General features: G+C 38.4%; 73 protein-coding genes, 1 tRNA gene and 1 pseudogene (1 of these 75 only partly in view). 37 read left to right on the forward strand and 38 right to left on the reverse strand.

All coding sequences use genetic code 11. The features are described from left to right. Both A8B79_RS15465 and A8B79_RS15470 read right to left on the reverse strand, forming a co-directional pair. A protein-coding gene (locus A8B79_RS15465) for a SusC/RagA family TonB-linked outer membrane protein (RefSeq protein ID WP_066224571.1) crosses the window boundary here: on the reverse strand, positions 1-2899 show its 5' portion. It extends 359 nt beyond the left edge of the window; only the first 2899 of its 3258 coding nucleotides appear in the window; its start codon is at positions 2897-2899; its stop codon lies off the left edge, out of view. Positions 2900-3183: 284 nt separating this feature from the next. Beyond that, a tRNA-Met gene (locus A8B79_RS15470) sits at positions 3184-3256 on the reverse strand. A gap of 117 nt (positions 3257-3373) precedes the next feature. Between A8B79_RS15470 and rocD the strand changes: the two genes are divergently transcribed. Both rocD and lat read left to right on the forward strand, forming a co-directional pair. After that, on the forward strand, positions 3374-4636 hold the full coding sequence (gene rocD / locus A8B79_RS15475; protein WP_066224574.1) for an ornithine--oxo-acid transaminase: 1263 nt from the start codon (positions 3374-3376) through the stop codon (positions 4634-4636). Between the two features lie 91 nt (positions 4637-4727). Further along, complete coding sequence (gene lat / locus A8B79_RS15480) at positions 4728-6077, forward strand: L-lysine 6-transaminase (RefSeq protein WP_066224576.1); 1350 nt, start codon at positions 4728-4730, stop codon at positions 6075-6077. A gap of 57 nt (positions 6078-6134) precedes the next feature. Here the strand turns inward: lat and A8B79_RS15485 are convergent, their stop codons facing one another. The 3 genes from A8B79_RS15485 to A8B79_RS15495 form a co-directional block, all read right to left on the reverse strand. Beyond that, complete coding sequence (locus A8B79_RS15485; protein ID WP_066224578.1) at positions 6135-6854, reverse strand: SDR family oxidoreductase; 720 nt, start codon at positions 6852-6854, stop codon at positions 6135-6137. A gap of 319 nt (positions 6855-7173) precedes the next feature. Further along, positions 7174-9411: a phosphoribosylformylglycinamidine synthase subunit PurL gene (gene purL, locus A8B79_RS15490; protein WP_066224581.1), complete on the reverse strand. Its 2238-nt coding sequence runs from the start codon at positions 9409-9411 to the stop codon at positions 7174-7176. A 364-nt stretch (positions 9412-9775) separates the two neighbouring features. Next, positions 9776-11422 carry a M1 family metallopeptidase gene (locus tag A8B79_RS15495; protein WP_066224583.1) on the reverse strand — a complete coding sequence of 549 codons (1647 nt, stop codon included), beginning with the start codon at positions 11420-11422 and terminating at the stop codon, positions 9776-9778. A gap of 192 nt (positions 11423-11614) precedes the next feature. On the opposite strand from A8B79_RS15495, the gene A8B79_RS15500 reads away from it, so the two are divergent. From A8B79_RS15500 to A8B79_RS15510, 3 genes are all read left to right on the forward strand, one after another. Continuing rightward, positions 11615-15352 (forward strand): lamin tail domain-containing protein, encoded by a 3738-nt coding sequence (locus A8B79_RS15500; protein ID WP_066224585.1) that lies wholly within the window; start codon positions 11615-11617, stop codon positions 15350-15352. Between the two features lie 166 nt (positions 15353-15518). After that, positions 15519-15722 carry an acetyltransferase gene (locus tag A8B79_RS15505; protein ID WP_066224588.1) on the forward strand — a complete coding sequence of 68 codons (204 nt, stop codon included), beginning with the start codon at positions 15519-15521 and terminating at the stop codon, positions 15720-15722. Then, the gene (locus A8B79_RS15510) at positions 15719-15910 is read left to right on the forward strand and encodes a DUF3565 domain-containing protein (protein ID WP_066224591.1); all 192 of its coding nucleotides are present in this window, start codon (positions 15719-15721) and stop codon (positions 15908-15910) included. Before A8B79_RS15505 ends, A8B79_RS15510 begins: the two co-directional genes overlap by 4 nt. Positions 15911-15991: 81 nt before the next feature. On the opposite strand, the gene nirK is transcribed toward A8B79_RS15510, so the two are convergent. From nirK to A8B79_RS15525, 3 genes are all read right to left on the reverse strand, one after another. Further along, complete coding sequence (gene nirK, locus A8B79_RS15515) at positions 15992-17098, reverse strand: copper-containing nitrite reductase (protein ID WP_082894220.1); 1107 nt, start codon at positions 17096-17098, stop codon at positions 15992-15994. Between the two features lie 195 nt (positions 17099-17293). After that, positions 17294-17989: an iron-sulfur cluster repair di-iron protein gene (gene ric / locus A8B79_RS15520; protein WP_066224594.1), complete on the reverse strand. Its 696-nt coding sequence runs from the start codon at positions 17987-17989 to the stop codon at positions 17294-17296. A gap of 75 nt (positions 17990-18064) precedes the next feature. Then, positions 18065-18517, reverse strand: a complete 453-nt coding sequence (locus A8B79_RS15525) for an RrF2 family transcriptional regulator (RefSeq protein ID WP_201118659.1) — start codon at positions 18515-18517, stop codon at positions 18065-18067. Between the two features lie 299 nt (positions 18518-18816). Here A8B79_RS15525 and A8B79_RS15530 point away from each other — a divergent pair, with 299 nt between their 5' ends. Then, positions 18817-19803 carry a c-type cytochrome gene (locus A8B79_RS15530; RefSeq protein ID WP_066224599.1) on the forward strand — a complete coding sequence of 329 codons (987 nt, stop codon included), beginning with the start codon at positions 18817-18819 and terminating at the stop codon, positions 19801-19803. A gap of 15 nt (positions 19804-19818) precedes the next feature. Here the strand turns inward: A8B79_RS15530 and A8B79_RS15535 are convergent, their stop codons facing one another. From A8B79_RS15535 to A8B79_RS16345, 5 genes and pseudogenes are all read right to left on the reverse strand, one after another. Continuing rightward, positions 19819-20493 (reverse strand): hypothetical protein, encoded by a 675-nt coding sequence (locus A8B79_RS15535; protein ID WP_066224602.1) that lies wholly within the window; start codon positions 20491-20493, stop codon positions 19819-19821. A gap of 31 nt (positions 20494-20524) precedes the next feature. Beyond that, positions 20525-21181 carry a hypothetical protein gene (locus tag A8B79_RS15540; RefSeq protein ID WP_066224605.1) on the reverse strand — a complete coding sequence of 219 codons (657 nt, stop codon included), beginning with the start codon at positions 21179-21181 and terminating at the stop codon, positions 20525-20527. A gap of 62 nt (positions 21182-21243) precedes the next feature. Then, complete coding sequence (locus A8B79_RS15545) at positions 21244-22350, reverse strand: outer membrane protein assembly factor BamB family protein (protein WP_066224607.1); 1107 nt, start codon at positions 22348-22350, stop codon at positions 21244-21246. 2 nt (positions 22351-22352) lie between these two features. Further along, the gene (locus tag A8B79_RS15550) at positions 22353-23453 is read right to left on the reverse strand and encodes an outer membrane protein assembly factor BamB family protein (protein ID WP_161485186.1); all 1101 of its coding nucleotides are present in this window, start codon (positions 23451-23453) and stop codon (positions 22353-22355) included. 184 nt (positions 23454-23637) lie between these two features. After that, positions 23638-23748, reverse strand: a pseudogene (locus tag A8B79_RS16345) (DUF420 domain-containing protein); the annotation flags it as partial. 433 nt (positions 23749-24181) lie between these two features. Between A8B79_RS16345 and A8B79_RS15555 the strand changes: the two are divergent. From A8B79_RS15555 to A8B79_RS15565, 3 genes are all read left to right on the forward strand, one after another. After that, positions 24182-27085, forward strand: a complete 2904-nt coding sequence (locus A8B79_RS15555) for a TonB-dependent receptor domain-containing protein (protein WP_066224612.1) — start codon at positions 24182-24184, stop codon at positions 27083-27085. A 19-nt stretch (positions 27086-27104) separates the two neighbouring features. After that, the gene (locus A8B79_RS15560) at positions 27105-28541 is read left to right on the forward strand and encodes a tetratricopeptide repeat protein (protein WP_066224615.1); all 1437 of its coding nucleotides are present in this window, start codon (positions 27105-27107) and stop codon (positions 28539-28541) included. A gap of 70 nt (positions 28542-28611) precedes the next feature. Then, positions 28612-30189: a calcineurin-like phosphoesterase C-terminal domain-containing protein gene (locus A8B79_RS15565; RefSeq protein ID WP_066224618.1), complete on the forward strand. Its 1578-nt coding sequence runs from the start codon at positions 28612-28614 to the stop codon at positions 30187-30189. Positions 30190-30251: 62 nt separating this feature from the next. On the opposite strand, the gene A8B79_RS15570 is transcribed toward A8B79_RS15565, so the two are convergent. From A8B79_RS15570 to A8B79_RS15580, 3 genes are all read right to left on the reverse strand, one after another. Continuing rightward, complete coding sequence (locus A8B79_RS15570) at positions 30252-30821, reverse strand: DUF420 domain-containing protein (protein WP_066224621.1); 570 nt, start codon at positions 30819-30821, stop codon at positions 30252-30254. A 15-nt stretch (positions 30822-30836) separates the two neighbouring features. Then, positions 30837-33257, reverse strand: coding sequence for an alpha-ketoacid dehydrogenase subunit alpha/beta (locus A8B79_RS15575; RefSeq protein ID WP_066224624.1), 2421 nt, complete (start codon positions 33255-33257; stop codon positions 30837-30839). Between the two features lie 146 nt (positions 33258-33403). Then, on the reverse strand, positions 33404-34789 hold the full coding sequence (locus tag A8B79_RS15580) for a class II fumarate hydratase (protein ID WP_066224630.1): 1386 nt from the start codon (positions 34787-34789) through the stop codon (positions 33404-33406). A gap of 305 nt (positions 34790-35094) precedes the next feature. On the opposite strand from A8B79_RS15580, the gene A8B79_RS15585 reads away from it, so the two are divergent. From A8B79_RS15585 to A8B79_RS15615, 9 genes are all read left to right on the forward strand, one after another. Then, positions 35095-35667: a helix-turn-helix domain-containing protein gene (locus A8B79_RS15585; protein WP_201118662.1), complete on the forward strand. Its 573-nt coding sequence runs from the start codon at positions 35095-35097 to the stop codon at positions 35665-35667. 349 nt (positions 35668-36016) lie between these two features. Further along, positions 36017-38521: a heavy metal translocating P-type ATPase gene (locus A8B79_RS15590; protein WP_066224633.1), complete on the forward strand. Its 2505-nt coding sequence runs from the start codon at positions 36017-36019 to the stop codon at positions 38519-38521. A gap of 67 nt (positions 38522-38588) precedes the next feature. Continuing rightward, positions 38589-38735, forward strand: coding sequence for a hypothetical protein (locus tag A8B79_RS16250; protein WP_201118665.1), 147 nt, complete (start codon positions 38589-38591; stop codon positions 38733-38735). A gap of 45 nt (positions 38736-38780) precedes the next feature. After that, positions 38781-39221: a MerR family transcriptional regulator gene (locus tag A8B79_RS15595; RefSeq protein ID WP_066224636.1), complete on the forward strand. Its 441-nt coding sequence runs from the start codon at positions 38781-38783 to the stop codon at positions 39219-39221. A gap of 81 nt (positions 39222-39302) precedes the next feature. Next, the gene (locus tag A8B79_RS15600) at positions 39303-39683 is read left to right on the forward strand and encodes an ArsR/SmtB family transcription factor (RefSeq protein WP_066224640.1); all 381 of its coding nucleotides are present in this window, start codon (positions 39303-39305) and stop codon (positions 39681-39683) included. Continuing rightward, positions 39680-40294 (forward strand): mercuric transport protein MerTP, encoded by a 615-nt coding sequence (gene merTP, locus A8B79_RS15605; protein WP_066224643.1) that lies wholly within the window; start codon positions 39680-39682, stop codon positions 40292-40294. The genes A8B79_RS15600 and merTP overlap by 4 nt, the downstream gene beginning before the upstream one ends. Positions 40295-40300: 6 nt before the next feature. Further along, positions 40301-40510, forward strand: a complete 210-nt coding sequence (locus tag A8B79_RS16360; RefSeq protein ID WP_076782629.1) for a GDCCVxC domain-containing (seleno)protein — start codon at positions 40301-40303, stop codon at positions 40508-40510. 2 nt (positions 40511-40512) lie between these two features. After that, on the forward strand, positions 40513-40752 hold the full coding sequence (merF, locus tag A8B79_RS15610; protein ID WP_201118681.1) for a mercury resistance system transport protein MerF: 240 nt from the start codon (positions 40513-40515) through the stop codon (positions 40750-40752). After that, positions 40749-42089 (forward strand): dihydrolipoyl dehydrogenase family protein, encoded by a 1341-nt coding sequence (locus A8B79_RS15615; protein ID WP_066224646.1) that lies wholly within the window; start codon positions 40749-40751, stop codon positions 42087-42089. The genes merF and A8B79_RS15615 overlap by 4 nt, the downstream gene beginning before the upstream one ends. Before the next feature lie 119 nt (positions 42090-42208). On the opposite strand, the gene A8B79_RS15620 is transcribed toward A8B79_RS15615, so the two are convergent. The 7 genes from A8B79_RS15620 to A8B79_RS15650 form a co-directional block, all read right to left on the reverse strand. Then, a complete protein-coding gene (locus tag A8B79_RS15620) occupies positions 42209-43312 on the reverse strand; it encodes a DUF2231 domain-containing protein (RefSeq protein ID WP_066224649.1) in 1104 nt (367 codons plus the stop codon). Between the two features lie 111 nt (positions 43313-43423). Next, a complete protein-coding gene (locus A8B79_RS15625; protein WP_066224652.1) occupies positions 43424-43963 on the reverse strand; it encodes a DUF305 domain-containing protein in 540 nt (179 codons plus the stop codon). A gap of 38 nt (positions 43964-44001) precedes the next feature. Further along, positions 44002-44523, reverse strand: a complete 522-nt coding sequence (locus A8B79_RS15630; RefSeq protein WP_066224655.1) for a DUF3347 domain-containing protein — start codon at positions 44521-44523, stop codon at positions 44002-44004. A 17-nt stretch (positions 44524-44540) separates the two neighbouring features. Beyond that, the gene (locus A8B79_RS15635; RefSeq protein WP_066224659.1) at positions 44541-46394 is read right to left on the reverse strand and encodes an efflux RND transporter periplasmic adaptor subunit; all 1854 of its coding nucleotides are present in this window, start codon (positions 46392-46394) and stop codon (positions 44541-44543) included. A gap of 11 nt (positions 46395-46405) precedes the next feature. Continuing rightward, the gene (locus A8B79_RS15640) at positions 46406-47890 is read right to left on the reverse strand and encodes a TolC family protein (protein ID WP_235603774.1); all 1485 of its coding nucleotides are present in this window, start codon (positions 47888-47890) and stop codon (positions 46406-46408) included. Continuing rightward, positions 47887-51645 (reverse strand): efflux RND transporter permease subunit, encoded by a 3759-nt coding sequence (locus tag A8B79_RS15645; RefSeq protein ID WP_066224662.1) that lies wholly within the window; start codon positions 51643-51645, stop codon positions 47887-47889. Before A8B79_RS15645 ends, A8B79_RS15640 begins: the two co-directional genes overlap by 4 nt. Positions 51646-51812: 167 nt before the next feature. Then, entirely contained in the window at positions 51813-52202 is a 390-nt protein-coding gene (locus A8B79_RS15650) for a hypothetical protein (RefSeq protein WP_153038461.1), read from the reverse strand. Between the two features lie 208 nt (positions 52203-52410). On the opposite strand from A8B79_RS15650, the gene A8B79_RS15655 reads away from it, so the two are divergent. The 6 genes from A8B79_RS15655 to A8B79_RS15680 all read left to right on the forward strand — a co-directional run bounded on the left by A8B79_RS15655 (position 52411) and on the right by A8B79_RS15680 (position 62178). Next, entirely contained in the window at positions 52411-52875 is a 465-nt protein-coding gene (locus A8B79_RS15655) for a hypothetical protein (RefSeq protein WP_066224670.1), read from the forward strand. Between the two features lie 173 nt (positions 52876-53048). Beyond that, complete coding sequence (locus A8B79_RS15660) at positions 53049-57449, forward strand: CusA/CzcA family heavy metal efflux RND transporter (RefSeq protein WP_066224673.1); 4401 nt, start codon at positions 53049-53051, stop codon at positions 57447-57449. Positions 57450-57472: 23 nt separating this feature from the next. Beyond that, entirely contained in the window at positions 57473-58684 is a 1212-nt protein-coding gene (locus tag A8B79_RS15665) for an efflux RND transporter periplasmic adaptor subunit (RefSeq protein ID WP_066224676.1), read from the forward strand. Between the two features lie 18 nt (positions 58685-58702). Beyond that, positions 58703-59593 (forward strand): cation diffusion facilitator family transporter, encoded by an 891-nt coding sequence (locus A8B79_RS15670; protein WP_066224678.1) that lies wholly within the window; start codon positions 58703-58705, stop codon positions 59591-59593. Continuing rightward, positions 59590-60153, forward strand: coding sequence for an AraC family transcriptional regulator (locus A8B79_RS15675; RefSeq protein ID WP_066224681.1), 564 nt, complete (start codon positions 59590-59592; stop codon positions 60151-60153). The genes A8B79_RS15670 and A8B79_RS15675 overlap by 4 nt, the downstream gene beginning before the upstream one ends. Before the next feature lie 81 nt (positions 60154-60234). Then, on the forward strand, positions 60235-62178 hold the full coding sequence (locus A8B79_RS15680; RefSeq protein WP_066224682.1) for a heavy metal translocating P-type ATPase: 1944 nt from the start codon (positions 60235-60237) through the stop codon (positions 62176-62178). Between the two features lie 24 nt (positions 62179-62202). Here A8B79_RS15680 and A8B79_RS15685 read toward each other — a convergent pair whose 3' ends face one another. The 4 genes from A8B79_RS15685 to A8B79_RS15700 form a co-directional block, all read right to left on the reverse strand. Next, a complete protein-coding gene (locus A8B79_RS15685) occupies positions 62203-63324 on the reverse strand; it encodes a GNAT family N-acetyltransferase (RefSeq protein ID WP_066224685.1) in 1122 nt (373 codons plus the stop codon). A 12-nt stretch (positions 63325-63336) separates the two neighbouring features. Continuing rightward, the gene (locus tag A8B79_RS15690) at positions 63337-64572 is read right to left on the reverse strand and encodes an aminotransferase class I/II-fold pyridoxal phosphate-dependent enzyme (RefSeq protein ID WP_066224687.1); all 1236 of its coding nucleotides are present in this window, start codon (positions 64570-64572) and stop codon (positions 63337-63339) included. Positions 64573-64660: 88 nt separating this feature from the next. Then, on the reverse strand, positions 64661-65791 hold the full coding sequence (locus A8B79_RS15695; protein WP_235603775.1) for a glycosyltransferase family 4 protein: 1131 nt from the start codon (positions 65789-65791) through the stop codon (positions 64661-64663). Between the two features lie 5 nt (positions 65792-65796). Beyond that, entirely contained in the window at positions 65797-66957 is a 1161-nt protein-coding gene (locus tag A8B79_RS15700) for a glycosyltransferase family 4 protein (protein WP_066224689.1), read from the reverse strand. Between the two features lie 89 nt (positions 66958-67046). Between A8B79_RS15700 and A8B79_RS15705 the strand changes: the two genes are divergently transcribed. From A8B79_RS15705 to mutY, 3 genes are read left to right on the forward strand one after another with little or no spacing between them, the layout of a single operon-like run. Then, positions 67047-68021 (forward strand): NAD-dependent epimerase/dehydratase family protein, encoded by a 975-nt coding sequence (locus A8B79_RS15705; protein ID WP_066224691.1) that lies wholly within the window; start codon positions 67047-67049, stop codon positions 68019-68021. Positions 68022-68025: 4 nt separating this feature from the next. Next, a complete protein-coding gene (locus A8B79_RS15710) occupies positions 68026-69561 on the forward strand; it encodes an Ig domain-containing protein (protein WP_066224694.1) in 1536 nt (511 codons plus the stop codon). A gap of 2 nt (positions 69562-69563) precedes the next feature. Beyond that, entirely contained in the window at positions 69564-70658 is a 1095-nt protein-coding gene (mutY, locus tag A8B79_RS15715) for an A/G-specific adenine glycosylase (protein WP_076782633.1), read from the forward strand. Between the two features lie 199 nt (positions 70659-70857). Here mutY and A8B79_RS15720 read toward each other — a convergent pair whose 3' ends face one another. Continuing rightward, positions 70858-71097 (reverse strand): GIY-YIG nuclease family protein, encoded by a 240-nt coding sequence (locus A8B79_RS15720; RefSeq protein WP_268872945.1) that lies wholly within the window; start codon positions 71095-71097, stop codon positions 70858-70860. Positions 71098-71334: 237 nt separating this feature from the next. Between A8B79_RS15720 and A8B79_RS15725 the strand changes: the two genes are divergently transcribed. Beyond that, positions 71335-72249 carry an AlbA family DNA-binding domain-containing protein gene (locus A8B79_RS15725; protein WP_066224697.1) on the forward strand — a complete coding sequence of 305 codons (915 nt, stop codon included), beginning with the start codon at positions 71335-71337 and terminating at the stop codon, positions 72247-72249. 100 nt (positions 72250-72349) lie between these two features. Further along, positions 72350-73147: a TIGR02757 family protein gene (locus A8B79_RS15730; RefSeq protein ID WP_066224700.1), complete on the forward strand. Its 798-nt coding sequence runs from the start codon at positions 72350-72352 to the stop codon at positions 73145-73147. On the opposite strand, the gene A8B79_RS15735 is transcribed toward A8B79_RS15730, so the two are convergent. Beyond that, on the reverse strand, positions 73144-73911 hold the full coding sequence (locus tag A8B79_RS15735) for a DUF3667 domain-containing protein (protein ID WP_066224702.1): 768 nt from the start codon (positions 73909-73911) through the stop codon (positions 73144-73146). The two genes, A8B79_RS15730 and A8B79_RS15735, sit on opposite strands and share 4 nt — an antisense overlap. A 112-nt stretch (positions 73912-74023) precedes the next feature. On the opposite strand from A8B79_RS15735, the gene rpsU reads away from it, so the two are divergent. Next, positions 74024-74218, forward strand: a complete 195-nt coding sequence (rpsU, locus tag A8B79_RS15740; protein WP_066224705.1) for a 30S ribosomal protein S21 — start codon at positions 74024-74026, stop codon at positions 74216-74218. 36 nt (positions 74219-74254) lie between these two features. Here the strand turns inward: rpsU and radA are convergent, their stop codons facing one another. The 3 genes from radA to A8B79_RS15755 all read right to left on the reverse strand — a co-directional run bounded on the left by radA (position 74255) and on the right by A8B79_RS15755 (position 77791). Continuing rightward, complete coding sequence (radA, locus tag A8B79_RS15745) at positions 74255-75589, reverse strand: DNA repair protein RadA (protein ID WP_066224708.1); 1335 nt, start codon at positions 75587-75589, stop codon at positions 74255-74257. Position 75590: 1 nt separating this feature from the next. Beyond that, positions 75591-76637, reverse strand: coding sequence for a lysylphosphatidylglycerol synthase transmembrane domain-containing protein (locus A8B79_RS15750; protein WP_235603776.1), 1047 nt, complete (start codon positions 76635-76637; stop codon positions 75591-75593). Positions 76638-76714: 77 nt separating this feature from the next. After that, a complete protein-coding gene (locus tag A8B79_RS15755; protein WP_066224714.1) occupies positions 76715-77791 on the reverse strand; it encodes a class I fructose-bisphosphate aldolase in 1077 nt (358 codons plus the stop codon). Between the two features lie 123 nt (positions 77792-77914). Between A8B79_RS15755 and dusB the strand changes: the two genes are divergently transcribed. From dusB to A8B79_RS15775, 4 genes are all read left to right on the forward strand, one after another. Continuing rightward, positions 77915-78904, forward strand: a complete 990-nt coding sequence (gene dusB / locus A8B79_RS15760) for a tRNA dihydrouridine synthase DusB (protein ID WP_066224717.1) — start codon at positions 77915-77917, stop codon at positions 78902-78904. Between the two features lie 158 nt (positions 78905-79062). Continuing rightward, entirely contained in the window at positions 79063-80454 is a 1392-nt protein-coding gene (locus A8B79_RS15765) for a serine hydrolase domain-containing protein (protein WP_066224720.1), read from the forward strand. 141 nt (positions 80455-80595) lie between these two features. After that, positions 80596-80799: a hypothetical protein gene (locus A8B79_RS15770; RefSeq protein WP_066224723.1), complete on the forward strand. Its 204-nt coding sequence runs from the start codon at positions 80596-80598 to the stop codon at positions 80797-80799. A 245-nt stretch (positions 80800-81044) separates the two neighbouring features. Then, positions 81045-84281 (forward strand): ligand-binding sensor domain-containing protein, encoded by a 3237-nt coding sequence (locus A8B79_RS15775; protein ID WP_066224725.1) that lies wholly within the window; start codon positions 81045-81047, stop codon positions 84279-84281. Positions 84282-84351: 70 nt separating this feature from the next. Here A8B79_RS15775 and trxA read toward each other — a convergent pair whose 3' ends face one another. Continuing rightward, positions 84352-84678, reverse strand: a complete 327-nt coding sequence (gene trxA / locus A8B79_RS15780; protein ID WP_066224728.1) for a thioredoxin — start codon at positions 84676-84678, stop codon at positions 84352-84354. A 105-nt stretch (positions 84679-84783) separates the two neighbouring features. Next, positions 84784-88989, reverse strand: coding sequence for a DNA polymerase III subunit alpha (gene dnaE, locus A8B79_RS15785; protein ID WP_066224733.1), 4206 nt, complete (start codon positions 88987-88989; stop codon positions 84784-84786). Positions 88990-89109: 120 nt separating this feature from the next. Between dnaE and A8B79_RS15790 the strand changes: the two genes are divergently transcribed. From A8B79_RS15790 to A8B79_RS15800, 3 genes are read left to right on the forward strand one after another with little or no spacing between them, the layout of a single operon-like run. Continuing rightward, the gene (locus A8B79_RS15790) at positions 89110-89793 is read left to right on the forward strand and encodes a hypothetical protein (protein WP_153038462.1); all 684 of its coding nucleotides are present in this window, start codon (positions 89110-89112) and stop codon (positions 89791-89793) included. A gap of 56 nt (positions 89794-89849) precedes the next feature. Then, a complete protein-coding gene (locus A8B79_RS15795) occupies positions 89850-90551 on the forward strand; it encodes a hypothetical protein (RefSeq protein ID WP_066224738.1) in 702 nt (233 codons plus the stop codon). Positions 90552-90569: 18 nt separating this feature from the next. Continuing rightward, entirely contained in the window at positions 90570-91502 is a 933-nt protein-coding gene (locus A8B79_RS15800) for a hydrogen peroxide-inducible genes activator (RefSeq protein WP_066224742.1), read from the forward strand. 37 nt (positions 91503-91539) lie between these two features. On the opposite strand, the gene A8B79_RS15805 is transcribed toward A8B79_RS15800, so the two are convergent. From A8B79_RS15805 to A8B79_RS15820, 4 genes are all read right to left on the reverse strand, one after another. Beyond that, on the reverse strand, positions 91540-91854 hold the full coding sequence (locus tag A8B79_RS15805) for an antibiotic biosynthesis monooxygenase family protein (protein WP_066224745.1): 315 nt from the start codon (positions 91852-91854) through the stop codon (positions 91540-91542). 10 nt (positions 91855-91864) lie between these two features. Then, positions 91865-92323: an SRPBCC family protein gene (locus A8B79_RS15810; RefSeq protein WP_066224748.1), complete on the reverse strand. Its 459-nt coding sequence runs from the start codon at positions 92321-92323 to the stop codon at positions 91865-91867. Further along, the gene (locus tag A8B79_RS15815) at positions 92304-92720 is read right to left on the reverse strand and encodes an ArsR/SmtB family transcription factor (protein WP_235603777.1); all 417 of its coding nucleotides are present in this window, start codon (positions 92718-92720) and stop codon (positions 92304-92306) included. The genes A8B79_RS15810 and A8B79_RS15815 overlap by 20 nt, the downstream gene beginning before the upstream one ends. 299 nt (positions 92721-93019) lie before the next feature. Beyond that, the gene (locus A8B79_RS15820) at positions 93020-93742 is read right to left on the reverse strand and encodes an NAD(P)-dependent oxidoreductase (RefSeq protein WP_066224753.1); all 723 of its coding nucleotides are present in this window, start codon (positions 93740-93742) and stop codon (positions 93020-93022) included. Positions 93743-93982 lie beyond the last annotated feature (240 nt).

The raw sequence follows: 93982 nt of genomic DNA on the forward strand, positions 1-93982 counted from the left end.
CTGAATTAGAAGCAGCGCTTCCAAGAGCTACACTAGTAACTTCGTTTCCATTAGAGTCCAACACAGGATCTCTTAAAGGATTACCTAATGTATTGTCTCCTACTGTTCCTTCTCCTAAGCCTGAATAAGCATTAAACATCTTAGTGATAGAGTAGAACTGTCCACCTTTTTGGAATTCTAAGAATGTACCAAGGTTGAAGTTTTTGAAAGAGATATCTGCTCTGAAACCACCTGTGTAATCCGGAAGTAAATATCCAAGATCCTTGTTGTTTTCAATTGAATAAGCACCGTTTGGATTAACAATTTTGTTACCATTAGCATCGGTTTCAAATCCAGGAGCTACAATAGCACCCCACTCTTCTCCTTCTCTTGCAAATAAAAACACTCCAAAATAAGCGCGCTCTAATTGACGACTGGTTAAGCCATCAGCAAGTTTGTTTACTGTAGAAGTACTAGTTGCCCAGTTCGCAGTAAGATCTACGTTCCAGTCTCTAGTGTTAAGCGGAGTTGCTCCTAATTGAACTTCAAAACCTTCAGTTGTGAATTCACCTGCATTTACAATCGCAGTGTTATATCCACTTGATCCCGGTACAGTCAAACTAATGATCTCATCTTCTCTAACAGAGTTATAGTAGTTAAGATCTAACCTAACATTACCGTTTAGGAATCGAAGATCAGCACCAAACTCGTAATCTGAAGAAATAGCAGCTTTCAGATTGCTGTTATTAATAGAATTTGGAACAAACTGTGTAGGCGAAGAACCATAGTTTCCACCTGAACCGTAAGTCTGCTGAATCTGGTAAGGTCCGATATCATCACCCACCTGAGCAACAGAAGCTCTAAGCTTCGCAAAACTCAAGATGTTCTGTGATTGCATGAACTGAAGTTCCGATAGTACAAAACTACCTGAAACACCATAATAAAGGTAAGAATTCTCATCTTCAGGTAAAGCTGACGACCAGTCATTTCTTACAGAAAGATCAGCATAAACGATATCTTTCCAACCGATTGTAGTTGTTCCGTATATACTACGAACATCCTTGTCAGATTTAAAAGAAGATACGTTTGGACGATCAACAGAAGCCGAAATATTAAAATAATTAGCCGTTGATAATCCACCAACCGTAGAAGAAGTTAAAGAGTTATATCTTTCCTGACGAAGATTTGCACCTGCAAAACTGTTGAATGTAAAATCTTCAAATTCAGTTTGGTGGTTAACACCGATCTCGTAGTTAATCTCTTTATTACTTCTTTTAGCGATGCTGTAAGAATCTTGCTCTAAACCACCAGTTGCAATGCGGTCCTCAATTACAAAATCATAAATATCAGCATGTACTTTAGCTTCTACTGTTAAATTTGATAGAATATTATATCCAATTGTATAGTTACCATAGAAACGATCTCTACTATCCTCTGGAACATTCTCATATATAGAAAAGAAAGGACTATCCCAATACAAAGGACGAGTATCTGTAGCAGAACGGATGTTCCATGAAGTAAGCGTACCATCAGTAGCACGGTAGTTACGTAACATATCCATGTCTAGCTGTCTTTGAAACCATTGGTTAAATGATTGTACAGCATTACCTTGAGTTGGTGAGTACCCTTGAGGAGGACGACCTGAACCTTTAGTATTGATATAGTTTAATCTTACATTAGAAATAAACTTATCATTGTGTCTTAGCCCACCATTAAATCCTAAAGAAGTAACATCTAGTTCAGAATTTGGCATAACACCGGTTTGTTGCTTGTTATCAATAGAAACTCTGTATGTAGCGTTTCGGCTACCACCACTAATTGAAAGGTAATTATCAAAAGATAATCCTGTATCAAAGAAGTTTCTTACGTTATCAGGATTTGATTGTAATGGAATAGTTTTACCGTATTCGCTTGTACCGTCACCGTCAACATCAGCCTGATACCAAGAATACCATGGGCGATACGTTGTACCATCCATTTTTGGACCCCAGCTTTCATCAGCAGCATAGTTAAGCGTATTGTACGTTTGACCATCAACAGGATCAACTACAGGAATAAAGTTCTGAGTATATCCACCAGCGTACTCATCCTGATACTCAGGAAGAATATATATATTATCAAAAGTAGTAGAACTCTTGAAATTAACTTCCAGTGGTTGGTTTTCACCTAAACTTCCACCTTTAGTTGTAATCAGGATAACTCCGTTAGAAGCTCTGTTCCCGTATAAAGCAGATGCAGCAGCACCCTTCAATACAGATACAGACTCAACATCGTCAAGGTTGATATCACCGGCTAGGTTTCCGTAATCACGACCTACTGCCGAGCCTGAAAAACTTCTGTTATTAATAGGAGTTCCGTCAACTACAAAAAGTGGCTGACCGTCACTAAGACCGTTAGTTCCGCGAAGTCTAATTTTGCTGGAACCACCGATGTTTGCACCTGATGTACCAATTACCTGAACACCAGACACTTTACCTGCTAATGCACCAACAATGTTAGACTCATTAGCGAGAGTTAAATCGTCACCGCTTACATCTTGAACTGCGTAACCGATCGATTTTTCTTCTCTAGATAAACCAAAAGCAGTTACAATTACTTCGTCAAATGCACCGACGGTTGGTTTAAGGCTAATGTTAACAGTTTTAGAAGCACTGTTTACAGTTACCTGTGTTTCGAAATTTTCATAACCCACAAATGTAGCTCTTAGAGTGTAAGTTCCGTATGGAATGTTAGTAAGCTCATAGTTACCATCTAAGTCAGACGGATCACCTTTTTGGAGCTCAACTAACACAACACTTACACCTGTGAAAGCATCACCTGTTGCATCATCAATTACTGTACCGGAGATAGTTCCAGTCTGTGCAAATGCACTGGCTGAGAAAAACAATCCCAATACAAAAAGATAGTAGAACTTTTTCATATTTATTGTATTTAGTTAATTATTGTTAGGACTCTGCAATTAAAGAAATAATTTTCTCGATTAAAAGTTTTTTACAAAAAAAATTCGAGCGTCAAACAATAAGATTTTTAAATGAAACGTTTGATTTTTCAAATTTTTTTTACGTCAAGAAGGAAGAGTGTGATTCTTCTATTACATCCAGATAATTAGAATGTAATTTAACCCTTAAGATAAGATCTGTAACTACTGTTGAATTGGGATATAAAAAAGCCTTATCAAATTAATGATAAGGCTTTAGTTTTTTGTGGCGGGGACAGGATTCGAACCTGCGACCTTCGGGTTATGAGCCCGACGAGCTACCAGCTGCTCCACCCCGCGATGTTGAGTCTTAAAGATACGATTAATTACCGGTTACTATCAACCTTTATTTCGCTTTTTTTATTAAGGTTTGTCTCTCTATTCTTTATCTTCAGTAAAAATTAAATACAGAGTTTAATGATATCATCAAAAGACGCAATACAACTAGAAGATCAATACGGAGCACACAACTATCATCCCCTGCCTGTAGTACTTGAAAAAGGAAAAGGAGTTTTTGTTTGGGATCCTGAAGGGAATAAATACTTCGATTTTTTATCTGCTTATTCAGCTGTAAACCAGGGACATTGTCATCCTAAGATCACAAAAGCTTTAGTTGATCAGGCTCACACACTCACTCTGACTTCCAGAGCATTTTATAATAATGTATTAGGTGAGTATGAAAAGTACATGAGTGAATATTTCGGGTTTGATAAAGTACTTCCTATGAATACCGGAGCTGAAGGTGTAGAAACAGCTATCAAAGTGTGCAGAAAATGGGCCTATGAGAAAAAAGGAATTAAAGAAAATGAAGCTCAGATCATAGTTTGTGAAGATAATTTTCATGGAAGAACAACTACTGTAATTTCCTTTTCAAACGATCCTGATGCAAAAAAGAATTTCGGCCCGTATACCCCCGGATTCATAAAGATACCTTACAATGACTTAAAAGCACTTGAAGAGGCTTTGAAAGAACCAAATGTTGCAGGATTCCTGGTTGAACCCATTCAGGGAGAAGCCGGTGTTGTAGTTCCGGATGAAAACTTCATCTCTGAGTCTGCTCGTCTGTGTAAAGAAGCTAATGCCTTATTTATTGCTGATGAAATCCAAACTGGAATTGCACGAACCGGTGGTCTATTGGCAGTTTGTGGTGATTGTTCTTGTAGTGGTCATTGCGAAAGACAAAATTCATATACTAAGCCTAACATTCTAATTTTAGGTAAAGCATTATCAGGTGGGGCATATCCTGTTTCTGCAATTCTCGCAGATGATAATGTAATGGATGTAATAAAACCGGGGCAACATGGATCCACATATGGTGGAAATCCATTAGGATGTAAAGTAGCCATGACTGCGCTTGAAGTAGTGGATGATGAAAATCTCGCTCAAAATGCACGAACTTTAGGGAATCTATTCAGGTCAGAGATGAAGAAACTTGTGGATTCTTCTGATCTTTTTGTGAAAGTACGAGGAAAAGGTTTGTTGAATGCTGTTATTATTAATGACAACCCTGAAAGCGATACTGCCTGGAGATTCTGTTTAGCATTAAAAGAAAACGGATTGCTTGCAAAACCTACTCATGGAAATATAATAAGGTTTGCACCTCCATTAGTTATGACTGAATCCCAACTTATGGATTGTGTGGAAATTATTCGCAAAACCCTTGAGAATTTTTCCAAATAAAGGTTTAAACCGTTTAAACCTATTGGCGTTTTTTTCCTGATTTGATAGCTTATCAGCGAAAATTAAACTGCTTATATCAAAAATACTTTAAATGGCTAAAATAAAAAATATTCAACCTGCTCAGGTACGAGAGGTTTTGGGGAAACATCTACTCACCGACGGTTTCGATATGGTGCTTGATCTTGAAGAAAGTAAAGGGGCTTATCTTCATGATTCAAAATCCGGAAAAAAATATCTGGACTTCTTTACTTTTTTCGCATCTAATCCTTTGGGGATGAACCACCCTAAAATTGCAGGAGATGCTGACTTTGTTTCATTGTTGGGTAAGACTGCAATCAACAAACCATCAAATTCTGATGTATACACAGAAGAACTTGCCGGTTTTATGAGTTCGTTCAGCAGAGTTGCTGTGCCTGAACATCTCCCCCACTCTTTCTTTATATCAGGCGGAGCACTAGCTGTTGAAAATGCAATGAAAGTGGCTTTTGACTGGAAAGTTCAGAAAAATTTCCAAAAAGGTTATCGTCATGAAATTGGCCATAAAGTGCTTCATTTTGAAAAGGCTTTTCATGGTCGTTCAGGTTATACACTTTCTGTTACCAATACTGTACCTAATAAGGTAAAGTATTTCCCAAAGTTTGACTGGCCACGCGTTATCAGTCCGGCTACCAGTTTCCCGGAAACACCGGAATCTTTGAAGTCTGTGATAGCAGAAGAAAAATTAGCTATCGCACAGGCCGAGAGATTTTTTGAAATACACAAAGATGACATTGCTTGTATTTTGATCGAGCCAATACAGGGTGAAGGTGGTGATCGTCATTTCAGAGTTGAGTTCCACCAAGCTCTTCGTGATCTGGCTGACAAGCATGAAGCTCTTCTTATATATGATGAGGTTCAAACCGGTGTTGGAATGACCGGAAAATTCTGGGCTCACGAACATTATGTAAAGCCCGATATTCTCTCTTTTGGTAAAAAAGCACAGGTTTGCGGGATTTTAGCCGGACCTCGTGTTGATGAAGTAGAAACAAATTGCTTCCAAGTTTCTTCCAGAATTAACTCTACCTGGGGTGGCAATCTGGTAGACATGGTTCGCTTTGGTAGAATTCTGGATATTATCGAAGAAGATAATCTTGTAGCCAATGCAGCTAAAGTAGGAGATCACCTTCTGTCCAAACTTCAGAAAATGGCAGATGATCATGAGCATCTTTCCAATCCAAGAGGAAAAGGCTTATTCGCTGCTATCGACCTTCCTGATTCTCATTCAAGAGATGCTGTTATCAGTCAATGTATAGAAAATGGTTTGATGATATTGGCTTGTGGAACGAATACTGTACGTTTTCGTCCGCCACTGACAATTACTTCTGAACAAATTGACGAAGGTTTGGATATTCTGGAAAAGGCTTATAAGTCTTCTTTGGATAAGTGTCCTATAGCTGGCTAGATTCTTTATTAGTATGGACATGGTATTCATGTCCATACTATTTCATTTAAATCTTTTCTAGACTAACTGATGACTTTCGGGCTGTATAACTATCTCATTCATAACAGATCCTGAAAGTTGATTTACTCCGTAATACACTGCTTCTGCAACTTCTTCCGGAGTTAACATCATCTCTTTTTTCACTTTCATATCTACCCGATCATCTTCCCAAAAAGCGGTATTTACTCCACCCAAATAGAATAATGAGTATTTTGTCTTTCCTCTCCTTTGTTCTTCAATAAGTGCTTTTACAAATCCCTGAATAGCAAATTTAGAAGCTGAATAAACCGAAGCATTTTTCATAACATATTTTCCCATCGTGCCGGGGAAAAATATCACATTGGTTGGCTCGTCGGTATTCATGTGCTTCATCACGGTTTGAGTAACCAAAAAGGTACCATACACATTTACATCAATGACTTCTTTGGCTGCTTTCGGATCAATATCCATGAACGGTTTTATAATTCCCTGTCCGAATGCATTAATCAACACATCGATCTTACCGAGATTATCTTCGATCTCCTGAGCCATATTTGCTACAGAATTCTGATCGGTGGCATCAACTTGAATGGCAAATGCTTCTCCTCCATTGTCATTGATCTCTTTAGCTATTTCTTCTGCTTTGGATTTATTACGAGCTGCTAGGATTACCTTTGCTCCTTCCTTGGCAAATCTCTTTGCCGTTGCTGAGCCAATTCCGCCTGAGCCACCTACGATAAGTACGATCTTATTTTTCATAAATAACTTCTCTGTCCTTCTTGATGAATAGTCAGATTGGTAAATGAAAATTAGACAGGATTTCGTTCCAAGTTTTTGATGTATGAAGGAATAGATTTTATAATGTCTATTTTACTAAAAAGCTACAATCGAAATTATTAGGTAGTCCGAAACCTTAAGAGGTTAACAATTCGATTCTACTTGATAGCCTTTACCAAAGATCCTGAAATAAATTCAGGATGACCCTCTTCTACCTCTATCTCAAATCTTACGTCTTAACTCTTATATCCTAAATCTTAAGTCTTAGATCTTAAATCTTAAGTCTTAGATCTTAAATCTTTTACCCCATAATCCCGGGAAGAACACCCTCGTAGATCTCAGACATTTCTTCAACATCTAAGCTTCCAACTTCTTCTATCACCATTTTTTTATCTCCTGTAACGGTACCGAGTACATGAGTAGGAACTTCATGCTGTCCAAAATGAGAGATAACTGTTGGTAAATCGTCCGGTTTAAGAGTAATAAGAACTCCGGATTGTGCTTCACTGAAAAGAACTTCATGGTCTGTTCCCGCAAGATCTTTAACCGATACCTTCACTCCTTTTTTAGAGAAGATCGCTTTCTCAGCAAGTGCTATTACAAGTCCGCCATCAGAAATATCGTGTGCCGATTTGATCCAACCCTTTTTTATAGCATCCAATAGTGATTCCTGAAGTTTTACTTCAAAGGGAATATCTAAATCGGGAGCATCACCGGTTGTTAAACCATGGATCTTTTTAAGATACTCTGTCCCTCCTAATCCTTTTCGTTGGGCGCCGATATACATTACAACATCACCGTCATTTTTAAATCCCGGAGTTGTAGTATGGTTTTCAACATCTTCGATCAAACCTAACATCCCGATTATCGGAGATGGAAAAATGGCGCTGTTCGGATTTTCATTGTAGAAACTCACATTTCCGCCGGTCACCGGAGTATTAAGTGCTTTACAAGCATCTCCCATTCCGCCAAGTGCTTCCTTGAATGTCCAGTAAACTTCCGGCTTGTAAGGATTTCCAAAATTCAGACAGTTTGTGATAGCTAACGGCTTTCCTCCTGAACACACAACGTTCCTTGCTGATTCAATAACAGCAATTTGACCACCACGACGAGGATTCAAATAAACGTATCTGCCATTGCAATCAGTCTTTGCTACCAAGCCCCTGTTTGTTCCTTTTACGCGGATCACACCTGCATCTGAAGCTCCCGGAGCAGTTACTGTATTCGTTCTTACAGTTGTATCATATTGTTCATGAACCCACTTTTTTGAAGCAACATTTACAGAGCTCAATAAAGTTTTGATCGTTTCCTGATGATCACTTGGATGTTTCAGACTGCTAGTATCAAAATTCTGAACTTCATCCAGATATTCCGGTTTTTTAGTTTCTCTGATATATTGAGGAGCTCCGCCTCCAAGAACTAAATGCTCAGCAAACATGTCGCCTTTCACTTCACCGTCTTTCATATAGGTTACTTTATCGGTATCCACAACTTCACCGATCACAACCCCATGAAGATCCCACTTTTCATATACATCAATAACTTCCTGCTCACGTCCTTTTTCGGCTACGATCAACATTCTTTCCTGACTTTCTGAAAGCAGTAATTCGTAGGCTGTCATTCCTTCTTCACGCGCCGGAACTTTGTCCAAGTCAATCAACATTCCCTGTCCACCTTTTGCAGTCATTTCAGAAGTGGAACATGCAATTCCTGCCGCTCCCATGTCCTGCATTCCAACTACTGCGCCGGTTTTCAAAACTTCAAGGCTGGCTTCCAGTAATAATTTCTCAGTGAACGGGTCACCAACCTGTACACTTGGTCGTTTTGCTTCGCTTTCTTCGCTGATCTCTTCGGATGCAAAAGTAGCGCCGTGTATTCCATCTCGACCTGTACTTGCTCCAACTATGATCACCGGATTTCCGATTCCCTCAGAAATAGCAGAAACTGTTTTTCCGGCTTCCACCAGTCCGATACTCATCGCATTTACAAGTGGATTTCCTTCGTAACTCTCATCGAAATACACTTCACCACCGATTACCGGAATACCGAATGAGTTTCCGTAATCACCAATTCCGCGAACAACGCCATCCAGTAAATAACGAACTCTTGGATTCTCTAAACTTCCGAACCTCAATGAATTCAGACTTGCAACAGGACGAGCTCCCATCGTAAAAATATCTCTGTGAATTCCTCCTACTCCTGTCGCTGCTCCCTGATAAGGTTCGATCGCTGACGGGTGATTGTGACTCTCGATCTTAAAAGCGCATCCGAGTCCATCGCCGATATCAACAAGACCTGCATTTTCTTCACCTGCTCCAACCAGCATGTGCTCACCTTCGCGAGGAAGTTTTTTAAGTTCAACAATTGAATTCTTGTAAGAACAATGCTCACTCCACATCACAGAATACACTCCCAATTCCGTAAATGTGGGAACCCGACCTAAGCGGGTCTTTATCATTTCAAATTCTTCTTCGTTTAATCCGTGTTCGAGGGCAAGTTCAAGATTTACTTCCGGTTCTTTTACAGTAGCGTCAGCCATGAATGTAGTTAGCTTGGGAGTTTGAATTTGAGGAAATTTTCTGCAATTCAACAGAAACTTTAAGGTACGATGATTTTAAAAGAATTAGGAATGAAAAATTTTTTATTGAGAATTTAAACAAGGAGGTCCTTCATGTCCGACTTAGATTGCTTTTTACAGCGGACTAAAGTCCTTGCTTGTTTACCTGACTAAATTTGCAACATTATTTAAGACCTGGTCATGTTAACCCGAGAGGAATTTATTCCGAACGGTTTTGAGGTATACCCTTAGCAAAAAAGACTAAAGTCCCAGACTAAAATTTAATCACATTAAGATCTGAGCTAACAATCCAAGGAATCAGAAATAAAATCAATGCAATCAGTGATCAGTTCTGCACCTTAAACGAACCTACATAATAATCGATATCAACCTGAAGGTCTTTACCTGAACTTGGAATAGCTTGCCATCGGGTTGATGGTTTTAAAATCATCTCTTTTCCATCTACAGTAACCTCAACAGGCATATCAAAATTCGGTACCGAGTTATTCCATCTGTAAATCAGATTGTTGTCACGAAAAAAATATTCAAGTATCGGAACTCTGTGATCTCGCAAATATTGATCAAACACTGAATCCAGATCTTTCCCGGATTGTTCAATGATAAAATTCTCAATTTCTTCAGTTGTAACCGTTTGATGGTAAAACTCTTTGTTTAAACCTCTCAGAATTTTTCTCCATAACTCATCATTTGCTACAACCTGGCGAATAGTATGAAGCATATTTCCTCCTTTATAATACATATCAGAAGAACCTTCATAATTCACATCATAGATTCCGATAATTGGACTGTCGTTTTGAATTGCCAGTCTGGTTCCGATCACGTATTCGTTTCCGGCTTTTTCTCCATAATGGTATTCCAGAAATAAACTTTCGGAATAGTTCGTAAAACTTTCGTGTATCCACATATCTGCAACATCCTTATAGGTGATGTTATTGGCAAACCACTCATGTCCGGTTTCATGGATAATGATAAAATCAAATTTCATTCCCCATCCCGTGCTGCTCAGGTCTCGTCCGAGATATCCGTTTTCATAGCCATTGCCATAAGTAACCGAGCTTTGATGTTCCATACCCAGATACGGAGCTTCTACTAATTTATAGCTGTCTTCATAGAAAGGATAAGGTCCAAACCAATGTTCAAATGCTTCAATGGTTCGGGGCGCATCTAAAAACTGTTTTTTTGCTTTTTCAAGATTGTAACTCAATACATAGTAATCCATATCCAGAGCTCCATTCTCACCATCAAAAACTTCTCCGAAATGAACGTAATCACCGATGTTAATATTAACTCCATAATTATTGATCGGATTACTTACAAACCAATGCCAGGTTTTGGTACCATCATTGTTATCTGTTTCATTTCGGAGTCTCCCATTCGAAACATTCATCAGATCATCGCGAACGGTTATGCTCATCAGCATACTATCCGGTTCGTCATAAGCGTGATCCTTATTTGGCCACCAAATACTTGCTCCGATACCCTGATTTGAAGAAGCTACAAAAGGATTTCCGTTTTCATCCCTTGTCCATGAAATACCTCCATCCCACGGAGCTCTTACTGCTTTCTTTGGTTTCCCTGAGAAATGAATAACGACCTCGTCAATATCCCTTACTTTCCGGTTTGATCTAGTTTGAACAAAAAAAACATTTCCTTCTCTTTCAAATGAAAGCGCTTTCCCTTCTTGAGTTATTTTAGATATCAGCATTGGTTGTTGAAGATCGATCTGCATTAAGCTAGTAGTAAGGGAATCGACTCTGTACTGAATAGTATTGGTTCCGGTAAAAGTGCTGTCTTCCATATTCACTTCCATATCCAGATGATAAAAAGTCACGTCCCACCAAGAACGTTCGGCTGTAATAGTTCCACGTAGAGTATCCTGACGATTGAAATCCGGTTGACGTCCAAAGAATTGAGCTGAAACATAATCCCCTGTTGTTAACATCAGCATAATGAGGATAAATAATTTTTTCATTTTAAAATCTCTTAAATAATATCAGTGAAAATGCAATCTAAAATTATACGCTAAAATTTACATCTGTTTTTTACTCAGTTTAACTGCTCCCTAAAGACAACTTCAATGTACATAACATGCATAATTATCTTATTTCATAATATATACCTTTCTTTAGCCGATATCTTTTCTATTAACTAAATATTTAATTGAATGAAAAAACATTTACAAAAACTACTGCTGGGAACCTCAGCAGTTTTATTACTAATTACGGGGATTACTTTTTCGGTACAAGCACAGGAGCTTAATACCGTCTGGGAACGAACTTCGCGGACCGGTGCAGCGGAACCGCTTCCATCTTGGTTTACTGTTGGCTGGGTGAGAGGAATGGATCTTCATGGTGAGAATCTTTACGCAGCAGACCGAGCTAACTCTCAAATCAGAGTACTAAATGCAGCAACAGGAGCTGACGTTACCTTAGCCACTCCTTATGATTTAACCGGAGTAGCAGGCGGTACATATGCAATGAATGATATTGAATTCTCAGACGATGGAGTTGCTTTCTTAGGAAACCTGACTACAAATGCTTCAACTAGTCCATTTCATTTATATTGGTGGTCTACTGAAGGTGGAACCTACACTGATTCATTGGTCATAACTACATCAACAGCTCAACGATTAGGAGATAAGTTTACCGTTGTAGGTTCTGTTTCTGATAATACTGTTGAAGTTTGGATACCGGTAGCAACTAGTGACCCGGGAATTATTTATGTGCTAACAACTGCTGATCAAGGAGCTACCTGGAATACAGAAACCATTACCTTGTCCGGAACAAATGTAGTAGTAGGTGGCAACACTGATGTTACTCCTTTGGGATTAGGAAGAAGTTCAGATTTCTATATTGGCGGAAACAGTTCTGCCCCGGCAAGATACACCAGTACCGGAGCTTTTGTTGATAACAGTACACTTGCTTCTGCTTCAAGAAACGGTATGCAAGCCTTTGCTTACGACAGTAAAGAACATTTAGCTGTTTATTCCTACAGAGCAGATGGCTCAGGTGGCGGAAGTAAAACCGGAAAAATTTATATCTATGATGTTTCTGATGCTACCGCTCCAACAATAGTTGCTGAATCTGCACTAATGGGTGACGACACAGATACATATAGTTCTATTTACGGTGAAGCTAGAGTTTCATTGAATGAAGATGGCACTTACAACGTATATGCACTGGAAGGTGTAAATGGTTTAGCTGCCTTTACAAATGCTGCACCTCCGGTTGTAGACGACCCTTCTAACTTAATTTTCTCTGAGTATATCGAAGGCTCAAGCAACAATAAAGCTATCGAGATCACTAACCTGACAGATTCAACTGTTAATCTTCAAAATTACAGAATAGCACAATCTGTAAATGGTGGCGGTTGGGAATACTATCATACATTTGCTGCAGAGGCTAGTATCGCTGCTGGCGAACAATATGTTTTACTTAACGACGGAGTAGATCCAAGCTTTTTTGCTGCAGAAAATGCAGATGAAGTACTTGGCTACCCAAGCGCAGTTCACCATAATGGTGATGATGCTCGTGGAATTATCCATATCGATTCACAAAGTGGTGACACTACTTGGGTTGATGTATTTGGTGATCCTAATAATGATCCCGGTTCCGGTTGGGAAGTTGCAGGTGTTGATAAAGGAACTCAGAACCTTACCTTACTTCGAAAAATAAGTGTTACAAAAGGTGATACTGCTTCATTAGGTTCCTTTGGTACAAATTTCGATGATAGTGAATGGATCGTTAAAAACACCAATATATTCACTAATCTGGGTGCAGCTACAGAAGCGGAAGCAGCACTAGCAGGAGATTATTTCATTCCTCAGCGCACTACTGATGATGAAGGATTTATTTCTTTGCATCAGGCAATTCACTACGTAAATACTTTTGGTTTATCTTCAGCTACTAATCTGTACATCGCAGATGATCTAGATGAGACTTCTAATGAACTGAAAATCGATCGTGATGATTTAACTGAATTCACAGGTCTAACAATAAAGCCTGTTTCGGGTGAAACACCAACTATCGAAGTATGGGGTGGTTCAGGTGGCGACGGTATTTGGATCAACAATACTGACTATGTAACTATAGATGGATCAAACACACTTGGTGGCGATACTCGTGATCTTACCATAACTAGTGCTGATACTACATTCTCAGCTCTCATTTACACCTATGGAACAACCAATACTATGATTGCAAATAGTATTCTGACGTATACAGGTGGAAGTGTAAGTGTATCCGGAATTGTAACCAATGAATCAGGTCCAAATGGTACTATTGGCCTTGCTGTTATCAATAACCAAATTGGTTCAGAGAATGGCGACTTCCAAAATGGTGTAGGTCTTTGGGGTACAAGCTCTGTAATGGCAGATGGTTCAACCGTATCCGGTAACAGAATTCATGCTACATACAGAGGTGTTACAACATGGTGGAGTTTAAATAATACCATTATGAATAACACTATCTCTATTGATAGTCCAAGAGCAGACCGATCCAGATATGCTGCTATTTATCTTGCTTTAAATGGTGGACAAACCGTTGTAACGGGTAATGAGGTCGTAGGACTACAGATAAATCGTACAACATCAGCCGGTTTTGCTGCAGGTATTTTATTTAATGCTTCATTAGATACGGTTCTTGTTGCTAACAATATGATTGCGGTAGATAATTTCGCTAATATTGGCGCTGCTGTAGGGAACGATGTGTATGGTATTGCTTTCGATAATGCAGCCGGAAACTCTGTGAATTCTATTTATCATAATTCAGTTCGAATCGGTTCAAGTGACGAAACCGGTATTCATGCAGGATTTGGTCCTCATCAGGAATCTGCTACTGCACAAACCTGGAACCTGAGAAACAATATCTTTGTATCTGATCAGGATGATGTTAATGCCAATGCTATTTACTGGCCTATTGACAGCAATGCCCAATTAGATGCAGACTTTAACAACTACTTTGTAAGTGGTGCTTCTGCTAATTTAGGTCTATATAACACAACAAATGCTGCTACATTAGCTGATTGGCAAACGGCATCGGGTGTTGATGCTAACTCCAGTGAAGTAGAAGTTGAGTTTGTTTCTACTACAGATTTACGCTTAACAGGGAATTCTGTTGGAGATCTCAACCTTGCGGGTACTCCTTCAAGTATACTTACTGATATCGACGGAACCACAAGAAGTTCAGTAGCTCCTTACAAAGGTGCTTTTGAAGGTGATGTTGAATTGATTTCTGATGTTGAGATTACAATTGATGCTTTCAGTGTACTTACACCTGCAGATGATTCCAGCTTTGACTTAGGAACTGGCGCTGAGACAGAAGTTACATTTACATGGGAAGAAGCTACTTCAAATGCTGAAGTGACCTATGTATTCATGTTTGACTCAGCTAATGCGGACTTCTCTACTCCGTTATTTACAATCGAATCTGACAATGATGGTTCAGCGACTTCTTTAACAGGAACATACGCTGTTATCGATTCAACTTTGAAAGATCTGGGTGTACTCAGTGGAGAAAGCATAGATCTTAAATGGACGGTAATGGCAGTAGCTTCTGACTCTACCAGAATGGCTGAAAACTCGTTGAATATTTCGTTTACCACCATGATTGGTGTATCCAACGAGCCGGAAGAACTACCGCTAACATTCAAGCTAAACCAAAATTATCCTAACCCTTTTAATCCAACATCAACAATACAGTTTACGCTACCTCAATCAGGTGATGTAAGACTTGATGTATTTACGATTACAGGTCAGTTGGTAACAACCTTGGTTAATACCCGAATGGGTTCCGGTGAACATTCTGTTACATTCGATGGAAGTAATCTCGCCAGTGGCGTTTACATCTACCGAATAATGGCAGGAAAAAACATCCAAACGAAACGAATGACTTTGATTAAGTAAAATCACTCTTATTCAGAAGTTAAAAGCCCTGCCAAACAGCAGGGCTTTTTTTATATCCCGTAATTCCAGTAATACGGAAACCTTTAAAATAATTACGGACATGATTGGATTATCTCACCAATATTTAATACCTATCAAAGTCTGATGTTTCATTAATTATTAAGCAATGTCTTTGAATTCTGATCGATCTCCTCTTAAAAGTAATTCGGAAGCCGAAATAGTCCGTGATGCCTGTATAGCTGCTGCTAAAGAGGGATTTATGGATGCCTCCATAAGTGGTTTATGTAATGAAGGAGCTGTTGAAGCAGCTATTAGTGCCATTCAGAAGCTGGATCTTGCCAAAGTACTTGCTGACCAAAAAGATAAATGAAGCGAGCTATTGTCGGTTTTCATAAAGATGAAAAAGAAGATTGGGTTGCGGATCTGGAATGTGGCCATCAGCAGCATGTTCGGCACAACCCTCCCTGGCAAATTCGTGAATGGGTAACTACTGAAGTGGGTCGACACAATAAATTAGGTTATTTATTGAATTGTAAAGAATGTGATAAGAAACTTTAATTTCTTGTTTAAAAAAAAGACACCCAAGTACTCGTTAGGTGTCTTTTATTGTAATTTTTAAGCTACTCTAAGTAACCAAGATTATTTTTTCTTTTCTATTTTTTTTGGCTCGCTTATTTGTTTCATCAAATCGTCATTCCATTCACCCTCAACTTCTACAATACCAACTGCACCGAAAGACATCGCTTCAATTAAGTTATGATTTACATAAGCATAAGTACCTGGCTGTCTAAATTCGTAAAGCATGGGAACAGCTGCCCCTCCGGGTATTGCCCAGGTTTCGTAGTTTGTGGAAGGTTTATCTCCAAAAGAACCGCCGTTCCAAACAAGATCAGCATGACCGCCAATTAAGTGCATTCTTGTATCTCTGTTAGCTTGCGCAGATACAAAAAGAACTTTGTCTCCCACTTCTGCTCTAAGAGCATTCTCACCAGTTAATGCGCCTTCTACGCCATTAAATATAATATGAGTTGGAGTTAATGTTCTAAATACTCCCATCATATCACCGAATCCTTCAGATGGGAAATCATATTCTTTATAATCTCCACCATCATCAGTTGGGATATAATAATCCTGTTCCACAACATAAAATGCTTTATCAAATGTAACAGGTTCGCCTAAGTTATCAGTTAATCCCTCTCTTGGAAGTACCATTATAACTCCGTTCATACCGGAAACTACATGCAATGGAACCATCATACCGCCCGGTGCACAGTGATATACAAATGTACCTGATTTGGTTGCCTTAAATCTCATCGTAACTTCTTCACCAGGATTTACAACAGTTAAATCGCCTCCCCCCATTGCTCCTGTAGCAGCATGAAAATCTATATTGTGCTGTAAGCTATTACTTTCCGGATTGATCAATGTAAGCTCTACATAATCGTTCTCATGTACAACAATCATCGGCCCTGGAACAGAACCATCAAAAGTCATAGCCCAAATAAATACTCCAGGAGCTATTTCGAGTTTTTTCTCTTCAATAGTTAATTCAATTTCAACCACTACAGGTTCTTTTGGTCCCACCTGATCAAATTCCGGTAAAAATGGTGGTGCAACCATTTCCTGTTTAATACGCTTTAAGTAGTCCGGGTTATCCTGTGCATTTATTCCGAAAGTAGATCCAAGAATTACTACCACAGTCATTAGTACAGGAATTTTTTTAAGAATGTATGCTGATTTTTTCATTTTTCTGTATTTAAGATTTAAGACAATTTTATCTTATTTAAAATTAAACTATTTATTTCACCAAGAATTTATCCATCAAATGTGAATTTAAGATGAAGGCGATTATATATAACTCCCTGTTCATCTTTCAGAAATTGGGATAGTTTCACGAAGTCCTTAAAAATTCAAATTCAGGTTTAAACTCAGAAATCACTATCAATTCATTCTGGCTTCAAGTTGCAGTGCCTTAGGAAATAAAATATTGTTCTCAAGGTGAACGTGCTTATGCAAGTCTTTTTGGAAGCCCTCTAGATTCTGAAATAGTACACGGTACGAAGCGCAGGCTCCTTCAGGAGGTGTAAAATTATCGGTAAGCGATTCAATTTCAGCCATCAGCTCACCAGCTTGTTCGTGCTCAGACTCTAGAATATCCAATAGAGATTCTTTAACTGAACCAATTTTTTGCAGTTGAACCAAGTCCTTGATCTGCGGAAATAAATCTTCTTCTTCTTTTTCCAGGTGATCGATCAACTCATAACTTAGCCGCTTAACCTTATCAAAAATTTCAATCAATTCAGGATGATTACTTCCATGTACCCGAGCTACTTTCTCTGCGTAAAAGTTTAATTCGGGTAACATTTTACGAACAAAATTATGATGGTTTTGGACAATATAATCTACCAAAAAGTCTAAATTCCAATCATTAAAGTTATGTTGCTCCGTTTCCAGATCTTGAAGTAGATTCAGCTCTCCTAATACTTCATCAAGTTCAATGTTTTTCGCTTCACAAACCGATGACAAAGTTTTCTTGCCTCCACAACAGAAATCCATCCCTCTGGATCTGAATATTTGAGAAGCTCTGTAATCTTCTGCTACTATTTCACCGACTGTTCTTTGAGCTAATTCTTTCATGTTTATTTTATTTAAAGTTATAAGACTATTTTATCTTATTTATATGAATTTTATATTAAGTGTGTTTATTTAATTTTAATCCCAGTTAAAACTTCCGTCAGCCATTAACCTAAATTTATTCTGCTTTCCCTCTCTTGCAAGCTCACTTAACGTAGTTCGTTCTAACATCCCCTGAATAGATGCTCTTGTTTCAATCCAACTTTCATGCAGTGGACAAGGAGTAGCTGACCCACATCCGGGTAAACCCAAAGCACATTGAGTAAATAATTCAGGTCCATCAATTGCAATCACCATGTCCAACAATGTGGCTTCTCTACCCTTCTTTGTTAAACGAATACCACCCTTCGGACCTTTATAAGATTCCATGAGTGATTCAGCTGTAAGCTGTTGAAGAATCTTGGTTAAAAAGTGAAATGAAATCTCAAGTTTATCGCTCATTTCTTTAATAGAATTAAATTCTTCATCACTTTTTGATGCCAGATATATAGAAGCTCTCAGCCCATAAACACAAGATTTCGATAACAACATACTTTCTATTTAAGAGTTTATTGTCTTAAATATAAGAAATTGAACAGCGAATACAATAACGTTTTACAAAAGTAAGAAGTCCAGTCTGCGATGAACCCCAATTGAAAACTAATTAACCGATTAAAAGGCAAAAACAGGGCATTTTCTAAACTTTAAAGATTACAAACGAAAAGCGCTGTAAAACAATATTTTATACCGGTATAGATTTTTTCATTTTTATTAAACAAATTAACGTCAGTCATTTCTGAGGTATTAGAGATTGCAGAGGGGAAAATACCTCTTAACTAAAATTGGGGATTATGAAAAAGCTACTGAAAGTACTCGGGGGATTACTGGGTGTTGTTGTAATTGGAATATGTGGTTTACTAATTTACGTAAGAACTGCACTACCAAATGTTGATCCGGCTCCTGATCTAAAAATAGAACTCAAAGACGATCGTATACAGCGTGGGGAATATCTTGCTAACACAGTATTTGCATGTGTAGATTGCCATTCTGATAAAGATTACACCAAATTCGGATTAACTATTAAAGAAGGAACAAAGGGTAAAGGCGGTGCTTTGTTTGGTTCAAAAATGGGTCTGCCGGGCGATTATTATGCAAAGAACCTGACTCCATATTATTTAGGTGATTGGACCGATGGCGAAATTTTCAGAGCGATTACCACCGGAGTAGACAAGGAAGGCAATGCGTTATTTCCCATCATGCCGTATACCAATTACAGAAGAGTTGATAAAGAAGATATTTACGATATAATTGCATACCTGCGTACGCTGGAACCCATCGAATATGATGTTCCCGAATCTTCATCTAATTTCCCAATGAATTTTATCATAAACACCATTCCCGGTGAACCGGATTTTACGGAACGACCTGATCCTTCCGACAAAATAGCTTATGGAAAATATCTGGTTACCGCTGCAAGCTGTGCCGATTGTCATACGCCAATGGAACAGGGAAATCCTATTGAAGGAATGCAATTTGCCGGAGGAATGGAATTTGAACTCAAATCAGGGGGAGTGGTAACATCAGCTAATATTACCCCTGATATTAATACCGGAATTGGCAGCTGGACGGAAGAAGCCTTTATAACTCGGTTTAAAAGCTTTCAGGATACAAGCAATGTGATCAACAAAAATGTAGTTAAACCCGGCGAATTTAATACCGAAATGCCCTGGCGATTTTACAGCAATATGAGCGAAGAAGAGCTGAGTGCTATTTATGCATTTCTGAAAACACAATCGCCGGTTAATAATATGATTACAAAGTTTAGGAAGGAGGAATAAATTTTCTAATAGAAACTAAAATGTTATAGAAATACCTATACCATTGTATTGGAATGCGTACCCATAAGTTGCAGACTGAAAACTTATGGGTTGATAGAATACTCCAAAATCAGTTTCTTCATCAGAAAAGAGGTAGCTTATAATTACTCCTGATTCAGCAAACACTCCTTTAAGTGATATTTCTTTTTGTGCTCTGAGAGTAAAGCTTTTCTCGACTTGAATTCCATCAAAACGTACATACTGAAGTGAGAACACGTTAGTAACTCTTAAAGGGTACATTTTTTCTTTAGCACCAAATTTAAATAATTGAATGCTCCCGGATACTCCTATTCCAAGGTAACTATCGTAATCACGATCATTATCATTCAGTTCATTTCTTCTTCTGGAGCTGCTTCTATAGAAATTATTTCCATATTTCAAGCCAATACCCAGGTTATACTTTTCTGTCAATTTATAGTTTAGATGTAAAGTATGTGTCTTGAAAAAATTTTCTTCCGCATCCCCGGCTCCATAAAATATTTTTATAAAACCGGCTTCGCGGGGGGAAATAAATGAAGTTTCAACAGCATAAAAGTAGGTGAACGTAGTGTTTCTCTTTTGATCGGATATTGCGCTGTCTGAATTCTGACTCAGAACAACCCCGGTCATTAAAACAGTTAATCCCGCCCCTATTAATATTGTTTTTATCATCCGGATGAATTTTAAATCCTCAAACTACAGTCTATATTTTTATTTCAAGACCAATTCTTTGAGCTCCAAATCCAAACCCTTTATTTTGAAGCCTTAAATAAATTGGTTCCCACAAAAAAACAACTCTGTTCTCTCTCCCTGCTTTCCTGGAACCTAATCTTAAATTTAAGGCTCCTTCCATGCCAAAAATACTTTCAGAAAATTCTTCAATTCTGTCATTATTGGAGTTAGGATTGTCAAAAGCTCTGTCTCCCTTAAAATAAAGAAATGCACCTGCAGCCCTGTATCCCAATTCCAATTTTAGATTCTTAGTTTTTTTATTTTGCCACAAAATCCGATGAAAATTTAATCCCACATTCCAATAACTATCAAACTCTACTTCCCCATTAAGTCCACCGTTTCTTTCTTCAAGATCATCGGGCCCAACACTTATCCCATATCTGAAATATCCACCTAATTGTCCAAAATCAAAATACTTTCCTATTTCTGCTCCGACCGTTATATAACTATTTACGTTGAACTCAAATGGATCTTCAAAATAAGTTTCCTCTATATAACTCGGAAGTAATACGAAATCCAAAGAGGCATCAGGAACTATATATATACCCGTTGAATCCTGACTAACAGCATGTTGTGTACATAAAAAACTTATTAATACGGTAGTAGTTAAAACTGCATATATTTTCATTGTTCACTTCTCTTTTTGTCTTTTATAGTTTGATACTTGAAATCTATTAGCACGGCTAATTGCTAATCCCTAAGGTGCCACGGTTGGTAAGCAATAAGCTGATTACTGGTTTGGACAAATACTTTGTCTGATGAAGCGGCTACGTGCCATAAGAAACCTCCGGGTGATGGTTCTTCATGAACTAATTCACCTGTTTCTGCATCTATCACGAACAAACTATTATGGTCGGAATGATATATATAGCCTTCTAAATAGACAGGCTTTACAATGGTTGAACTTGTCCAAGTAAAGGTCCAAGCTAAATCACCATTTGTTTTTTCTAAAGCAAAGAGAGACACGCCCGTATTTATATATAAGTAGTTTGGACCAATTATAAAATCCTGCGTTAATATTTCCGTGTTTGTATGCTCCCAAATTAGCACTCCGGTTTCTGCATTTAATGCTATAAATGTATTTTCAGGAGAGTTTCCAGTTGTTCCGGCATATAAAACTTCATTACTAATTTGAGTCGATGCACTTACACCACTTCTTTCTGTGTTGTAAACCCATAAACTATCACCAGTTTGAGCATCAATCACTGTGATCCGTCCCAATGTTAAAAGACCATGTACATTACTCCCCTGACCCACATAAATTTTATCAGCATTGTAGGACAAGCCTTGTACTCCATATTCTTTATCAAGCTGGTTTATGTTTTCAACACTACCTGATTTATTCAAAATAAATAGCTTACTATTTTCGGATGTAAACGCATATTTATTTTGAAAAGAAACATGCTTTCCGGTGAGCCTTGGTTTTAATTCATTAGCTTCATAATCAAATTCCCATTCTAGACTTCCATTAGAAATATCCCACGCTCTTATCTTATCAGTATGGGCAGCTGCTATCTGGTTTCCGTTTATTAAAAATAATCGTCCTTGCAGTATGTTGTCATCCTCAAACTGATATTTCCATACTTCTTCACCTGTTTCTTCCTTTAAGGCGTATATAAACAAGCCACCTGACATGACGATTTTATCTTCATGAACGACTGGAGAAGCCCCCCCGGCAGTTCCATGCGGAACTTCCCAAAGCTTGAGTAATTCTTTTGCTTCCTCAGGAGGTGAATAACTTGGTTGGATGCATGAAATCCATACCAAAAGACTTAGAAAAAAGCACCTGAATTTCATTTTCAATTATCTCTTAAGTGCCACGGTTGGTAAGCAATAAGCTGATTACTGGTTTGGGCGAATATTTTGTCTGAAGAGGCGGCTACGTGCCAGAAAAAACCTCCTCCCTCCGGTAACGGCTCTTCATGTACTAATTCTCCCGTTTCTGCATCTATCACAAATAAGCGATTGTGATCTGAGTGGTAAATGTAACCATTTAAGTAAACAGGCTTAATCAATCCAGCTGAACTATTCCATTCAAAAACCCATACCTTTTGACCATTAGTTTTATTTAATGCAATTAATTTGCCTCCGGTATTTACGAAAACATATTTTGGACCTAAAACAAAAGATCGGGTAAGAATCTCAGAATTAGAAAATTCCCAAATTAATTCTCCTGTTTCTGAATTTAAAGCTACAAATGTATTTTCTGGAGAATTGCCAACTGTTCCTGCGTATAATATACTATTAGAAATTACCGGCTCTACTCTTGTAAACCCACTATTATCAGTAATATAACTCCATAAACTATCTCCAGTCTGTACATCAAAAGCTATTATTTTTCCTTTAGTAAGTGCTCCGGTTATAGTTTTACCCATAGTCATAAATAGCTTATTATTTAAATATGCCAAACCAGCACTTGCAAATTCAAACTGAACTGAAAAACGAATAGAGCCATCTGGATTGATCACATATGTGTCTAAAGTATCGCCTATTATGGCATACCCGTCTTCTAATACGGCGTGCCTACCCAAATTAAATGATTGAACTCCATCCTCTTTTGTTAAAGTAACTATAGACTCGCCTGTTTCTGAATCCCAAATCTTTATATCTTTTTTGTGATTGGTAATTATTCTTCTTCTTTTTTCATCAAAAACTAGTTTTTCGCAAACTAATGCTCTTTCATTGTCAATTATACCTCTCCAAATCTCATCTCCGTTTTTGGAGTCAATGGCAACTAATTCTAATTCTCCGGTATAAATTAACTTTGACTCTTCGATAACTAATGGTTGCGCATCAGGCGCATCGATAAGATTTGTTTCTTTGTGCCAAAAAATCTTCAACTCCTCAACCTCTTCAGGTGGAGAATAAGTTGGCTGGATGCATGAAATGAATAGGGCCATTGGGAAAATTGACCAAACAAAACACCTTGTAAGATTGCTCACCGAAACCATAAGCACCCCATTCTATTTAAGACCCCTGAATAAGAAGTCTCTGCGTAAATCTAAATTATTATAAACTTAGAGATACATTAATTACATGAGGAAGAAAGAGCGTATTTGTTACACTTTGATTAGAATATTTTTTCTACCCAATAAACTTCAGCATAAAAAAGATCACTACACCGGTAATGGATACGTACAGCCAGATGGGAAATGTCCACTTGGAAACTTTGCGGTGTTTTTGAAATTTTCCCGAGAGGTTAAGTAAAACTGATTAGAGCTAACTGTGCTCAGGAAACTAAAAACTAACACTCCAATCTTTAGAGAATAAGACCCATAAAGAACTGAAGCCAACTTTTTCAAGCTCACTAACAGCATACAAACTAATACTTAAATGCTGCTTATTCACACTGGTAAAATAACTTTGATTTTAACTATAAAAGACAAGAATATATTTTCTTAGGGTTGCATTATCCTAAGATTAACATTTAGCAAAAATCTCAGTTTTACATCCCTTCTGTTTAATTCTAATTGCATCTATTTTAATTAGATATAATCAATCTTTTAAAGATTATTTCTGCGCATTTCTTTCGAGATAAATAAGCATAATGCAATCGTAATACGGGCTTAATAAAGCCTCTTTAGTTTGCGGACTAACACAAAATCCAACAACTAAGATTAGTATTACAATGACAATAATTTTACTTCTGATAATGCTGGTATTGCCGCATTCAGAACTTCCTATTCCGCAAACCGCTAGCACCCTACAAGGTGTGGTAATAGATGCTGCAAATGAAGACCCCATTGCCGGGGTAACACTTTCAATTAGTGGAACCACCATTGGAGTCGCTTCTAATGCAGATGGCTCTTTCCTTCTTAATATTCCGGAAATTGATCTCACAAATAAATCGCTTGAAGTTAGATTTGTAGGTTACAAAACCCTTTATATCCCCTTTTCTGACATTGACTTAGAAGAGCAATTGTCATTAGAACTGGAGCAAGATCTTTTAAAGGTAGATGAGATCGTAGTTACCGGTCAAGGTATTAACATGGAGAAAAGAAGGCTTTCTACCAATATTACCTCAGTAACGGAAGAAGAAATTGAGCTTTCCTCTTCTAACCGAGTAGATCAACTTTTACAGTCTAAGATCCCTAATGCTCAATTTAGATTAACAAACGGTCAGCCGGGAAGCTCTTCTATAGTAAGAGCAAGAGGAGTTGTTTCTGCCTTTATTAATTCAACACCCATCATATATGTGGATGGAGCCAGAGTTGATAATTTAAATACTGCTGCACAGCTTGGGGGTGGATCAACTAGTGGAGCCGCAAGTAGTTCTTTAGCAGATATTCCTATAGAAAATATTGAGAGAATTGAGTACATAAATGGTGGAGCTGCAACTACCATGTATGGTTCTGATGCTGCCAATGGCGTGATACAGATTTTCACTAAAAAAGGTGGTGATGGAGACCTTCAGGTTAGTTACAACGCTCAACTAGGATCAACAGCTCCCACAAATGATTATCTCTATTTTGATCGTACTGCTGAGCTACTCTTTCAAACAGGCTTATATCAAAAACATGATGTTCAGGTAAATGGTGGAACTCAAAAACTTGGATATAGTTTTTCAGCCGGGATAACTGATGATGAAGGTTTTAGAATTGCCAATCAGAATGAAAATACAAAAGTTGATTTCCGATCTGGTTTTTCTTCAAAAATAAATGAGAAAACAGATTATAAAAACTCTTTTGGTTACACAACCAACACTTTCAGAAGAGCTAGAAATGGAAATGCCGGTGGATATACAGGTTTATGGTATACTGAGTCAGGCTCTTCTTCTTTTACAGGACCTGGTTTTAATCCTAATTTAAACCAGTTATCTGATGCTGACTTTGAACTCATGAAAAGCTACGTTCAAAAAGCAGAGGAAACTCAGGATAATAAAACGAATATCAATCGATTCCAGACTTCACAAGTTATAGAGTTTAAGCCGCTTAATACGTTGCTCATAAAAGCTACTGCCGGTGTCGACTACAGGTCTCAAGATGAAGAAACATATACAACTAACGAGTATCTGAATCATGTGGATAACCGAACTCCTGCTAACAGCCTGTTTAACCGAGGATCCATCAGCAAGTTTAACCGAACCTATCTGGGATTAACCGGAGAACTTAATGCGCAGCATAAATATGATGTAAGCAATTTCTCTTTTATAAGTACGGTAGGAACTCAGTTTTTCAGAAATGAAGATCACCAGGTTGCTTATCGCGGAATTGATGTAAGAGATGGTGCCCGCTCTGTTTCACAAGCCGCAAATACTGAAAGTAGCGAATACCTTTCTGAGGTTGCAAACTATGGAATCTATTTTCAGGAAAATATGGGATATAAGAATCGTTACTTCTTAGAATTTGGAATAAGAGGTGACGGAAACTCAGCTTTTGGTGACAATGTGGGCACACAATATTATCCTAAAGCAGGAATAGCATACTTAGTAAGTGCTGAACCATTCTTTATCAATACATTTGGTAATTCTGCATTTTCGTATTTCAAAATTAAGGCCAACTATGGACTTGCAGGTAATTTCCCAACTCCTTTTGCGGGAGAAAGAACAGTCGACTTTGATGGATTCTTAGGTGGACAAGCGGCTACTTTTGGTCAAGAGGGAAATCCAAACTTAAAGCCTGAAAAGGTTTCCAGTTTTGAGATTGGTGCTGATTTCGGATTTGTTGATGACAGGATCTTTCTAAACGCTAACTATTACTTTACCGAAACGAATGACGCTTTATTCTACGTCCCTCTGGAACCAAGTGTTGGTACAGGCACTCAGTTACAAAATGTAGGTGTAATTGAGAACAAAGGATTTGAGTTTGCAGTTACAGCCATTCCCGTTTTAACTCAGGACTGGAATGTTCGTGTTAAAGCCGCTGTAAATACGCTCGATAACAAGGTTATTGACGCCGGTGGAGCAAGCCCTTTCAATATTAATGGATTTAGTGCCAGAACCATCCAAACAGTTGTTGAAGAAGGATACCCTGTTGGTTATTTGAGAGGTAACAAAGGCACCTTTGTGAATGGTGTTTTAGACTCTACTACTCCGCAAGCTTTTTTAGGAAGTACAATTCCTGATTTTTTTGGAAGTCTATCTTTAAACGCTAACTATAAGAGACTTACTTTCTTTAGTAATGCCGACTTCCAAACCGGAGCATATGCTCATTCTTTTGAACGACAGTTCCGCTTCAATTATGGTGCTTCTGACAACAACGAAGGAATCCCTCAAACTGAGGTAGATGCCAACGGCACTTCTAACTGGCTTAATTTCACAGATCATTTCGTTGAGAAGACTGATTTCTTCAAAATTAGAACCATCGGTCTTAACTATACATTTAGCAAAGGCTCTTTTGCAGGTGTTGCTGAAAGCGTATCCATAGGCTTTAGCGTAATTAACCCTATCAATTTTGCCAGCTCTTCTTTTGATCCTGAAGCAACTCAAAGTGGTGGCGATCAAGGCCAAAACGGGGCTACAACCGGTGGTATCGCTTATGCGGCCGAATCTGCACCTCGCCAGTTCTTAGGATCATTAAAAATCACATTTTAAATATCATATATAACACACTATGAAGAATTCAATAATCGCTCTATCAATTTTTGTGGCTCTGTTTTTACAGGGATGCGGGCTTGATGCCGTAGAGAACCCAAATGTTACTACAGATAAGTTTTTAGACTCCCCCCAATCAGCAACAAATTGGGTAAATGGTTCCAGATCACAAATGGCTAGCACTATCAATGTGATCATAGAACTTACAGAACTAACTTCTGACAATTACTATAACAACCGAACAATAAGCAGTAAAGTATTCGATATCCCTCAGATCGATTATACAGATTTGGATGTAGGACGAATTCAGTCAGCAATACATTCATTGCGCAGAACTGCAGATTTTGGACTCAATACAGTACTCCCGAAGGACCCGGACAGTACTCCGGAGCAAGAAGCAGAACTCAAATTCTATTTAGCAGTTTCTCAACTTTTCTCAGGAGAATATTTTGAAGCACTTCCTAACGAAGCTTTAGGAGCACCTCTTTCTTCAGAAACACTACTGGGGTTAGCAAATACAACCTTTGATGAAGTAATTTCACTAGCGCCAAATAGTGACTTTGCCAAAGCTGCTTTAATAGGTAAAGCTCGAATTGCCTTTCATCTTAATAGCACGGTTGACTTACGCACTTTAGCTACATCTGTAGTTAATACCACCCCTCAATTCACTTACCAAGTTCAGTTTGATGGGATAAACGGACCGTCTAATTCTTTCCAGAATTTATTATTCGACTCCTCTCAAGATGAATTTGCTCCATTACCTCGTCTGGATTTTTTAGATCCTAAATACTTCAGTATTGATGGAGCAGGAATCAGTCAGATTCCGGTAAACCTGTTCAAATCAGAAGAGGCTTACCTGATGCTTGCTGAACTTGAGTTAAAAGAAAACGGACTAGCAAGTGCGCAACCTGTTTTAGTTGACTTATTAAACGATGTTATCGCAAATCGTGATGTAACCTCGATCGATGATTCAAGAGAAACAAGATCAGGTGGTAACAGAACGGATTACCCGTTAAGTGATACTGTAAAAGTTAGATTCTCACAAGGTGAACCTCCTTTAGACGATTTCATTTTAGACAGACAAGACGGAAATGTGAGCATTCCAACTGTTTCCGGTACTTCCGTTACTGTTGCTCAAATCAACAATGCAGCTACAGTAGATGAACTGCTTGAGATCATCTATTTGATGAGACAAGAGATTTTTATCGCCGAAGGACGCAGAGTGGTAGATCTTGGGATCAAATATCCAATATCTCAGCAAGAGCAAGCCGGCAATACCAATATTTCTGATAACAGTCCTTATCTGGATGCGATCATTCCAAATTTCATCCCGCTTAGCAGAACAATGGATGACTTCACAGTAGACGAAGCTCAGGGAATAGTAACTATCGCTGTAAATATGAACAACGTGCTGGTACAAAACAAAAACTCTGATTTTGTTTTACCGCTTTGGTAATAAAAATAAACCGATTTCCAGAGGGAGTACTAGCTACTCCCTTTTTTTTAAAATTAAAAATAGAGTACTAATGAACTTCTACAAATTTCTAACACTCATACTTGTTTTCGCTTTTTGCAGCTCAAATGCTATTGCGAAAAAACAGTCGAAAGAAGTAAATGGCACCGTCTTTTTAGATAACAATGAAAACGGAATCCTAGACAGCAATGAAAAGGGTCTCGAAAATATTCTAATATCTAATCAGAAGGAAGTAGTTAAAACTGATGGAAATGGAAAATACACCATTACATTAACTCCTGGTCAGGCATTGATGATCGTTAAACCATCCGGCTACGACATACCTATCAATGAATTTCAAATCCCACAGAACAGTATTGCATACGAGCCAAATGGCTCTCCTGAATTAAAGTATGGAGGTTTAAAACCTACCAAAAATTTCCCATCGGAAGTTAACTTTCCACTAACGGTATCTGATAATGAGGAGACATTCAATGCCGTAATTTTTGGAGATCCTCAGCCAAGAAATGATAAAGAGCTTACTTATGTAAGAGATGAATTCCTTAATCAGGCTACAACAGAAGACGCTCGTTTTATGATGATCTTGGGAGACATCATGTATAATGACCTCTCTTTATTTGACAGACATATAGAATTGTTTTCGAAACCTGAAATTCCGGTGTGGCATGTAATAGGTAATCATGACATCGATTTCGATACCAAAGATAACCGCCATGCCAGAGACACTTTTAAAAGACATTTCGGAGCTAATTACTATGCCTACCAATATGGGAAGGTTACATACCTCGCCCTTGATAATGTAAACTATCTTGGCAGAAATGATGAAGGGCGGTCAAGATATGAAGGAGGAATTTGGGGCGACCAATTAATGTGGCTCGAAAACTTACTTCCAAATATTCCCGAAGATCATCTAATCGTTATCGCTACTCATATTCCTTTATATGCTTGGGGTGGTGAAACTCCGAATGTAAACACAAAGAACAGAGAAGATCTTTTTAAACTGTTAGAACAACGTGGTAAAGTGATAGCCGTTTCCGGTCACTTACATATGACCTACCATCACTATTTAAATGAAGAACAAGGCTGGAATGGAAAGAACCCAATGCATCACCTAACAACCACGGCTGTATCCGGAACCTGGTGGGGCGGTCCTGTTGATGAAAACGGAATTCCTACTACTACCCAAAGAGATGGCGTTCCCAATGGATATCATCGATTCACATTTAATGGTTCAAATTATTCAGAACAACTTGTGGGTTTGGGTGAAAGAGCTGACCTGCAAATTCGAATTGAATCTCCTGCTTTAAACTTTTCTGCTGATGAAATGCCAGAACGATTAGTGGTGAATGTTTTGAACGGAAATGAGAAAAATAAAACCTGGTACAGAATTAACAACGGAGAATGGGTTGAGATGGAACAAATCTCTGAATCCTCTCCTTACTTCAAGACACTGTTGGATAGCCATTCTGAAAACTGGTCTAATTCTACAAGAGCTATTCCAACGAATCATTTGTGGACAGCTCCCTTCCCTGAACTAGATCGTACTGAAAAGACTTTCACCATCGAAATACGCACGATCGACGCTTACTCGAAAGAATGGAGAAACACCAAAATTTTTGAGATAGATTAACCAAGAGAGAGATAGTAGAACTTTTAAAAGACATTCACGGAATTGGATGTCTTTTTTTTATTTTAGCCAATAAACTTCAGCATAAAAAAGATCACTACACCGGTAATGGACACATACAGCCAGATGGGGAATGTCCACTTGGAAACTTTGCGGTGTTTCTGGAATTTTCCGGTGAGGGCTAAATAAAAACTGGAGAGAACTAACGGAACTACAAAAACGGAAAGTGCTATGTGAGTGATCAGAATAAAGAAATACACATAGCGGATAATACCTTCCGTCATGAACTTCGTGTCTCCCTGAAAGTGATGGTAGATCACATAACTGGTTAAGAAAAGTGCAGAAGCGATAAAAGCAGAAGTCATGAATTTCATGTGTCTGCTGAAATTTCGCTTTCGGATCTCATTCAAACCCAATAAAAGAAAAACAGTACTCAATGAATTGAATGCTGCATTCAGCGCCGGTAAATAAGGAACCCAGGAATAGGAAGTTTCTGCGCCCTCTTTCCAATAGATCAGCCATACTAAGAATAACAGTGCAGCCAAACTCACTCCCACGATGATTCGAAATGCCGATTTAGCACTTACCTGTTGCAGAATTTTGGATTGTTCCGGAAGAGAGAAATTTTCAGACATTTGTGTTCTTATACTTTAATAGATTTCCGGAAAACGATCTTTTTCACATTCCTGCATAATTCCGTACACCGCTTCAAAGATGTCTTCAGCATTTGGCTTACTGAAGTAATCTCCATCCGTGGCATAAGCCGGACGATGTGGCTGAGCCGTTAAACATCGAGGTCTGGAATCCAAATAGCGATATCCGCCCTGCTCTTCAACAATATGTGCCATAATATAAGCTGCTGCTCCACCGGGAACATCTTCATCCACAACTAATAATCGGTTCGTCTTTTTCAGCGACTCCACGATCATATGGTTTCTATCGAACGGAAGCAGCGTTCTTACGTCAATCAACTCAACAGAAATTCCGGCTTCATCGAACTGAGAAGTCATTCCTTCAATGATATTGAAAGTAGAACCGTAAGAAACGATGGTAATATCATCGCCTTCTTTTACGATCTCAGGAATTCCGAGCGGCGTAGTGAATTCTCCCAGGTTCTCAGGAAGTTTTTCTTTTAATCGGTATCCGTTCAACGGCTCGATCACCATCGCGGGATCATCCCCCTGAATCAGTGTGTTATAGAATCCGGCAGCTGCGGTTAAATTCCTTGGCACACAAATATGAACACCTCGTAATCCATTGATCAAAACGCCCATCGGAGAACCTGAGTGCCAGATTCCTTCCAATCGATGTCCACGGGTTCTTACAATTAACGGAGCAGCCTGACCGCCTTTGGTTCTGTATCTCAGAGAAGCAAGATCATCACTCATTCCCTGAAAACAGTACAGCACATAATCCAAATATTGGATATCTGCAATCGGACGAAGTCCACGTAGCGACATCCCGATTCCTTGTCCAAGAATAGTGGCTTCACGAATTCCGGTATCAGAAACACGAATTTCACCGTACTTATCCTGCATACCTTCCAGACCTTTGTTTACATCACCTAGCTTTCCGGCATCCTCACCGAATACCAATGTATTCGGATATTTGTCAAAGATCTTATCGAAATTATCTCTGATCACAACCCTACCATCAACTTTTTTCGAATCATCTGAATACTTCGGCTTGATCTCCTCGATCTTAAGCGGAGAAAATTCTGTCTCACTGAGTAAGTGAGAATTAAATCGCTCTTTATTTGCTTCGGCACTTTCGTTTACCCAGCTCTTGATCGAATCTCTGGTAGAGCTCGATTTTCCGGCTGTTGCATATAATGCTTTACGACCTGCAGAAAGCACATCTTTTCTGAATGGATTCTGAACCATTTTCAATCTCTTAATGAGATCATCGATTGCTTCCGCACCGGATTCATCTTTCAGAGCTGCCAGCCATTCCAACATCTGCTTTTTGTCTTCCTTGATTGGAGAGATGTAATTATCCCACGCTTCTTTTTTGGCTTCTGTAGCTTCTTTGGAAGCTTCTTCTTCCAGCTCTTCTAATTTCTTTTTAGTGGCGATCTTATTATCTAAGATCCAGTCTTTTGTTTTCTGAAGACAGCAAAATTCTTCCTCAAACTTCAAACGCTCTTCATCTTTGTAGCGCTCATGCGAACCCGAAGTGGAATGTCCCTGTGGCTGTGTAACTTCATGAACATGAACCAGAACAGGAACATGCTCTTCACGTGCGATCTTCTCTGCCTTTTCATAGGTTTCCATCAGTCCCGGATAATCCCATGCTTTTGCAGTAAGGATTTCGTAGCCCGCCTGATCTTTTGTCCTTTGGAAACCACTTAACACTTCAGAAATACTTTCTTTTGTAGTCTGATATTTCTTGGAAACTGAAATTCCCCAGCCATCATCCCAAACCGACATTATCATCGGTACCTGTAAAACTCCAGCTGCATTGATGGTTTCCCAGAATACACCTTCAGATGTACTTGCGTCACCGATAGTACCGAATGCAATTTCATTTCCTTTGTTTGAAAATTTCTTCCACTCTTTTCCTTTCAGCGCTTTTTCGTTTCTGTACACTTTGGAAGCCTGAGCCAATCCCAGCAATCTGGACATTTGACCCGCAGTCGGAGACATATCCGCGGAAGTATTCTTCATTTTAGTCTGATCTTTCCACGTCCCGTCTTCATTCAGCAATCGTGTTGCAAAGTGAGCGTTCATTTGGCGACCACCTGAACTTGGCTCCAAATCTGTATCCGGAGTAGCATACAGCTGAGCGAAAAACTGAACCGGAGTAACTCCTTCTATGGCAAGCATAAAAGTTTGATCACGATAATAGCCGGATCTGAAATCACCATTTTTGAACACTTTTGACATGGCTATCTGCGGCATTTCTTTACCATCACCGAAAATACCAAACTTCGCTTTTCCGGTAAGTACTTCTTTCCTGCCGATCAAAGACATATGTCGGCTCAACCAGCCCAGCTTATAATCAGAAAGAATTTCCTTCTTTTTAGCCGCGCTAAAAGTTGACTTCTTTTTCTTCGTCTTTGTTTCTGCCATCTTCAAAAATTATATCGTTCAAAATAAATAGAATAGAGCCCGAATCGGGGGCATCAATAATACGGGAAAAGCGCTTTTCTTACAAAAACAGAACATTATTTAATGCCTGATTAACACTAATCCAATAAACACTGTTTTGGTGTGATTTACTCTGTAAATCCACCTTTCGTCATCTTGATGGGGTCCAGAGCGTTATCCAGTTCCTCATCAGACAGATCTGTCATTTCTTTTGCTACATCTTTCAAAGGTCTGCTTTCGGCAAACGCTTTTTTAGCGATCTTAGCTGCAAGGTCATAACCAATGATCGGGTTTAACGCCGTCACTAAGATCGGATTCCTTCCAACCATATCAGCAATAACATCTTTGCGCACTTCCAGTCTTGAAACAGAACGGTCAGCCAGATTTCTTGCGGCATTTCCAAGTATTTCAACAGACTGAAGTAAATTATGCGCTACCACAGGAAGCATAACATTCAGCTCAAAGTTCCCTGCTTGTCCTGCAACTGTAATAGTACTGTCGTTTCCGATAACCTGAGCACATACCATTGTCAAAGATTCTTCGATCACCGGATTTACTTTACCCGGCATTATGGAAGATCCCGGCTGAAGAGCCGCTAATTGAACTTCTCCTAATCCACCGTTTGGTCCTGAATTCATCCAACGCAGATCATTGCCGATCTTCATCAATCCAACAGCAATTGTTTTTAACTGTCCTGAAAGTTCTACCGGTGCGTCAACTGTCGCCTGAGCTTCAAAATGGTTTTCAGCTTCTTTGAAATCGATTCCTGTAAGTTCTGAAACTTTTGCTGCAAAATTCTTACCGAAATCAGCATGTGTGTTAATTCCGGTTCCTACAGCAGTTCCGCCTTGTGGCAACTCCGTCATTCTGACGAGTGCTGATTTAACGCGATCTATTCCCAGATCGACCTGACGTGCATATCCACCAAATTCCTGTTCAATAGTTACAGGCATAGCATCCATCAAGTGTGTTCGCCCTGTTTTTACTACATCAGCATATTCTTTTCCTTTGCTGATGAACGTATCACGCAGATGCTCAAGTGCAGGAATCAGATTATTTTTAACTGCAAGAACAGCGGATATTCTGATAGCAGTAGGAATCACATCATTAGAACTTTGACCAAAATTCACATGGTCGTTCGGATGAATTCCAAGGTCTTCACTCAACTCGTTTGCGCGGCGAGAGATCATCTCATTGGCATTCATATTTGATGATGTTCCGGAACCGGTCTGAAAAATATCGATCACAAACTCTTTATCGTGTTTTCCGTCAATTACTTCCTGAGCTGCTTCAGAAATTGCATTTGCAATATCCTTATCTAAAAGATCCAATCCTGAATTAGCAAGTGCTGCCGATTTCTTTACATATCCCAATGCCTGAATAAATTCACGGCTGAAACGAATACCGCTTATTGGAAAATTATCGTGTGCACGTTGGGTTTGGGCTCCGTAAAGCGCGTCTTTTGGCACTTTAACTTCTCCCATAGAATCTTTTTCAATTCTGAAATCGCTCATAGTCTCATCTAGTTTTAAACGTTCTTATAAACTGAGTTCTATTAAAATATCGTATAACCTTACCGATTAGTCATTCCTGCGGAGGCAGGAATCTAAATCTTGGTTTGAAACTCATTAGAAATATATCAAAGAATCCAGATTCCAGGCCTACGCCGTGGAATGACCTTGCATATACTCTAAAGATTTTTTTAAAGCAAAACTCAGATTTAAAGATAACACTTTTATTAATGATGAGCAGGCAAAATCGGTTGAATTCTATTCCTTAGAATTTGGTTACATTTAGCAGAATTAAAACAATTACGCCTGTGAGTGCTATTTCTGAGATCCGAATAAAGAACATGGTGTGCGACCGCTGTATAAAAGTGGTTCGGCAAAAACTGGAAGAACAAAACTTGCCTGTTCAGCATATTGAACTGGGTAAAGTTCTGTTTGATTGTCCGGTAGAAATCGATAATACAACGCTTGCAAAAGTATTGGAAGAAGAAGGTTTTGAGTTGATCGATGACGCCACTTCTCAACTTATTTCCAGAATTAAAATTTCCGTGATCAATCATATACATCATCACACAACCGGAGAATCATTCCATAATCTCACTGATTATCTGGAAAAAGAGATCGGTAAAAGTTATTCCAGTTTAAGTTCACTCTTCTCAAAAAATGAAGGCAGAACCATTGAGAAATATTCCATTCAACAACGTATAGAGCGAGTGAAGGAATTACTTATTTATGGTGAGAAAACAGTGAGTGAAATTGCTCATGAATTGGGATACAGCAGTACTCAATATTTGTCCAATCAGTTTAAAAGCGAAACAGGTCTCACTCCCACCGAATTCAGGAAACTTATTTCCTCAAAGAGAAAGCCTTTGGATGAGGTTTGAATTATTAATATCTCCTGCCTTCACAAGCCGTGAACGGCGTTGTATGTTAAAAATCTCTTTTTATTCCTGAAAGCATTTACGATTGAAGCGAATTAATTCCCTGCTTTTTACTTTGATATAAAGGGTTAAAACCCATTCTTGCTTATGTACGAGATTATTCCTCGAGCATAAGCAAGAAAGGACTTCAGTCCTGAGATAACAGATTACCCACCTATGAGCGAACAAATCAATGAAATCAGTGATCAAATCAGCGCAATCAGTGATCAAAATCCTACACATTAATTCATAAATTCTGTAAGTAGATTCTGATTGATTTGTCTCATATTAGCAACGAACAAATCACCAGATCATGAAACACACTTATCAAATTAACGGAATGAGTTGCAATGGTTGTAAAAGCCATGTAACCGAAGCACTTTCTAAAATTAAGAATGTTCAAAACGTCTCAGTATCACTTGAAGAAGGAACTGCAGAAATTCAGATGTCTGAACATGTAGAATTGGAAACACTTCAGGAAGCATTAAACGATCTTTCAGGAAATTATTCGGTCCAACTACCCGGCGATCATTCTCATCATGAGCATCCTAAGAAAGAAAAGAAAAAGAAGCAGAACGGAAACGGTGTGTTTTACTGCCCCATGCATTGCGAAGGTGACAAAACCTACGATGAACCCGGAGATTGTCCTGTTTGTGGTATGGATCTGGTTGAAGAGCAAAATATGAGTTCGGGCTCTTCTTCTGATATTTATACTTGCCCTATGCATCCTGAAGTTGAACAAAAAGGTCCCGGTTCTTGTCCAAAATGTGGCATGGATCTGGTTCCAAAAGAAGCCGATGAATCAGCGGAACAAAAAAAGTACAAAGAATTACTTAAGAAATTCTGGGTCGCAGTAGCTTTTACCCTTCCTATTTTTATCATTGCGATGTCAGAAATGATCTCTGAAAATCCATTGTATGAAATGATGGATGTACAGATCTGGAACTGGATTCAATTCGGGCTTTCTTTACCTGTAGTTTTCTATGCCACATGGATGTTCTTTGAGCGGGCTTGGCGCTCCATCAAAACATGGAATTTAAATATGTTTACACTGATCGGAATCGGTGCAGGAATCGCATGGCTGTTCAGTGTGTTTGCTTTGATATTTCCAGATTTCTTTCCGGAGCAGTTTAAGACCGATGCAGGAACTGTTCATCTGTATTTCGAATCCGCTACTGTAATCTTAACGCTGGTTTTACTTGGACAAGTATTAGAAGCTCGGGCTCATTCTCAAACTAATAATGCCGTAAAAGAGTTGATGAAACTCGCTCCAAACACGGCTATCAGGGTCAAAGATGGGAAAGAAGAAGAGATTCATATTGATGAAATTGAAGTTGGTGATCATCTGAAAGTAAAACCGGGAGAAAAAATTCCGGTGGATGGGAGCATCATTGAAGGACAAACTTCTATCGATGAATCTATGATCACCGGCGAGCCTGTTCCTGTAGAAAAATCGACAGACGATTCAGTGAGTTCAGGTACCATTAACGGAAACAGCTCTTTCATCATGAAAGCAGAGAAAGTAGGTGACGAAACACTCCTTTCTCAGATCGTGGATATGGTAAATAAAGCCAGCCGAAGTAAAGCGCCGATCCAAAATCTTGCGGATAAGATCTCAGGATACTTTGTACCTGCTGTCGTTTTAATAGCCATAATCACGTATGGAGTTTGGGCATTATTCGGTCCTGAACCTGCACATGTGTACGCCCTGATCAATGCTATTGCTGTGCTGATCATTGCTTGTCCGTGCGCCCTTGGATTGGCTACACCGATGTCTGTAATGGTTGGTGTTGGAAAAGGCGCTCAAAACGGAGTGCTCATCAAAAATGCAGAGGCGCTTGAGCGAATGAACGAAATGGACGTGCTTATTATCGACAAAACCGGAACCATCACTGAAGGTAAACCATCCGTGGAGAAAATGGTTTCTGTGGATGATGATTATTCCGAGGAGCAGATCATCCAATTTGTAAGCTCATTAAACAACGAAAGTGAACATCCGCTAGCTGAAGCCACCGTTAAATACGGAAAGTCTAAAGAGATCGAGTTTCTAAAAGTATCTGATTTCGAATCCATAACCGGACAAGGAGTAGAGGGAACCATCGATGGAAAAACCATCAAACTCGGTAACAGAAAAATGTTCAGTGATTCTGATACATCGGAACAAGACAAAATTGAGAAATCCCTCAGCGAGATCAGTGATCCCAAGACAATTTCCTGGTTAGCTGTAGATGGATCAATAGTTGGATATGTAGTTATCGCTGATGCAATCAAGAAAAGCAGCAAAAAAGCCATTCAAGCTCTTCAGGAAAAAGGAATAGAAGTAATAATGCTTACGGGTGACAATCCGCAAACAGCAAAAGCCGTAGCTGAGGAAATGAACTTATCTTCATATAAAGCGGAATGCCTGCCTCAGGATAAACTGGAAGAGATCGAGCGCCTTCAGGAAGAAGGAAAGAAAGTAGCCATGGCGGGCGACGGAACCAATGATGCTCCGGCTTTAGCTCAGTCTGATATAGGAATTGCAATGGGAACCGGAACAGATGTGGCTATGGAAAGTGCTATGATCACATTAGTAAAAGGAGATCTGAACGGTATTGTTAAAGCCAAAAATCTGAGCACGGAAGTTGTCAAAAACATCAAACAAAACCTGTTCTTTGCGATGATCTATAATTCAGTAGGCGTGCCAATCGCTGCCGGTGTTTTATTCCCGGTTTTCGGAATTTTACTGTCACCTATGATCGCGGCATTGGCAATGAGTTTCAGTTCTGTTTCCGTGATTGGAAATGCTTTGAGATTAAGAAGTGTAAAAATCACTTGACTCCGTACTAAGGTACAGGGCTTATATTACCTCCGGAATAGAAATACGAATAAACCGGAGAACAATTATGCCGTTTAAGAATGGAGAAGTTTATCAATGTCCCGACTCAGGTTGTGGATGCGAAGTAACCGTAACTAAAAGTGCACCGCCAAGTTGTGGTGGAACTCAAAATCCAACCTGCTGTTGCGGAAAAACAATGATCAAGATAGATTAAATTATATAGGTGGGATTAATTTCCCGTCTTTTGTTTTATTACACTATGGATACAAAAGAAAAGATCACATACAAAGTCGGAGAAGTAGCTCGCAAAGCCGGGGTGAATAAAGAAACACTTCGTTACTACGAAAAACGAAAACTCATCACTAAACCGGATCGCCGTAGATCAGGGTACCGCATATTTACTCAACACCATATTGATCAAGTCAAATTTATAAAAAGAGCTCAGGAACTTGGATTTACTCTCAGTGAGGTCAAAGAATTACTGGAGCTCAGAACTGATGAAAATACTACCTGCTCGGAAGTTAAAACCGAAGCTGAAGAAAAGTATAAAGATGTTGTTGAGAAAATCGAAGATTTGCAAAGAATTAAAACTACTCTCGTTGAATTGATTGATTCCTGTTCCGGTAGCGGTCCTAAAGGAGATTGTCCAATTCTGGAAGCATTAGAAGGCGAGAACGAAATGGGAGAAAACTTACGATAACAAGATCAAGTTGTAAGCAATATTTAAGTATTTGCTTAAATAATAAATTTATTATACTATTGAATAAACTAATCCCATATTATGAGTAAACAAGATTGTATAAGAGAGGTAGCTGACCTCAATCAAATAAACCGATGTATAAATTCCTTAGAACAGGTAGATACATCTATTTATAAATTAACTGATATTCTAAAATTAGCAGCGAATGACGTTAGGCTTAAAATTCTTTTTCTGTTAAATACTGAGGAAAAATTATGCCCTTGTGATCTCGGGGATATCCTGAATATGAGTATACCTGCTATATCTCAACATCTTAGAAAATTAAAAGATGGTGGTTTAGTCAATACAACCCGAGATGGGCAGGTTATTTTTTATTCTCTCAATCCTGTCTTTAAGAAAATTCTGTCTCCAATTTTCGGACACATAAATAACAACCAACTATTAAAGGTTTTAGCAGCATGAGTAAGCAAAAAGATAATCAAACAGAGACCAAGTGGATCGGAGCGGGAATCTTTGCCGCATTTTTAGCTTCTCTATGCTGCATCACTCCTGTTGTAGCTTTAGTAGCCGGTGTAAGCGGAGCAGCAGCCACTTTTTCCTGGATCGAACCATTCAGACCTTATATAATCGGGCTTACCGTATTATTGCTTGGTTATGCATGGTATCGAAAATTAAAACCCAATTGGGATCCGGATTGTGCTTGCGAAGAAAATCCATCTTTTCTGAATTCTAAAAGCTTTTTAGGAATAGTAACTGTAGTTGCCGCATTGTTAATAAGCTTCCCTTACTATTCGACTATTTTTACTTCGAAACCGGATCAGAAAGTTATCTACGTGCAGAAAGATCAGGTTGAAACTGTTTCATTCAATATTGAAGGTATGACCTGTGCGGGGTGTGAATCTGCAGTCTTAAGTGCTGTTCATGGAGTTAAAGGTGTACTCGAAGCTTCTGCTTCTTATGAAAATCAAAATGCTGTTGTCAAATTTGATAAAGAGAAAACAACAGTCCCAACTATTATTGAAGCTATAAACAAAACAGGTTTTATAGCTTCAGAAAGTGCCAAAATCAATTAAGTTTATATGACAACCACCATTGCTGAATCAACCATAACTTGCCCTAAGTGTGGGAATGAATCCCAAGAAACCATGCCAACAGATTCCTGCCAGTTCTTTTGGGAATGCCCTGAATGTAAAGAGGTTCTGAAACCTAAACAGGGTGACTGCTGTGTATTTTGTTCTTATGGAGATGTTCCCTGTCCTCCGATACAGCAAGATAAAAGCTGTTGTTAGTTATGAATTATAAAGACATTAAAAAAGATAAAACTACACTCATCGGACTTTGGGGAGCACTAATAGCCGCTTTATGTTGCTTTACTCCTTTATTGGTATGGGCATTCGCTTTTTTTGGGTTAGCTGCTTTAACAACTTATTTGGACTATGTTTTGATTCCGATTTTACTCCTTTGCATTGGAATTTTCCTGTTTGGTCTAAGAAGAATTAAAAATCAAAATCTTGATACGGAAGACACATGAAATTTGATCTAATTGTTATAGGTTCCGGGATGTCAGGAATGACAATCGCTAATAAATGTGCTGCAAAAGGTTTAAACACTGCCGTCACAGATTCAAGGCCATATGGCGGAACCTGTGCATTAAGAGGTTGTGACCCTAAAAAGATTTTGATTGGGGCTGCTGAAATCATCGATCGAGCCAACAAAATGTCAAACATTGGTATTTCCGGAAAAGTGGAAATTAATTGGAATGAATTAATGGCATATAAAAACGATTTCGTTTCCAACATGCCACCAAGAGTTGAGAAAGGGTATCAAAAAAATGATGTCACTATGTTTCATGGTGCTGCAAGCTTTGAATCTCCCAACTCCATCAAAATTGGTGATGATATTTTAGAAAGCGATAAAATTGTTATTAGTACCGGAGCAAAAGCACGGACATTAAACATACCGGGTAACGATCTTTGTATAGATAGTTCTGATTTTCTTAATTTAGATAGCCTACCAAATCATGTTACTTTTATTGGTGGCGGTTATATTTCATTCGAATTTGCACATCTTGTGGCAAGAGCCGGTAGCAAAGCAACCATCCTGCACAAAGGTGAAAGACCTTTAGAAAATTTTGATGAGGACATGGTAGATCATCTGGTAAAAGCCACAGAAGGACTCAATATTGACCTTAAGCTAAAATCTGAAGTAGTAGCCATTGAAAAAACGAATAACCATTTAATCGTTACAACGAAATCAGAGAATTCAACCCAAACGATTCAAACTGATATAGTAGTAAATGCTGCCGGAAGAGTTCCAGAATTAGATGGTCTTAATCTTGAAAAAGCGAATGTTGAGTACGGTAAAAAAGGAATTATAGTAAATGAGTTTCTACAGAGTAAAAGTAACTCATCTGTTTATGCTGCAGGGGATTGTGCAGCAACTCAAGGATTGAATCTTACGCCCGTTGCGGTAATGGAAGGACATGCTGTTGCATCAAATATTATACGAGGTAATTCAAAAAAACCTGACTATACTGAAATGCCCTCCTCTTTATTTACATTACCTCCACTATCGGCAGTTGGTTTTACAGAAAAGGAACTACAGGATAAAGAGATATCTTATCATGTAAATTCCGGTTCTGCAAAAGACTGGTATAACGCTAAGAGAATCAATGAATCAACTTATGCATATAAAGTGTTACTAAATGACGAAGGCTACATTTTAGGAGCTCATTTAATTGGCCCCCATTCAGAGGAAACCATTAACCTTTTTGCACTTGCGATAAAAAATAAGATAAAAGCCAATTCGCTTAAAAGTTTTGTTTATTCGTACCCTTCTATGGCATCAGATGTTGGCTCAATGGTTTGATAACCTAAATCTTATTCACCAACCTTAGATAACGAGATTTTATTTTTGTTCATATGGAGATATTCCCTGCCCTCCAATTCAAGAGGACAAAAACTGTTGTTAAGGCAGTTGATTTGAGCTTACAGTTTAGTCAAGCTCATTTTTTCCAATACAACCGTTCCGCTCCCGGAAACCTTTAAACCAACTCCTCCTGCTTTTGGCGCATCTCCATGACCATGAACGATCATTTCTTTGTCCACATATCCCCGAAAATGTGTACCATTTCCAACAACACGTACAAACATAGATTTTGAGACATCTGTAGTACCTTCTTCGAATATCTCTTCCTCTCCATTTGCTATACGACCTTGTTGAACAGTTCCATCCGACGCAATGGACACAAAATCAAAATTTGATTCATCAATCACGTTATTTGTCAGCATCACATTCCCATCAAAAGCGGAGATGTCTATATAGTAATCTACCTGTACTTTATTATATGACTCATGACTTGTAAAAAAACCATTCAGATCATTTCCACTGAAAGAAAGAGCATAACTTCCGCTGGTAGTTTTCACTGCTTCGGCGTTTAACCCTTCTAAACTTCCCTCCAACCAATGAAAATTATTCTTTAAATCAGAAACTGCATTCTCTTCAATTTCCCATTCCCAATTTCCATTTTCTGTTTCTATAAAAGTACCGGCACTCTCAGCACTGCTTCCACCTGATACTTCACCCGTCTCATTATGATCTGAAACAGGTGTATCCTTTGTGGCATTTTCTATTTCAGCCTTCTGAACGCCAACTCCGTATTGATAAACCATTTGTGCTCCTCTGTCACTTGTCTGAAACAGCAACACCGCTCCAGCAAATGATAGTAAAGTCATTCCTACGCGAACGGGTTTTATATCAGATTTATCCCATACAAATATTCCTATTCTCAGCAGTGCATACAGTCCAATAAACCATACAGTATATTCTGCAAAATCTGCATGTTCAGTTAACAGATTTTGAGCTTCAGCTTCGATAAACACACTATCTGCGGCTTCTTTTCCAGAGAAGTAAGTACCTATTCCTGCGATTCCGGAAATTCCGTATAGGATCAAGTTCTTCTTTTCATCCCACCAGCTATCCGGAAGAAAATATCCGGCGACATCCATAATTATTGCCAACATGAATAGCGCGATCGGGAAGTGTACGATCATCGGGTGTATATTCGGTGCCCATTCTGGTATAAGTTCCATAGTAGTTTAGTATTATGTTTCAATGTTAGATAATGTATTGTGATCAAAGAATAAGTTGTATATCCTGAATTCTAATATATCATCCGTTATTGTTGGGTAATCATTTAAAGTTTATTCCGAAGAACTCCCAAAATCAGGTACTGCCCTTGAATTAGCTTCTTCTTCGGTTTCAGCAATACCATTGTTTTTAATGTCTTCTATCAGCCATTCCATTTCTTTGATCTCGCGCTTCTGAGCTTTAATAATCTCATCGGCTAGTTTACGAACTCTTGTGTCCTGAATATTAGCTCTCTCGCTGGTTAGTATAGCTATTGAATGATGTGGAATCATGCCTTCCATATAGTCAGTTCCGCTAACAGTACTTTGACTACGTACCAGCCAAATAGAAAGGATGATCAGCAAAAAACCACTGGTCATAATGCTGACGTTTGCTGTTTTACTTCTATACATATTCAGCATAAATGCAAGCATGATGATGATCATAGCGCCACCCATAATCATAGTCATAAAAAGACGAGTCTCACTAAACCAGGCATGATCTATAAGCTCATATGAGTGTAAATACATCAAGAAAAACATAGCAATCATTGATGTACCAATCATGATAAAGAACTTAAGGTAACTTCCGTTTTCGTGCTCTGAGGTTTCCATAATAATGGTGTTTTAGATGTTATTTCACTTACAATTAATTATTCATTTATTTCTCTTACCGTTGCTCCACATTTATGCATTTTTTGTCCGAAATAAGGATTCTGAATTTTTTCTTTATCGCTCATCCACTTCCCTCCCTTTCCATCATTTGCCATAGGGCAGAATTGTACATAAAGCGCACTTTTATCATAGCCTTGATTTTCGACTGCCTTCACTAGCTCAAGAGTAATTCCTTCTAATGAATTTCTAAGTTCCTCTATGTTTTTTGAAGCAGTTGCAACTTCTACAGCAGCAAGCATTTTAGCATGGTGCATTTCATGCTTTTTTTGATGCTCTTTGTGCTCATTCATTTCATTATTGGATTTTACTTCCTCAGAAAAATTTGAAATGTGTTTTTGAGCTTTTTCAAAGTCATCTGTTACAAGAGCGTTTTTAAAATCCATGTATTCACTTATTAATATTGATAAATGATCGTCGTGTCCATGTTCTTTTTCTTTCTGTGCCTGAATATTTACTGTACTCAGAAATAGTGCCAGTAGTGTAATCAAATAAGTTTTCATTGAGTTTTATTTTAAGTTTATGATTCGATTTTTAAAATGGTTTCGCCGCAATTGTGCATTTGGTCTCCGAAATAAGGATTAGCTATCTCTTCAGATTCACTTAGCCAGAATCCTCCTTTACCGTCATCTGTCATTGGACAAAATTGCTGGTAAATAATTCCCGGTAACCCAAAGGTTTTAACACTTTCTATCATGGTTGATGAAAGCGTTAGAAAGGCAGCCCTTTGAGCTTCGATGTTTTGAGATTTTTTCAGGTCTTTAATAGATGAATCAATTTTTCCAAGATGATCCATCCATTTGGAATGCAGTTCTCCTTTCACCAGCGTCATGTCTACATTTTTGAGTTCATTCTCGAGTTTGTTCACAGAAGCTAAAACCTTTGACTTATCTGACATGACCAACCCGTCTTTCAATTTCAAGTATTCCTGAACTACATTATTTAACTGAGATCTAAATTCTGCAGGAACCGGTTTCGTTTCCGTTTTCATGGATTCCTCATTCATTAATTGTGAACCCATCTCCATTTTCATCGCGCCGGAATCTTCTGCTCCCATGTTATGACCTTCATGACCTGTTCGATTAGCTCCAGTTCCGGGATTTCTGTTCATCATACTTAATTTATCTGCAAGCTGTGCAGCTCCATCCAACTTGAAATTACCATGCGTTACTACTTCTTCTCCGGCTTCCAGTCCTTCCAGAATGATGTACTGATCCCCCACTCTTTTACCCAACGTAACTTCACGAGCTATAAATGTAGGTTCTTCTTTATTTGGTATCTGTACAAAAACGATAGAACGAGGTCCTGTCCAAAGCACAGCTGATTTAGGAATCAATAAAGATCTCTGACTTGAGATATTGGCTGTCAATATTCCTTCGGCTAACATGTTCGGCTTTAATTTCTTATCAGGATTATTAGCCTTTACTCTCACATCCGCTGTTCGGCTCATATTGTTTACTGATGGATCTACAAAACTCACCGTTCCTTCAAATTTTTCTCCTGGATACGTTGCCGTAGTGAACACAATCTTTTGTCCTTCTTCTATTAAGGATAGATCAGATTCATATGCATCAAACATCACCCAAACACTGGAAAGATCTGCTACTTCAAATAAAACTGAACCACGATTTACATGCTCTTGTCTAGATATATTCAATTTGGTAACATAACCCGTTGCCTGAGAAACGATATTAATCTCGGTCATGATATCTCCGCTATTCTCAATATTTTCAATTGTTTCAGCCGGCAATTCGAGTAGCTCTAATTTTCTCTTTGCAGATTTATAGAGAACAGTGTTTTGGTCTTTGAATTCAACAGTTTGCAAAAATTCCTGCTGTGCTGAAATAAGTTCGGGTGAATATAGCGAAGCAATTTTCTGTCCTTCCTTTACATAAGCGCCTACATAATCCACATAAAGTTTTATAACTCTACCTGCTGAATGAGATGTAACACTGGATACCTTATTCTGATCAGCCATTATTTTTCCCGGTAAATAGATCGTTGATACCGGATTTCCTGAGCGTACTACAGAAGTTTCAATTTCAGCCAACTTCATAGCTGCAAGCGACATGGTTAATTCATTCGGATTTCCACTTGCTGTAGAATTGTCTTGTACTTCAATAAGCTCCATTCCACAGATAGGGCAATCACCGGGTTCATTTTGTCGAACACTGGGGTGCATACTGCAAGAATAAATTACATTGCCTTCGTCATCCGTGTGGCTGTCAGCTACATGCTGATCCGTTTCACCCATCTGACTTGATTGCTCTATCGTGTGAGTTTCTGTTCCATGCCCGCCAAAAAGAAGCCCGCCGAGTATGATCCCAACAACTCCGATTGCTATATAAAGACCGTATTTTTTTAGATTATTCATGATAATTCGTTTTAATAATTAATTTCATTTTCAGAGATGTTATTCACACCTGATAGATAATTGATGTAGCTGTTCGCCACGTAGAGATCAGCAGAAGCCTGAATGCGTTTTAGCTGATACTCAAGTAATTTTCTTTGCAATCTCAGTATTTCTTCGAAATCAGATGCGTCTGAAGAATAGGATTCCATCATTATGTTAATGGCTTGTTCAACTCTTTGAATTTGCTTGGTATCATATAAATTGAATCTTCTTTGCGCGTCATTCCGGTCTCTTAATGCAGTTAAAAGATCTGTCTCTAACTTATTTTCTAATGTGATTATATCCTGCTGAACCGAATTCAGATTTAATTCTGCCTGTTGTACTTTGGCGTTATATTTATTTCTGAAAAGTGGAATCTTAAAACTGACTCGGGCTACAAAAGCATCTTTTCCATTATCCGGAAGGTTTGCAACATCACTTCTCTCTCCGGTAGCTATATAGTCGAAACCAATTCCGAAAGAAGGCTTTCCATCTCTATCAGCTAAAGACACCATTTCCTTTGATGCTTCTTCTCTGTATCTGAGTTTATTCAAGTTTGGATTTTGCTCACGGATGGTTGATCTAAGTTCATCCCTATCTTTTGTTGTCATTGATGTCGTTAGGTTATCCGGAATAACAACTTCTGAGCTTTCTTCCACATTTCTGAGTTCATTAAACCGTTCGATCATCAAATCACGATTATCCTTTAACAGCTCAATTTGAGTTTTAAGATCTTCTTGTTCGATCTGTGCCCGAAGTACATCAACCTGTGATGTCAATCCATTTTCATACCTGCTTAAACTCACTTCGAGTAATGTTTTTATAATGCTGAGATTCTCCTCTGCAATTCGAATCTGTTGCTTCAATTCAAATAAATCACTCCAGATCATTTCCATTTGATAGAAAATGCGATTCCTTTGCTCCTGAAATTGTTCAAATTGTGCTTTCGCATTCGCTTCAGACACCGACCTCTTTTCAGACAAACTTCCAAACCACGGAAACATTTGAGTTACGGAAATCCGTGCTCTTTGCGGTCCAACTCTGGTTTCAATAGGACTGATGAAATACGCAAATGCCACTTCAGAATCAGGTAATGACCCAACCTGAGGTCTGCTTTCCAATTCTGATAAATACCTGTTGAAAGAAGCTTTGAGCTCCGGATTATTCTCTGCAGCCTCCTGCTGGTAGATTTGCAGGTTTTGGGCTTTGAGGGTTGAAGAAAGTAACAGGAGTATGAACATATAAAACACACCCCTGAATCCCCTCTCAAGAGGGGACTTTATCTTTTTTCCCTTCGAAGGGAGATTTGCTTTCTTAACCTGTTCGTAATTCTCGCCTTGAGGGGAGCTGATCGAATCGGCGGTTCCCGATTTGATCTGTGGGATGTCAGAACTGTATTCTTTAGCTCGTTCCGATGCTCTGCGTCGGAATGATACATTACTTAAAGCTGAATAATTGTTTTGAAATAATCGTCTCATTTCAAACCCCTTTTTAATTGAAATTCTTTCCAGATCGCGTACAACACAGGAACTACAAATAGTGTAATTACCTGAAGTAACATCCCTCCAACACTTGGAATCGCCATAGGGACCATAATATCGGCTCCGCGACCAGTTGAGGTAAGAATGGGAATCAGTGCCAGAATAGTTGTTGCCGTAGTCATCAGTGTCGGTCGAATTCTTCGTGAACTTGCTTCAATTACAGCTGATCTTATTTCTTCTTTATTGGCTGGTTTTCGCTTTTCAAAAAGCTGATCCAGATAAGTTGCCATCACCACTCCACCATCTGATGCAATCCCAAACAGGGCAATAAATCCTACCCAAACGGCCACACTTAAATTTACCGTACCCATCTGAAATAGATCTCTTAGATTTTGACCAAACAAGTCGAAATTCAGGAACCAGCCTTGTCCGTACAGCCAGATCATCAAAAACCCTCCTGCCCAGGCTACAAAAATACTTGTGAAGATCATTCCGGTAGTAGCTGCAGATTTAAATTGGAAATACATGATCAGAAAGATTGCAAAGAGAGCAATCGGTAAAATGATACCTAATCGTTTCTCGGCCCTAACCTGATTTTCATAATTTCCGGCGAACTCAAAACTTATTCCTGCAGGAACTTTAAGTGAACCGGTTTCGATGCGTTCAGATATCAATTTCTGAGCATTTCGAACTACATCCACTTCTGCAATACCGTCCAGCTTATCGAAGATCACATAGCCGATTAAAAAAGTGTCTTCGCTCTTTATAGCTTGTGGCCCTTGTCGATATTCAATTGTTGCCAGTTGCTCTAATGGAATCTGTGCTCCGGACTTGGTTGGAACCAACATATTTGATATCGCCTGTGGATCATTTCGTAATTCTCTGGCGTATCGCACTCTGATCGGATAACGCTCTCTGCCTTCCACCGAAGTAGAGACCTGCATTCCTCCGATTCCTACTTTGACAAAATTCTGTACATCCTGAATAGTAAGACCGTATCGCGCTAATTGTTTTCGATTCCAATCAATTTCCAGATATGGTTTACCTACGATTCGGTCTGCAAATACAGACTGCGGTTTTACTCCCGGCACAGTTCGAAGAACTTCTTCCAGTTGTAATCCAAAATCCTCAATAGTTTCGAGATCAGAGCCTTTTACTTTAACTCCCATGGGCGCCCTCATACCTGATTGTAGCATTATCAATCTAGTTTGAATAGGCTGGAGTTTTGGAGCTGAGGTCGTTCCCGGAATTCTGGTTACTGCTACGATTTCATCCCAAATATCGTCAGGAGATTCAATATGATCTCTCCACTGACGAAAGTACTTACCGTCTTCATCAGGAATTAATTCTCCGCTTTCATTTCGCTCGAAAATACCAGCTTCATTTATCTTAAATCTAATTCTGCGTCCATTTTCATCTGTTTTATATTCTGATTTGTACTGGATCACATTTTCGTACATAGAAATGGGTGCAGGATCTAATGCCGAGTTTGTACGTCCAAGTTTTCCCACCACTTTTTCAATTTCCGGAATAGATGATACCGCCATATCAATTTTTCGAACCACATCTTTTGACTCTTCAATTCCCGCGTGAGGTAATGTTGTTGGCATTAACAAAAATGCACCTTCATCCAGCGCCGGCATAAATTCTTTGCCTAAACCCGGAAATGTACGTGAAGCTGCTGTCCAAACTTTCGTGCTCTTGACATCTACACCAATTGAATCGAATCCTTTGTCAACAAAACCGAATACACTCGAAAATCCAAGCCAGATGATCATACTCAGAACAATGAAGAAGGTCGGTATAGACAGAAATGCGAGCTTGTGATCCAAACACCAGGCAATAAGCTTGTCATAATATTTGATCACTAACCAAAATGAAAACAGGATAACCCCAATTAACAACACAACAAATAACAGATTCCAGATCAATGCTACTGAAGGGCCGAATGGCAACCAGTACTTTGCTAACAGCCAGGTCACAATAACCACACTCAAAATATTATTGAGCAATGGAATTTTGGATTCATACTCAGAATCAAGAACAGTTGATGCTCCATTTATAAGCCCAAAGCCTATCAATGCTAGGGCAGCCCAAACCGGACCTGTAAATAGAATCACTAATCCAGAAATGACCAATAGGCTATTCCAAACTAACTTTATTTTCTTGTTGCTGATCTTGACGGAAAACACCCAGTGTGCAAAAGGTGGAATCAAAGTAATGGCAACAATGATAGAAGCGATCAGCGCGAATGTTTTGGTGTATGCCAACGGTTTGAACAATTTACCTTCGGCCGCAATCATGGTAAATACCGGCAGAAAACTTACAATAGTTGTTGAAACCGCCGTTATTACTGCAGAAGCTACTTCTACCGTGGCTGTGTAAATTACCTCGAGAAGTGAATCCCCTTCCTTCATGTTCTCCATATGCCGGAGCATATTTTCCGAAAGAATTACCCCCATATCCACAATGGTACCTATGGCAATGGCTATTCCTGAAAGCGCCACTATGTTTGCATCAACATTTGCATACTTCATGGCAATGAATGTCATCAGTACTGCAATAGGTAACATGGCTGAGATCAAAAATGAAGTTCTTAAGTTCATTACCATCACCACAATTACAATAATGGTGATTAGAATTTCGAGAGATAAAGCTTCTTCCAAAGTCCCTAAAGTTTCCCCGATCAATTCTGAACGATCATAAAACGGTACAATCGTGACTTTAGAAACCGTGCCATCATCCAGTGTTTTGGAAGGTAAACCTGTTGATAGTTCGTTGATCTTCTCTTTGATATTGTCGATCACTTGTTGAGGATTTGCTCCCTGTCGCGCCACTACCACGGCACCAACTGCATCCGCACCCGCTTTGTCTAACGCTCCGCGACGTTGAGCCGGTCCTGTGGTTACAAAAGCAACATCTTTGATCCGGACGGGAACGTTATCAGCCACCTTTAATACCGTTTCTTCGATGTCTTCAATATTTTCGATATATCCTAGTCCACGAACCAGATACTCGGCATTATTGATCTCAATAGTCTGAGCCCCTACATCCACATTTGTTTTGCGAACCGCATCAAAAACCTGAGAAAGAGAAATATCATAATTCAAAAGGGCATTTGGATTCACATCGATCTGATATTCTTTTACGAAACCTCCGATCGGTGAAACTTCTGCCACTCCTTGAGCTCCTGAAAGTGCATATCCGATATAAAAATCCTGAATACTTCTCAGTTCTTGTGGATCCCATCCCCCGGCAGGATTTCCTTCCTTATCCCTTCCTTCCAATGTGTACCAAAAAACCTGTCCAAGTGCGGTAGCATCCGGTCCTAAAGCCGGTTGTACATTTTGTGGAAGTGTCCCAGCAGCCAATGAATTCAGTTTTTCAAGAATTCGGGAGCGACTCCAGTAAAATTCCACTCCTTCCTCAAAGATCACATAAATGCTGGAGATCCCGATCATTGAGGTACTTCGAATTGTTTTTACTCCGGGAACTGTAAGTAATTGTGTAGTTAATGGATAGGTGATCTGGTCTTCCACATCTTGTGGTGATTGTCCTGCCCACTCGGTATAAACAATTTGCTGGTTTTCCCCCAGATCAGGAATAGCATCAACAGGAACAGGATCTTTTGGAAGAAAATCCAGATTCCATGAAAATGGGGTGGTAACCAGTCCCCATCCTACCAGAATCAGAAGCAGTAACACTGCAACTAATTTGTTTTCGAGAAAAAAGCGTATGGTTTTATTTAACATTGGTATGATTTAAGAATAACTATGAATGAATTTTATAAGTCATCTCGCGTGGAATGCCCGAGATTTAGATCTGTCTAAAATGACATATTTATTTATACACTCTGGTTTCTGAACTGAATTTCAACAGTGAGCAATACAGAAATGATAAATATTGGACGTAGTTATCCCTAAATCAGGAAAGATTCATTCGCCAAAAAGAGAGGTGGCGGCGAATAAGAATTTGTTAAGGTGAGGTCAGAATTTCTTGGTATTTGATCACTATTAACTGAAGAAAACTCCTCAAAAGTAAATTGAAAAGATGGTGTACTGATCTTTAAAACTACTGTAGGTGCGATGGTAGCAATCAGGTTTTTGTCTGTCATGCAATCACAATCAACAGTCATTTTACAATCTGAAGAAGTTGATGTCTCCTTTTCATGCATCATATTCATATCCTGATGCCCGGTATCGTGCCCCATTTCAACCATTCCCGTAGAACTGTGTTCCGTCATCATCCGCTCACAGACTTCTTCCATAGTGCTCATTGAACAAAGAGAAACCGTAAAGCTTAAGACCATGCTTAGGCTCAAAAGAGTTGAAATAAATTTATATGATGTTGAAATTTTCACACTTCAATTATACTAAAAAGAATTTTATTTAAGAAGTGCTTCAAAAATTCTATACGGGAAATAAGAAATTTTATACATCAAAATACATCAAGTTTAAAACAAGAAAATATAAGGTATGTGAATTTTTTTATCTTATCTTTGGTTTCACTTAAAAATCATGATCAAGAACTCACATACTATTATAAAAGTTACTTCAGTAGCATTATTGCTATTCTTTAGCATACACAGCCTGAGTGTACATGGTTTTGCCGATTCATTGATCTACTGTTTTGAATCGAATGGGGATATCAACATAGAATCAACATCCCCTCTTTCTTTTGGAATTGCTTCAGACTGTGATTTGCATGCAGATATTATTTTTTCTGACACTGAAGCTGAATTCCATTCTGACTCTGATTATTGTATAGACTGCAACGATCTGGAACTCGATGAAACTTGTGCCAAAGACAATAGAGTAAATCGTTTTAATCAGGATAAAACCATCGAGAAGATCAACAATGATCTTTATCAGTTGGTTTTAATTTTACCAAATTCAGCAAAAAAACAATTAACTGAGTTTATCCCACCTATAATAGAACATAAAGAATTAGCATCTCTGCGAACGGTAGTTCTGCTGAATTAGACTCACCCTATTTACTTAAACTCTTTTTGAACTTGATTGATTCGTATCAGTCATAATGCAAGCGTCTTTCCAAGAGTTTTGAGTCTTCATATTCATACAGATTTATACAATCAAGTCTTTAAATCTGATTTCTATTCAACACTCCCTGAGATAAGGGACAGTTTTAATTTTTTATGATTAATAAAATAATATCGTTCTCAATAAATAATAAGTTCATTATTGGCTTATTCATTTTAACCTTAATAGGAGTTGGAACATACTCCATGATGACCATTAATTTGGGTTCTGTACCTGATATCACGAATAATCAGGTTCAGGTAATTACCGTATCAGAAAATCTGGGTACGGAAGATATCGAGCAATTTGTGACTTATCCGGTAGAACTGGCAATGGGAAATCTTCCGGGAGTAACCGAAATTCGGTCTATTTCAAGATTCGGTCTGTCAGTGGTTACCATCGTCTTTGAAGATGATATGGGTACTTACCTGCCCCGACAGCTTGTACAAGAAAAACTAAACGAACTGGGTGAAACCATACCTGATAAGTTTGGAAGCCCGGCAATGGGTCCTATTTCAAGTGGATTGGGTCAGATCTATGAGTATTCTATAAAAGTTAGTCCGGAGTATGAATCAGAATACACCCCAAACGATCTTCGCACAATACAGGATTGGATCATAAAACGTCAAATGGTTCTGTTGGATGGCGTGGTAGAGGTTAATTCGTTTGGTGGCGGTATCAAACAATACGAAGTGGCTATTGATCCAGACAAATTAAATGCTATGGGAGTTACCATTTCTGAAGTGTATGACGCCCTTGCTATGAACAATGTAAATACCGGTGGAGCTTACATCGAGAAAAATAAAATGGCGAATTTTATCCGCGGAGAGGGATTGATTCGATCTTTAGAAGACATTAGAAACATTGTCATTAAAAATGAAAACGGAATCCCTGTTCTTATCAATGACGTTGCGGAAAAAGTACAATTTGGTACACAAACCCGATATGGTGCTTTTACTCAAGATGGTGAAGAAGCGGTAGGTGGTATTATTATGATGTTGAAAGGGTCAAATCCAAATGCAACCATTCAAAGAGTTCAGGATAGAATTGCTGAAGTTCAGGAATCTCTACCTGATGGATTAAAAATTGAACCCTTTCTCGATCGAAGCGCCCTGATCGAACGTACCACAAGCACCGTTTCCAAAAATTTAATTGAGGGAGCATTAATTGTAGTATTTGTTTTAGTGATCTTACTCGGAAGTTTACGGGGTGGTTTAGTTACTGCATCACTTATCCCTTTATCGTTACTTTTTGCTTTTATTATGATGAAGGCAACCGGAGTTTGGGCAAACCTGATGAGTCTTGGAGCCATAGATTTCGGAATTATCGTTGACGGGGCTGTCATCATTGTGGAAGGCACGGTACACGAGATAGAAAAAAGAGTAAAATCCGGCAAGAGTAAGTTTGGTAAAAAACAAATGGATGAGCTTACCTACAAAGCCGGCAGCACGATGATGAATTCCGCCTTTTTCGGCCAATTAATTATACTCATCGTATTTGCCCCAATTCTCTTTCTTGAAGGTGTAGAAGGTAAAATGTTCCGCCCAATGGCCTTTACTTTTGGCTATGCAGTGATAGGAGCTATTATTCTTTGCCTTACGTACGTTCCTATGATTTCATCAATAGCGATGAAGCCTTCTACCAATAAAAATGGATGGTTTGCACGATTTGAACAGGCACTCGAAAAATTGAGTAATAAGCTCATTGGAGCACTTCAACGTATTTACAATCCTCTTTTAGAATTAGCATTAAAGAGAAAGCTAATTGTAATTAGTGCCGCTGTGATTCTGTTTTTAGCATCACTATTTACATTTTCCCGCATGGGTGGTGAATTTATTCCTCAATTGGATGAAGGTGATATTGCCATGCAGGCTCTATTACGTTCTGGCAGTGGGTTATCTGAATCCATTGAACAATCCAAAAAAATTGAGACTATACTATTACAAAAGTTTCCGGAGATAGAAACGGTAACAGCGCGTATTGGTGTAGCTGATATTCCCACAGATCCTATGCCTATGGATATCGCGGATATGTACATCATACTAAATAAAGATAAAGACAGTTGGGTATCAGCCTCTTCCAAAGACGAACTTATCGAAAAGATACAAACAACTCTTAACGAATCCCTTGTAGGTGTGAATCTGGTGTTTACTCAACCTGTTGAACTTCGATTTAATGAGTTACTGGAAGGTGTGAGAGAAGACATTGCAGTGAAACTATATGGTGAAAACTTAGAAATACTTTCTCAAAAAGTGGATGAAATGGCATCTATCATACAAACGGTTTCTGGTGTTGGGGATGTAAGTCCTGAAAGAATATCCGGACTCCCTCAAATGACGGTGAGATATAATCGTCAAAAAGTAGCTCAATATGGTCTTAACATCGCCAAACTAAATGATTATGTAAGCACTGCATTTGCAGGAGGAACGGCTGGGGTTGTATTCGAAGGAGAGCGAAGATTTGACTTAGTTGTTCGTTTTGACGAAGCGAACCGGCAAAGCATCGAAGATTTACGTTCAATGTATATTGACCTGCCAAGTGGTTCACAAGTGCCTGTAGAAGAAATTGCAGATATCAGCTACCAACCCGGCCCCATGCAGATTTCCCGTGATAACACATTCCGAAGAACCTACGTCGGTGTAAATGCCCGAGGTCGCGATGTGGAATCTGTGGTTAATGATATTCAGCAAAAACTGGATGCAGAACTCGAGCTTCCCGCAGGATATTATATCGCCTACGGGGGTGAATTTGAAAATCTGCAAAGTGCAAAAAGCAGATTATCAATTGTTGTGCCTATTGCACTGTTTCTGATCTTTATCCTGCTCTATTTTGCACTGAATTCACTCTCTCAATCGGTCATGATTTATCTGGCTATACCATTAGCAGCAATTGGAGGAATATTCTTCCTGGCACTCAGGGATATGTCGTTTAGTATTTCTGCGGGAGTGGGATTTATTGTGCTATTTGGAGTAGCGGTACTCAATGGACTCGTGCTAATAAGCCGATTTAATTCATTAAAAGAAGAAGGAGTAACTGATTTGAAAGAACGAATTTTAATAGGAACCAAAGAAAGACTTCGCCCTATTTTATTAACAGCTACAGCAGCTATTATGGGATTTACTCCGATGGCTTTTTCAGCCTCCGCCGGTGCCGAGGTTCAGCGACCTTTAGCAACGGTTGTAATTGGTGGTTTAATTAGTGCAACTTTACTTACTCTGATTATTCTTCCAGTATTATATTCTTTTGTTGAAAAAAGAAATCTGAAAAAGTTAAAGAGAAAATCAATTACAGCTTCTGTGTTTCTTTTAATGGCGACCGGAAGTTTATTTATGTCAGGTGTGGTACAAGCACAGCCGGTACAAACAACTAATCTTCAGGAGCTTTCTTTAGAGCAAGCTGTAAAAAAAGCAATGGATAACTATCCGGCTATAAAAGCAGCACAACTTGAAATACTAAGTCAACAGGCATTACGGAAAACCGCTTGGGAAATCGGTGATACTAAAGTATTCATCGGCAAGGAAGAAGTGGGAAACGGTGCGGATGGAATTACAACTAAATTTGGCGTGTCTCAGGAGTTTGATCTTTTGGGAATTCCCTCTCGGTTAAAGCTTCAAAAAGAAAACGAACAGCTTGCAGAGCAAAGTGCCGAACTCACATACGTTCAGGTAGAATTGATGGTAAAGCAAAACTGGGCGGATGTTTTCAGTGCAAAGCGAAAATATAATGTACTGGATAAGTTATTTGCACAGTTTACTGATATTTCCAGAGCCGCAGAACTACGCCTTGAAACGGAAGCCACTTCCAGATTGGAGTATCTTTCAACACTAAATCAGGCTAATAAAATTAAGATTCAAAAAGAACAAGCCTTCAGAGACTATCTGAGTGCTGTTCGGAAACTTAATAAATGGTTTGAAGGCGATTCTCTTTATACGGTAAAAAATGTATCGGTTGAAGAGTTAGATGAACCAATCAATTTTAATAAAGATGCTCTTAATAATCATCCTTATTTAACTATGATGGAGCAAAAAGTTGAGGTGGCTGAAGCAGTGGTTAAGAAAGATCAAAGCCAGTTTCTGCCAAAATTTAGTGCGAGTTATGGATTTCAGGAAATCGCAAATCAATCCGGTTTCTACAAATATGAGTTGGGTGTTCGTTTCCCTTTACTTTTTTGGGGAAATCTTGGAAAAACGCAATCCTCTAAAATCCAAACTAATATTGCCCGCCAAAACCTTAATCAGGCTCAAAAAGAATTGAACAGTCGGTACAACAGTATGCAGGAAAACTACTTAAAGTGGCTTAATTCCTGGGAATATTATAAAGAAGAAGCACTGCCTCTGGCAGAAGAACAAAGAAAAGGTGCACTTACCGCATATAAAGAAGGAGCTATTGATTACGTGATGTTTCTTCAAAATATCAGGGATGCCATACAGATTGAGGTAGATTCATGGGACGCTTTCAGTAATTATCTGAATAGTAGATATGAATTAGAATACTACCTGAATACTCCTAACAAGTAATTAATTTTATAAAAAACAATATCATGAATATCCAACAAATAAATATAATCGTACTAATCCTTCTTCTTTCTTTTTTTGCAGCTTGCAACACATCGAAAGTTGAAGATAACGAAGCCATAGAAACCGTAAATGCATCACTAATGCAGAGTGAAGAAAATGAAGAAGCAAATGCTGCATACCTTACGCAACTAAAATTTAACAGTCTTGAAATGAATGTTGATACGCTTCCAACCCGTAATCTTTCAGGCATCATAAAGGCAAACGGGCAGCTGGAAGTTCCTCCACAACACGAGGCTACCGTAACTGCAATTTTAGGAGCTAATGTCACTTCCATTGAAGTTATTGAAGGAGACAAAGTTACTAAAAATCAGGTGCTCGCTTACGCCGCACATCCTAATCTTACTAATACCCAAACACAATACGTTCGTGCGTACGAGCAAATGCTGTATCTGGAAAAAGAACTTGCACGGCAACAAAGATTATATGAAGGAGAGGTTGGTTCCGGTCAGGTACTCCAAAAAACACAAGCAGATCACAAAGCTACGGTTGCAGAAGTTAAGGGATATGAGGCGCAGTTAAAGCAATTGAGTTTGAGCGTTGAAAAAATCAGAAATGGAAATATTTACGAAGTGGTGCCCATTGTTAGTCCTATTGAAGGATACATTGAAGACGTTACTATTCAAATCGGACAATACGTTGAACCACAAACAGAATTATTTATGATTGTTAATAACGAACATATACATGCTGATTTGATGGTTTTTGAAAAAGATGTGTATCAGGTTAAAAAGGGACAGAAAATTTCTTTTACCGTCCAATCTGTCCCTCATGGAAGATTAACCGGGAAAATATATTCTGTAGGAAAACAGTTCGAACAAAACCCGAAAGCAGTTCATGTACATGCCGAAATTGATCAGAAAGATGGGTATTTAATACCGGGAATGTATATCAAAGGAAACATCTATACCACAGACAAAGAAGTGTTTGCATTACCTGAGAGTGCCATCATTGAAGACGAAGGTAAAACGTATATGTTTAGTGCTGAAGAGGGTCAGGAAAATGAAGAAAAAGAATGGAAGTTTACGCCGATTGAAATAAAAACAGGTCTGGAGAAAGATGGATGGGTTGAAGTTAAGTTATTAGAAACTTTACCATCAGACACAAAAATTGCCTGGAACAACGCTTACTCTCTTATTGCTGAGATGAAGAAAAGCCAGACTTCTCACGGTCATTAAACCTTAGATTGAAAAATTATGAGTCACGATCATTCCCACAATAGCGGTAATATAAAAATTGCCTTTTTCCTTAATATAGGATTTACCATCCTTGAATTTTTTGGAGGATTATACGTAAATAGTGTTGCCATTATTTCGGATGCATTACACGATCTTGGTGATAGTATCTCACTTGGATTGTCATGGTATTTGGATCACAAATCTAAGCAAGGAGCAAATCGATCGTTCACTTTCGGTTATACACGGTTTTCCCTTCTCGGAGCGTTAATCAACAGCCTTGTTTTAATAGCGGGCTCCATCTTTGTTATTAATGAAGCGGTCGCTCGTATTATCACTCCGGAACATACAGACGCTCAAGGAATGCTTATTTTTGCCATTATTGGGGTAAGTGTAAATGGCTACGCTGCGTGGAAGGTTAGCGACGGAAAAACTCTCAATGAAAAAGTTATTTCCTGGCATTTGTTGGAGGATGTTTTAGGTTGGGCTGCCGTTCTGATTGTCTCCATTGTTTTGCTATTTAAAGATATTCATTACTTGGACCCCGCGCTTTCTATTCTAATTACAGCTTATGTTCTTTGGAATGTTATCAAGAGACTAAAAGAAACCCTATATGTATTTCTTCAAGGGAGTCCTGATGACGTTAGCATAGAAGAGTTAGAATCTAAATTTCTAGAAAAAGATTTTGTAGATGAAACCAAGCATCTTCACTTGTGGTCACTTGATGGTGAAAGCCATGTCTTTACTGCTCATTTGATTTTAGAAGGAGTCTCAGAATATTCTGAAATCATTAGAGTAAAAAAAGAGATTCGAGAAATTTTAAAACCCTACAATTTTAGTCACTCTACCATTGAGGTAGAACTAGATACAAAGACATCCTCATTAATAGAAATAGAAAATCACTCTAAATGAAACAGCATTTTCACATAAAAAACATGGTCTGCAGCCATTGTGCAGAGGTTTTGGAAGAAAAACTTCAATCTTCAAATTTTCAGGTTAAAAAGATCGAGCTTGGAGAATTAACGCTGGATCAACCCATTACCGATGCAGAATATCAGCGTTTAATAAATGTAGTTCAAAAGAACGGATTCGAAATTATTAACGACCAGGGTAGTAAAACCGTTGAACAGATCAAACAGCTTATAATTCAGTTGGTTCGTACAAATAAGGAGCTGAAGGGTAAGCTTTCAGAATATCTGGCTAAAAATTTAAATAAAGACTATCAACATCTGAGCCGGTTATTTTCGAATGTGGAGGGTAAATCTATAGAGCGCTATTTCATTCTGCAAAAAATAGAACGTGCAAAAGAACTGATCGTTTACGGGGAACTAAATCTGACAGAAATAGCCTACGAATTAGGATACAGCAGTCAACAACATTTTTCCAGACAATTTAAAACCGAAACCGGACTCTCGCCTTCTCACTTTAAAGAAATAAAAGAGAATAAGCGCATTTCGATTGACCAGATTTGACGTAATAATGCACAAGAATTACAAAAACCTGCAATCGGATTAAGAATGAAATGGGTACTATTTAAAAAAAATATGTACCCAATGATATCATTCATAAAAAAATACAAAGAGGCCGTTATAAGCACATTATTGCTGACCGGAGCCTTGATTTTTGAACACTCTGTTTCGTTTGAAGGAAATCAATACCTGTATCTTACCTTGTATGGATTATCCTATTTAGCGGTTGGTGGGTCTGTTTGGATCAAAGCATATAACTCTCTTAAAAAAGGAACACTGTTCAGTGAGTTCTTTTTAATGGGAATTGCCACGATAGGTGCTTTCGCTTTGGGTGAATATGCTGAAGGGGTTGCAGTGATGTTGTTTTATACCATTGGTGAATATGCGCAGCACGGAGCTGTTCACCGAGCCAGAAATTCCATCAAAAAATTAATCGATCAACAACCGGATATTGCTTTTGTAGAACGGAATGGAGAAACCGTTGAAGTTCACCCTTCAAAAGTCAGTTTAGGGGAAGTCGTATTGGTAAAACCTGGCGCAAAAGTTCCACTTGACGGTAAATTAATAACGGAACGGGCGTCATTTAATACAGCAGCACTTACCGGTGAATCCAAACCTATGACTATTAATGCCGGTGAAGAAGTTTGGGCCGGATCTATCAATCAGGATTCTGTTGTTCGCATTAAAGTTACCAGTACTTTTAAAGATACAAAGCTTTCCGGTATTCTTAATATGGTTCAGGAAGCATCGAAACGCAAAGCGCCAACACAGCGATTTATTACAAAATTTGCTAAAGTATACACCCCGATCGTGGTCTGGCTGGCTGTAGCAATAACCTTTCTTCCATATTTATTTGTTGAATCATATGTTTTTCAGGACTGGTTTTACCGGGCACTTATCTTTCTGGTAGTTTCATGTCCTTGTGGATTGGTTATTTCTGTTCCCCTGGGATATTTTGGAGGAATTGGAGCAGCTTCAGGAAACGGAATTTTATTCAAAGGATCAGATTATCTGGACCAACTTCGAAAGATGAACATCCTCTTTATGGATAAAACCGGAACTTTGACCAAAGGTTCATTCGAAGTACAATCTGTTCAAACTTACAATGGTTTTAGTGAAAGTGAGTTGATCAAATATGCCGCTTCTTTGGAACAACAATCTACCCATCCAATCGGAAAAGCAATTCTCAGTTATAAAAACGGACAAGAGCTACTCCCGGTTACTGAACAGCAGGAAGTTTCAGGGAAAGGTTTGAAGGGCGTCATTAATGGTAAGAATTTACTTGTAGGAAACATGGATCTTTTGAAAGATCATCAGGTTAAATTTTCCGAAGGTCTGTTTTCAGAACCGTACACCTACATTCATATTGCTGTCGATGGAGAACATGCCGGTACTTTAAGCATAGCTGATGAAATCAAAGAGGACAGTAAACAAGCGATTGAAGCATTAAAAGAAAGAGGCCTTCAAAAGTTAGTAATGCTTTCAGGAGATAATCAGGAAGTAGTTACTTATGTCGCCAACCATCTTGGTATAGATGAAGCACATGGAAACCTCCTCCCGGATGAAAAATTTAAACTTGTTGAAGAAGCCATCGGTAAAGGAAATGTAGTAGGCTTTATGGGAGATGGCGTTAATGACGCTCCTGTTATTACATTATCGGATGTTGGCATTGCCATGGGAGGTATAGGCTCTGATGCAACCGTAGAAACTGCAGATGTTGTCATACAAACCGACCAGCCTTCAAGGGTTCCATTGGCAATCGATATTTCAAAGTTTACTCATCGTATTGTCTGGCAGAATATCTTCTTTGCTTTAGGAATAAAGGTCTTAGTTATGGCTCTGGCCAGCTTTGGGATTGCCACTATGTGGGAGGCTATTTTTGCGGATGTAGGTGTAGCACTTATTGCAATCGGAAATGCGATTCGCATTCAGAGCAGGTTTTCAGAAACGAATTCTCTGTTTTCTTTCTTTGCATCAAGCTCTCAAGATGGCCAACATGATCATGAAGAAGCTCATTGTTGTTGCTAAGATCTTTTGCTTAAGAAAAAGTTATTAAAGCTGTTTCCTATACATTTTATAGGTTTTATCCAACGAACCACCAATGCGCTCAGCCAAGCGGATCATTTCGGTATTAGTGCCTAAAACCCAGCTTATCTCTGATTGTGTTAATCCTCTCGGGAGCCCTTTTTCAATTGCTTTTTGGGTTAACAAAGCATCGATTCCTTTTCCCCTATGTTCAGGAATTACTCCCAGTAAAGCAGTTCTTAAACGGTCAATTTTCTTTTTGCCGAACAAGAATTTAAAGATCCCAAAAGGAAATAGATTCCCATTCATCTTTTTGAATAACTGATTGTAGTCTAATAACGCAATGGAAAAAGCAACAGGCTTACCATCTATTTCTGCAATATGAGCAAAATCAGTATCCAGGATCATTTTAAAGTCCTTAGCGGTATGCTGCAATTCTTCAAAAGTAAGGGGAAGAAATCCCCAATTATCCTTCCAGGCTTGATTATAAATATTTCGAACGATCTCAACTTCTTCGTTCAGTTTTTTCATATTCACTTCACGAATTTTAAGCCCCGGATTTCTCTTGTATACAATTTCTAAAGCTCTTTCAAACCGAGATAAGTCAATGTCTTCCCTGTTTACATAAAACGCCAGAAGATCCATTTCTTCTTCAAAGCCTGCATTATTTATAAGCTTCTCATAATAAGGCTTGTTATAAGGCATTAACAGGTAAGGCTGTTTATCAAAATTATCAACTAAAAGGCCAATGGTATCCATCATTCCCGGACTAGCAGGACCAAGCACATCCTTCATTCCTTTTTCTCTCAACCAATCTGATGCTACACGGAATAATAGGTTTGCCGTTTGCTGATTATCAATACATTCAAAAAAACCAAAGTGTCCGGTTTTCGTCCCATGATGTTCATTATACCTGTGATCTACAACCGCTGAAATTCTGCCGGCTATTTCCCCATTGTGCTCGGCAATGAATAATGCCATTTCAGCATTCTGGAAATAGGGATTTTTTTCTTTACTGAGAAGTTTCTTTTGATCCATTCGGAGAGGCGGAACCCAAACATCATTGTCAGCATAATGTTGGTAAGGGAATTCAATAAATTGTTTCCGTTCATCGTCTGTAGTTACGATGGTAACCCCATTCGTATTCATACATCAAAAGATTTAGGTGCCGGAATTTCCGTTCTGATCTATAATTCCGTGTTTTAGTCCGACTTTGCGGAACGCTTCAAGAATTCTGTCTAAATGCTCATTAGTGTGGCTGGCCATATAACTGGTTCTCAACAAAGACTGACCTTTAGGTACCGCAGGAGGTACTACAGCATTTGCATAAACACCTTCTTCAAAAAGATCTTTCCAGAATTTGAAACAATCCATCATATCACCAATAACAACCGGAACAATTGGAGATTCACTGGACCAAACGTTAAACCCAAGATTCTTTAATTCGGTGCGCATATAAATTGAGATCTCTTCCAATCTCTTGATTCTCCATGGCTCTTCCTGAAGAATTTCAAGTGCTTTTAATACCGTAGCCACATTTGCAGGAGGCATAGATGCGCTAAAAATATGCGCCGGAGATGAATGTCGGATATATTCTATTACCTTATCATCCCCTACTATAAACCCACCTAAAGAAGCAAAAGATTTTGAGAATGTACCACTGATCAAGTCTACTTCGTCAGTTAGTCCAAACACAGATGCTGAACCACGACCACCATCTCCAATCACTCCTACTGCGTGTGCATCATCCAAGTAAAGTCTTGCACCAAATTCTTTAGCCAGCTTTACTAATTCAGGTACTTTAGCAAGTGTACCTGACATCGAAAAAACTCCATCAGTAATGATAACTTTACCGGCATTCGGATCTGCCTTTTCAAGCAATTTTCTCAGCTGACCCATATCGTTATGCTGATAACGCATCGTTTTTGCGTTTGAACAAAGAGTTCCTACAACAATACAAGCGTGATTATCACGATCAGAAAAAATGATATCATTACGTTGAGCAATAGTCTGTATAGTGCCTTCATTGGTTTGATAACCTGTGCTGAAAAGAACACAGTTTTCTTTACCCATAAAAGCTGCGAGTTTTTCTTCAAGCTCTAAATGAATATCCAAAGTTCCGTTCAAATATCGAGAACCTGTGCATCCTGTTCCGTATTTAGTAAGAGCTTGTTGAGCCGCTTCAATAGTTCGTTTATCATTGGTTAAGCCAAGATAATTATTGGAGCCCGCCATGATAACTTCATGTCCTTCGATTTCTACAATTGTACCGTCTGTAGCTTCCAAAGGCTTGAAATACGGATATAGCCCTAATTCTTTAACTTCATCAGCTTTTGTGAAGTTATATGCTTTTGCAAAAATGTCGTTCTTGGCTACTTCAGTTTTCGTATCTGCCATGCAGGTTATCCTTAAAAAAAATTCTTTTGTAACGGCGAAATATACCCAGTATTAATATTCTATCAAATTTTGATTAAATATGTACCGGTTAGTCTAACGTTTTCTTGTTTTCAACAATTTCCTTAAGATAAGAAATATATTGCTGTGCTACTTTATTCCATGTAAAGTTTTCGAGTACATACTTTCTGGAAGATGTGCTCATTTCCTCTAAATCATTCTCTATCAAAGAGTCTATCTGTCCGGAAAAATTCTCAGCATCTCTGACTGCAATTTTAAATCCATTCTTTCCATTTTCAATTACATCTTTTATTCCCTCGAGGTCAGCTGCTACAGCCGGGGTTCCTGCCAAATTTGCTTCCAATAAAACAATACCAAAACCTTCCATATCTCCCGGAATTGGGATGTTCGGCATAATGAAAATATCAGCTCCTGCGTAAGCATTTTTTAAAACTTCGTCCGGCTGTTTGCCTACCATTAATACTTTATCCTGCAGGTTGGATGTATTCACAATTTCTTTAAGTCGATCGTGCTCTGGTCCGGCACCGATCACTAAATAAACTACCTCAGATTTTATCTTTGGAAGTACTTCTGTAATAAACCAGTCATGACCTTTCCGCTTTACCTGCCTGCCAACAGTAAGCAACAAAGATTTTCCACTCAAATCAACGGAAAATGCTTCCTCAATTTCTTTTCTTCCTTCGGCTTTATCCGGCACATCTTTAAAATCTGACATATCAAAACCATTCGGTAAAGCCACTCCTTTTTCCGGAGACATCCCTCTTTTGATACATTCCTGGCGAGTTGCTTCTGAAACAGATATCACACCATCTAATGCTTCAAATACCTTAGGTACAAAATTCTGATAAATACCGATTGATAGTTTTACATCATGACCATGATTGATAGTCACCATAGGTACATCAATTTTATTTCTGCAAAATTTAGCTAAGGAAGCCGTTACCATTGATGAAAAAAGAATTACATCCGGCTTAAACTCTTTTACAATTTTCGGGAGTTTAAAAACGAGTTTAGTCAGAAAGAAAGCAGTTTTAACTTCTATTCCTTTCCATGGAGAATGCTGTATTATTGTCTTTATCTCAATGTCTTCTCTGGTGCTCAGTTCGTCAATAAGTTGCATACTGACTCGTTGCATCCCTCCCATATTATCCAGAGGCGCATTTTCGGGCGGGTGAAGATGTGAAACGTAAAGAATTCGCAAATCTATCAGAATTTAAGTTGAGGTTTGGGAAGTTCCATTGCTTCTCTGTAATTCTCAACCAAGCCTGCATTTATTTTATCCCACTCGTATTCAACAGCCATTTCTCTTGATTTGTCACCCATTTTTTTCAATCTGTTTTCGTCACTAATAAGCCATTCCAGTTTTTCAGTAAAATCCTTCACATCTTGTTTTTTAGCCCATTTACCATTCACCCCGTCATTAACCAATGATTTACTCCCGATTGCATCGGCTACTAAACAAGGCAATCCACTTGCCATTGCTTCTAAAGTAACATTCCCGAACGTTTCCGTATGGGAAGGAAATAAAAATAGATCACTGCTTGCATAAGCACGGGCCAACTCTTCTCCCGTTACAAATCCTGTAAAATGTGCATTGGGCAGCATTTCTTCAACTTCTTTCTGCGCTTGACCCGCTCCTACGATCAATGCCCGAATTTTTGGGTTTTTAGCCTGAACACGTTTTAAGCTTTCAACATAAGTACGAAGTTCTTTTTCCCACACCAGACGAGAAACAAAAGTCACCACAATTTCATCATCCTCAATTCCGATTGATCTTCGAAATTCCATATCTCTTTTAGCAGGACTAAATAACTCTGTATTCACTCCTCTTGCCCAAACTTTTAAACCCTTAGTTATACCCTGTTCTTCCAGCTCTTCGATCATTGATCTGGAAGGAACATAAACATGTGTGCATTGTCCGTAAAACCATTTTATAAATTGCCAAATCAAGAACTCAATCGGATTCAGTCCATAGTAGTTAAAGTAGGATGTAAAATGCGTATGATAAGATCCTACCAGTTGAACCCGATTCTCTTGCGCCCATTTAATAGCACCACTGTTCAGTATGTCAGGAGTTGCAACATGAATTAAATTAGGATTAAATTCTTCGAGCTTTTCTTTAGCAAAATTCGGAAACGAGGTAGAGATTCTGTATTCATCCCTTCCAGGGATCAACATGGGAATAGATGGCGTTCCAATCAATTTTCCGTTATGCTTAAAAGCAGGTTTTTTACCCTCAGGAGCAAAAATTAACACTTCAATATTCTGCCTTTCAAGATAGTCAACTAACCTATTCAAAGTTAGCGAAGCACCATCACGCATATAATTATAATTGCCCGCAAACAGAGCAACTCGAAGATCTTCCATAAAAGTTTAAAAGGAAATAGCAGATGTGTATCTTTAGCACACCTAATTAAAAATTTCTGCAAAAAATAACCGATGAATATAAGCAATATATGAAAGCCTTTATAACCGGATCTACAGGTTTTATTGGAAGTCACTTAGCAGATCGTCTGATCGCGGATGAAAAATTTACTGAAGTACGCTGTTTAGTTCGCTCAACAGATAAATGGCTTGAAGGAAAAGATTTCGTACGAGTTAAAGGAGACCTGAACGACTTTAATGCTCTTTCTAAAGGAATTAAAGGTGTAGATGTTGTATTTCATTTAGCTGCAATTGTAAAAGCATCGAGTCAAAAAGAATTTACCAGAGCTAATGTGGAGCCTACTGAAGATATCATCAGAATTGCCCAAAAAAATGGTGTTAAAAATCTGGTTATACTTTCTTCGCTCGCGGCTGCCGGACCGAGTCAAGGAACTCCTGTGGATGAAAATAAAATATTAACTCCGATTAGTATGTATGGGCGATCTAAAAGAGACATGGAAACAACAATCCATCAGTTAGCAGAAAAGAATGATTCCATAAAGGTCATTCGCCCTCCTGCAGTGTATGGTCCAAGAGAAGATCAGATATTCACATATTTTAGTACTTTCAAAAAAGGTTTGAGTACAATTGTTGGAGATGGGAACCATCCCCGCCTTTCTATGGTGTATGTAGATGACTTGATAAACGGAATATTACAAGCATCACAAAAAATGGATCCCGGAGTTCATACCTATTTTATTACAGCAGCCGAGACTTACAATTGGAATCAAATTCATTCCGTTACTCAAACTGTAATGGGGAAAAAAGCTTTTAAACTAAAATTAGAGCCTGCTTTGGTAAAAAAGATTGGTAGTGTTATTGAAAATGCTGCATCATTAATCGGAAAATATCCCGTTGTAAACAAAGAAAAAACCAATGAGCTGGTTTTGGAATGGACGTGTTCATCAAAAAAAGCAGAAAAAGAATTAGGCTACAAACCACAAGTTTCCTTGGAAGAAGGTATTTCCAGAACTATTCATTGGTACAAAAAACATAATTGGCTATAAGTTTATGAAGAGATTTAAATTTGTTAAAAGTTTTCTATTTGTTTTAATAACAACTTTATCCGTACAAGCCCAGAATCAAACTCTCGTTCAGGATTATTCACAATTGATGAATATGCCCTCTGTGAAAGCTATTGAAGCTTCGGAAACACATCTTTATATACTTTCTGATACTGATGGAATGGCAGTCTTCAGAATCAAACCAGACGAACTTCAGTGGCTATATACTTCTTCCGGTATGCAGCGTCGTGGATATAACCTTTCTGCTGATGTCCGCTTTGCTTACATGTTTGGAAAAAATAAAAGATTGACCATCTTAGAACCTACATCTATACTGGGAGTATACTCGGCAACTCTTCTTAGGGAAAAACCTTTAGCAGCTGCCCGTTTACAGAACAAACTTTACGTCGCTTTAGGAGAAGCTGGTTTGGGTTCACTTTCTCTGGATACTCCCGAAAGTGTTGATTCTGAAATTACAATAATTCCTGATGTTGGTGATAATGTGTCAGTTATTGATCTCGTTTCCTCTCCGACAACGAATCAATTGTTTGTACTTACCGGAAACTCCAAACTGGATGTCTTTAAGTCTGAAGACAATCAACTTTCTTTCAGTGAAAGTAAAAATATTTCTCAGCGTTTAGCTGATCTTTTTATTGATGGAGACAGACTTTGGGGAGCCACCGCTCGCGGAGATGTTTTTGAAATTACCGGAAATGGATTGGGAAGAAAAGTCGGCTCCATAAACGAAAAAGTCGAAACAATTAAATTCTGGAATGGATTTACATTTATCCGATCAGTATCCGGCAAGTTGTGGTATTCAGAAAACCGTGAAGCACTGATCGCTTGGAAAACAGATACTCAGGCAGGTAATTACATCGCAAAAAGTGGAGATAAATTTTGGCTTGTAGAAAACAACAAAATAACTCGTCTTGCAGTCTCAACTGTTGATCAGAATATTGAGTCTGCACCTGTTGGTCCATTTTCTTTGAAAGACATTCCCGATCAGGTTCTTACTTATCCTAACTCATTATTGCTTGGGTTAGAAGTAGAAAACGGACATTCAGCAAACGATGTGGAATTTTCTATACGTTCCAGGTCATCATCAGCTGTAATTAAAAAGCAAGGATTTTACTGGCAACCCAGACCCGATCAAATCGGAATGAATTGGTTTACAATCGTAGGTACAAATTCCAAAGGCTTGTCAGACAGCACTAGTTTTACTGTTGATGTGCGCTCATTCAATACTCCGCCTCGATTTAGTCCTGTAAGAGTTTCAAATATTGCGGTGAATGAGTCATTTTCTTTACAAATTCAGGCCATTGATCCTGAAGAACCTTCAAGCTCTCTGATCCGCTATATAGGAGTTGACCTCCCCGAAGGAGCTTCTATAAATGAGGAAACTGGAATGTTTACATGGACCCCGAATGCAAGACAAGTCGGAGATTTCACATTCCGTGTTATTGCTTCTGATCAACTTGGGGCAGCTTCCTCACAGGATGTCACCTTAACTGTTCTGGATATCACCAGAGGAGACGGGAATTAAGTTTGGCCGAACTTTCAAATTCAGAATTTACTGAGAATCTTTTAGACTGGTACAAAGAACATAAGCGGGAAATGCCCTGGCGGGAAGAGAAAGATCCCTATAAGATCTGGATCTCTGAGATCATGCTTCAGCAAACCAGAGTTGATCAGGCCTGGCCTTATTTTGAAAACTTCATGAAGGTATTTCCGACGGTTTTTGATCTGGCAAAAGCAGATCAGCAACAAGTCCTGAAGGCATGGGAAGGTTTGGGTTATTACAGCAGAGCCCGGAATCTACATTCGGCTTCAAAAATGATCGTAGAGGATTATAATGGAAAACTTCCTGAGACTTATGATGAGATCATTAAGCTTAAAGGGATCGGGCCTTACACGGCCGCAGCTATCACAAGTATAGCCTTTGGTTTACCTAATGCCGTTGTTGATGGAAATGTAATTCGGGTTATCACCAGATACTTTGGGATTGAAGATGATGTTCGAAAAACCGGAACAGTAAAAGAGGTCCAGTCTCTCGTAAACGAGCTCATAAGTCAGAAACAGCCCGCCGAATTCAATCAAGGGATGATGGAACTGGGAGCGACGGTCTGTTCTCCACATAATCCGGATTGTTTGAACTGCCCCATTCAGTCGGGATGTATAGCTACTAAAATTGCTAAGACAGATATTATTCCCTACAAATCTAAAGCAAAGAAAAAGCCTCACAAAGTAATTGGTGTTGGGATTATTGAAGCTGAAGATGGTAAACTTTTAATTGCACTAAGACCTGAAGATGCTATGCTTGGCGGATTATGGGAATTTCCCGGCGGCAAACAGGAAAAAGGAGAAACTATTCAGCAAACGGTAGAACGCGAGCTTCTTGAAGAGCTTGACGTTGAAGTTCATGCGTTTAAAGAATTCATGACTTTGAAACATACCTATTCCCATTTTTCAATAACAATGCATGCCTGGTTTTGTACGCTGATATCAGGAACGCCTAAAGCAAAAAGTAGTCAGGAAATTCGTTGGGTTAAAAGATCTGAACTGGAAGAATATCCATTTCCAAAAGCGAATAAGGTGTTGACGGAGAGGTTGATAGGTGATGAATTGAAAGGTGAGAAGTGAGAATGTGAATTGTCTACTTTTTTTGGAGCTTATTTGAAATTTGTCATTTCGAGATGAGCAATGATAGAGTCAAAGCGACCGAGAAATCTAAAGAACCTCCAAACTGCATCAAATATCTTAAGATTTAAAGAATTCTAAAGATAGGGTCATCCCGAACTTGTTTCGGGATCTTACGTAAAGGCTTTTAGTCTGTTCTTGTTTACCATCCTTTTAAGGTAAAATACCAATCCTCTAATTTTGGATTGTTTTGCTTTACCAGATTCCATTTCCACTGTTTATGCCAATTCTTTAGTTGCTTCTCCATTGCTATAGCATCACCTATATTATCGTATTCTTCGGCATATATAAGAATGGTTAGTTTATACTTTGAAGTAAATAAAGAGCCTTCTCCCAGTTTATGTTTCCACACTCTTGAATGAATGTTATTGGTAACTCCGATTTAAATCGTAGTTCTTCGATAGTTAGTAAGAAAGTACACATAGCCTTTGTTCATAGTAAGTAAGACTATTTCAAGAGCAATTCCTTACAAAGATCCCGAAACAAGTTCGGGATGACCTATATTTTGCTATAGGTATAATTTACAATAAGATAAGCGTGATTCTTAGTATATTTTTTATATCTTACTTATGATGAAATGTTCATTAATAATATGTTATAAGCATAATCTTTTCTAAATATGAAATTCGATATAAACTATATAAATGACCTTATTGATAAGAAAGCTGAAGAATCGTTAAAACTCGAATTCAAACGAGGTGATTCAATTGCTGACCGAAAGGAAATGTCAAAGGATATTTCCTCTATGGCAAATTCTGCTGGTGGAGTAATCATTTATGGAATAGAGGAAGCAGATCATATTGCTTCAAAACCCAGTTATATAAATGGTAATGAATACACTAAGGAGTGGCTTGAAAATGTAATTGACTCAAATATCCACCGTAAAATAGATGACTTAATTATCTATCCAATTAGAGAAGACGACGACATTAATAAGACTATATATATTATTGAAGTTCCAGAAAGTCAAAATTCTCCTCATATATCAAAAGATGGGAAATATTATAAAAGACATAACTTTAAGAATTTACCTATGGAGGAATATGAGATTAGATCTTTGTACTTCAAATCATTGAACCCTGAATTAGTCTTTGATAATTTACTTTTAACCAAGAATTACTATACAGAAGAAAAAAAAGGTGTGGAACAATTATATTGTAGTCCAATATTTCAAATTCTCAACAAAGGAAAAGGAGTATCTATACATCATAAAGTGATTTTGCATATCAATAGAAAATATAATGCTAGTTTTTCTTTAGATGTTTTAAGAAGCAAAAATGTGATAAGTGAAGGTTTGATAGATAAAGACACAATATCAATTACAATTTATGACAAAACACCAATTCTACCTGATGAAATTTTCTCAATTAGTAGATTCAATCTCTGTTTTCCTAAAAATTTTATAATCCAAAATAAAGCCGAAGAAGAAGGTGCCGAAATAAAGGTTGAAATTGCATACCAAGGAGGTCGAGATATAGTAAGTCTTTATATAAATGATTTTTATCCTACCGAATTTATTGACGAATTCTTATAAACTAACTCATTCAAGAAGGCTTTCAATGGATCCAAAACAAACCCATTTTTATGATCAAAAAAGCTGTATAAGTTGTCAACTAAAACCTGTTGTCTGATTAATGCCCGATCCTCTATCAAAAAACAAACTTCTTCAGCTTAAACCCAAGCTGGACGCCCTGGTAAATCGAATCCAGCAACCCGATTTCATCGATAACGACCCCATCCAGTTCATGTATGCTTTTGAGGATAAGAACGACAAAGAACTTGCCGGATTTTTTGCAGCCATCATGGCTTGGGGGCGCCGTGACATTGTGATTAACAAAGTGGATGATCTGCTTAAACGAATGGATTATAAACCTTCTGATTTCATTTTAAACTTCAATGAATCAGACGCGGAAAAGCTGGACGGTTTTAAACACCGAACTTTTAAACCTATAGATATCTACTGGTTCATCAAAACACTGCAAAGTATTTTAAAAGAGTATAAGACTTTTGAAGGATTTTGGGAGATGTGTTATAAAACATCCAAAACTCAGGACAGAGAATTGATAGCTGTTTTTCACGAACAGTTCTTTGCTATACATCCTGAAATACCACAAAGAACCAGAAAGCATATTTCCAATTCTGAAAAGAACAGCTCCTGCAAGCGATTATATATGTATTTGCGATGGTGCATCCGAAGTGGTTCTGTTGATCTGAGTACTATGAGCTTTATGCTAGCCTCTGAACTAATGATTCCTCTTGATGTGCATGTAGCCAGACAAGCACGAGCTTTAGGTCTATTGGAACGCAAGCAAAACGATTGGAAAGCAGTTCAGGAGCTTACTCAAAAACTTCGTGTACTGGACCCTAAAGATCCTGCTAAATACGACTTTGCATTATTTGGACTAGGTGTAAGCGGCCTGGAAATTACTTAGAGAACAACCATCAAATAAGCTCCTAAATAGATCAAAATAGTTTGAACGATCGAATATAAAATATAGCCAAGCACTAAAGCTATAACTGCCTGCAGATACTCTGAAAATCCCTTTAGACCTAAATACTTTATCATAGCCCATAAAAGAAAGCCTAGCATAACCGGAATTCCTAAAAAGAAAATTAGCGGAGTGTCCGTGTTCTCCATCATCTTCATTGCAGGTAACATCAATAATGAGAAAATTGAGAAAGTTGTTAATGAATAAACCATTAACACATAATGCTCAACAAAACGACTTTTGTTTTTCTTGAAAAACATTTTGGAAAATAACGCGAACATCGGAGCAAGCAGTACTAAATATAAAGCCTGATTGAACTTCTGAACTAAGCTGATCGAAATTTCATTGATACTTTCAAAATAGGCTGACCAATCAAACGAAGGAATTATTTCATATAACTGAGCAACCAAATTATCAATACTCTCTCCTGCACCAAGTTCCATCGCGTTTTTCATCATCGCTTCATAATCCACAAAACGAACAGAAATAAAAGTGGTTACCGCAAGAATAAAAATACAATAGCGAAGAGGTGTCACATATTTACCCCGTTCTGTGAAATAAGCATCTATCACCACTCCCGGGGTTTTGATCATTCCCCAAATTGTCCCGGGCAATCCCCGATCTAAATTAAATACATCACCCATAAGCTCTTCCAGAAAGCCTTTATGCTGTGTTTGCTGAGGTGGCGTTGACTTTTCTTCGTCCATTAAATCGGCAGTTGGTTAAAGTAAATTTAGAATTCCAGATTTTGCCACATTTTTTGTATATTTGCAACCCCAATTATGGGATAAAAAAACAAACGAAAGGAAGTGAGACTCAATGCTAGGTGTTGAAGTTAAAGACAACGAAAGTGTTGAACGCGCGATTAACAGGTTTAAGAAGCTTATTACTCGTTCTCGTATTCTTAATGAATATAAGGACAGACAACAGTTTACTAAGCCTTCTATGGAGCGTCGCGAAGCTATGAAAAAAGCTGTGCGCGAGCAACGTCGCCGTCAACGAGAGAATTATTAGATTCCCGTTGTCATCACAAATTTAAGCCCTTGGATTTTATCTAAGGGCTTTTTTTATAGCTTCTTTTACGTACCTGATTCCTTCTGACCCTTTTCCCTGAGGAACTACTGAGTTTTTAAAACCCAATTTTGCTGCTTCTTTCTTCCTTTGTTCAATATGAGGCACGATTCGAACTTCTCCTCCCAAGCCAACTTCACCAATAAATGCTGTTCTCTGATTAATGGCTTTATCTGTTAAACTGGAAACCAACGCACAACACACACCCAGATCTCCGGCAGGATCATTTAATCTGAACCCACCTGCTATATTCAAATACACATCATGATTTGAAAAACTATAACCTGCTCTTTTTTCCAGAACAGCTAATAAAAGTGCTAATCTGTTTCGGTCAAAACCGTTAGAAGTTCTCTGGGGTGTTCCATAAGCAGAAGCTGTCACTAAAGCCTGTACCTCGATCAAAAGAGGTCTGGAACCTTCCATCGTGCATACTATGGCATTTCCACTTACTCCTTCAGTTTTATCAGAAATGAACAACTCTGACGGATTTGAAACTTCTATCAAACCATCTTCTTTCATTTCAAAAACGCCAACTTCCTGCGCCGGACCAAAACGGTTTTTTAAACTCCGAAGTAATCGATAGGTATAATTTTTATCTCCTTCAAACTGAAGAACTGTATCTACCATATGCTCCAGTACTCTTGGGCCGGCGATATCTCCTTCTTTGGTAACATGACCGATCACAATAGTGGTGATATTCTTCTTCTTTGCTAACTGCTGAAACAAAGCCGCGCATTCCTTTACCTGCTGAATACTGCCGGGCATACTTTGGAGCTCAGTTCTGTATACAGTCTGTATAGAGTCTACTATCAAAAGATCAGGTTGTATTTTTTGGACTTCGTCGATGATCTTATTGATTTGAGTTTCATTATAAACCAGAAGCTTGTCTGATTTAACTCCCAATCTTTTCGCTCTTTGTTTTATTTGTCCCGCTGACTCCTCCCCCGCACAGTATAATATCTTTAAGTCGGGATTAGATTTGGCAATTTGAAGGGTTAAAGTACTTTTGCCGACTCCCGGTTCTCCTCCGATTAAGATATATGCCCCGTTTAGAAACCCACCTCCGAGCACACGATCAAACTCCTTTATATTACTAAGGAATCTGGATTTCTCAGACGTTTCTACTTCATTCAGGTTCTGAGGTTTAGCCGAACTGTCCAAACCCTCAACTTTTGCTTTATGGTTTACAGCCTTCCCTTCTACTTTAGATTCTTCAAAGGTATTCCACTTTCCGCAAGAGGGACAACTGCCCAGCCATTTTGCTGATGTATGCCCGCAATTACTGCAATCAAATTGGGTTCTCAGTTTTGCCAAATCAATCTTTTATTATTTGATTTTCAACAACAGAGCGATTTATATACCAGGTAGTTGCCATCATTCCAAATGCAATGCTTATATAGTAACTGATGATCCTCCAAAGAAATACTGCTAATCCTATAAACGATGGTCTTGAAATTAATGGTCCCTGAAAAAGAACGAATAAACCTTCAACACCACCACTACCGCCCGGAGTAGGCACAACCAGAAATGCAAGATTCATGGCCAGACTTCTTAAAGCTGAAAGAATTTCAGGCGCCGGAAGCAAGCTAAGAATAACTACCGTTGCCAATGCAACCCTACAGATCCAGGACATTGTAGAAAGCACGAATGCTTTTATCAGAAAACTAAATGGCTTCTTTCTTAGCTGGTGAGCATACTCCTCTAAATTCTCAGCTTCGATTGCGATATTATCTCTGTATTTTCTCAATAAGGGAAGCCTGAATACAAAAAGCACTACTTTTTTTATCGCAGCAGGATTGATCAAAACTCCGTAAGCAAGTAAACCTGCATACGCCAATAATAAAGAGTACAATAGTACCATCGAGGCTTCCCCAACCAAGCCTATTTCAGGAGGAACAACTTCATAGAAAACTCCAAAAATGAGCAAAATCGGTATCGCCATTGCAAACCAAATTTGATCAAGTAAAACTCCATATAGCACTATTGCTGAAGCAGAGCCAAGCTTCATTCCTTCTTTATTCATAGCATAAGTAGCCATTGGTGCTCCGCCAATAGTAGATGGAGAAACAGCTGAAGTAAAGTCCCAGGCCAGTACTACCCTGAAAGAAGCCATCCAACCAATTTGCTTCTCCGCAAGAAAACGAATCTTTGCAGCCGAAAGCCACACTCTTAAAAAGGAAATCAGTAAAGCAATAAATAAACCGGGCAACCTTTTTGGTGCTAGGTGGGTGAGAACTCCGGGAGTATAAGTGTACCAGATAACACCCGCCATCGTCGCAACGCTCAAAGCAATTGATATAACCAGATATTTCTTTGAAATGAAATTTTGTGGCTTTGTGCTATTTATAGCTTCTGAACTCAAATATTCTTGTATTCTTTTTATAAATGATAAAAAAAGCCCTGCCGATTAACGACAAGGCCTAACTTGTTACGCACCGATTAAGCTAAAGTTATATCCTCATCAAGATATACATCCTGAATCATATTCAGTAGCTTAACACCTTCTTTGATCGGTCGTTGAAATGCTTTACGACCACTAATCAATCCCATTCCACCGGCTCTTTTGTTAATAACCGCAGTTTTTACTGCATCTGCAAAGTCATTATCACCTGATGCTCCGCCTGAGTTTATCAAGCCGGCACGACCTGCAAAACAGTTTATCACCTGATATCTTGCTAAATCGATTGGGTGATCTGAAGTCAGTTCAGAATAAATTCGTTCGTCCAGCTTTCCATAGCTTGAATCACCTGAATTCAAGGCTTTATAACCACCATTATTGGTAGGAAGCTTTTGTTTGATAATATCAGCACCTAAAGTTGTACCAATATGGTTTGCCTGACCTGTAAGATCTGCAGAAGCATGATAATCCTTACCATCTACTTTGAATGCATTATTTCTTGTGTAGCACCAAAGGATTGTAGCCATACCTAATTCATGAGCGTAAGCAAAAGCTTCTGAAACTTCCTGAATTTGTCGACCTGATTCTTCAGAACCAAAATAGATAGTAGCTCCTACTGCCGCAGCTCCCATATTGTACGCCTGCTCAATATTACCGAACATGATCTGATCAAAAGTATTCGGATATGTCAACAATTCATTATGGTTGATCTTAACAATAAATGGAATCTTATGGGCATATTTTCTTGACATGGAAGCAAGTACTCCAAAAGTAGAAGCTACGCCGTTACATCCGGCTTCAATTGCAAGTTTGATAATATTTTCCGGATCGAAATAGTCAGGGTTTTTTGCAAATGATGCGCCACCTGAATGCTCAATTCCCTGATCTACAGGAAGAATAGAAACATATCCTGTTCCACCAAGTCTTCCATGATCGAGCAACCACTGAAGATTACCTAACACTCTGTTATTTCTGTCAGAATGATACCAAACTTCATCAACATAATTCCCTGATGGTTTGATCAAACGTTCTCTTTTAATTGTTTGACTGGTATGATTTAGTAAGAAAGATGCTTCATCCCCTAAAAGTTCTTCAATACTCTTTGTTCCAAGTGACATAGTTACAATAAATTTGATATTAATTTTAAAGGCTAAAATATAGCAGTTAATCTACGAAATGACTAACACGGACTGTCAAAATCGATACTGAAAATATTGTCGTACATTTCTTAACTTTGAGTTATGAATATTGATGACATCACTTTACCGAAAAAACCGCTTTTCTTAGCACCGATGGAAGACGTTACGGATTCGCCTTTCAGACAAATTTGCAGAGAAAAAGGTGCCGATATAGTATTTACTGAATTTATCAGCTCAGAAGCACTTATACGCGACTCTGAAATTGCGCTTCATAAAATGAGCTTTGATGAGAGTGAGCGACCATTTGGTGTTCAGATATTTGGCGGACGTGAAGAAGCTATGCATGGTGCTGCTAAGGTAGCTTTGAATAACAATCCTGATGTAGTTGATATAAACTTCGGTTGCCCCGTTTATAAAGTTGTTAATAAAGGCGCCGGAGCCGCTTGTCTCAAAGATCTGGATATGATGGAGCGGATGGCGGGAACGGTTGTAGATGCTGTTACAGACAGACCTGTTACTGTAAAAACCAGACTTGGTTGGGATGATGATACCATCAAAATTCAGGAAGTTGCTTTGATGCTCCAAAAACTGGGAGTGAAAGCATTAACAATTCATGCCCGAACACGTTGCCAAAAATATAAAGGGGACGCGCGCTGGGAATGGTTGAAAAAACTTAAAAACACACCCGGACTTGAAATCCCCATTATTGGAAATGGAGATGTAACTTCTCCTGAACTCGCAAAAAAGATGTTCGACGAAACCGGTGTTGATGGAGTTATGATCGGCAGGGGCGCCATCGGAAATCCTTGGATCTTTGAACAATCAAGACATTATCTGGAAACAGGAGAGTTATTACCGGAGCCGACATTAGAAGAAAAACTCAATGTTTGCGCAGAACAACTACGTAAATCAGTAGTTCATCAGGGAGAAAAGTACGGCGTTGTGATCATGAAAAAACATTACGGTCAATATCTGAAAGGGATCTACAATGGGAAAAAACTTAGAATGGAGTTGATGAAACATGATACAATGGATCCCATTCTGGAGATCCTGCTCAACTTCAAAGAAGAAGACACATTTGCTTTGGCTTGATGGGTTTATGTGCCACAAAAGCATGGAAACACTAAATTTTAATTCATTTTAAAGCTTTAAACTTTTAGTGGTAAAATTATTCAAAACCTTTTCGTAACCTTTTTATTTTCAGCAAGTGTATTAACTGACAACTCTAATTAAATCAATTTCTTTCTTTAATGTTCAGAGCTATATTTTGTGCATTTCTTCTGCTTTCCTGCACATCTTCATCACAAATTGATCTACTTGAAAAACTAAGAGAGTACGAAGGACTTTATGAGTATCAAGGTGAAACAACCCTTACTCTTCAGGCTTCCAAGATGGATACGACTTTATATGCCGTTATTGACTATGCAAAATATCCGCTTTATTACGATTCTGTGGATTCTTTTAAAAATACTCAGGGAGATATAGTCACCTTTCAGAGGAATTCTGAGAAAGATGTGGTTAGCTACACAGTTGATGGGAGATCATTCCAGTTACTTTCAAAAGATTTTGATAGTCTTGATATGGAGCCTAGATCTGATTTGAATAATGATGGAGATAGATATTTATATGAAACTCCTAAAGAACTGAACGATGGATTGAGAACAGGAAATATCACCGAACTTGAAAATCCTGATTTGATTCTGGAAATGGTTCGAAAAACTATTGAGGGAAAATTCCCTGATGTTCACAGCACTTTGGTATACAAAAATGATAAACTTGTGCTGGAAGAATATTTCTATGGATATGATAGCACTACTCCTCATCAGTTAAGATCTGCTACAAAAGTGTTGTATGGTACATTGCTTGGTATAGTAATTGACAAAGGATTTATCAAAAGTGAAGACGAGCTTTTATTACCTTTTTTCGATGATGAATATGAATCAATAGAAAATGTGGATAGCCGAAAAAGAAAAATAACTATCAAAGATTTTCTAACCTATCAGCATGGAATGGATTGTGAAAATAATAATCCAAGCAGCAAAGGTAATGAAATGGCCATGATGAGTAGTGATGATTGGGTTAAGTACACTCTTGATTTACCAATGGTTAGTGAGCCCGGTAAAACTTCTTCATATTGTACAGGTATTGCGTTAACAATTGGCAAACTCATTGAGATAGTTTCCGGTGAGAATCTAGAATCATTTGCGAAAGAAAGCCTTTTCGATAAACTTGGTATTAAGAACTATCACTGGCGATTTGCACCCGACTATTCAAGTCGGACAACATTTAGTCAAAAGTCCCTTACTCCAAGAGAAATGTTAAAATGGGCCCTTTTATATAAGAATAAAGGCATGTGGAACGGAGAACAAATTATTTCATCTGATTGGGTAGACAAATCGTTCGCAACTTATGGAATCGGGGAATTCGGCTATCTATGGGAACACAAATATATAATGGTGGATGGAAAGAGATTTGATTCTTATATGGCATCAGGTAATGGTGGGCAGAAGATCAATATCTGGCCTGAGTTAGATATGATCACAGTATTTACAGGCGGGAATTATAACTCTTATATGTTATATGGAGTAAGCACGCCTCCAAACAGAATGATACCCAATTATATTTTAAAAGCTACATTTTAAAATAGTATAGCTTTCTTGTAAGGGCGAATGGCCATTCGCCCTTACAGAACTTTTAGGACGAGTTAGACAGTGGCCAGTCTAAAACGAATCTTTTTATACCTCACTTCGTAGTCTCTCAAAGTTTATAAACAAGGAGACATCATGTTGGCAAGATTAGCACGTGTATTAAAATCATTTCTTGGAGCAGCCGGTGTTGCTGCTTCGCCCATAAAAGCAATTACCGGTATCGTAGTTAGCATTATCATCCCCTATCTGTTATATGCTTTCTTCGGTGGCTTTGGTATTGCTTTAGCTATTTTCGGAATTGGTTGGGGAATTTGGTATTTCGTAAAGAAGAGTGATTAGATTTATTAATTCCTTTTTCGTCTTCGTAGAATAGAGATCTAACAAATTATGGGGCTAAGTAATTGACTTTTTAATCCAATTAAGTCAAACTAAAACCTTCTTCTAAAAATTATCTAACATCTTTTTGTATAAATAACTATTAGCTTGCGCTTACACTCTGGTTGTCTTAGCGACAATATTAAATTAAAGTGGGTATAAAAAAGTACTGGTTTGAAAATTATCGGGTTAAGATTAGGATCATAGTTATGACTCAGACTTTGAAACTAATAACAGTTATTTCTGTTATAATTTTATTTTGGTTTGGTTCCGCAATTGCTCAGAATAAGTCTGTTCGATTTGAACAACTTACTACTGCTGATGGATTGTCTCAAAGTACTGTGAACGACATCCTGCAGGATAGTCGCGGATTTCTTTGGTTTGCTACCGAAGATGGATTAAACAGGTACGACGGATATGAATTCAAGGTATACAGAAATAATCCTAACGATTCATTTTCGATCTCGGGCAATCAGATTACTACTATTCTTGAAGATAAAAACAATTCTATTTGGGTAGGAACGAGAGGGGGTGGCTTAAATCATTTTGATCGTGAAAAAGAACAGTTTACCCGATTTACTCATGATATTGATAACAAAAAATCGATCAGCAATAATTATGTAACTGATCTTTATGAAGATGAATTTGGTGTAATTTTAGTAGCTACTCAAAGTGGGTTAAATATACTTAATCCCAATACAAACACTTTTTCTGTATTTACTGAAATGGATAAAAATTCTGCACTTCAAAATGCCAGAATAACAACCATTACAAATGACAGCAAAAACTTTATCTGGATAGGTACAGTTGAAAATGGACTATTTCGATTCAACAGAGAAACCGGAGAAATCCGGAATTACGTGGTTCAAAATTCATCGATCTCCGATAACTGGATAGTTACTCTATACGAAGATAAATTAGGTGCTCTTTGGGTGGGCACACAATCCGGAGGCTTAAATAAGTTTGATGCAGCTAATGATCAGTTCACTAATTACAGTTCTGTTAAAAAGAATATAAGTAGCATCAGCAATAACTGGGTGCTTTCGATGTATGAAGATTCCAGAGGTACATTCTGGATAGGTACTTTAAATGGACTCAATATTTTGAATAGGGAAACAGGTGAGTTTATTAGTTTTATAGACTTGAACTTACCGACTAACCTCAGTAATAACTCTGTTACTTCTCTTTATGAAGATCGTTCAGGTGTTTTTTGGGTTGGAACCAGAAATGGTGCCCTTAACAAATTTACCCGTTCTTCCAGTGTAAGTTTTACTATTCATCAAAATACCCCCTCTATAAAAAACACTATTTCTGATGATAATATTTGGGCGATAAGTGAGGATAATGATAAAAATATTTGGGTAGGTACCCAGGGAGGTGGTCTCAATAAACTAGATAAAAGAACAAATCAGTTTACAACATATAAGCATGATCTTGAAAATCCCGAGTCACTCAGTAATGATTTTATAAATGTGTTATTCTATGACAGCAAAGAGAACCTTTGGATAGGGACTATTGATGGATTAAATAAATACGAAAAAGAATCCGGCAAATTTATACGCTACAAGAATGATAAATCCGAAATAAACTCATTAAGTGGAAATATAATTACCGCCATTTTTGAGGATAGTGGAGGTATTATTTGGATTGGAACTTTAAATAACGGCTTAAACACATTAGACCCTGATACTGATGAAATATACCGTTTCGAACACGACGCTAGAGATCCTAATTCTATTAATCATAATAGCATTTGGTCGATATTTGAAGATAATAACGGATTTGTTTGGATAGGCACTCATGGTTTTGGGATCAACCGTTACGATAAAGCGTCTGGTGTCTTTAGGACTTTCAAACATCAATCAGATAACGAGAATTCGATCACCAATAATTATATAAACGTTATCACTCAAGATTCTAAAGGTTATTTATGGTTTGGTACTATTAATGGGTTAAATAAATTTGACCCTAGTACTGAACAGTTTACTCGATACACCACAAATGAAGGTCTTCCCAACAATGTTATATATGGAATATTAGAGGATTACAGAGGACATATTTGGTTAAGTACCAATAATGGTATAGCAGATTTTAATCCTGAAACCGGCAATGCACGAGTTTATGATAGAGGAGATGGATTGCCAAGTAACGAATACCGTTTCGGAGCTTTCCACAAATCGAATGATGGAACATTATATTTTGGTGGAATTAACGGAATGGTGGTATTTAAACCTGATAGCATTCGCAATAATCCGTATGTACCTCCTGTAGTTATTACTGACTTTCAAATTTTCAATCAAGAAGTCCCCATATCCGGCATAAACTCACCACTCAAAAAATCAATCACAGAAACTGAAGAGATAGAACTAACCTGGAAAGAAGAGGTTTTCTCGTTCGAGTTTGCCGGATTGCATTTTGCTGCTCCTGAAGAGAACCAGTATAAGTACATTATGGAAGGTTTCGATCAGAATTGGCAAAATGTAGGGAACAGACGCTTTGTTTCTTACACAAACTTAACTGCAGGAAATACTTATACATTCAGAGTAAAAGCGTCAAATAAAGACGGTCTGTGGAATGAAGAAGGAACATCAGTTAAATTGACGATCAAACCTCCACCTTGGAAAACCTGGTGGGCCTATGGGATCTATTCAATTTATACAGCAGGCATGCTTATGGGATTCATAAATTACCAAATCGGTAGAGAGAGAAAGAAAAAAGAGAAAATTCAAAAGCAAAATGAAGAACTCGAAGCCTTAGTTAAAAATCGTACACTAATGCTGGAAAGTGAAAAGGAAAAAAGTGATTCATTACTCTATAACATGTTGCCAAGAGAAGTTGCTGATGAAATCAAGGAAAAGGGAGCCGTAACACCAAGACGATACGAAGAGGTTACCGTTCTCTTTTCAGATTTTGAAAACTTTACTTCAACAGCGGCTACGATGTCTGCAAAAAAATTGGTAAGTGAAATCAATGAGATATTCGAAGCTTTTGATAATATAATGGACAAGTATAATCTTGAAAAAATTAAAACGATCGGTGATGCTTATATGGCAGCTTCAGGTTTGCCGGTTGAATTCGAACATCACGCTATGGCAGCTGTAAAAGCAGCTTCAGAAATGCAGCATTTCATAAAAAATCGAAACAAAGAAGCTGCTATTAAGTGGAAAATGCGAATTGGAATACATACAGGATCTTTAATTGCAGGGATTGTCGGAAAAAAGAAATTTACTTACGATATATGGGGGTCTACTGTAATTCTTGCAAGCAGAATGGAAGAATTAGGAGAGACAAACAAAATTAATATTTCAGCAACTACATGCGATAAGGTTAAAGATCAAATCGAATGTAACTATAGAGGTAAAGTAGCTGTTGAAGGACAAGGAGATATAGATATGTATTTCATTGACGAAGAAGCTATATCATCAATTATTGATCAGGACCTATAGATTATCTCAGGTAATAAAAAAGCCACTTCGAATTAACAAAGTGGCTTTAAAATTCTAATAAGAATCAGTTTTAAGCGATCTGTGCATCTAATTGCTTTGTAAGATGTGGCTTTGGAACCGCACCAACGATCTGATCCACTACTTCGCCGTTTTTGAAGATCAATAATGCAGGAATACTTCTGATTCCGTATTTCACAGATATATCAGGATTATTATCCACATTCACTTTTCCGATCTTTGCTTTTCCTTCGTATTCACCAGCCATCTCTTCTACAACCGGACCAATCATGCGGCAAGGACCACACCATTCAGCCCAAAAGTCTACAAGTACCGGTTTATCTGAGTTAAGCACCTCAGCTTCAAAGTTGCCGTCTGTAAATTCTAATGCTTTTGCCATTGTTCAAAAATTAAATTAAATGTCTTTTTTGTTACTGCGCTAAATATGCGAATAAATCTGCTAACTAGTCACATTGTTTGTAATTATCATCTTGATTGCACCCCTTTATGAAGCGCCCATCACCAACTCCACACTTTCTTCTCCGAGCACATCCCTCAAACCCTTCATTAACTCCGGATTAGGATCCACTACAAAGTTTCTCATATTCATTCTGATCGGCCCATTCGCTTCAGGACTGTGTACCATCATCTTTACCATGGTGCTACCTCGATTCGTAGTGAACAAGGTTTCCATTTTGTTCAAGATCTCCTCATCTAATAATGCAGTATCAAGCTTTAATCTAAGATTCAGATTATCCTGATTTTTTTCACGGAGATTCTCTACACGCTCGATATTGTTTACGATTACACTATCACCCCGTTCACGCTTCACAAACTTTCCGGAGATAAAAACTACATTATCAACTTCCAGAAGTGCCGAGAACTGATCGAATTGTTTACTGAACACAGCCAATTCCATTGAAGAGTGCAGATCCTCTACCTGAAGAAATGCGATCGGTCTTCCCTTCTTATCTGTTGCCTGACGTTTACTGGTTATAATAGCAATGAACCTGATCGTAGATTCGTGCTGAAGTCGGTTCATAGACTCGTCACTCAGATTCTGACTTCCAAAGAGCTTTATATCTTCTTCATACTTTGTTAACGGGTGTCCACTCAGATAGAATCCAATCAATTCACGCTCATTATTAAGCCGTTCAATACTACTCCATTTGGGAACAGGTTTTAGTTTTGGTTCCTGAGACATCGCTCCTCCGGCATCACCACCAAACATATTAACCTGACTTAATCGCTCTTCTTCCTGCTTGCGGGCACCATATTGGAGAATATCCTCCACACCCATCATCAACTCGGCACGATTGTCATTCAACTCATCAAAAGCTCCTGCAGCGATCAAACTCTCCAGTGTTCTTCTGTTGCAAACTCTGGAATCTATTCGTGCTGCAAAATCAAAAATGCTTTTAAATAGTCCTTTTGATTCCCGCTCTTCAACGATCTGTTTAATGGCTGATGAACCCACTCCTTTTATTGCCGACATTCCATATTGAACGCGCCCGTCTTTGGCTACGAATTTTCCTCGTGCCGTATTGATATTTGGCGGATCAACTTCAATTCCCAAGCGGTGACATTCTTCAATAAATGAAGCTACTTTTTTAATGTCACTCATGTTGTGACTCATTACCGCAGCCATATATTCAGCCGGATAATTCGCCTTGAAATACATGGTGTGATAAGCCACTACCGAATAAGCCGCAGAGTGAGATTTATTGAAACCGTAGCTCGCAAACATCTGCATTTTCTCAAAAACAGAGATCGCCGTTTTCTCATCAACGCCCTGAGCCTGAGCACCTTCAATGAATTTCGGCTTCTCTGCCTCCATCACTTCATGCTTTTTCTTACCCATCGCTCTTCGGAGTAGATCTGCACCGCCAAGTGTGTAACCACCCATTTTCTGAGCTACATTCATGATCTGCTCCTGATAGATCATAATCCCGAACGTTGGTTCCAGAATATCTTTGATCAATTCGTGATCATACTCCGCTTTTTCAACTCCGTGTTTACGCTTGATGTAATCCGGAATGAATTGCATCGGTCCCGGTCGATACAAAGCGTTCATTGCGATCAAATCATTAATGGTAGTCGGTTTCAAGTCTTTGAGATACTTCCGCATCCCTTCACTCTCGAACTGGAAAGTTCCTAAGGTTCCACCCTTTTGGTAAAGCTTATAAGTCTTTTCATCATCAAGAGGAATTTCATCCAGATCATATTCCTTTCCATGATTTTCCTTTACATATGCAATAGCCGTTTTCAGGATCGACAGGGTTTTCAATCCCAGAAAATCCATTTTCAGCATTCCAGCGTTTTCAATTACGCTGCCATCAAACTGTGTTACATACAGATCAGCATCTTTTGCAGTACTAACCGGAATATATTCTGTGAGTTTATCCGGTGCGATGATCACTCCCGCAGCATGAATTCCAGTATTCCGAACAGAGCCTTCCAGCACATGCGCCATTTTTAACGTCTCTGCTTCCAGACCTTCTCCGGCTTTCATATCACGAAGTTCTTTCACTTCTCCAAAAGCGTCGTCCAGCGAAGTGCCCGGCCGTTCCGGAACCAGTTTTGCCAAACGATCTGCATCAGATAATGGCAGATCCAGCACTCTGGCTACATCACGAACAGAAGACCGCGCTGCCATAGATCCGAATGTGATAATATGAGCAACCTGATCTTTTCCGTATTTATTGACTACATATTCGATCACTTTTTGGCGACCATCATCATCGAAGTCAATATCGATATCCGGCATGGAGATACGTTCCGGATTCAGGAATCTCTCGAAAAGGAGATCGTATTTCAAAGGATCGATATTTGTAATTCCTGTACAATATGCGACTACTGAGCCGGCTGCAGAACCACGTCCGGGTCCCACATAAACGCCCATATCACGAGCGGCAGCAATAAAATCCTGAACAATGAGGAAATATCCTGCAAAACCCATATCTGAAATGATACCTAACTCCAGATCAATTCTGTCTTTTACCTCATCTGTAAATTCAGGGTATCTTGGCTTAGCACCTTCCAATGTCAGGTGTCTGAGATAATCATTCTCAGTTTCAAATCCTTCCGGAAGTTCAAAATTAGGAAGGATCACATCTCTTGAAAGCTTGATCGGCTCAACTTTGTCTACAATTTCTTTAGTAGATAATATCGCTTCCGGCATATCCGGAAACAGCGCTTTCATTTCTTCAGTGGTCTTGAAATAGAATTCATTATTCGGGAAACCCCATCGGAAATCTTTACCTCTTCCGATCGGTGTACTCTTCAGTTTTCCGTCGTCAATACAGATCAAGGCATCATGAGCTTCTGAATCTTCCTGTTCCAAGTAGAACACGTTATTTGAAGCAACCAGTTTTACATCGTATTTCTGAGAAAACTCTTTAAATACTTCGTTTACTTTATGTTCTTCATCGAGCCCGTGATTGATCACTTCCAGATAGAAGTCATCCCCAAAAACTTCTTTCCACCATTGTAGTGCTTCTTCAGCATATTCCTCACCTTTGTTCAGGATCAGATCAGCAAGTTCTCCGCGAATACCACCACTCAAGCAGATAAGATCTTCGGAATATTCTTTGATCACTTCTTTATCAACACGGGCAAATTTGTAGTAATATCCCTCAGTAAAACCTATAGAACTTAGCTTGGCCAGATTTTTGTACCCATTCTGGTTCTTAGCTAAAAGTGGGATCTGATATTTTTTGTCCCGGTTATCTCTTGTAAATTTCTTTTGGTGACGATCATCAACCATATAAAATTCACAACCAACGATCGGTTTTATACCTGCATCATTGGCAGCCGCTACAAAAGAAAATGCTCCGTACATATTTCCAAGATCAGTAAGACCTACGGCCGGCATCCCTTCTTTTTTGGCTTTTGCTACCAGTTCTTTTATTCCTGCGGTAGCCTGAAGCACCGAAAACTTAGAGTGGCAATGTAAATGTGTGAATGCAATATCTTCGTCGATCTCCACTTTAAGATCGATCTCATTACCATTATCCTTTGAGGTTTCTGCTACCTCATCTTTTTTTTTGATGCGCGACGGAGATCTCAGATCAATGTAATGCTCCCGCTTCATGTAGCTTGCGGAAGGCTCATATAACTTAGCATCGATCGGGAAATTTACTTTGGTCACGCCTAAGCGAACCATTTCCAGAAAGATTCTGGCGGTAGCCTCTACATCAGCTGCTGCATCGTGAGCATCTTCAAAACCTTTATCAAACAGTTTCCAATGAAGTTCGGTAAGTGTCGGCCATTTGTAACCACGTGCTCCTTCAATTTTACAAAAATCAGTACCATCATCTTTGGTATCGATCTTTGCTTTATCCATGATAGCTGACGGGATCTTCTTACGGATATACTCCGCTCCCATGATCTTCTCGTCAAAACTTACATTATGCCCGATCAGGAAATGAGCTTTATCAATAGCTTTACGAAATTCGTGAAGAACAAATTCGAGATCTTCACCTTCTTCCTGTGCACGTTTTGTGGAAATCCCGTGTATCTTTTCGGAATTAAACGGAATCGTAAATCCTTCCGGATAAACGATATAATTTCCACTGGACAATAACTTTCCGGTGTGATCATGATGCTGCCAGGCTAACTGAACCAGTCTTGGCCAGTTTTCCAGATCGGTTATTGGGGCAGAAAAATTTTGGGGTAGTCCGGTGGTCTCGGTATCGAAAATTAAATACATACCCGAGTATAAACATTAACCTAAAAAATTGATAGCAAAGGTTCTTTAAGTTGCTTACTTATTTTTAAAAAACTAAGTTACTGACCTATAATGAATCCATTCAAAAAGTTGATTAAACCCATGAAAAACTTACTTACAACCATATTTTTATTTTTAACCGTCGCATCAATAAATATAAATGCACAGTATTATTTAGAGATGAGAAATATTTCTTCTGAGTATGATCCAAATACAGACACTTACAGGCTGGACTATGGAAACATAAAAGGCGACCCTTTTCTGAATGAAGATTGGGAAATCGGAAAAGTTATTTTTAATGACAAAAGTCAGAGTCAAAATATAAACCTAAGATTCAACTCATATTCTAATCAATTGTTCTTTAAGGAAGGAGATAAAGTTTTATTGATCAACTTAAATGAAATACAGGGTTTTGTTTTTAATAAAAAAGAAGAGATATATAAAGTTGGCGTAACATCTTCTAAATATAAATTTGATGGTAAACAAGCTTTCAGACTCATATATAATGGTGATGTAAAGCTTTATGAGCATCTTTCTGTAGATCACAAATCCTCCAAACATCCTATGACCGGAGAACTAAACGAAAAGTTTGACAGAGATGAAGCCTACTATATTCAGACTGAAGATGGTGAACTTGTTAAAACAAGAATAAGAAAGAAAAACCTGATCAATGATCTTGGGATTCATAAAAAAGAACTGGAAAAATTTACTAAAGACACCAAAAATAAGGTAAAATCTGAAGAGGATGCAGTTAAGCTTCTGGAATTTTATGATACTTTAAAGTAATACTCTATCTATAATTTAGTTTAGTTTGTAACCTATAACATACTTTTTAAATCATTATGAATAATCTAAAAACCCTTTCTCTATCCATTGCGATTGCAATGTTTCTGATAACAGCAACGGATGCTCAGCAAATTACTTTGGATCAGGTTCAGGTTACAAATTCCACCGGAACACAAATTTATACAACGAACAACGATAAAGACGTTCAAGGAACTCCTTTTTACAGTGAAGACTGGCAGATGGGAAAGGTGATCTTTAACAATTCAAAATTCAGTAAAGAAGTACCTCTGAGTTATAACAGCTATACTCAGGAGTTATTTTTTAAGCAACAGGAAATCATTAAAGTACTGGACCCAAAACAGATCAAAGGGTTTGTTTTCACAAAAACAGGTGAAACTTTTAAATACGGAAATAGTTCAGAAGAATTTGAAATAACTCCTTCTACACCATTAAGAGTTATTTATGATGGAAAAGTAGAACTACTTGTTTTGCATCAAACTGTTAGGACCAGAGGAAACACTAAAGACCCGCTAACAGGAAAGGTTACCGATCGTTATTCTAAAAGTGAGATCTTCCTCATTAAAAAAACTGATGGTTCTTTCAAGAAAACGAGAATCAGAAAAAAGAATATGATCAACGATCTTGGAACTCATAAAAAAGAACTGGAAAAATTTACTAAGGATAACAGAAATAAGGTGAAGTCCGAGAAAGATGCGGTTGAACTTCTGGAATTCTATGATTCTCTATTAGATAAATAATATTTTAAAAACGGAACATTGACCCTTACTCAGCTTTCATACATCGTAGCAGTTGATAAGTACAGGCATTTTGCCACTGCTGCTCAGAAGATCTATATCACCCAGCCAACTTTAAGTATGCAGATACAAAAGCTTGAAGATGAGTTGGGTGTTTTAATTTTTGACCGGTCTAAATCTCCGGTAGTTCCAACAGCAATTGGTGAACAAATAATTGATCAGGCCAAAGTTATACTAAGCGGTTCCAAACATATAGAAGATATGGTTTCCGTGAAAGATGGTGAACTGAAAGGGTCTTTCCGAATCGGGATCATACCAACTATCGCACCTTACCTGGTTCCTCTTTTCCTGAAACCATTTTCTGAGCGACATCCAAATGTGAAGCTGGTTTTTGAAGAAGCACTGACAAGTGAAGTTCTGGAAGGTTTGCATGAAGATCACTTTGATGTTGGTATTATCGCTACTTCCACCAATCAGCATATATACGAGCATGAACTGTTTTCGGAACCATTTCTGGGCTATTTATCGCCGGGACATGATTTTTCTTCCAAAGACAAACTATGTATAGATGATCTGTATTCTCAGGATTTGTGGTTACTGAATGAAGGTCATTGCTTCCGTGATCAAACTATAAAATTGTGTAAGAAGAACAACGACAAACTAAAGCATTCCAATATCTCTTTTGAAAGCGGAAATCTGGAAACCCTGAAACGCTTGGTTGAACAGGATTACGGAATTACGTTGATGCCTTACCTGGCTATGCAGGATCACGATACTCGCTGTACCAATGGCGTAATCAAAGAGTTTATGGATCCAGTGCCTACAAGAAAGATCAGGTTGGTATATAGTCGCGAGTTCCTGAAACAAAATATTGTGAACGCTTTTGTAGAGACCATTAAAGACAGCATCCCTGATGAGTTGAAAAATGTAAAGGATGAGATGATAGTGGATTAAGGCTGACCGCAGGAATTAATGAGGTTTTGATGATTGATTAATCTAATCTCTCATTGGCAAAAACCTCAAAATGTCTTACTTCTTTGGGAAAGTCGATCAAATACTTTTTATCCTCAGGATAATATTTAGCTTTATCATGATCATCTCCTGCGAAGTTTTTGATCACCTCCATATTTTGCCAAAAAGTAATTAATTCGAAGTAAGCAAAATCTTCATCTCTCCTCCTCAAAAACGTAAGCTTTACAAATCCCTCAGTGCTTTTATAATCAGGAATTGCTCGATCTCTCATAAACTGAGAGTACTCCTCAAAATGTTCCGGCTTTGTACGACCTTTCCAAATCCTTGCTATCATAAGTTCTGTTTTATTTCTCTTTCAAATATACTTCCAAACGATCAAAAGTAGAACCCCAACCATTTCTGAAACCCATTTCTTCTTGTTGTTGGCGATATTCTTCCGTCTTATGAGTTACCGAGAATGTCATCTTAGTTTGCTCTCCCAGATCTTCAAACAAAACAGTGAGCACTACATCTACAGTCATGGGTTTAAAGTCTGCTGATGTAACCAACTTTTCCGGTTCTTTTATTTCGATGAAAGTTCCTTCAGTCACAAACTCATTCCCATCCGGCATCATCATTGTATATTTCCACGAACCACCTTCTTCAAAGTTCAGCTCTTCTACTTTGGTATTCATACCTTTTGGTCCCCACCAATTCACTAAATGTTCTGCTTCAGTCCATGCATCCCAAACCAATTGTCTTGGAGCGTTAAAAGTGCGAACCATAGTAGCTACCCGAGGATCATTAGCTTGAGTCTTTTCCATTTTCTTCTTTGTTTTGTTTTGATTGAAGTTGTTCCAGATACATTTCAAATGAATCTAATCTCTGTTCCCATAACTCACGGAAAGGGTCGATCCAGTTTGCGATCTCGGCAAGGGTATCAGGTTTTATAATGCAAAACCGTTCTCGTCCCTGTTGTTCAATAGCGACCAGTCCACACTCATTCAGGATTTTAATGTGACGTGAAATTGCCGGCCGACTGATATCGAATTGTTCGGCAATGGCATTCAGATTCAAAGGCTCTTCGGATAAGATCTCTATGATCTCCCGCCGAACCGGATCAGCTATTGCCTGAAACACATCCCTTCTCATAACGCGATTGATATTTTTAAAATGTAACGGATTGGTTACTAATATATATGTAACTGATCTGTTACGCAAATTTAGTTTCAAAGTGTCACTTTCGCGAGGAGGCTTTTAGCTTAACTATTACTCGAAATTAAATCGACGTGGCGATCTCCCTTTCGCTACTCTTGAGCATATTCAAGGAGATTGCTTCGTCGACCATTTATGATTTTGTATAAACTTACCAAACTCCTCGCAAAGACGAGCTTTGAAGCTGATTCATCACCTGTAGAGGAAACAGCTTTGTTCTATATCTTTGTGTATCAACGTTCTACTCTTTGCAGATCCCGGATCAAGTCAGGGATGACGACTTATTGATAAGCTAATTATAAAAGCTACTCCACATTATTAATTACCGGCATTTGCCCTTTCCATTTGCTCCAAATGTCGGATTCTGTTGCAAGTCTTCTCATAAAATGTGCTACGTTAATTCGACTGGTTTTTCCGGAATCAAAAATCACTCCCCGAACCGGTGATGGGTTGACCATGTACTCACTTACCTCTACTTCATCGATAAGATTATCCGGGCGAACAGCTGTCCATTCTATGTATTCATGATCCTGACCGATTTCGGTTCTTAGAAAGTCAGCTGCATTTTCATTATCTACATGAGGTGGCAACAAATATCTAAGCAAAGTAATTACAAGTCGATCTTTGAATGAATAATTCTCATTCAGATCTCTGTTCGTATTTCCATTCGTATTCATCAGAACCATCTTTACGGGAACGGATGGTTTGTTATGTTGAATTGCAGTACATAAATTTTTGACGGAATCCGTTACCAGTCTTCGTGGCTTACCGAATATTCCTTTCCAGGTCAGATTATGCCCAAGACAAGAACAGACAGCTTCACAATCCTCCAAAAGGTCAGCAAGTTCGATCGTGCTCATCTCCAGCACATTTCCCGGAGTCAGGATCAACTTCGGATATTCCTGAGCTAAGTCAGAAAGTTTATCTTTAGATCGAACCACTGCTTTCACTGCATGATCTGCATCCAGTAATTGTTTTACTAATAATCTGCCCGTTGCACCTGTCGCCCCAACAACTAAAATCGTCATAGTGTAATTATTTGTTTTGGGCGATTACGCCATTTTTGAGGAAAAGTTTTGGGAAGGAGTAGCTAGTTTATAACCAACATCATCCTTGTAGATGTTAGGTAACTTGGTGACGGTTTTTGGCAGTAAAACATATAGGGTCATCCCGAACTTGTTTCGGGATCTTTGTAAGGAATGGCTCTTGAAACAGTCTTACTTACTATGAACAAAGGCTATGTGTACTTTCTTACTAACTATCGAAGA

This window comes from Balneola sp. EhC07 (assembly GCF_001650905.1).
Taxonomy (GTDB): Bacteria; Bacteroidota; Rhodothermia; order Balneolales; family Balneolaceae; genus Balneola.

What these genes read in the sequence shown, in the direction of transcription:
- rocD (WP_066224574.1), top strand. Translation starts at nt 3,374, where the DNA reads ATGATATCATCAAAAGACGCAATACAACTAGAAGATCAATACGGAGCA.
- lat (WP_066224576.1), top strand. Translation starts at nt 4,728, where the DNA reads ATGGCTAAAATAAAAAATATTCAACCTGCTCAGGTACGAGAGGTTTTG.
- A8B79_RS15485 (WP_066224578.1), bottom strand. Translation starts at nt 6,854, where the DNA reads ATGAAAAATAAGATCGTACTTATCGTAGGTGGCTCAGGCGGAATTGGC.
- purL (WP_066224581.1), bottom strand. Translation starts at nt 9,411, where the DNA reads ATGGCTGACGCTACTGTAAAAGAACCGGAAGTAAATCTTGAACTTGCC.
- A8B79_RS15495 (WP_066224583.1), bottom strand. Translation starts at nt 11,422, where the DNA reads ATGAAAAAATTATTTATCCTCATTATGCTGATGTTAACAACAGGGGAT.
- A8B79_RS15500 (WP_066224585.1), top strand. Translation starts at nt 11,615, where the DNA reads ATGAAAAAACATTTACAAAAACTACTGCTGGGAACCTCAGCAGTTTTA.
- A8B79_RS15505 (WP_066224588.1), top strand. Translation starts at nt 15,519, where the DNA reads ATGTCTTTGAATTCTGATCGATCTCCTCTTAAAAGTAATTCGGAAGCC.
- A8B79_RS15510 (WP_066224591.1), top strand. Translation starts at nt 15,719, where the DNA reads ATGAAGCGAGCTATTGTCGGTTTTCATAAAGATGAAAAAGAAGATTGG.
- nirK (WP_082894220.1), bottom strand. Translation starts at nt 17,098, where the DNA reads ATGAAAAAATCAGCATACATTCTTAAAAAAATTCCTGTACTAATGACT.
- ric (WP_066224594.1), bottom strand. Translation starts at nt 17,989, where the DNA reads ATGAAAGAATTAGCTCAAAGAACAGTCGGTGAAATAGTAGCAGAAGAT.
- A8B79_RS15525 (WP_201118659.1), bottom strand. Translation starts at nt 18,517, where the DNA reads ATGTTGTTATCGAAATCTTGTGTTTATGGGCTGAGAGCTTCTATATAT.
- A8B79_RS15530 (WP_066224599.1), top strand. Translation starts at nt 18,817, where the DNA reads ATGAAAAAGCTACTGAAAGTACTCGGGGGATTACTGGGTGTTGTTGTA.
- A8B79_RS15535 (WP_066224602.1), bottom strand. Translation starts at nt 20,493, where the DNA reads ATGATAAAAACAATATTAATAGGGGCGGGATTAACTGTTTTAATGACC.
- A8B79_RS15540 (WP_066224605.1), bottom strand. Translation starts at nt 21,181, where the DNA reads ATGAAAATATATGCAGTTTTAACTACTACCGTATTAATAAGTTTTTTA.
- A8B79_RS15545 (WP_066224607.1), bottom strand. Translation starts at nt 22,350, where the DNA reads ATGAAATTCAGGTGCTTTTTTCTAAGTCTTTTGGTATGGATTTCATGC.
- A8B79_RS15550 (WP_161485186.1), bottom strand. Translation starts at nt 23,453, where the DNA reads ATGGCCCTATTCATTTCATGCATCCAGCCAACTTATTCTCCACCTGAA.
- A8B79_RS15555 (WP_066224612.1), top strand. Translation starts at nt 24,182, where the DNA reads ATGACAATAATTTTACTTCTGATAATGCTGGTATTGCCGCATTCAGAA.
- A8B79_RS15560 (WP_066224615.1), top strand. Translation starts at nt 27,105, where the DNA reads ATGAAGAATTCAATAATCGCTCTATCAATTTTTGTGGCTCTGTTTTTA.
- A8B79_RS15565 (WP_066224618.1), top strand. Translation starts at nt 28,612, where the DNA reads ATGAACTTCTACAAATTTCTAACACTCATACTTGTTTTCGCTTTTTGC.
- A8B79_RS15570 (WP_066224621.1), bottom strand. Translation starts at nt 30,821, where the DNA reads ATGTCTGAAAATTTCTCTCTTCCGGAACAATCCAAAATTCTGCAACAG.
- A8B79_RS15575 (WP_066224624.1), bottom strand. Translation starts at nt 33,257, where the DNA reads ATGGCAGAAACAAAGACGAAGAAAAAGAAGTCAACTTTTAGCGCGGCT.
- A8B79_RS15580 (WP_066224630.1), bottom strand. Translation starts at nt 34,789, where the DNA reads ATGAGCGATTTCAGAATTGAAAAAGATTCTATGGGAGAAGTTAAAGTG.
- A8B79_RS15590 (WP_066224633.1), top strand. Translation starts at nt 36,017, where the DNA reads ATGAAACACACTTATCAAATTAACGGAATGAGTTGCAATGGTTGTAAA.
- A8B79_RS16250 (WP_201118665.1), top strand. Translation starts at nt 38,589, where the DNA reads ATGCCGTTTAAGAATGGAGAAGTTTATCAATGTCCCGACTCAGGTTGT.
- A8B79_RS15595 (WP_066224636.1), top strand. Translation starts at nt 38,781, where the DNA reads ATGGATACAAAAGAAAAGATCACATACAAAGTCGGAGAAGTAGCTCGC.
- A8B79_RS15600 (WP_066224640.1), top strand. Translation starts at nt 39,303, where the DNA reads ATGAGTAAACAAGATTGTATAAGAGAGGTAGCTGACCTCAATCAAATA.
- merTP (WP_066224643.1), top strand. Translation starts at nt 39,680, where the DNA reads ATGAGTAAGCAAAAAGATAATCAAACAGAGACCAAGTGGATCGGAGCG.
- A8B79_RS16360 (WP_076782629.1), top strand. Translation starts at nt 40,301, where the DNA reads ATGACAACCACCATTGCTGAATCAACCATAACTTGCCCTAAGTGTGGG.
- merF (WP_201118681.1), top strand. Translation starts at nt 40,513, where the DNA reads ATGAATTATAAAGACATTAAAAAAGATAAAACTACACTCATCGGACTT.
- A8B79_RS15615 (WP_066224646.1), top strand. Translation starts at nt 40,749, where the DNA reads ATGAAATTTGATCTAATTGTTATAGGTTCCGGGATGTCAGGAATGACA.
- A8B79_RS15620 (WP_066224649.1), bottom strand. Translation starts at nt 43,312, where the DNA reads ATGGAACTTATACCAGAATGGGCACCGAATATACACCCGATGATCGTA.
- A8B79_RS15625 (WP_066224652.1), bottom strand. Translation starts at nt 43,963, where the DNA reads ATGGAAACCTCAGAGCACGAAAACGGAAGTTACCTTAAGTTCTTTATC.
- A8B79_RS15630 (WP_066224655.1), bottom strand. Translation starts at nt 44,523, where the DNA reads ATGAAAACTTATTTGATTACACTACTGGCACTATTTCTGAGTACAGTA.
- A8B79_RS15635 (WP_066224659.1), bottom strand. Translation starts at nt 46,394, where the DNA reads ATGAATAATCTAAAAAAATACGGTCTTTATATAGCAATCGGAGTTGTT.
- A8B79_RS15640 (WP_235603774.1), bottom strand. Translation starts at nt 47,890, where the DNA reads ATGAGACGATTATTTCAAAACAATTATTCAGCTTTAAGTAATGTATCA.
- A8B79_RS15645 (WP_066224662.1), bottom strand. Translation starts at nt 51,645, where the DNA reads ATGTTAAATAAAACCATACGCTTTTTTCTCGAAAACAAATTAGTTGCA.
- A8B79_RS15650 (WP_153038461.1), bottom strand. Translation starts at nt 52,202, where the DNA reads ATGGTCTTAAGCTTTACGGTTTCTCTTTGTTCAATGAGCACTATGGAA.
- A8B79_RS15655 (WP_066224670.1), top strand. Translation starts at nt 52,411, where the DNA reads ATGATCAAGAACTCACATACTATTATAAAAGTTACTTCAGTAGCATTA.
- A8B79_RS15660 (WP_066224673.1), top strand. Translation starts at nt 53,049, where the DNA reads ATGATTAATAAAATAATATCGTTCTCAATAAATAATAAGTTCATTATT.
- A8B79_RS15665 (WP_066224676.1), top strand. Translation starts at nt 57,473, where the DNA reads ATGAATATCCAACAAATAAATATAATCGTACTAATCCTTCTTCTTTCT.
- A8B79_RS15670 (WP_066224678.1), top strand. Translation starts at nt 58,703, where the DNA reads ATGAGTCACGATCATTCCCACAATAGCGGTAATATAAAAATTGCCTTT.
- A8B79_RS15675 (WP_066224681.1), top strand. Translation starts at nt 59,590, where the DNA reads ATGAAACAGCATTTTCACATAAAAAACATGGTCTGCAGCCATTGTGCA.
- A8B79_RS15680 (WP_066224682.1), top strand. Translation starts at nt 60,235, where the DNA reads ATGATATCATTCATAAAAAAATACAAAGAGGCCGTTATAAGCACATTA.
- A8B79_RS15685 (WP_066224685.1), bottom strand. Translation starts at nt 63,324, where the DNA reads ATGAATACGAATGGGGTTACCATCGTAACTACAGACGATGAACGGAAA.
- A8B79_RS15690 (WP_066224687.1), bottom strand. Translation starts at nt 64,572, where the DNA reads ATGGCAGATACGAAAACTGAAGTAGCCAAGAACGACATTTTTGCAAAA.
- A8B79_RS15700 (WP_066224689.1), bottom strand. Translation starts at nt 66,957, where the DNA reads ATGGAAGATCTTCGAGTTGCTCTGTTTGCGGGCAATTATAATTATATG.
- A8B79_RS15705 (WP_066224691.1), top strand. Translation starts at nt 67,047, where the DNA reads ATGAAAGCCTTTATAACCGGATCTACAGGTTTTATTGGAAGTCACTTA.
- A8B79_RS15710 (WP_066224694.1), top strand. Translation starts at nt 68,026, where the DNA reads ATGAAGAGATTTAAATTTGTTAAAAGTTTTCTATTTGTTTTAATAACA.
- A8B79_RS15725 (WP_066224697.1), top strand. Translation starts at nt 71,335, where the DNA reads ATGAAATTCGATATAAACTATATAAATGACCTTATTGATAAGAAAGCT.
- A8B79_RS15730 (WP_066224700.1), top strand. Translation starts at nt 72,350, where the DNA reads ATGCCCGATCCTCTATCAAAAAACAAACTTCTTCAGCTTAAACCCAAG.
- A8B79_RS15735 (WP_066224702.1), bottom strand. Translation starts at nt 73,911, where the DNA reads ATGGACGAAGAAAAGTCAACGCCACCTCAGCAAACACAGCATAAAGGC.
- rpsU (WP_066224705.1), top strand. Translation starts at nt 74,024, where the DNA reads ATGCTAGGTGTTGAAGTTAAAGACAACGAAAGTGTTGAACGCGCGATT.
- A8B79_RS15755 (WP_066224714.1), bottom strand. Translation starts at nt 77,791, where the DNA reads ATGTCACTTGGAACAAAGAGTATTGAAGAACTTTTAGGGGATGAAGCA.
- dusB (WP_066224717.1), top strand. Translation starts at nt 77,915, where the DNA reads ATGAATATTGATGACATCACTTTACCGAAAAAACCGCTTTTCTTAGCA.
- A8B79_RS15765 (WP_066224720.1), top strand. Translation starts at nt 79,063, where the DNA reads ATGTTCAGAGCTATATTTTGTGCATTTCTTCTGCTTTCCTGCACATCT.
- A8B79_RS15770 (WP_066224723.1), top strand. Translation starts at nt 80,596, where the DNA reads ATGTTGGCAAGATTAGCACGTGTATTAAAATCATTTCTTGGAGCAGCC.
- A8B79_RS15775 (WP_066224725.1), top strand. Translation starts at nt 81,045, where the DNA reads ATGACTCAGACTTTGAAACTAATAACAGTTATTTCTGTTATAATTTTA.
- trxA (WP_066224728.1), bottom strand. Translation starts at nt 84,678, where the DNA reads ATGGCAAAAGCATTAGAATTTACAGACGGCAACTTTGAAGCTGAGGTG.
- dnaE (WP_066224733.1), bottom strand. Translation starts at nt 88,989, where the DNA reads ATGTATTTAATTTTCGATACCGAGACCACCGGACTACCCCAAAATTTT.
- A8B79_RS15790 (WP_153038462.1), top strand. Translation starts at nt 89,110, where the DNA reads ATGAAAAACTTACTTACAACCATATTTTTATTTTTAACCGTCGCATCA.
- A8B79_RS15795 (WP_066224738.1), top strand. Translation starts at nt 89,850, where the DNA reads ATGAATAATCTAAAAACCCTTTCTCTATCCATTGCGATTGCAATGTTT.
- A8B79_RS15805 (WP_066224745.1), bottom strand. Translation starts at nt 91,854, where the DNA reads ATGATAGCAAGGATTTGGAAAGGTCGTACAAAGCCGGAACATTTTGAG.
- A8B79_RS15810 (WP_066224748.1), bottom strand. Translation starts at nt 92,323, where the DNA reads ATGGAAAAGACTCAAGCTAATGATCCTCGGGTAGCTACTATGGTTCGC.
- A8B79_RS15820 (WP_066224753.1), bottom strand. Translation starts at nt 93,742, where the DNA reads ATGACGATTTTAGTTGTTGGGGCGACAGGTGCAACGGGCAGATTATTA.